General features: G+C 66.9%; 104 protein-coding genes, 1 tRNA gene, 1 other RNA gene and 5 pseudogenes (2 of these 111 only partly in view). 54 read left to right on the top strand and 57 right to left on the bottom strand.

What is annotated here, in order from left to right; genetic code table 11:
- The 3 genes in view from ACMVY4_RS01625 to ACMVY4_RS01615 are tightly spaced (at most 40 nt apart) and all read right to left on the bottom strand, a layout consistent with a single transcriptional unit that may run on beyond the window.
- Positions 1 to 5, bottom strand: partial view of an adenylate/guanylate cyclase domain-containing protein gene (locus ACMVY4_RS01625; RefSeq protein WP_416898462.1) — the start only. It extends 1,810 nt beyond the left edge of the window; 5 of the gene's 1,815 nt are visible here — the first part of the coding sequence; its start codon is at positions 3 to 5; its stop codon lies beyond the left edge, outside the window.
- Between the two features lie 9 nt (positions 6 to 14).
- The gene (locus ACMVY4_RS01620; protein WP_416898461.1) at positions 15 to 1,619 is read right to left on the bottom strand and encodes a cisplatin damage response ATP-dependent DNA ligase; all 1,605 of its coding nucleotides are present in this window, start codon (positions 1,617 to 1,619) and stop codon (positions 15 to 17) included.
- A gap of 40 nt (positions 1,620 to 1,659) precedes the next feature.
- Entirely contained in the window at positions 1,660 to 2,601 is a 942-nt protein-coding gene (locus ACMVY4_RS01615) for an LLM class flavin-dependent oxidoreductase (protein ID WP_416898460.1), read from the bottom strand.
- A gap of 90 nt (positions 2,602 to 2,691) precedes the next feature.
- On the opposite strand from ACMVY4_RS01615, the gene ACMVY4_RS01610 reads away from it, so the two are divergent.
- The 7 genes and pseudogenes from ACMVY4_RS01610 (at position 2,692) to ACMVY4_RS01580 (ending at position 7,649) form a co-directional block, all read left to right on the top strand.
- The gene (locus ACMVY4_RS01610) at positions 2,692 to 3,642 is read left to right on the top strand and encodes an LLM class flavin-dependent oxidoreductase (RefSeq protein WP_416898459.1); all 951 of its coding nucleotides are present in this window, start codon (positions 2,692 to 2,694) and stop codon (positions 3,640 to 3,642) included.
- 62 nt (positions 3,643 to 3,704) lie between these two features.
- Complete coding sequence (locus ACMVY4_RS01605; protein WP_416898458.1) at positions 3,705 to 3,923, top strand: DUF6898 family protein; 219 nt, start codon at positions 3,705 to 3,707, stop codon at positions 3,921 to 3,923.
- A gap of 180 nt (positions 3,924 to 4,103) precedes the next feature.
- On the top strand, positions 4,104 to 4,562 hold the full coding sequence (gene rplM / locus ACMVY4_RS01600; protein WP_416898457.1) for a 50S ribosomal protein L13: 459 nt from the start codon (positions 4,104 to 4,106) through the stop codon (positions 4,560 to 4,562).
- Positions 4,563 to 4,569: 7 nt separating this feature from the next.
- Positions 4,570 to 5,070, top strand: coding sequence for a 30S ribosomal protein S9 (rpsI, locus tag ACMVY4_RS01595; protein WP_416898456.1), 501 nt, complete (start codon positions 4,570 to 4,572; stop codon positions 5,068 to 5,070).
- A 145-nt stretch (positions 5,071 to 5,215) separates the two neighbouring features.
- Positions 5,216 to 5,392 (top strand): annotated as a pseudogene (locus tag ACMVY4_RS01590) (TetR/AcrR family transcriptional regulator); the annotation flags it as partial.
- A 104-nt stretch (positions 5,393 to 5,496) separates the two neighbouring features.
- Positions 5,497 to 5,817, top strand: coding sequence for a hypothetical protein (locus ACMVY4_RS01585; RefSeq protein ID WP_416898455.1), 321 nt, complete (start codon positions 5,497 to 5,499; stop codon positions 5,815 to 5,817).
- A 101-nt stretch (positions 5,818 to 5,918) separates the two neighbouring features.
- Positions 5,919 to 7,649: an N-acyl-D-amino-acid deacylase family protein gene (locus ACMVY4_RS01580; protein WP_416898454.1), complete on the top strand. Its 1,731-nt coding sequence runs from the start codon at positions 5,919 to 5,921 to the stop codon at positions 7,647 to 7,649.
- A 52-nt stretch (positions 7,650 to 7,701) separates the two neighbouring features.
- Here the strand turns inward: ACMVY4_RS01580 and ACMVY4_RS01575 are convergent, their stop codons facing one another.
- The gene (locus ACMVY4_RS01575; RefSeq protein WP_416898453.1) at positions 7,702 to 8,508 is read right to left on the bottom strand and encodes an enoyl-CoA hydratase/isomerase family protein; all 807 of its coding nucleotides are present in this window, start codon (positions 8,506 to 8,508) and stop codon (positions 7,702 to 7,704) included.
- A 137-nt stretch (positions 8,509 to 8,645) separates the two neighbouring features.
- Between ACMVY4_RS01575 and ACMVY4_RS01570 the strand changes: the two genes are divergently transcribed.
- The 3 genes from ACMVY4_RS01570 (at position 8,646) to ACMVY4_RS01560 (ending at position 12,096) form a co-directional block, all read left to right on the top strand.
- Positions 8,646 to 9,905 (top strand): S41 family peptidase, encoded by a 1,260-nt coding sequence (locus ACMVY4_RS01570; protein ID WP_416898452.1) that lies wholly within the window; start codon positions 8,646 to 8,648, stop codon positions 9,903 to 9,905.
- A gap of 86 nt (positions 9,906 to 9,991) precedes the next feature.
- The gene (locus ACMVY4_RS01565; RefSeq protein WP_416898451.1) at positions 9,992 to 11,608 is read left to right on the top strand and encodes a flavin-containing monooxygenase; all 1,617 of its coding nucleotides are present in this window, start codon (positions 9,992 to 9,994) and stop codon (positions 11,606 to 11,608) included.
- Positions 11,609 to 11,643: 35 nt separating this feature from the next.
- Complete coding sequence (locus tag ACMVY4_RS01560; protein ID WP_416898450.1) at positions 11,644 to 12,096, top strand: BLUF domain-containing protein; 453 nt, start codon at positions 11,644 to 11,646, stop codon at positions 12,094 to 12,096.
- A gap of 7 nt (positions 12,097 to 12,103) precedes the next feature.
- Here the strand turns inward: ACMVY4_RS01560 and ACMVY4_RS01555 are convergent, their stop codons facing one another.
- The 5 genes from ACMVY4_RS01555 to ACMVY4_RS01535 form a co-directional block, all read right to left on the bottom strand.
- Positions 12,104 to 12,811 carry a tetratricopeptide repeat protein gene (locus ACMVY4_RS01555; protein WP_416898449.1) on the bottom strand — a complete coding sequence of 236 codons (708 nt, stop codon included), beginning with the start codon at positions 12,809 to 12,811 and terminating at the stop codon, positions 12,104 to 12,106.
- 29 nt (positions 12,812 to 12,840) lie between these two features.
- Positions 12,841 to 14,040, bottom strand: a complete 1,200-nt coding sequence (locus ACMVY4_RS01550; RefSeq protein WP_416898448.1) for an acyl-CoA dehydrogenase family protein — start codon at positions 14,038 to 14,040, stop codon at positions 12,841 to 12,843.
- A 69-nt stretch (positions 14,041 to 14,109) separates the two neighbouring features.
- Positions 14,110 to 14,967, bottom strand: coding sequence for an alpha/beta hydrolase (locus ACMVY4_RS01545; RefSeq protein ID WP_416898447.1), 858 nt, complete (start codon positions 14,965 to 14,967; stop codon positions 14,110 to 14,112).
- A gap of 7 nt (positions 14,968 to 14,974) precedes the next feature.
- Positions 14,975 to 16,681: an AMP-binding protein gene (locus ACMVY4_RS01540; protein ID WP_416898446.1), complete on the bottom strand. Its 1,707-nt coding sequence runs from the start codon at positions 16,679 to 16,681 to the stop codon at positions 14,975 to 14,977.
- Between the two features lie 387 nt (positions 16,682 to 17,068).
- A complete protein-coding gene (locus tag ACMVY4_RS01535; protein ID WP_416898445.1) occupies positions 17,069 to 17,662 on the bottom strand; it encodes a superoxide dismutase in 594 nt (197 codons plus the stop codon).
- 183 nt (positions 17,663 to 17,845) lie between these two features.
- Here ACMVY4_RS01535 and ACMVY4_RS01530 point away from each other — a divergent pair, with 183 nt between their 5' ends.
- Complete coding sequence (locus ACMVY4_RS01530) at positions 17,846 to 18,616, top strand: SDR family oxidoreductase (protein WP_416898444.1); 771 nt, start codon at positions 17,846 to 17,848, stop codon at positions 18,614 to 18,616.
- A gap of 67 nt (positions 18,617 to 18,683) precedes the next feature.
- Here ACMVY4_RS01530 and ACMVY4_RS01525 read toward each other — a convergent pair whose 3' ends face one another.
- A complete protein-coding gene (locus ACMVY4_RS01525; RefSeq protein WP_416898443.1) occupies positions 18,684 to 18,890 on the bottom strand; it encodes a cold-shock protein in 207 nt (68 codons plus the stop codon).
- Positions 18,891 to 19,102: 212 nt separating this feature from the next.
- Here ACMVY4_RS01525 and ACMVY4_RS01520 point away from each other — a divergent pair, with 212 nt between their 5' ends.
- On the top strand, positions 19,103 to 19,702 hold the full coding sequence (locus ACMVY4_RS01520; RefSeq protein ID WP_416898442.1) for a 2-hydroxychromene-2-carboxylate isomerase: 600 nt from the start codon (positions 19,103 to 19,105) through the stop codon (positions 19,700 to 19,702).
- Between the two features lie 93 nt (positions 19,703 to 19,795).
- Here ACMVY4_RS01520 and ACMVY4_RS01515 read toward each other — a convergent pair whose 3' ends face one another.
- Positions 19,796 to 20,857 (bottom strand): alpha/beta fold hydrolase, encoded by a 1,062-nt coding sequence (locus tag ACMVY4_RS01515; RefSeq protein WP_416898441.1) that lies wholly within the window; start codon positions 20,855 to 20,857, stop codon positions 19,796 to 19,798.
- On the opposite strand from ACMVY4_RS01515, the gene ACMVY4_RS01510 reads away from it, so the two are divergent.
- Complete coding sequence (locus tag ACMVY4_RS01510) at positions 20,857 to 21,294, top strand: nuclear transport factor 2 family protein (protein WP_416898440.1); 438 nt, start codon at positions 20,857 to 20,859, stop codon at positions 21,292 to 21,294. The two genes, ACMVY4_RS01515 and ACMVY4_RS01510, sit on opposite strands and share 1 nt — an antisense overlap.
- Before the next feature lie 25 nt (positions 21,295 to 21,319).
- Here ACMVY4_RS01510 and ACMVY4_RS01505 read toward each other — a convergent pair whose 3' ends face one another.
- From ACMVY4_RS01505 to ACMVY4_RS01470, 8 genes are all read right to left on the bottom strand, one after another.
- Positions 21,320 to 22,132 carry a class II aldolase/adducin family protein gene (locus tag ACMVY4_RS01505; protein WP_416898439.1) on the bottom strand — a complete coding sequence of 271 codons (813 nt, stop codon included), beginning with the start codon at positions 22,130 to 22,132 and terminating at the stop codon, positions 21,320 to 21,322.
- Positions 22,133 to 22,163: 31 nt separating this feature from the next.
- The gene (locus tag ACMVY4_RS01500) at positions 22,164 to 23,336 is read right to left on the bottom strand and encodes a hypothetical protein (RefSeq protein WP_416898438.1); all 1,173 of its coding nucleotides are present in this window, start codon (positions 23,334 to 23,336) and stop codon (positions 22,164 to 22,166) included.
- Between the two features lie 5 nt (positions 23,337 to 23,341).
- Positions 23,342 to 24,475: an acyl-CoA dehydrogenase family protein gene (locus ACMVY4_RS01495; protein WP_416898437.1), complete on the bottom strand. Its 1,134-nt coding sequence runs from the start codon at positions 24,473 to 24,475 to the stop codon at positions 23,342 to 23,344.
- 82 nt (positions 24,476 to 24,557) lie between these two features.
- Positions 24,558 to 24,968, bottom strand: coding sequence for a hypothetical protein (locus tag ACMVY4_RS01490; RefSeq protein WP_416898436.1), 411 nt, complete (start codon positions 24,966 to 24,968; stop codon positions 24,558 to 24,560).
- Complete coding sequence (locus tag ACMVY4_RS01485) at positions 24,965 to 25,672, bottom strand: DUF1194 domain-containing protein (protein ID WP_416898435.1); 708 nt, start codon at positions 25,670 to 25,672, stop codon at positions 24,965 to 24,967. The genes ACMVY4_RS01490 and ACMVY4_RS01485 overlap by 4 nt, the downstream gene beginning before the upstream one ends.
- Positions 25,673 to 25,715: 43 nt before the next feature.
- Positions 25,716 to 26,474, bottom strand: a complete 759-nt coding sequence (locus tag ACMVY4_RS01480) for an N-acyl homoserine lactonase family protein (protein ID WP_416898434.1) — start codon at positions 26,472 to 26,474, stop codon at positions 25,716 to 25,718.
- A gap of 85 nt (positions 26,475 to 26,559) precedes the next feature.
- Complete coding sequence (rpoH, locus tag ACMVY4_RS01475) at positions 26,560 to 27,471, bottom strand: RNA polymerase sigma factor RpoH (RefSeq protein ID WP_416898433.1); 912 nt, start codon at positions 27,469 to 27,471, stop codon at positions 26,560 to 26,562.
- Positions 27,472 to 27,579: 108 nt separating this feature from the next.
- The gene (locus tag ACMVY4_RS01470) at positions 27,580 to 28,539 is read right to left on the bottom strand and encodes an RluA family pseudouridine synthase (RefSeq protein WP_416898432.1); all 960 of its coding nucleotides are present in this window, start codon (positions 28,537 to 28,539) and stop codon (positions 27,580 to 27,582) included.
- A 13-nt stretch (positions 28,540 to 28,552) separates the two neighbouring features.
- Between ACMVY4_RS01470 and ACMVY4_RS01465 the strand changes: the two genes are divergently transcribed.
- From ACMVY4_RS01465 to ACMVY4_RS01455, 3 genes are all read left to right on the top strand, one after another.
- Positions 28,553 to 28,915 carry a hypothetical protein gene (locus ACMVY4_RS01465; protein WP_416898431.1) on the top strand — a complete coding sequence of 121 codons (363 nt, stop codon included), beginning with the start codon at positions 28,553 to 28,555 and terminating at the stop codon, positions 28,913 to 28,915.
- Positions 28,912 to 29,346: a M67 family metallopeptidase gene (locus tag ACMVY4_RS01460; protein ID WP_416898430.1), complete on the top strand. Its 435-nt coding sequence runs from the start codon at positions 28,912 to 28,914 to the stop codon at positions 29,344 to 29,346. Before ACMVY4_RS01465 ends, ACMVY4_RS01460 begins: the two co-directional genes overlap by 4 nt.
- 152 nt (positions 29,347 to 29,498) lie before the next feature.
- Entirely contained in the window at positions 29,499 to 32,840 is a 3,342-nt protein-coding gene (locus ACMVY4_RS01455) for an error-prone DNA polymerase (protein WP_416898429.1), read from the top strand.
- On the opposite strand, the gene ACMVY4_RS01450 is transcribed toward ACMVY4_RS01455, so the two are convergent.
- Positions 32,833 to 33,363, bottom strand: coding sequence for a MarR family winged helix-turn-helix transcriptional regulator (locus ACMVY4_RS01450; RefSeq protein ID WP_416898428.1), 531 nt, complete (start codon positions 33,361 to 33,363; stop codon positions 32,833 to 32,835). The two genes, ACMVY4_RS01455 and ACMVY4_RS01450, sit on opposite strands and share 8 nt — an antisense overlap.
- 105 nt (positions 33,364 to 33,468) lie before the next feature.
- Positions 33,469 to 34,396 (bottom strand): annotated as a pseudogene (locus tag ACMVY4_RS01445) (NAD(P)H-dependent flavin oxidoreductase).
- Positions 34,397 to 34,543: 147 nt separating this feature from the next.
- Here ACMVY4_RS01445 and ACMVY4_RS01440 point away from each other — a divergent pair.
- From ACMVY4_RS01440 to ACMVY4_RS01415, 6 genes and pseudogenes are all read left to right on the top strand, one after another.
- On the top strand, positions 34,544 to 36,259 hold the full coding sequence (locus tag ACMVY4_RS01440; RefSeq protein WP_416898427.1) for a lytic transglycosylase domain-containing protein: 1,716 nt from the start codon (positions 34,544 to 34,546) through the stop codon (positions 36,257 to 36,259).
- On the top strand, positions 36,249 to 36,776 hold the full coding sequence (gene moaB, locus ACMVY4_RS01435; RefSeq protein ID WP_416898426.1) for a molybdenum cofactor biosynthesis protein B: 528 nt from the start codon (positions 36,249 to 36,251) through the stop codon (positions 36,774 to 36,776). Before ACMVY4_RS01440 ends, moaB begins: the two co-directional genes overlap by 11 nt.
- A gap of 143 nt (positions 36,777 to 36,919) precedes the next feature.
- Positions 36,920 to 37,996 carry an OmpA family protein gene (locus ACMVY4_RS01430; RefSeq protein WP_416898425.1) on the top strand — a complete coding sequence of 359 codons (1,077 nt, stop codon included), beginning with the start codon at positions 36,920 to 36,922 and terminating at the stop codon, positions 37,994 to 37,996.
- A 172-nt stretch (positions 37,997 to 38,168) separates the two neighbouring features.
- The gene (locus tag ACMVY4_RS01425) at positions 38,169 to 38,468 is read left to right on the top strand and encodes a DUF2794 domain-containing protein (RefSeq protein ID WP_416898424.1); all 300 of its coding nucleotides are present in this window, start codon (positions 38,169 to 38,171) and stop codon (positions 38,466 to 38,468) included.
- A pseudogene (locus tag ACMVY4_RS01420) lies at positions 38,434 to 39,688 on the top strand (threonine synthase). The gene ACMVY4_RS01425 and the pseudogene ACMVY4_RS01420 overlap by 35 nt, the downstream one beginning before the upstream one ends.
- Positions 39,685 to 40,137, top strand: coding sequence for a GNAT family N-acetyltransferase (locus ACMVY4_RS01415; protein ID WP_416898423.1), 453 nt, complete (start codon positions 39,685 to 39,687; stop codon positions 40,135 to 40,137). Before ACMVY4_RS01420 ends, ACMVY4_RS01415 begins: the two are co-directional and overlap by 4 nt.
- Before the next feature lie 252 nt (positions 40,138 to 40,389).
- Here the strand turns inward: ACMVY4_RS01415 and ACMVY4_RS01410 are convergent, their stop codons facing one another.
- Positions 40,390 to 40,872: a VOC family protein gene (locus ACMVY4_RS01410; RefSeq protein ID WP_416898422.1), complete on the bottom strand. Its 483-nt coding sequence runs from the start codon at positions 40,870 to 40,872 to the stop codon at positions 40,390 to 40,392.
- A gap of 215 nt (positions 40,873 to 41,087) precedes the next feature.
- Positions 41,088 to 41,927 (bottom strand): DUF3883 domain-containing protein, encoded by an 840-nt coding sequence (locus ACMVY4_RS01405; protein ID WP_416898421.1) that lies wholly within the window; start codon positions 41,925 to 41,927, stop codon positions 41,088 to 41,090.
- 110 nt (positions 41,928 to 42,037) lie between these two features.
- Here ACMVY4_RS01405 and ACMVY4_RS01400 point away from each other — a divergent pair, with 110 nt between their 5' ends.
- Genes ACMVY4_RS01400 through ACMVY4_RS01390 form a run of 3 tightly spaced genes read left to right on the top strand, consistent with a single transcriptional unit; the run spans position 42,038 to position 44,841 of the window.
- On the top strand, positions 42,038 to 42,865 hold the full coding sequence (locus ACMVY4_RS01400; RefSeq protein WP_416898420.1) for an enoyl-CoA hydratase-related protein: 828 nt from the start codon (positions 42,038 to 42,040) through the stop codon (positions 42,863 to 42,865).
- A 3-nt stretch (positions 42,866 to 42,868) separates the two neighbouring features.
- Positions 42,869 to 44,065: an acyl-CoA dehydrogenase family protein gene (locus tag ACMVY4_RS01395; protein ID WP_416898419.1), complete on the top strand. Its 1,197-nt coding sequence runs from the start codon at positions 42,869 to 42,871 to the stop codon at positions 44,063 to 44,065.
- Entirely contained in the window at positions 44,062 to 44,841 is a 780-nt protein-coding gene (locus ACMVY4_RS01390; RefSeq protein WP_416898418.1) for an enoyl-CoA hydratase/isomerase family protein, read from the top strand. The genes ACMVY4_RS01395 and ACMVY4_RS01390 overlap by 4 nt, the downstream gene beginning before the upstream one ends.
- Positions 44,842 to 45,016: 175 nt before the next feature.
- Here ACMVY4_RS01390 and ACMVY4_RS01385 read toward each other — a convergent pair whose 3' ends face one another.
- From ACMVY4_RS01385 to ndk, 3 genes are all read right to left on the bottom strand, one after another.
- Entirely contained in the window at positions 45,017 to 45,436 is a 420-nt protein-coding gene (locus ACMVY4_RS01385; RefSeq protein WP_416898417.1) for a cupin domain-containing protein, read from the bottom strand.
- A 47-nt stretch (positions 45,437 to 45,483) separates the two neighbouring features.
- Positions 45,484 to 46,581 carry an FIST signal transduction protein gene (locus ACMVY4_RS01380; RefSeq protein ID WP_416898416.1) on the bottom strand — a complete coding sequence of 366 codons (1,098 nt, stop codon included), beginning with the start codon at positions 46,579 to 46,581 and terminating at the stop codon, positions 45,484 to 45,486.
- 67 nt (positions 46,582 to 46,648) lie between these two features.
- Entirely contained in the window at positions 46,649 to 47,071 is a 423-nt protein-coding gene (gene ndk / locus ACMVY4_RS01375; RefSeq protein ID WP_416898415.1) for a nucleoside-diphosphate kinase, read from the bottom strand.
- A gap of 177 nt (positions 47,072 to 47,248) precedes the next feature.
- Between ndk and ACMVY4_RS01370 the strand changes: the two genes are divergently transcribed.
- Positions 47,249 to 49,129 carry an ABC-F family ATP-binding cassette domain-containing protein gene (locus tag ACMVY4_RS01370; RefSeq protein WP_416898414.1) on the top strand — a complete coding sequence of 627 codons (1,881 nt, stop codon included), beginning with the start codon at positions 47,249 to 47,251 and terminating at the stop codon, positions 49,127 to 49,129.
- Between the two features lie 152 nt (positions 49,130 to 49,281).
- On the opposite strand, the gene ACMVY4_RS01365 is transcribed toward ACMVY4_RS01370, so the two are convergent.
- Complete coding sequence (locus ACMVY4_RS01365; RefSeq protein WP_416898413.1) at positions 49,282 to 50,481, bottom strand: 3-hydroxybenzoate 6-monooxygenase; 1,200 nt, start codon at positions 50,479 to 50,481, stop codon at positions 49,282 to 49,284.
- 128 nt (positions 50,482 to 50,609) lie between these two features.
- Between ACMVY4_RS01365 and ACMVY4_RS01360 the strand changes: the two genes are divergently transcribed.
- The gene (locus ACMVY4_RS01360; protein ID WP_416898412.1) at positions 50,610 to 51,215 is read left to right on the top strand and encodes a hemerythrin domain-containing protein; all 606 of its coding nucleotides are present in this window, start codon (positions 50,610 to 50,612) and stop codon (positions 51,213 to 51,215) included.
- Between the two features lie 4 nt (positions 51,216 to 51,219).
- Here the strand turns inward: ACMVY4_RS01360 and ACMVY4_RS01355 are convergent, their stop codons facing one another.
- Positions 51,220 to 51,978, bottom strand: coding sequence for a crotonase/enoyl-CoA hydratase family protein (locus ACMVY4_RS01355; protein WP_416898411.1), 759 nt, complete (start codon positions 51,976 to 51,978; stop codon positions 51,220 to 51,222).
- 61 nt (positions 51,979 to 52,039) lie between these two features.
- Here ACMVY4_RS01355 and ACMVY4_RS01350 point away from each other — a divergent pair, with 61 nt between their 5' ends.
- On the top strand, positions 52,040 to 52,726 hold the full coding sequence (locus ACMVY4_RS01350) for a glutathione S-transferase family protein (protein ID WP_416898410.1): 687 nt from the start codon (positions 52,040 to 52,042) through the stop codon (positions 52,724 to 52,726).
- A gap of 14 nt (positions 52,727 to 52,740) precedes the next feature.
- A complete protein-coding gene (locus tag ACMVY4_RS01345) occupies positions 52,741 to 53,970 on the top strand; it encodes an amidohydrolase family protein (protein WP_416898409.1) in 1,230 nt (409 codons plus the stop codon).
- 209 nt (positions 53,971 to 54,179) lie between these two features.
- Here the strand turns inward: ACMVY4_RS01345 and ACMVY4_RS01340 are convergent, their stop codons facing one another.
- Together ACMVY4_RS01340 and ACMVY4_RS01335 are read right to left on the bottom strand one after the other, a co-directional pair.
- Positions 54,180 to 54,815, bottom strand: coding sequence for a DsbA family protein (locus ACMVY4_RS01340; protein WP_416898408.1), 636 nt, complete (start codon positions 54,813 to 54,815; stop codon positions 54,180 to 54,182).
- Entirely contained in the window at positions 54,815 to 56,545 is a 1,731-nt protein-coding gene (locus tag ACMVY4_RS01335; RefSeq protein ID WP_416898407.1) for an AMP-binding protein, read from the bottom strand. Before ACMVY4_RS01335 ends, ACMVY4_RS01340 begins: the two co-directional genes overlap by 1 nt.
- A gap of 95 nt (positions 56,546 to 56,640) precedes the next feature.
- On the opposite strand from ACMVY4_RS01335, the gene dusA reads away from it, so the two are divergent.
- Positions 56,641 to 57,639, top strand: coding sequence for a tRNA dihydrouridine(20/20a) synthase DusA (gene dusA / locus ACMVY4_RS01330; protein WP_416900236.1), 999 nt, complete (start codon positions 56,641 to 56,643; stop codon positions 57,637 to 57,639).
- A 79-nt stretch (positions 57,640 to 57,718) separates the two neighbouring features.
- Positions 57,719 to 58,210 carry a hypothetical protein gene (locus tag ACMVY4_RS01325; RefSeq protein WP_416898406.1) on the top strand — a complete coding sequence of 164 codons (492 nt, stop codon included), beginning with the start codon at positions 57,719 to 57,721 and terminating at the stop codon, positions 58,208 to 58,210.
- 232 nt (positions 58,211 to 58,442) lie between these two features.
- On the opposite strand, the gene ACMVY4_RS01320 is transcribed toward ACMVY4_RS01325, so the two are convergent.
- Together ACMVY4_RS01320 and ACMVY4_RS01315 are read right to left on the bottom strand one after the other, a co-directional pair.
- The gene (locus tag ACMVY4_RS01320; protein ID WP_416898405.1) at positions 58,443 to 59,663 is read right to left on the bottom strand and encodes an ATP-binding protein; all 1,221 of its coding nucleotides are present in this window, start codon (positions 59,661 to 59,663) and stop codon (positions 58,443 to 58,445) included.
- Positions 59,664 to 59,723: 60 nt separating this feature from the next.
- Positions 59,724 to 60,713, bottom strand: coding sequence for a phosphotransferase family protein (locus tag ACMVY4_RS01315; RefSeq protein ID WP_416898404.1), 990 nt, complete (start codon positions 60,711 to 60,713; stop codon positions 59,724 to 59,726).
- Positions 60,714 to 60,806: 93 nt separating this feature from the next.
- On the opposite strand from ACMVY4_RS01315, the gene ACMVY4_RS01310 reads away from it, so the two are divergent.
- The 5 genes from ACMVY4_RS01310 to ACMVY4_RS01290 are packed head-to-tail and all read left to right on the top strand — an operon-like array spanning position 60,807 to position 65,466.
- A complete protein-coding gene (locus tag ACMVY4_RS01310) occupies positions 60,807 to 61,721 on the top strand; it encodes an SDR family NAD(P)-dependent oxidoreductase (RefSeq protein ID WP_416898403.1) in 915 nt (304 codons plus the stop codon).
- Between the two features lie 12 nt (positions 61,722 to 61,733).
- Positions 61,734 to 62,933 carry an aminotransferase class V-fold PLP-dependent enzyme gene (locus tag ACMVY4_RS01305; RefSeq protein WP_416898402.1) on the top strand — a complete coding sequence of 400 codons (1,200 nt, stop codon included), beginning with the start codon at positions 61,734 to 61,736 and terminating at the stop codon, positions 62,931 to 62,933.
- A gap of 9 nt (positions 62,934 to 62,942) precedes the next feature.
- Positions 62,943 to 63,539 carry a cysteine dioxygenase gene (locus ACMVY4_RS01300; protein ID WP_416898401.1) on the top strand — a complete coding sequence of 199 codons (597 nt, stop codon included), beginning with the start codon at positions 62,943 to 62,945 and terminating at the stop codon, positions 63,537 to 63,539.
- Complete coding sequence (locus ACMVY4_RS01295; RefSeq protein WP_416898400.1) at positions 63,536 to 65,131, top strand: rhodanese-like domain-containing protein; 1,596 nt, start codon at positions 63,536 to 63,538, stop codon at positions 65,129 to 65,131. The genes ACMVY4_RS01300 and ACMVY4_RS01295 overlap by 4 nt, the downstream gene beginning before the upstream one ends.
- On the top strand, positions 65,131 to 65,466 hold the full coding sequence (locus tag ACMVY4_RS01290) for a tRNA-binding protein (protein ID WP_416898399.1): 336 nt from the start codon (positions 65,131 to 65,133) through the stop codon (positions 65,464 to 65,466). Before ACMVY4_RS01295 ends, ACMVY4_RS01290 begins: the two co-directional genes overlap by 1 nt.
- Here the strand turns inward: ACMVY4_RS01290 and ACMVY4_RS01285 are convergent.
- The 5 genes from ACMVY4_RS01285 to ACMVY4_RS01265 all read right to left on the bottom strand — a co-directional run bounded on the left by ACMVY4_RS01285 (position 65,463) and on the right by ACMVY4_RS01265 (position 70,579).
- Entirely contained in the window at positions 65,463 to 66,524 is a 1,062-nt protein-coding gene (locus ACMVY4_RS01285) for a VanZ family protein (protein ID WP_416898398.1), read from the bottom strand. The two genes, ACMVY4_RS01290 and ACMVY4_RS01285, sit on opposite strands and share 4 nt — an antisense overlap.
- A gap of 4 nt (positions 66,525 to 66,528) precedes the next feature.
- Positions 66,529 to 67,737: a glycosyltransferase family 4 protein gene (locus ACMVY4_RS01280; RefSeq protein WP_416898397.1), complete on the bottom strand. Its 1,209-nt coding sequence runs from the start codon at positions 67,735 to 67,737 to the stop codon at positions 66,529 to 66,531.
- Positions 67,738 to 67,805: 68 nt separating this feature from the next.
- A complete protein-coding gene (locus ACMVY4_RS01275) occupies positions 67,806 to 69,065 on the bottom strand; it encodes a TRAP transporter large permease (RefSeq protein ID WP_416898396.1) in 1,260 nt (419 codons plus the stop codon).
- A gap of 6 nt (positions 69,066 to 69,071) precedes the next feature.
- Positions 69,072 to 69,563: a TRAP transporter small permease gene (locus ACMVY4_RS01270; protein WP_416898395.1), complete on the bottom strand. Its 492-nt coding sequence runs from the start codon at positions 69,561 to 69,563 to the stop codon at positions 69,072 to 69,074.
- A gap of 29 nt (positions 69,564 to 69,592) precedes the next feature.
- The gene (locus tag ACMVY4_RS01265; protein ID WP_416898394.1) at positions 69,593 to 70,579 is read right to left on the bottom strand and encodes a TRAP transporter substrate-binding protein; all 987 of its coding nucleotides are present in this window, start codon (positions 70,577 to 70,579) and stop codon (positions 69,593 to 69,595) included.
- Positions 70,580 to 70,772: 193 nt separating this feature from the next.
- Between ACMVY4_RS01265 and ACMVY4_RS01260 the strand changes: the two genes are divergently transcribed.
- The gene (locus ACMVY4_RS01260) at positions 70,773 to 71,726 is read left to right on the top strand and encodes a hypothetical protein (protein ID WP_416898393.1); all 954 of its coding nucleotides are present in this window, start codon (positions 70,773 to 70,775) and stop codon (positions 71,724 to 71,726) included.
- 184 nt (positions 71,727 to 71,910) lie between these two features.
- Positions 71,911 to 72,684, top strand: a complete 774-nt coding sequence (locus tag ACMVY4_RS01255) for a class II aldolase/adducin family protein (RefSeq protein WP_416898392.1) — start codon at positions 71,911 to 71,913, stop codon at positions 72,682 to 72,684.
- 12 nt (positions 72,685 to 72,696) lie between these two features.
- Here ACMVY4_RS01255 and rfbA read toward each other — a convergent pair whose 3' ends face one another.
- Genes rfbA through rfbC form a run of 4 tightly spaced genes read right to left on the bottom strand, consistent with a single transcriptional unit; the run spans position 72,697 to position 76,043 of the window.
- Complete coding sequence (gene rfbA, locus ACMVY4_RS01250) at positions 72,697 to 73,566, bottom strand: glucose-1-phosphate thymidylyltransferase RfbA (RefSeq protein ID WP_416898391.1); 870 nt, start codon at positions 73,564 to 73,566, stop codon at positions 72,697 to 72,699.
- Complete coding sequence (gene rfbD, locus ACMVY4_RS01245; protein WP_416898390.1) at positions 73,563 to 74,450, bottom strand: dTDP-4-dehydrorhamnose reductase; 888 nt, start codon at positions 74,448 to 74,450, stop codon at positions 73,563 to 73,565. The genes rfbA and rfbD overlap by 4 nt, the downstream gene beginning before the upstream one ends.
- Positions 74,450 to 75,490, bottom strand: coding sequence for a dTDP-glucose 4,6-dehydratase (gene rfbB, locus ACMVY4_RS01240; protein ID WP_416898389.1), 1,041 nt, complete (start codon positions 75,488 to 75,490; stop codon positions 74,450 to 74,452). The genes rfbD and rfbB overlap by 1 nt, the downstream gene beginning before the upstream one ends.
- 4 nt (positions 75,491 to 75,494) lie before the next feature.
- A complete protein-coding gene (gene rfbC / locus ACMVY4_RS01235; RefSeq protein WP_416898388.1) occupies positions 75,495 to 76,043 on the bottom strand; it encodes a dTDP-4-dehydrorhamnose 3,5-epimerase in 549 nt (182 codons plus the stop codon).
- Between the two features lie 95 nt (positions 76,044 to 76,138).
- Here rfbC and ACMVY4_RS01230 point away from each other — a divergent pair, with 95 nt between their 5' ends.
- Positions 76,139 to 77,341 carry a CynX/NimT family MFS transporter gene (locus tag ACMVY4_RS01230; RefSeq protein WP_416898387.1) on the top strand — a complete coding sequence of 401 codons (1,203 nt, stop codon included), beginning with the start codon at positions 76,139 to 76,141 and terminating at the stop codon, positions 77,339 to 77,341.
- Here ACMVY4_RS01230 and ACMVY4_RS01225 read toward each other — a convergent pair.
- Complete coding sequence (locus ACMVY4_RS01225; RefSeq protein WP_416898386.1) at positions 77,333 to 78,814, bottom strand: adenylate/guanylate cyclase domain-containing protein; 1,482 nt, start codon at positions 78,812 to 78,814, stop codon at positions 77,333 to 77,335. The genes ACMVY4_RS01230 and ACMVY4_RS01225 overlap by 9 nt on opposite strands.
- 78 nt (positions 78,815 to 78,892) lie before the next feature.
- Positions 78,893 to 80,251 (bottom strand): NADP-specific glutamate dehydrogenase, encoded by a 1,359-nt coding sequence (gene gdhA / locus ACMVY4_RS01220; RefSeq protein ID WP_416898385.1) that lies wholly within the window; start codon positions 80,249 to 80,251, stop codon positions 78,893 to 78,895.
- Positions 80,252 to 80,542: 291 nt separating this feature from the next.
- Between gdhA and ACMVY4_RS01215 the strand changes: the two genes are divergently transcribed.
- The 5 genes from ACMVY4_RS01215 to recR all read left to right on the top strand — a co-directional run bounded on the left by ACMVY4_RS01215 (position 80,543) and on the right by recR (position 88,339).
- Positions 80,543 to 85,345: an NAD-glutamate dehydrogenase gene (locus ACMVY4_RS01215; protein WP_416898384.1), complete on the top strand. Its 4,803-nt coding sequence runs from the start codon at positions 80,543 to 80,545 to the stop codon at positions 85,343 to 85,345.
- A gap of 58 nt (positions 85,346 to 85,403) precedes the next feature.
- Positions 85,404 to 85,500, top strand: an RNA gene (gene ffs, locus ACMVY4_RS01210) — signal recognition particle sRNA small type.
- 38 nt (positions 85,501 to 85,538) lie between these two features.
- The gene (locus ACMVY4_RS01205; protein ID WP_416898383.1) at positions 85,539 to 87,242 is read left to right on the top strand and encodes a DNA polymerase III subunit gamma/tau; all 1,704 of its coding nucleotides are present in this window, start codon (positions 85,539 to 85,541) and stop codon (positions 87,240 to 87,242) included.
- Positions 87,239 to 87,562 carry a YbaB/EbfC family nucleoid-associated protein gene (locus tag ACMVY4_RS01200; protein WP_416898382.1) on the top strand — a complete coding sequence of 108 codons (324 nt, stop codon included), beginning with the start codon at positions 87,239 to 87,241 and terminating at the stop codon, positions 87,560 to 87,562. The genes ACMVY4_RS01205 and ACMVY4_RS01200 overlap by 4 nt, the downstream gene beginning before the upstream one ends.
- A gap of 162 nt (positions 87,563 to 87,724) precedes the next feature.
- Positions 87,725 to 88,339: a recombination mediator RecR gene (recR, locus tag ACMVY4_RS01195; RefSeq protein ID WP_416898381.1), complete on the top strand. Its 615-nt coding sequence runs from the start codon at positions 87,725 to 87,727 to the stop codon at positions 88,337 to 88,339.
- On the opposite strand, the gene ACMVY4_RS01190 is transcribed toward recR, so the two are convergent.
- Positions 88,336 to 89,193: an isocitrate lyase/PEP mutase family protein gene (locus ACMVY4_RS01190; RefSeq protein ID WP_416898380.1), complete on the bottom strand. Its 858-nt coding sequence runs from the start codon at positions 89,191 to 89,193 to the stop codon at positions 88,336 to 88,338. The two genes, recR and ACMVY4_RS01190, sit on opposite strands and share 4 nt — an antisense overlap.
- 89 nt (positions 89,194 to 89,282) lie before the next feature.
- On the opposite strand from ACMVY4_RS01190, the gene ACMVY4_RS01185 reads away from it, so the two are divergent.
- Positions 89,283 to 90,230 (top strand): LysR family transcriptional regulator, encoded by a 948-nt coding sequence (locus tag ACMVY4_RS01185; RefSeq protein WP_416898379.1) that lies wholly within the window; start codon positions 89,283 to 89,285, stop codon positions 90,228 to 90,230.
- On the opposite strand, the gene ACMVY4_RS01180 is transcribed toward ACMVY4_RS01185, so the two are convergent.
- The 3 genes and pseudogenes from ACMVY4_RS01180 to ACMVY4_RS01170 all read right to left on the bottom strand — a co-directional run bounded on the left by ACMVY4_RS01180 (position 90,187) and on the right by ACMVY4_RS01170 (position 92,450).
- A complete protein-coding gene (locus ACMVY4_RS01180; protein WP_416898378.1) occupies positions 90,187 to 90,999 on the bottom strand; it encodes an amidohydrolase family protein in 813 nt (270 codons plus the stop codon). The genes ACMVY4_RS01185 and ACMVY4_RS01180 overlap by 44 nt on opposite strands.
- A 4-nt stretch (positions 91,000 to 91,003) precedes the next feature.
- Positions 91,004 to 91,594, bottom strand: a complete 591-nt coding sequence (locus ACMVY4_RS01175; RefSeq protein WP_416898377.1) for an SDR family oxidoreductase — start codon at positions 91,592 to 91,594, stop codon at positions 91,004 to 91,006.
- 312 nt (positions 91,595 to 91,906) lie between these two features.
- Positions 91,907 to 92,450 (bottom strand): annotated as a pseudogene (locus tag ACMVY4_RS01170) (amino acid synthesis family protein).
- Between the two features lie 226 nt (positions 92,451 to 92,676).
- Between ACMVY4_RS01170 and ACMVY4_RS01165 the strand changes: the two are divergent.
- The 5 genes from ACMVY4_RS01165 to ACMVY4_RS01145 all read left to right on the top strand — a co-directional run bounded on the left by ACMVY4_RS01165 (position 92,677) and on the right by ACMVY4_RS01145 (position 98,774).
- On the top strand, positions 92,677 to 93,768 hold the full coding sequence (locus ACMVY4_RS01165) for a hypothetical protein (protein WP_416898376.1): 1,092 nt from the start codon (positions 92,677 to 92,679) through the stop codon (positions 93,766 to 93,768).
- Between the two features lie 29 nt (positions 93,769 to 93,797).
- On the top strand, positions 93,798 to 95,078 hold the full coding sequence (locus ACMVY4_RS01160; protein ID WP_416898375.1) for an imelysin family protein: 1,281 nt from the start codon (positions 93,798 to 93,800) through the stop codon (positions 95,076 to 95,078).
- A 186-nt stretch (positions 95,079 to 95,264) separates the two neighbouring features.
- Complete coding sequence (locus ACMVY4_RS01155) at positions 95,265 to 96,659, top strand: di-heme oxidoredictase family protein (protein WP_416900386.1); 1,395 nt, start codon at positions 95,265 to 95,267, stop codon at positions 96,657 to 96,659.
- Positions 96,659 to 97,726, top strand: a complete 1,068-nt coding sequence (locus tag ACMVY4_RS01150) for an imelysin family protein (protein WP_416898374.1) — start codon at positions 96,659 to 96,661, stop codon at positions 97,724 to 97,726. Before ACMVY4_RS01155 ends, ACMVY4_RS01150 begins: the two co-directional genes overlap by 1 nt.
- On the top strand, positions 97,716 to 98,774 hold the full coding sequence (locus ACMVY4_RS01145; protein WP_416898373.1) for a DUF1513 domain-containing protein: 1,059 nt from the start codon (positions 97,716 to 97,718) through the stop codon (positions 98,772 to 98,774). Before ACMVY4_RS01150 ends, ACMVY4_RS01145 begins: the two co-directional genes overlap by 11 nt.
- Before the next feature lie 12 nt (positions 98,775 to 98,786).
- Here ACMVY4_RS01145 and ACMVY4_RS01140 read toward each other — a convergent pair.
- Positions 98,787 to 98,863: transfer RNA gene (locus tag ACMVY4_RS01140), tRNA-Arg, on the bottom strand.
- 109 nt (positions 98,864 to 98,972) lie between these two features.
- On the opposite strand from ACMVY4_RS01140, the gene ACMVY4_RS01135 reads away from it, so the two are divergent.
- The 4 genes from ACMVY4_RS01135 (at position 98,973) to ACMVY4_RS01120 (ending at position 103,157) form a co-directional block, all read left to right on the top strand.
- On the top strand, positions 98,973 to 99,770 hold the full coding sequence (locus tag ACMVY4_RS01135) for a phytanoyl-CoA dioxygenase family protein (protein ID WP_416898372.1): 798 nt from the start codon (positions 98,973 to 98,975) through the stop codon (positions 99,768 to 99,770).
- Positions 99,767 to 100,771, top strand: a complete 1,005-nt coding sequence (locus tag ACMVY4_RS01130; RefSeq protein WP_416898371.1) for an amidase family protein — start codon at positions 99,767 to 99,769, stop codon at positions 100,769 to 100,771. Before ACMVY4_RS01135 ends, ACMVY4_RS01130 begins: the two co-directional genes overlap by 4 nt.
- Positions 100,678 to 100,917 carry an amidase family protein gene (locus ACMVY4_RS01125; protein WP_416898370.1) on the top strand — a complete coding sequence of 80 codons (240 nt, stop codon included), beginning with the start codon at positions 100,678 to 100,680 and terminating at the stop codon, positions 100,915 to 100,917. The genes ACMVY4_RS01130 and ACMVY4_RS01125 overlap by 94 nt, the downstream gene beginning before the upstream one ends.
- Before the next feature lie 248 nt (positions 100,918 to 101,165).
- On the top strand, positions 101,166 to 103,157 hold the full coding sequence (locus ACMVY4_RS01120) for a methyl-accepting chemotaxis protein (RefSeq protein ID WP_416898369.1): 1,992 nt from the start codon (positions 101,166 to 101,168) through the stop codon (positions 103,155 to 103,157).
- Between the two features lie 83 nt (positions 103,158 to 103,240).
- Here ACMVY4_RS01120 and ACMVY4_RS01115 read toward each other — a convergent pair whose 3' ends face one another.
- From ACMVY4_RS01115 to ACMVY4_RS01075, 9 genes and pseudogenes are all read right to left on the bottom strand, one after another.
- The gene (locus ACMVY4_RS01115; protein ID WP_416898368.1) at positions 103,241 to 104,167 is read right to left on the bottom strand and encodes a dihydropteroate synthase; all 927 of its coding nucleotides are present in this window, start codon (positions 104,165 to 104,167) and stop codon (positions 103,241 to 103,243) included.
- Between the two features lie 9 nt (positions 104,168 to 104,176).
- Entirely contained in the window at positions 104,177 to 105,088 is a 912-nt protein-coding gene (locus tag ACMVY4_RS01110; protein ID WP_416898367.1) for a methylenetetrahydrofolate reductase, read from the bottom strand.
- Complete coding sequence (locus tag ACMVY4_RS01105; RefSeq protein WP_416898366.1) at positions 105,081 to 105,383, bottom strand: virulence factor; 303 nt, start codon at positions 105,381 to 105,383, stop codon at positions 105,081 to 105,083. The genes ACMVY4_RS01110 and ACMVY4_RS01105 overlap by 8 nt, the downstream gene beginning before the upstream one ends.
- Before the next feature lie 195 nt (positions 105,384 to 105,578).
- The gene (locus ACMVY4_RS01100) at positions 105,579 to 106,253 is read right to left on the bottom strand and encodes a M48 family metallopeptidase (RefSeq protein ID WP_416898365.1); all 675 of its coding nucleotides are present in this window, start codon (positions 106,251 to 106,253) and stop codon (positions 105,579 to 105,581) included.
- A 19-nt stretch (positions 106,254 to 106,272) separates the two neighbouring features.
- Positions 106,273 to 109,026, bottom strand: a complete 2,754-nt coding sequence (locus ACMVY4_RS01095; RefSeq protein ID WP_416898364.1) for a [protein-PII] uridylyltransferase — start codon at positions 109,024 to 109,026, stop codon at positions 106,273 to 106,275.
- A 54-nt stretch (positions 109,027 to 109,080) separates the two neighbouring features.
- Positions 109,081 to 109,626, bottom strand: a complete 546-nt coding sequence (locus ACMVY4_RS01090; RefSeq protein WP_416898363.1) for a response regulator — start codon at positions 109,624 to 109,626, stop codon at positions 109,081 to 109,083.
- Complete coding sequence (locus ACMVY4_RS01085; protein WP_416898362.1) at positions 109,623 to 110,321, bottom strand: response regulator; 699 nt, start codon at positions 110,319 to 110,321, stop codon at positions 109,623 to 109,625. The genes ACMVY4_RS01090 and ACMVY4_RS01085 overlap by 4 nt, the downstream gene beginning before the upstream one ends.
- 26 nt (positions 110,322 to 110,347) lie before the next feature.
- Positions 110,348 to 111,319 carry a 3-hydroxybutyryl-CoA dehydrogenase gene (locus ACMVY4_RS01080; RefSeq protein WP_416898361.1) on the bottom strand — a complete coding sequence of 324 codons (972 nt, stop codon included), beginning with the start codon at positions 111,317 to 111,319 and terminating at the stop codon, positions 110,348 to 110,350.
- Positions 111,316 to 111,615, bottom strand: a pseudogene (locus ACMVY4_RS01075) (NAD/NADP octopine/nopaline dehydrogenase family protein) (it continues 779 nt past the right edge of the window). Before ACMVY4_RS01075 ends, ACMVY4_RS01080 begins: the two are co-directional and overlap by 4 nt.

Raw genomic sequence — 111,615 nt, 5'->3', positions numbered from 1 at the left:
GCCATGGCGCGACGCTACACGGCCGCCGCCGCGGCTTCGGTGCCCTCGATCAACTTCTCCAGCGTTTCCAGACGGTCGGCCTCGTCCGCCGGCTTGTCCCAGCGGATGCGGCTGATGCGCGGGAAGCGCATGGCGACGCCGGACTTGTGGCGCGTCGACCGGTGGATGCCGTAGAAAGCGACCTCCAGCACAAGCTTCTGCTCGACCGCACGCACCGGACCGTAGCGGTCCACGGTGTGGGTGCGGACGAACCTGTCCAGCTCCGCCAGCTCGGCGTCTGTGAAGCCGAAATAGGCCTTGCCGACCGGCACGATCTCCGCGCCGCCGTCGCCGTCCCGCCAGGCGCCGAAGGTGAAATCGGAATAGAGCGAGGAGCGTTTCCCGTGTCCGCGCTGGGCGTACATCATCACGCAGTCGGCGGTGAAGGGATCGCGCTTCCACTTGTACCAGTGCCCCTTCGGCCGTCCGGGCAGGTAGGGGCTGTCGCCGCGCTTCAGCATCAGCCCTTCGATCGCCGGATGCGGCGGCTCGGCGCGCAGGCGGTCCAGATGATCCAGCCCGTCGAACGGCACCAGCGGTGAGAGGTCGAGCCTGGAGTCCCGGGTGGTGGCGGCCCAGTGTTCCAGCCGCTGGCGCCTCATGTCGAAGGGCAGGCCGCGCAGGTCTTCCGCACCGTCGAACAGGATATCGTAGAGGCGGATCCCGGCGGGGCTCTCCCGCATCATCTTCGCGGTGACCGTCTTCCGGTTCAGGCGCTGCTGCAGTTCGTTGAACGTGCCCGCCTCACCGTCGCGCAGGACCAGAAGCTCGCCGTCGGCGACGGCATCGCCCGATAGTCCGTCCAGCAGATCGGGAAAGGCGCCGGAGATGTCGTCGCCGGTGCGGCTGAACAGGCGGGCTTCGCCGTCCTTCAGCACCAGCTGGACCCGGATGCCGTCCCACTTCCATTCGGCTCGGAAGTCCGCAGGTTCCAGCCGCTGGCGGTCCGGTTCCTCCAACGGATGCGCCAGCATCAGCGGGCGGAAGACCAGCGCGTCCTCCAGCGACGGCTTCGCCGCCCGGCCCTCAATCCAGTCGAACAGCGGGCCATAGGGCGGCGACAGCGCGTGCCAGACTTCCTCGATCTCGTCGATCGCCGGTTCGCCCATCTCCGCGAGCGCCGTCCGCGCCAGCCGCGCGGAGACGCCGACGCGAAGCCCGCCGGTGATAAGCTTCAGCAAAGCCCAGCGGCCGTCCGCGCCGAGCCCGTCCAGCCAGGATTCGACCAGCGCGGGGACGTCCTTGCGTTTCGCTGCGTTGAGCGCATCGACCACCTGCGCGAGCGGCGGCGACTGCGTTTCCGTTTCTGGATCCGGCCAGATCAGCGCCGCCGTCTCGGCCAGATCGCCCACATAGTCGTAGGACAGCCGGAACAGCTGGGGATCGGTGCGGCCGGCAACCAGCTCGCGGATCATGGCGGGCTTGGCGGTCTTGAGATCCAGTTCGCCCGCCAGCGCCGCCAGCGCATAGCCGCGGTCGGGATCCGGCGTCTCGGCCAGATAATCGCGGATCAGCGTCACCTTCATGTTCCGCGAACGGACATGGGCGAGGCGGTCCAGCAGGGCGGCGAAGGCTTTCATCCGCCGATGGTACGCTCAGACGGCGCTTTTGGTTCCGCTGTCAGCCGAGATCGCTCAGAAGGGGCCGCACCTCCTGCCCGAAACGGGCGATCTGCGCGTGCTCCTCGCCGTCCGGTCCGGTCGGATCGAGGATGATGTGCCGCACGCCGGCGGCGTGGAACCGCCGGATCGTGTCCGCGACCTCCTGCGGCGAGCCGAGCGCGGCATAGCGCTTCGCCGGCTTTCGGAAGTCCATGGCGTAGCGGCGGGTGAGATGGGCCGTCGCCTTGTCCCAGGCGGTGTCGTAATCGTCGTCGATGCGGAAGAACAGCAGATGCGCGCTGCCATAGGTATCGGTGCGGCCTGCGGCGTCGTAGTGGGTTTCGATCTCGGCGAGCGACTCCGCATACATCTCCGGCGTCACGACATAGCTGACCCAGCCGTCGCACAGCGTGCCGGCGCGCTTCAGCGCGGCCTTCGAGCGGCCGCCGACCCAGATGGGCGGGCCGCCGGGCGTCACCGGCGCCGGCAGCATCTGCGAGGGCGGAATGTCGAAATGCTTCCCGTGATGCTCGATCTTCTCGCCGGTGAAATACTTGCGGATGACCTCGATGGATTCCGAGACCCGAGCGCCGCGTTCGTTGTGCGGGATGGCGTTGGCCTCGAACTCGATGGGAAACTCGCCGCCGACGCCGGTGCCCAGGATGAAACGCCCGCCGGAGAGGTGATCCAGCGTCGAGGCCAGCTTGGCCGTCGCCGTCGGATGGCGCAGCGCCAGCAGGTAGACGCAGGTGCCGACCGTGATCTTGTCAGAGAGCGCCGCGACCTGCGCCAGCTGCAGCAGCGGATCGATGATCGGCACCGCGAACAGGATGTGATCGCCCGCCCACATGCTGTCATAGCCGTTCTCTTCGGCCAGCTTCACCGCGGCAATCGCGGCCTCGCGCGTCCAGTTGTGGGCCTGGAAGCCGAATTTCATGCCCTCCGCCAAGCTCAGCGCCATTGGTTCCTCCCCTTTGCTTGCGGCTCCTCCCGCGCCACTATTGTGGAAGCGAACGGCGCTCGGCGCCAGTCCACGGGAGGAGATAAGGCCATGCCGGTACGGGTCGGAATGGGGTTCGGCGAACTGCCCTTCAGCGGGGCGGACGCCTTCTGGGACTGGATCGACCTGCTGGAGGCGGGCGGCGTCAACAGCTACTGGCAGTCGGATCGCATCGCCTCCTCACGGGTGCATCTGGAGCCGATGGTGGCGCTGGCCGCCGTCGCCGGCCGCACCAAGAAACTGAAGTTCGGCATGAATGTCGCCTCGCTGGCGCTCAGGGAACCGGTGCTGCTGGCCAAGCAGATCGCGACCATCGACTACCTTTCGGGCGGCGGTCGCATGCTGCCGGCCTTCGGCATCGGCTCCAAGCTGGCGCCGGACTGGGAGGCGACGGGGACGCCGACCGAGGGCCGCGGTGCGAAATCCGACGAGGCGCTGGAGATCATCATGCGGCTCTGGAAAGGCGAGACCGTCGATCACGAGGGCCGCTTCTTCAAGCTGAAGGGCGCGCGCATCTCGCCGGTGCCGGTCAATCCGAACATCCCGATGTGGATCGGCGGTTCGACCAAGGCAGCTGTGAACCGCACCGCGAAATACGGCACTGGCTGGCAGGCGGCCTTCGAGACGCCCGAGCAGTTGCGTCCCGTCATCCAGGCCATCCGCAAGACCGCGCAGGATCAGGGCCGCCGCGTGCCGGAGGATCATTTCGGCGCGGCCTTCCCCTTCCGCTTCGGCAGCCCGGACGACGCGCCCGTGGCCCAGGAGATGGAACGCTTCGAGAAGCGGCTGCGCCGCGATCCGTCGGACTACTTCATCGTTGGCGACGGCGGAACGATCCTGAAGCGCCTCGCCGAATATGCCGATGCGGGGGCGACGAAGTTCATCCTGCGTCCGATCGGGGCCGACGACGCCGACCTGATGGAGCAGACGCGCCGCTTCGTGGCCGAGGTGCAGCCCGAGCTGGACGGCGTGCCGATTCCGGAGCACGCCCGCGCGGCCTGAGGGTTAACAGCGGCTTCACCTTTCCCTGCCAGACTGCCCGGCCGGTCTGCGAGGAATCCGTGATGAGCGACGTGCTGCTTGAATACACCGTCATCGACGACATGGTCCGTGTTGCCGCCATTGACGGCGAGACCGGAACCGAGGCCATTCTGGTGGGTCCCGCCAGCGCCGGCCGCGAGGCCCTGTCCCGCGCCGCGCGGCAAAAGCTCAGATATGTCATGCAGAAGCAGGAATCGGCCGCAGCAGAGAAGACCGCGAACCGTCCCGGCTACTGGGCCTGAAACGGGCCGTCCGGGATCGCAAATCGGTCTGTAATACCTGTATACCACGCATGAAAATACATGCATTTCCGTCATTTAACGGGGTTGACGGCCTCATTTGCGGGGCGTAGAAGCGCGGCTTCGCAATCATGTCGGCGGTCCGCGAGGGTCTCCGGCCGACGCCTCTAGAGGATACGACCCATGAAGACCTTCTCCGCCACGCCGGCGACGATCGAGAAGAAGTGGATTCTGATCGACGCCGAAGACGTGGTTCTGGGCCGGCTCGCGGCCTTCGCGGCCAGCCGCCTGCGCGGCAAGCACAAGCCGTCCTTCACCCCGCACATGGACGATGGCGACAACGTCATCATCATCAACGCCGACAAGGTGAAGATGACCGGCTTCAAGCGCGACGACAAGCTGTACTACTGGCACACCGGCTATCCCGGCGGCATCAAGCAGCGCACCGCCCGCGACATCCTGGAAGGCGAGTTCCCGGAGCGTGTCGTCGAGAAGGCGATCGAGCGCATGCTGCCGAAGGGTCCGCTGGGCCGCCAGCAGTTCAAGAACCTGCGCGTCTATGCGGGCGCGGAGCATCCCCACCAGGGTGCGCAGCCGGAAGTCATCGACTTCAAGGCACTGAACACGAAGAACGCGAGGTAGAGCCAGGATGGCTGAAGAACTTCAGACGGCCGAAGAGAGCACCGTCACCGATCTCGCCGGCCTGGGCCAGGCGATGGGCGTCGAGGATGCCCCGGAGCCGGTCGAGCCGCAGATCGACGAGCATGGCCGTTCCTATGCGACCGGCAAGCGCAAGGACGCCGTGGCCCGCGTGTGGGTCAAGGCCGGCGTCGGCCGCATCATGGTCAATGGCCGCGAGCTGGACATCTACTTCGCGCGCCCGGTGCTGCGCCAGATCGTGCAGCAGCCGTTCAGGCTGACCAACCGCGAGAACCAGTTCGACGTCTACGTCACGGTCGCCGGCGGCGGCCTTTCGGGGCAGGCGGGCGCTGTCCGTCACGGCATCTCCAAGGCGCTGACCCTCTACGAGCCGGATCTGCGTCCGGTGCTGAAGAAGGCCGGCTTCCTGACCCGCGACCCGCGCGTGGTCGAGCGCAAGAAGTACGGCCGGGCCAAGGCGCGCCGCAGCTTCCAGTTCTCGAAGCGCTGATACGGCGGCGGATTGCGGCTGGCCGTTCTGGCCCGCCTGCCCGCCGGCTGGAAACAGGAGGGGCTGCGCCATTGGCGCGGCCCCTTTTCATTGGGGCTGCGCTGGGCTAAGCGGACCTGACACCCGACCCGACAGAGGAACCGTCTTGGCGAAACCGGAAAAGACCGCTGCGGCGGACGCCCAGGCCGGCGCGCCGCTGATCCTGAAGGCGGCGCTCGACGCCTTCGAGGAAGCGGGCTTTCACGGCACCTCGATCCGCGCCATCGCAAAGCGGGCCGGGGTCAGCATCGCGCTGATCTACTATCACTACCCCAACAAGGAAGAGATCCTGCGCACCCTGATGCTGGGGGTGACCGACGATCTGGAGACCGAACTGGTCCGGGCGCGGGACGGCGCCGGCGGCGGCCGGCGGACCAGCTGGCGGCGATGGTCCGGGTGCATGTCCGCTTCCATACCGAACGCCAGGCCGAGAGCTTCGTCGCCAACACAGAACTCCGCGCCCTGGGGCCGGAGAACCGGCGCGAGGTCGTACGGAGCCGTGACGCGATCTCCCGGCTGTTCGATGGGGTGATCGCAGCCGGAATCGCAGACGGCAGCTTCAGGACGGATGCGCCGCATGAGGCCAATCTGGCGATCCTGAACATGTGCACGGCGGTCGCCGGCTGGTACCGCGCCGAGGGCCCGAAGACGCCCGACGAACTGGCCGAGGAATACGTCCGTTTCGTGCTTTCCCTGCTCGGCGTCTGACACCATTCCCATTCTGCCGGACGATTAGCGGTTGCCACCGCAGGGGCCTTGTGCGATTTTCCACTGAACGATCGTTCAGGGCCATATGGGGAGATTGAGACATGGCACGCTTCGACCGCGTTATCCGCAACGGCATGGTTGTCGACGGGACGCGCACGCCGCGCTTCCGCGGCGACATCGGCATCAGGGACGGCGTCATCGCCGAGATCGGCCACATCGATCCGAAGGATGCGGACGAGGTGATCGACGCCAGCGGCCTGGTCGTCGCGCCGGGCTTCGTCGATCTGCACACCCACTACGACGCCCAGGTCTTCTGGGACCCGTACTGCACGCTGTCGGGCTGGCACGGCATCACCTCGGCGGTGATCGGCAATTGCGGCTTCGGCTTCGCGCCGGTCGCGCCGGAGATGCGCGAGCGCGCGATGATGTCGATGACCCGCGTCGAGGCCATTCCGATGGAATCGATGAAGGAAGGCATGCCCTGGGACTGGGTGACCTTCCCCGAATTCCTCGACTCGGTCGACCGCACGCCGAAGGCGATGAACCTGCTGCCCTACGTGCCGATCGGCCCGCTGCTGATCTGGGTCATGGGCTTCGAGCGCGCCAAGGCCGGCGAGATGCCGACCGAGGAGGAGCATCGCGAGATCGCCCGCCTGCTGCATGAAAGCATGAATGCCGGCGGCTGCGGCTGGTCGGCCCAGCGCATGATTCCCGACGGCCCGGCCTCGGTGCAGCGCGACTTCGACGGCACGCCGATGCCGACGGACGTCATGCATGACGAGACCTGCCGCGTGCTCGCCAACGTGCTGCGGGACCGCAACGAGGGCTTCATGCAGATGCTGCTGGTCTCCGGCGACAACGCCAAGGACCAGAAGTTCTACGAGGAAATGGCCGAGATTTCGGGCCGCCCGATGATCATGAACGTGGTCCAGGCGTTCGATCACCGTCCCGAGATTCACCGGCGTGTGCTTGAGTGGCTGAAGAGCTGCCGGGAGCGGGGCATCCGCGTGGTCGGGCAGGGCCTCACCACCGACGCCGGCTTCACCTTCACCTTCGAGAACTGGAACCTGTTCGACGATTCCGAGGCGTGGCGCGAGGCGACCACCGGCACCTTCGAGGAGCGCAAGCAGAAGCTCGCCGATCCGGCCCGCCGCCAGGCGATGAAGGACCAGATGCCACAGACCGCGACCGGTCCGCTGGTCGATATCGTCATCGTCGGCCCGCAGCTCGAGAAGAACAAGCAGTGGGAAGACCACACCCTGGCGCTGGCCGGGCAGAAGATGGGCAAGCATCCGGTCGACGTCATGCTGGACATGGCGGTCGAGGAGGATCTGGAGACCGAGTTCTTCGCCGCCCCGCCGAACGGCAGCCTGGAGTATCTGAAGGAGATCGTCGACGACCCGTATGTCCTGTTCGGCGTCTCCGACGGCGGTGCGCACACCAAGTTCCTGACCGCAGGCCGCTACCCGACCGAGACCATCTGCAAGATCGTCCGCGACAACGGCATGATCAGCCTGGAAGAGGCGCACTGGCGCCTGTCGGCCCTGCCGGCCCAGGTGGCGGGCTTCACCGGCCGCGGCACGCTGACCCTCGGCGCGCCGGCGGACATCGTGGTCTACGACTACGAGAACCTGGAAGTGCTGCCCGACGAGATCGCCCACGATCTGCCGGGCGGCGAGTGGCGCCGGATCCAGAAGGCGAAGGGCTACCGCTACGTGCTGGTCAACGGCGAGGTCACCATCAAGGACGACGAGCAGACCGAGACCTATTCGGGCCGCCTGCTGCGTCATGGTGACGGCCTGGAGCGTCTGGAGGCTGTCGCGGCCGAGTAACGCCGCGCGATACGCCCGAGAACTGCGAACGGCAGTCGGTGCCGGGGGCGGCCTACTTGCCCCTGAACACCGGCTGCCGTTTCTCCATGAACGCCCGCGGTCCCTCGCGGGCGTCTTCGGTTGCGGCCAGCCGGGTCAGATAGTCGGCCTCCAGCGCCAGCGCGGCCGCAGCCGGGAGATCGCCGGAGCGGCGGATCACGTCGCGCGCCGCCGACACAGCCAGCGGGGCGTTCGCCGCGATGGCCTGCGCCAGTTCCATCGCGGCCGGTAGGACCCCATCGGCCGCAACGACACGGTTCACGAAGCCGGCCTCAGCCGCGCGGGCGGCGGAGATGTTGCTGCCGGTCAGAAGCAGTTCCGTCGCCAGCGCCGGGGGCACGCGCCGGGCCAGCAGCGCTGTGCCGCCCATCGCAGGGATCAGCCCCAGCTTCACTTCCGACAGGCCCAGCAGGGCCTTCTCGGCGACGATGCGCAGATCGGCGGACAACAGGATTTCCATGCCGCCGGCGATGGCGTGACCGTTGGCGGCGACGATCAGCGGCTTGCCCAGATCGAAGGCGCGCAGCGTCGCCTTTGCGGCCAGCCCAGGATCGGCGGCGAAGGCCTTCTCCCAGTCGTCCTGCGGACCGCGTGTTCCCGTCATGAGAGGGATCGAGGTCGCCAGATCGAATCCGGCGCAGAAGGTGGAGCCCGGCGCGCCGGTCAGCACCACGACCCGGACGGCCACGTCCGCCTTCAGCGCATCCCAGCACTCCGCCAGCCGGCAGACCAGTTCCGGGTTCAGCGCATTCCGCGCCTCGGGCCGGTTCAGCGTGACCGTGGCGACGTGGCCGTCCTTCTCGACAAGCAGCACTGACATCCGAGTCCCTCCAGGCCTGTTCCGGAGCGGTGACCATATCAGGACTGCCGCAATTGGTATGGCAAACGTCGATCCGCTGGCGTCCGGCATCCGGCAGGGTCATCATGTCCGGACCGGGGCATGAAGGCAGATGAAGGATGGCCGGAACGGGTGGAATCAGGGCGAGGCGGGCGATTGCCGCGCATCTTCGGCGGCTGGCGGCGCTGACGGTGCTGCTCGCGCTGTCCGGCCTTGCGGCATGCCAGACGGCGACCGGGCCGGGATCCGGCGGGCCCTTCCCCGGCGCCTTCCGCCAGACGGCTGCCGAGGAAACGGCGGAACGGGTGAATGTCGCTGTCGCCGACGCCATCGACAGGATCGCCGCAACCTATATCGACCCGGTCGACGAGGACGCACTCAGGCGGACCGCCGCGACCTACATCGTCGACGGCATGCAACGCGGCGAGTCCGAGGAAGCGCTGGTGAAGGGCGCCGTCACGGCCATGGTCGGGACGCTCGAAGGCAATGGCCGGGTCGTCGACCGCGAGCTGCTTTCGGGCCGGTTCGGGTCCGGGACGGCATCCGTCGGCATCTTCGAGGCGGCGGACGGGCAGGGCGGATGGGTCATTGTCCGCGTCCATCCGTTGGGCGCCCTCGAAGGGACTCCGGTGAGGCCGGGCTGGCGTCTGATGAGCATCGACGGGCAGCCGCGCCAGTCCATGGACAAGGATGACGCCATTCGGCGGCTTCAGGGCGAGATGGATACCCCCGTCCAGCTCGGCTTTCTCGATCCGTTCGGCAAGCCGGCAGCGTTCAACGTCCGCCGGGTCCGTCTGGGCGCGATGGAGGCGGTGGTCAACCGCTGCGGCACGCCGGCCGTGGTGCAGATCATGCGGTTGACCGGTCTGACGGTCCGCGAACTGCTGCGCTTCCTGCTCGACTGTGAGCCGGACGAACTGGTTCTCGATCTCAGGGGCAATTCAGGCGGCACGCTTGACGCGGTCGTCGACACCGCCGCCTTGTTCGTCGGCAACTCGGTAGTCTTCCATATCCGCGAACGTGACGGGGTCGTCGAACGGCGCAAGGCCGGGGCGACGCGCCGATATGCTGGCCGTCTGCTCGTGCTGACGGACCGCTACACCGCGTCCGGCGCGGAACTGCTGGTCCAGGCCCTCCGCCGTGGGGCTGGCGCGTTGGTCGCCGGAGAGACGACGCCCGGGCACGACTTCGTGCACACGGTGATGCCGCTGAAGGGCGATCTGATCATGGCGCTGCAGACCGGCAGGTTCGAGGGACCCGACGGCAGCGCCATCGTTCCGGTCGTGCCCGATATCGAGATGCGGGACGACTGGAACACGGTGCCGGACGAGGTGATGCAGGCCGCGCCGGCGCTGCTTGCGCGGTCCCGCGCCTCCTGAAGGCAGCCATGACGCGCCGCACCCTGTCGCGCGCTGTCTCTCTGGCCTAAACTCGCCTGGAGACGAGATACGGGAGGAACATGGCCGTGGCGAACGATCAGCCTGCACGCTTCGACGCGATCATCGTGGGCGCCGGCATTTCCGGCATGTACATGCTGCACCGGCTGCGGGAGCAGGGACTGAAGGTCCAGGTTCTGGAGGCGGGCGACGATGTCGGCGGCACCTGGTACTGGAACCGTTATCCCGGCGCGCGCTTCGATTCCGAGAGCTGGTCATACGGCTACGCCTTCAGCCGGGAAATCCTGGACGAGTGGAACTGGTCGGAGCATTTCTCGGGGCAGCCGGAGAACCTGCGCTATTGCCGATTTGCAGCCGAAAAGCTGGACCTGAAGCGCGACATCCGCTTTGAGACGAACGTCGTCTCGGCGCACTTCGACGAGGCGGCGAACGAATGGGCCATCGCCGCCGAGGACGGCTACAAGGTCCGCGCCCGTCTGTTCATCACCGCCATCGGGCCGCTCTCGGTGCCGCAGATGCCGGTGATCGAGGGCGTGGACGACTTCGAAGGCGAGTCCTGGCACACGGCGCGCTGGCCGCACCGGCCGGTCAGCTTCGAGGGCAAGCGGGTCGCCGTCATCGGCACCGGCGCGACCGGCGTGCAGCTGATCCAGGAAGTGGCCAAGACTGCCGGGCATCTGACGGTGCTGCAGCGGCGGCCGAACTGGTGCGCGCCGTTGCACAACAGCCCGATCACGCCGGAGGAGCAGGCGGACATCCACAGCCGCTACGACGAGATCTACGCCCATTGCCGCACCACCCATGGGGGCTTCATCCACGACGCCGACCCGCGGCGTCTGCTGGAGACGCCGGAGAACGAGCGCAACGCCTTCTTCGAACAGAAATACGCCGAACCGGGCTTCGGCATCTGGATGGGCAATTTCCGCGACACCTTCACCAGCGAGGAGGCCAACCGGATCCTTTCGGACTTCGTGGCCAGAAAGATCCGCGAGCGCGTGAAGGACCCCGAGACCGCGGAGAAGCTGATCCCGAAGGATCACGGCTTCGGCCAGCGCCGGGTCCCGATGGAGACCCGCTACTACGAGGTCTACAATCAGGACAATGTCGACCTGATCGACATCGTCGCCGACCCGATCCGGCGCATCGACAGGACCGGTATCGAGCTGGAGTCGGGGCATCGTGACTTCGACATGATCATCTTCGCCACCGGTTTCGACGCGGTGCTGGGCGGCTTCAACAGGATCGATATCCGGGGCCTCGGCGGCCAGCGCCTCAGCGACAAGTGGGCCGAAGGGCCGACGACCTATCTCGGCCTGCAGGTGGCCGGGTTCCCGAACATGTTCACCCTGGTCGGGCCTCAGAACGCCGCCGGCTTCGGCAATATCCCGCGCGGCATCGAGCAGAACGTCGAATGGGTCGCCGGTCTGGTCCGCCACATGTTGGCGAACGGCCTCACCTATGTCGGCGCCACACCGGAGGCCGAGGCGGACTGGCTGGACGAGGTCGCCCGCTCGTCGGACAAGATGCTGCTGTCGAAGGCCGACAGCTGGTTCACCGGCATCAACCGCAATGTCGAGGGCCGCTCCCGACGGGTCTATCTGCTCTACACGGCCGGCATGCCGGCGTTCCGGGAAAAATGCGACGCAGTTGCACGCGATGGTTACATCGGTATGGTGTTGGCCTGACAGTCCGATCGGTTGCGTAGGAAGGGGCGTCTCCCTTGCATTCCATTGTCTACCTCTCCACGGCGTCCGAGCCGATGGGGACGGAATCGCTGAACCTGCTGCTCGAGGTGGCCCGCGCCCGGAACGCGGACGCCGGCGTGTCCGGCATTCTGATCTATGGCGACGGCTGCTTCATCCAGATCCTGGAGGGTGAGCTGCAGCCGCTGGAGGCGATCTTCCGCTCCATACTCCGGGACGGCCGCCACTACGGCGTCAAGACGATCCAGTTCGAACCGGTCGACGGCCGGCGGTTCGGGGACTGGTCGATGGCATTCGTCGATGATGACGATCTCACCCCGACCGACAGGGCCGACCTGGCGCAGCTGCGCGGTCAGGCCGAGATTCTGGCGCGGGACGAGAAGGGCGACCCCGAATTCCTCGCCGTGATGATGCGCGCCATCGCGCCCCGGCTGGCGCGGCATCTCGACAGCCGCCGCAACGCCGGTTGATCGACGGTCAGCTGCCGCAGCCTTCGGTCTTGCCGCGGGTCAGCCAGTGGTCGACGATGGCGCGGAAGCGCTCTTCCGGGTAGCCGGGCGGCGGTGACGCGGTGCCGATGCGCTCGACCATGGCGCAGCCGCGCTGCATGTCGCCCTGCCGGAAGTAGACGGTCGCCAGGTTGACCATGGTCCAGGCGTTGAAGGGCTCCAGCTCGATGGATTTCTCCAGCATCGCCAGGGCGTCCTCGTCGCGTTCCTGCATGGTCAGGAAGCGGCCATAGTCGGCGAACCGGCCGGCCTGCCCGCGTTCCTTTTCCACCGCCTGACGGAACCAGTAGTCGACGACGCGCCCGGACTGTGCGGTCTCGTTCATGATCACCGCGATGCCGTGATAGACGTCGCCGTTGGCCGGGTCCGCCTCGAAGGCCAGGTTGAAGCGGTTCAGCGCGTGCGACAGGCTCTGACGCCGCATCCAGTCCCAGCCGTGGCGGACCAGTTCCCAGCTCAGCGCCGGGCCTTCCAGCCCGGTCGCCTGCAGCTTCTCGACGAACTGCTCGTCGATGTCGCGGCGCGGCCCGAAACGGCCGTCGCAACCGAACAGCGGCTGGTACTGGACCGGCGTGCCGTCCTTGCCATAGGCCCAGTCCGGATGGTTCTCGGCCCTGCAGACGTCCTGATAGCTCGGCGGCAGGTCGACAGCCTGCGCCGCCGATGCGGCGAGCAAGAGACAGACGGCGCCGGCGAGGCGGGAAATCAAAGCCCCAGCACGGCCTTCGCGATGACGTTCTTTTGCACCTCGGTCGTGCCGCCATAGATGGTGGCCGCCCGCTTCAGAAGATGCTGCGCCATCACCCCGTCGGCGTATTCGGGTCCGACGGGACCTTCATTGTTGGTCCAGTCGAGGCCGGTGTGGACGTAGGGCGCGCCGTAATAGGCCAGCGCGTCGACCATGGTCGCGTTGATCGCCTGCTCGATCTCGGTGCCGCGGATCTTCAGCATCGACGCTTCGGCGCCCGGCGGCCTGCCCGCTGCGGCGTCGGCGAGGCAGCGCAGGTTGTACATTTCCAGCGCCGCGAGATCGCTCTCGATCTGCGCCAGCTGGCTGGAGAAATCCGGGTCCTCGATCAGTTTGCCGCCTTCCATGCGTTCGGCCTGGGCCATGCCCTTCAGCCGTTCAAGTTCACCCTTGGACCGGCCGATGCCGGCGATGCCGGTGCGCTCGTTGCCCAGCAGGAACTTGGCGTAGGTCCAGCCCCTGTTCTCCTCGCCGATGCGGTTCTCGACCGGCACGCGGACGTCGTCGAAGAAGACCTCGTTGAGATTGTTGTAGCCGTCCATCGAGATGATCGGCTTCACCTCGATGCCGGGGCTGGTCATGTCGATCAGCAGGAAGGTGATGCCTTCCTGCCGCTTGCCCTCGCTGTTGGTGCGGACCAGGCAGAACATCCAGTCCGAACGGTGCGCGCCCGAGGTCCAGATCTTGTGGCCGTTGATGACGTATTCGTCGCCGTCGCGCACCGCCTTGGTGGCCAGCGCCGCGAGGTCGGAGCCGGAGCCGCGCTCGGAATAGCCCTGACACCACCAGTCATCGGACGACAGGATCCGCGGCAGGAAGCGTTCCTTCTGGGCGTCGTTGCCGAAGGAGTAGATCACCGGGCCGACCATGGTGACGCCGAAGGGCTGCACACGCGGGCAGCTGGCGCGGGCGCACTCTTCCTCGAAGATGAAGCGCTGGGCCGCGGACCAGCCCGTGCCGCCGTACTCGACCGGCCAGTTGGGCGCGATCCAGCCCTTCTCGTAGAGCGCCTTCTGCCAGCGGACATAGTCCTCCTTGGGCAGATAGTTCCAGCCGACGCGGGCGCGCTCCTTGATGTCGTTGGGAATGTTGTCCTTCAGGAACGTGCGGACCTCGTCGCGAAAGGCGAGTTCCTCGTCGGTGAATGCCAGATCCATCTCAAATCTCCCCGGATGTATGGGGCGATCCTACGCCATCGAAGCCGCGAGGTGAAATGCGGCGGACGGTCAGCCCAGATGCGTCAGGAACCAGTCGCGGGCGGCGGCCGAGGCCTCGCCGATATGGCTCATGTACGGGTCGTAGTGGCGGCAGTCGAGGCGGACGAGCTTCTTCGGCTCATTGGCCAGTTCGAAGGTCTCGAGCTGTCCCGCCGTCGGCGTCTGGGTGTCGCGGTCGGCGACGATCATCATCAGCGGCGTCGGCGCGATGCGGGCGGCGAAGCTGTGCGGCTCGTATTCGCGCAGCATCTCGAGGCTGCGGAGCGTCAGCGCGTTGACGTAGTCGCCATGGGTGTCGGTCTTCTTCACCCACTCCTCGGTCTCGGTGCCTTCGATGGCGGCCGGGACCGTCTCGGGCGCCGCGCCGGCATAGCGCGCCTCGCGGTCCTTCTGCATCCGGAGCAGCGTCTTCTCCCGCGCCCGCTCCGGCACCCAGGTGTCGAAGGTTCGGGCGCCATGGGTGAATGGCACCTGGCTGACCACGCATTTCACCCGGCGGTCCAGCGCCGCCACCGTCAGCACATGGCCGCCGGAATAGCTGGTGCCCCAGATGCCGAGACGCTCGGGATCGATGCCGGGAATGGTGCGGGCGAATGTGATGGCGTCGCGCATGTCGCGCACCTGCGCCCAGGGATCGGCCTCCTGCCGCGGCTCGCCGCCGGAATCGCCGAAATTGCGGTGGTCGTAGCAGAGCACGGCCAGGCCTGCGGCCTGGAAGACCTTCGCCATCTCGTCGAGGTTCAGCCGCCGGATGGCCGAGAGCCCGTGGCTCATGACGATCACCGGCGCGCCGTCGCCGGCCGGATAGAACCAACCGGCGAGCTGTACCCCGCCCGCGGCGAAACTGATGTCCTGGCGTTCCGTCATGGGTGGATCAGGCCGCCGTCTTCTGCCGCTTCTTTTCCTCTTCCTCGTAGAGCTCCTTCTTGGAGAGCTTGCCGACGAGGGTCTTCGGCAGTTCGGCCCGGATGTCCATGTCGGAGATCATCTCGTGCTTGCCGAGCTTGTCCTTCAGGAATTCCTTCAGCTCGTCGAGGGTGAAGCCGGATGCGCCCTCCTTCAGCTTGATGAAGGCCTTCGGCGCCTGGCCGCGGTATTCGTCGTGGATGCCGATCACCGACACTTCCTCGACCGAGGGATGCTGGTAGATCGCTTCCTCGATGTTGCGCGGATAGACGTTGAAGCCGCCGCAGAGGATCATGTCCTTGGTCCGGTCGACGATGTAGAGGTAACCGTCCTCATCCATGTAGCCGACGTCGCCGGTGCGGAAGTAGCCGTCCTCGGTGAAGCTCTCGGCGGTCGCCTCGGGCTTGTTCCAGTAACCCTTCATGACGTTCGCGCCCTTGATGCAGATCTCGCCGCGCTCGCCCATGGGCAGCGTTTTTGTCGCGTCGTCCACGTCGACGAACTTGAAGCTGATGCCGGGCATCGGCACGCCGCAGGAGCCGGGCTTCGCGCTGCCGTGGAGCGGAGTCGAGACGCCGGCGGGGCTGGTCTCGGTCATGCCCCAGCCCTCGGCCAGCTTGCAGCCCGTCAGCTTCTCGAACTTCTGCGCCACCTCGACCGGCAGCGGCGCGCCGCCGGAGGCGCAGAACTTCAGCGAGCTGAGGTCCATCTTGTCGATGCCGGGATAGTTCACGATGGCGTTGAACATGGTCGGGACGCCCGGGAACATGGTCGGCTGCTTCGAGCCCAGATCCTTGATCACCGCATCCAGCTCGAAGCGCGCATGCAGGATGATCTCGGCGCCGAACCTCATGGCCAGCAGCATGTTGATCTGCAGGGCGTAGATGTGGAACAGCGGCAGCACCGCCAGGATGCGCTCCTGACCGCCTTCCAGCGTCGCCTCGTCGCCTGAGTTGTTGACGACATACATGCTGGTCGCCGAGGTCAGGTTACCGTGGGTCAGCATGGCGCCCTTGGGCAGTCCGGTCGTGCCGCCGGTGTACTGCAGCACCGCGATGCTCTCGTTCAGATCGGCGATGGGATGCTTCTGGAACTTGCCGTCATTGCCGGTCAGCTTCCTGAAGCTGACATGGCGTTCGTCGTCGGGAACCTTGGCGATCTCCTTGCCTTTCGCCAGCGGGAACAGCCAGCTCTTCGGCCAGGGCAGCACCTCGGTCAGGCTCCCGTAGACGATCTTCTTCAGCCGGGTCTTGCCCAGCATGCCGGCCATCTGGGGATAGAGCGCCTTCAGATCCAGCGTGACCATGATGTCGGTCTGGCTGTCCTCGATCTTGTGCTCCAGCACCTTGGCGGCATCCAGCGGCGAGTAGTTCACCACCGTGCCGCCGGCCTTCAGGATGCCGTAGAAGCTGATCACGTAATGGGGCGTGTTGGGCAGGAACAGGCCGACATGGACGCCGGGACCGACGCCCAGCGCCTGGAAGCCCTTGGCGGCCTTGTCGACCATCTCCGAGAGCTCGCGGTAGGTCGTTTTCTTGCCCATGAAGTCGAGGGCATTGCGGTCGGGCCATTCGGCGACGGCATCGTCCAGAATCTGCTGGACCGGATAGGTCTCGATCGGGGCATCCCACGAGACGCCGGGGGGCATGGAACGGATCCAGGGCTGATCGGCCAAGGCTGCAAACTCCTGTATCTATCGGTTCGGCTTCGGAAAGAGGCCGGAGACAACATTCGAGATGGATACAGTGTGCGCCAGAACGTCGCAACAGGCAAAGGGCCGCCCGGGGGGCGTGACATCCGGGCGGCCCTTCGACGGTCCAAACTGTCCCCGACCCCTTGAAACCGGAACGCTGGACCGTGGCGCAGGTGGACCAATTGAGGGAATCGATCCACCCGCGCAAACGATGCCTCATGGTTGAGACGTGGTGTTGTGATCGTACGGTGACAAGGCTAAATCCAGGCAGTGACGGCGCGCACGGTTCGGGAAATGAAAAAAAAGGCCCGGGCGGTGACCCGGGCCTTTTCCGTGGACGTGATGGCGGCGGGCTGGCCCGCCGGGCCGTCAGCCCTTCATGTTCGCGTTGGCGAAGTCCCAGTTGACCAGATGGTCCCAGAACGCCTGCACGAAGTCCGGGCGGCGGTTCTGGTAGTCCAGGTAGTAGGCATGCTCCCAGACGTCGACGGTCAGGATCGGCTTCAGGCCGTCGGTCAGCGGGGTGCCGGCATTGGAGGTGTTGACGATCTCCAGCTTCGAGCCGTTCAGCACGACCCAGGTCCAGCCGGAGCCGAAATTGCCGACCGCCGAGGCCTTGAACTTCTCGGCCAGCTCCGCCGTGGAGCCGAAATCGGCCTTGATCGCGTCGGCGATGTCGCCTTTCGCCTCACCGCCGCCATTCGGCGACATGGAATTCCAGAAGAAGGTGTGGTTCCAGATCTGCGCCACCTGGTTGAACAGGCCCTGATTGCCGGCCTTGTGCGCTTCCGCGATGGCTTCCTCGACCGAGGCCTTGTCCAGATCGGTGCCGGCGACCAGTTCGTTGGCCTTGGTCACATAGGCGTTGTGGTGTTTCTTGTGGTGGAAGCTGAAGGTATTGGCCGAGTAGTGCGGCTCCAGCGCATTGTCCGCATAGGGCAGGTCCGGAAGTTCGAAAGCCATGGTTGTGGTCTCCCAAGTTGTTCTGATTTCAGTCATCGCCGCCCCGGCGGCGGAATGATCCCCAACGCCCCGCATATGGCGCGCTTGCCTGCCGAATAAAGGGCGTCAGGGCGGCGCAGGTCAAGGGGTGCCGCCCGTTTGCGGCCATGCTAGAAGGCGGAACGCAAGAGGGAGGAACGTCATATGCGTGTCACAGGGAAAGTCTGCGTCATCACCGGCGGCGCGTCCGGCATCGGCAAGGCGCTGGCGGAGCGGTTCCATGCGGAGGGGGCGAAGGGGATCGTCGTCGCCGACCTGCAGGAAGACAAGCTCCGGGAAGTCGCCGACAGCGTGAACGGCCTTGCCGTCGTCACCAACGTGGCGAAGGAATCCGATATCCAGGCGCTGGTCGCCGCGGCGGAGGAAAAGTACGGCCACATCGACGTCTTCGTCTCAAATGCCGGCATCGCCCGTATGGGCGGCGCCGAGAGTTCCGATGCCGACTGGCAGCTGAACTGGGATATCCATGTGATGGCCCATGTCTACGCCGCCCGCGCTGTCGCCGATAAGATGGCGGTCCGGGGCGAGGGCTACCTGATCAACACCGCGTCGGCGGCCGGTCTGCTGACCCACGTCAACTCCGCCACCTATTCGGTGACCAAGCACGCGGCCGTGTCGTTCGCTGAATGGCTGTCGATCAACTACGGCGACCGCGGCGTTCACGTCTCGGTGCTGGCGCCTCAGGCAGTCCGGACGGCGATGACCTCGGGCCGGGATGTCTCGGTCGCCTCGGTCGACGGCATGATCGAGCCGGAGGAACTGGCCGACTGCGTGATCGAGACGATGGACAAGGAAGAGTTTCTGATGATTCCGCACAAGCAGGTGCTGGAATACATGCGCAGGAAGACGGACAACGTCGACCGCTGGCTGTCTGGCATGCGGCGCTTCAAGTTGAAGCGGCCGGAATCCACCTGAAGCGCGGCGCCGCCCAGGGGGACGGATCGGGGGCGGCAGTTAACTGCCGCCCCGTCACGTTGTCGGTTCAGTCGACCGACAGGTTGCCGGCGAACTCGCGACCGTCGCGGCCCGGCTCGATGTCGAAGGTGATGGCCTGACCTTCATTCAGGCCGCTGAGGCCCGCGCGCTCGACAGCCGAGATGTGAACGAACACATCCTTGCCGCCGCCTTCGCGCTCGATGAAGCCGAAACCCTTGGTGGCGTTGAACCATTTCACGGTGCCTTTGGCCATGTCCGTGTACTCCTGTTCTGTTTGCTGTCCGCGGGATGCGACAGCGCGGCGTAAATCAGTCTGATCGATCAACTGAGGGCCGGAAGGCGGAGACAGAGGTTCGACGTCGAAAGAAAGTAGCGGTCCGGCTGTGACGCAAATCCGCGCCGAAGGCAAGGGCGATGCGCACAATCTGGTGACATTTGACCGTGAAGTCGGGTGATAATGGACCAATGCAGATTGACATCGAATTCTTCTGGGACCCGGGCAGCACCAACACCTATTTCGCCTGGAAGCTGCTTCCGGCCATCGCCGCACGGCATGATGCGCGGATCGTGCCGCGCGCGTTCAACCTCGGTTATGTCTTCCGACATCACAATTACGCCGTCATGGCGGAGCCGCCGCCGAAGATCGAGAACCGCAAGCGCGACCTGGCTCGATGGGCGGAGAAATACGCCCTGCCCTTCCGCTTCCCCGGGGTCTTTCCGATCAAGACCAGCGTGGCGCTGCGCGGCGCCATTGCCATGCGGCGCTGGGACCGGGAACGCGATTTCATCAATGCCGTTCTGGAGGCCTACTGGGAGCGTGACGACCATTCGATTGCGGAGATCGGCGGTCTGAAGCCGCTTGCGGCTTCGCTGGGCGTCGATCCGGAGGCCTTCGCCGAGGCGGCCGAGAGCGACGAGATGCGTCAGGCGCTGATCGACGAAACGCAGGACGCGCTCGACCGCGGCGTGTTCGGCGCGCCCTCCATGCTGTTGGGCAACGAGCTCTTCTGGGGCAAGGACCGGATGGACTTCGTCGAGGACGAGCTGGAGCGGAACAGCATTTGATTGAAACATCAAATGCTGTTCCAAGACTGGCAGCGGCCTGCGCGAGTTGCGAAACCCATGTTTGATCGGGGTTCGATCAAACATGGGTTTCGCTCAAGACGCCGAGGCTGACGCCGTCTGCGCCTTTTCGGCGGACTTGCCGTCCTCCTCCGGCGCCAGGAACTCCGCGTTGTCGTGGGCGCCGCTGGGCAGATGACGTCCGCCGTTCAGCATCCAGTAGCCGACATCGTTCTGCACGACCGGGCCGTTGAAGTCCCGGAACAGCATGTGCCAGCCGCGCTTGTAGACGCCGACCGCCGGGCTCTTGCCGAACCGCTGCAGCGTCTGGGCAACCGAGTGTTTCGGCACGATCTCGTCGCGCTCGCCGTAGAGCAGCAGCACCGGCGCTTCGATGTCCGGCGCCGCGGCGTAGGCCTTGTCCATCAGATCGACCAGCCCGTCGATGGCGTCGATCCGCGCGCCCTTGATGACCAGGGGGTCCTTGCCGAGTTCGATCAGCATGGGGGTATTGTCCGACGCTCGCCGGCCAAGGCCGTTGCCCCGCAGCACCATGCCCGGGACCATGCTGTTCACGGCGGCCAGCAGCTTGCTGTAGGTGCCGCTCATCGTCGGCCGCGCCCAGACCGCCGGCGCGCTCAACACGGCGCCGTCGACGTCGGGCGCATCCGGGCGGCCGAGCAGGTTCATCACCACCGCGCCGCCCATGCTTTCGCCCACCAGATAGACCGGCAGGCCCGGATTCCGGGTCCGGACGACGTCCAGAACGTGCGCCAGATCGTCGCTCAGCGTCCGGGAGGTCGGCCAGATGCCGGGATTGGCGTTGGCGCCGAAGCCGCGCTGGTCGTAGGCATAGGTGGCGATGCCCTCTCCGGCCCAGCGCGCCGCGGCTTCCCGCCAGGCATGGCCGTAGTCGTTGATGCCGTGCAGCGCGATCGCGACCAGCCGCGTCTCGCCCTCGGCAGGCGTGATCCGGGCGCGCAGGCTGTAGCCGTCCGGCATGATGAAATGGTCGCCTTCCAGAGACGCATCCTGTACGGACGGGCCCGCGGGCTGATACTGTTGGGTGCACGCGGCAGCCACCAGCAGCGCCGCCAGGGCCATCCCCACCGCGATCGGCCTGATGATTTTCTCCGGCAAGGAAAGGCGGTTCTGCAATGTCAGTCTCCGGCGAGCAGATGAAGGCCCTTCTCGAGGCAAATGCCGAATTCTACCGCGCCTTCCGTACGGGCGACGTGACGGCCATGTCCACCTTGTGGGCGGAAGATGAAGACATCGTATGCATTCATCCCGGCCACGCAATGCTGCAGGGCCGCAGCGACGTGCTGAGCGCGTGGTTCGACATCCTGTCGTCGCCGCCGCCCGTGGCGATGTGCGAGGCGCAGGGCCAGATCGAGGGCGGCGCCGGCATCGTCGTCTGCACCGAACTCATCGACGGCGCGCGTCTGTCGGCCACCAACCTGTTCCGGTGGGACGGCGACGAATGGCGCATGGTCCATCACCACGCCAGCCAGATCTTCGAGCCCTCCGACGAGAGCGACATCGAGATCGACGTCGAGGAAGAGGAACTGCCCGGCCCGTCGACGATCCACTGACCGCGCCGGCGGCAGGCGCAGCCTGTCAGTCGAACATGTCGGGCTGGGATTCCTGAAGTTCGGTGTAGATCGGCTGGAAATGCAGCCAGCCGATATAGTCGCTGCCGACATGTTCGCGGCTGTAGCGGGCGCTTTCGGGCGGCACCTCGACCGGCTTGCGGCCGGTGGCCTCGACCATCAGCTGCTGACGGCAGGCCCTTTCCAGAGCGATGAACCACCAGGCGCAGCTGTCGATGCTGTGGCGGCTGGCGGTCAGCAGACCGTGGTTCTGGTGGATCGCCGCCTTCACGCCGGTGAAGGCCTTCGCGACGCGGGTGCCCGCATCCTCCTCGACCGCGACATGACCGGCGTCTTCCCGGATGACGACGTGATCCTCGTAGAAGCAGGAAGCATCCTGGGTGATGGGCGCCAGCGGAATGCCCAGCGAGGCGAAGGCGACGCCGTACTCGGTGTGGGCGTGGCACATGGAGACGATGTCGGGATGCATCTCGTGGACCGCGGCGTGCAGCACGAAGCCGGCGCGGTTCACCGCGTAGTCGCCCTCGATCACCCTGCCGTCATGGTCGACCAGGATCAGGTTCGACAGCTTCACCTGGCTGAAATGCACCGCCATCGGATTGGTCCAGTAGAGCTCGGGATGCTCGGGGTCGCGGACGGTCAGGTGACCGGCGAAGCCGAAGTCGAGCCCGTGCTTCGCGAAGGCGCGGCAGGCCGCGACCAGCCGCTTCTTGCGGTCCAGGCGGAGCGCCTCCGGTGAATTGAAGGACGGCTCCTCGGGGAAGATCAGGCCGTCCTGGTCGGGCTGGTAGATCGAGACGCGGTTGCCGAGATCGATCATCTGTTTCCTCCTTCAGCGTGCGGACGGCGGCTCAGACGAAGCCGAGCTGGTCGCCGAGGCCGAGTTCCAGCTTGCCCTTCATTTCGGCGACGGCGTCGATGTCTGCAATAGCATGATGGCTGGCGGTGTTGATGTCGCGGTGAAACCGCTGGAGGGCATGGTCGTCATAGATGGCGTGTGCCCCGGCCACGGCGAAGACGCGCTCCGATGCGCGCCGGCAGAGTTCGACCGCATAGGCCGCATTCCAGCGCAGTTCGACCTTCTCGGCCGTATCCATCACCGGATGGCCGCTGGCCAGTGCTGTATCGAGCGCCCGGCCGTTCTGCTCGATGAAGTGCCGGGCGGCGGCCACTTCGGACAGGGCCTCGGCGACGCGCATCTGGACGCCCGCCTTCGCGGCCTTCGAACTGCCGGCATAGACTTCCTTGCGGACCTTCGTCGCCCCGATGAAGGTCTGAAGGCCCGCTTCCGTGAAGCCGACGACGGTGCCGGCCAGCATGGACGCAAGCGTACCCATGACCGGCAGTCGGTAGAGCGGTTCCGCCTCGCCTTCGAAGGTGCCGTCGAACAGCGGCATGGTCGGCATGACACGGTGCGCCGGGACGAAGAGCTCTTCGGCAGCCAGATCATTGGACCCGGATCCCCGCATGCCCAGCGTGTACCAGGTGTCGAGCACCTGGATGTCCGATTTCGGCGCGACGACATGAACCGGCGGCGTGCGCTTGCCGTCCTCGGTCTTCACCCCGGCCGCGCCGAGCAGTACCCATGGCCCGTGATTGATGCCGCTGCCGAACTGCCAGCGTCCGTTCAGGATCACGCCGCCATCGACCGGGCGCGCCGTGCCCTGCGGGGCCAGGGTGCCGGGGATCAGGACGTCCGGGTCGGTACCGAAGACCTCCTCGCGGCAGGCCTGAGAATAGCGTGCGACGACGAAGGTATGCGCAGCGCAGACCATGTTCACCCAGCTTGCCGCCGAACAGGACTGCCCGGTGGCGAGACAGGCGTCGATCTGGGCCGAGGGCGGCAGTTCCAGGCCGCCGAACGCCTTCGGGGTCAGCAGCCGCGCCAGCCCTGCCTCGCGCATCGCGGACACGGATTCCGGTGCGGCCCTGCGCCTGGCCTCGCAGGCGGCTGAGTGGTCCCTGAGCGTCCCCGCAATCGAGGCGGCGGCCGCGGCGACATCGAAACCGGGCAGTGCGTTCATGGCCGTCAGTCCGCCAGCAGCTTGCGGCTGATCACGACGCGCATGATCTCGTTAGTGCCTTCCAGGATCTGGTGCACGCGGCAGTCGCGCAGATAGCGCTCGATGGGGTGGTCCATCAGATAGCCGTAGCCGCCGTGCAGCTGCAGTGCGTCGTTGCAGACCTCGAAGCCGGTATCGGTGGCGAAGCGCTTGGCCATGGCGCAGGCCTGGGTCTTGTCGGGCGCGCCCGCATCCAGCTTGGCCGCGGCGCCGTGGATCATCATCCGTGCGGCTTCCAGTTCGGTCGCCATGTCGGCCAGCTTGAACTGGGTGTTCTGGAAATCGGCAATCCGGTTTCCGAACTGCCTGCGGTCCTTCACGTAGTCGATGGTCCGCTCCAGGCAGGCGCGCGCAGCGCCGATGGAGCAGGCGCCGATATTGATGCGGCCGCCGTCCAGTCCGGCCATGGCGATGCGGAAGCCCTGGCCTTCGTCGCCGATACGGTTGTCCACCGGCACGCGGCAGTCGTCGAACAGCACCATGGCCGTCGGCTGGCTGTTCCAGCCCATCTTCCGTTCCTGCGCGCCGAAGCTGATGCCCGGCGCATCCTTCGGAATGGCGATGCAGGTGACGCCGCCCGGGCCCTCGTCGCCGGTGCGGACCATGGTGACGTAGACATCCGAGCGGCCGCCGCCGGAAATGAAGGCCTTGGCGCCGTTGATGACGTAGTCGTCGCCGTCGCGCACCGCCTTCGTCTTCAGGCTGGCGGCGTCGGAGCCGGCGCCCGGCTCGGTCAGGCAGTAGCTGGCGAAATGCTCCATGGAGGTGAGCTTCGGCAGGAACTTCGCGCGGACCTCGTCCGAGCCGAAGCTGTCGATCATCCAGCTCGCCATGTTGTGGATCGAGATGTAGGCCGCGGTCGATGTGCAGCCGGCGGCCAGCTCCTCGAAGATGATCGCCGCATCGAGACGGCTGAGTGCGGAGCCGCCATGCTCCTCGCCGACATAGATGCCGGCGAAGCCGAGTTCGGCTGCCTGGCGCAACGTGTCTTCGGGAAAGACCTTCTCGGCGTCCCACGCCGCGGCATGCGGCGCCATCTCCGCCTCGGCGAAGCTGCGCGCCGCCTCCTGAAAGGCCAGCTGGTCCTCTGTGAGCGCCATGATTTCCTCCCCGGCATCCGGCCTCAACGAGATAGAAGAAGCCGGGCGGGCGGTCAACGCGGCCCCGGCGCAGGCCGGGGCGTCAATCCTGTCCGAACTCGCCCGCGCCGCCATGTATCTCGGCCGCATCCAGGCTCTCGACCACACGGATCCGCCGGTCGATCCGGGTCAGCTTCAGCTTCTCGTGCATCTTGGTGCCGGGCAGCGCGAGGATGCAGACGTCGCGGGACCGGCCGTCCGGTCCCGGCACGGCCGCCTCCTGCCAGTACCTGCGGATGAGACCCAGCAGGCTGGAATCGGCGAAATCGGTCTTCGACAGGTCGAAGACGATGCGTTCCCAGTTCTCGGGCAGAGCGGTCCGGATCGACTTGTCGATATCGGTCATCTCCCAGCCGATCGGAAGCCCGAACGCGGCGACGACGACTGTCGTGTCCTCGGCGCGGATCGCGATGGTGAAATGCCGTCCGTGCCGGATCACCTTGAGCGCTGTCATGGTCGCGGGTCTTGTTCCAGTCGCGAGATGAGAGGTTGGGTCCGTATCTCACGGACCAGCTTTCTTGTCATCGCCGCAGTGAAGGCATTGTAATCGCGCGCAACCTCGATGAAGGCGCCATGGCCGCCGATCACCTGCTCGGCGTAGTAGCGGTCGACCTCGGGCTCCTGCGCCAGGATGGGCAGGCCGTTGATGACGATGCCGCGGTCGAGCACCTCCGCGCGTGCCGGCCCGACCGGCGGATTGTCCGTGTTGGAACCGTCGCCGGAGATGTCGATCACGCGACGCCCCGCGGACCAGGGCAGCTTGTCGAAAACGGCGGCCGAATAGACCAGTGCCCGGCCGATGGCGGTGGAACCGGCGTAGAAGTACCGAGGAGTCTCCTCGATCTCCTTCGCCAGCGCCTCGGCGCTGTCCGCCCCCTCCACCAGCCGCCAGGGCACGGCCACCCTTGTCTGCAACGGTCCTGACCACTGCACCAGCGCGATGGCGATGCTGCCCGAGGGGCCCTCGGCGATCGTGCTGAGGACCTGCGGGTCGCGCAGCGCCGCGGCGATACCCTGCATCTGCAGGCCGAACTCTTCCAGATTGACCGAGGAAGAGGCGTCGACGGCCAGCACGATGGCGACATCGGTCGCCTGCTGGGCCCGGGCCGACGGAAACAGGACCAGCGCCAGCAACAGTGCTGCCGCCAGGCCCCGCATCACCCGGCCTTCGGCTCGGCGTCCAGGCGTACGACCTTGCCCTTCAGATCGGCCGAGGGCGCGTCGTAGCGGTCGAAGACCTGGGGGTCATGGCCGGGCACGATCCAGGCCGGATCGTCGGCCAGTCGGCGCATGGTGTCGAAGGCGTCCAGCATCTCGCCCTGGTTCCAGACGATGACGAAGGGCCGGCGGCCTCCATGTTCTCGTAGTAGTGGCTGGCGTCGGAGGCGAGCACAATCCAGCCGATCCGCGTCCATATGCGCACGATCTGCAGCCCCGCCGTATGACCGCCGACCCAGTGGACGCTCAGCCCTGCGTCCAGCCCGGCCTCGCCGTCATGGAAGACCACGCGGCCGGCGAAGACCCGGTGAACCAGATCGGCGATGTGCTCGGGCGTGTAGGCGTGGCTGATGGCGGGCCGCGTCATGTGCCGTCCGGTGGCGTAGGCCATCTCGCGGTCCTGCAGGTGGAACTGCGCATTCGGGAAATGCTCGTAGCCGCCGATATGGTCGTAGTGCAGGTGCGTGACGATGACGTCCTCGACGGCGTGGCTGTCGATGCCGATCAGGCCCAGCCCCTCGCGCACGGTCCGCACCAGCCGGCGGTTGCGGCGCTCGGCGTCCAGCACGTCGAAGCCGGTATCGACCACCCAGACCTTGTCCTCGCGGACCAGCGCCCAGACGAAATAGTCCATGTCCATCGGCGCGTCGTGCGGATCGCCGCCGATGAAATGATCGCCGCGGCGCGCCTCGCGCTCGGCATATTTGATCGCATAGACCTCGAAAGGCGCCGCGTCGCTCATGCCCGTCCTCCCCGTTTATCGTTACGGGGAAATGTGCCGTGATTGCGACTATGGGCGCAAGCCGCGCCCGACGGGGCGCGGGGTGCTACCGGGCGAAGGCGAGCCGTTTCTTCTCGGCGCGGTTGCGCTGCTCCAGGGCGGCGTTCTTGACCGCCTTCTGCAGCTTCTCGAAGGCGCGGACCTCGATCTGGCGGACACGCTCGCGGCTGACGCCGTACTCCTGGCTCAGCTCTTCCAGCGTGGAGGGATTCTCCTTCAGCCGGCGCTCGGTCAGGATGTGGCGCTCACGTTCGTTGAGCACGTCCATGGCGCCTTCCAGCATCGCGCGGCGCTGGGTCAGCTCCTCCGACTCGCCCAGCGTGTCTTCCTGGGTCTCGCTGTCGTCGGTCAGCCAGTCCATCCACTCCTCGTCGCCATCCATGCGCAGCGGCGCGTTCAGCGAGTGATCGGGGGCCGCCAGACGGCGGTTCATGTCGATGACCTCCTGCTCGGAGACCTGCAGCTTGGTGGCGATGGTGGTGACGGTGTCGGGGTGCAGGTCGCCTTCGTCGATCGCCTGCAACTGGCCCTTCAGCTTGCGCAGGTTGAAGAACAGCTTCTTCTGCGCCGCGGTGGTGCCCATCTTCACCAGCGACCAAGAGCGCAGGATGTATTCCTGGATCGAGGCGCGGATCCACCACATGGCATAGGTGGCGAGACGGAAGCCCTTGTCGGGATCGAAGCGCTTCACCGCCTGCATCATGCCGACATTGCCTTCGGAGATCAGTTCCTGCACCGGCAGGCCGTAGCCGCGGTAGCCCATGGCGATCTTGGCGACCAGGCGGAGGTGGGAGGTCACCATCTTGTGGGCCGCCTCGTAGTCGCCATGTTCCTTGAAGCTCTTGCCCAGCATGTACTCTTCCTCAGGCTCCAGCATCGGGAACTTGCGGATTTCTTCCATGTAGCGGCTCAGGCTGCCGTCGGGTGAGAGCGCCGGGATCGTGTTGCGTCCAGCCATAGTCGGAACCCCTCTTTTTATTGGGTCCAGGACACTGTCACGCCCCTGCCTGACTGCATCCTGAACGGTGTTTATCTGGGAACCCGCGCAAATTCGCGCAAGTTGCGTTCATTTTACCGAACGTAACAGGGTGCGGATCAGTTCCGACATGTCCTGCGGCAATTGCGCCCGGAAGCTCAGATCCTCGCCCGTGACGGGGTGGATGAACCCCAGCACCGCCGCATGCAGCGCCTGGCGCGGAAAGGCCCGTGCCGCCTGGCGCGCCGCTTCGTCTAGCCCTTTCAGGGAACCGCCCCGCAGCCGGCCGTAGAGCGGGTCGCCGATAACCGGATGGCCGATATGCGCCATGTGCACGCGGATCTGATGCGTACGCCCGGTCTCCAGGGTGCATTCGACCAGCGCCGCGGCGTCGCCTGCCCGTTCGGCCACCCGGTAATGGGTGACGGCGGGCTTGCCGCCCTCGCGGACCGTCATGCGTTTGCGGTTCTTCGGATCGCGGCCGATGGGGCCTTCGACCGTGCTTTTCGGATGGCTCGGCACGCCGCGGACAAGGGCGAGATACATGCGCTCGATGTCGTGGCGCTGGAACAACTCCGACAGGCCCTGATGGGCGGCGTCGGTCTTCGCCGCGACCATGACGCCGGACGTATCCTTGTCGAGGCGGTGGACGATTCCCGGCCGTTTCACGCCGCCGATGCCGGACAGGCTCTCGCCGCAATGAGCAATCAGCGCGTTGACCAGTGTGCCGTCGGGATTGCCGGCCGCGGGGTGCACGACCAGACCGGCCGGCTTGTTCACGACGATCAGGTGCGGGTCCTCGAACAGGATTTCCAGAGCGATGTCCTGCGCCACCGGTTCCGCGGGTTCGGCGGGCGGCACCCTGACCGACAGCGTCTCCCCCGGTTTGACCCGGTATGAGGGGTCCAGTATCGTCCGCCCCGCTGCCTGCACCTTGCCCTGTCCGATCAGGGCCTTGAGCCGGGAGCGCGACAGGTCGCCGAAGGACCGGCTGAGAAACCGGTCCAGCCGCTCGCCGGCGTCCGCGTCTTCAACCGTGGCTTCCAGCACGCCGGATACAGTGATGTCAGACGACGAACAGCCCAATTTCCGCGTGCTCAAGATCATTGTCGTGGTGCTGGGTATAGCCATTCTGGCGATGACGGGCATCATTATCTACAAGGCAACCGAACTGTTCGGCGGCGTCGCCTCAGGCGATCCTGCGCCCGAACGTGCCGCAGCTGCCGGCGCCGCGCCGGTCGTGCGGCAGGTGCAATTGCCTGACGGTCCGGCCTGGGAATACGACATCGGCGAGGGCCGTCTGATCGATGCGCAGGTGTCCGACGGGCTTATTCTGCTGCTGGTGGAGGAGCCGGGCGGCGTGATCCGTGCGGTGGTGCTGGACCCCGCGACCGGCCGGACTGTCGGGCGGACGGGCGGCAATTGACCGGGCGCGTCCGGCTGCCGGCAGACTGCGCCGGAGAGATCTTCCGCCAATTGGGCGAGGCGATGCCCAACGAGGGCTGCGGCCTGCTGCTCGGGCGGCGCGCCGGGGACCTGATCGAGATCGGCGCGATCGTGCCGAGCCCGAACCTGGCCGAAGATGCCGCGACGCATTTCGAGATCGATCCGGGTCTCCGGCTGCGCACGCAGCGGGAGTCGCGCGCCAGGGGCGTCGAGGTCGTCGGCCATTTCCACAGCCATCCCTTTGGCGATCCGGTGCCGTCGGAACGCGACCGCGCCGAGGCGCACGAGCCGGAACTGGTCTGGCTGATCATGGGTATGCGCTGGGGCGGGCCGCAGGGTCTGGCGGCCTGGCGGCTGGCGCCGGACGACGAGCCGGAACGGCTGGAGATCGAGGTGGTCGACGAGGGCTGACGGCAGCCTTTTTTGTCTTCGGGCTTGACCCGAAGACCTCTGGCTGGATCCGCGCCGAGGCCCTCGGATTAAGTCCAAGGGCGGCAAAGCGAACTTGAAACAGCTGAATGTTCTATTTATGTTCTCATTCCCGGATGCGAGGGAATGCGGACATGGCCGCCTATGCCGAATGGCACGTCACCAGCAATTTCAGCTTCCTCGAAGGCGGTTCCCACGCCGAGGAACTTGCGGCCCAGGCGTCGGCGCTGGGGCTGGCCGGCATCGGCGTGGCCGACCGCAACACGCTGGCCGGGGTGGTCCGCGCCCATCTGACGGCGAAGAATCTGCAGATGCCGTTCCGCACCGGCTGCCGCCTTGTCTTCCGCGACGGGAAGGAACTGCTCTGCTATCCGTCCGACCGCGCCGCCTATGGCCGTCTCAGCCGGCTGCTGACGCTGGGCCGGCGGCGGGCCGAGAAGGGCGACTGTTACCTCGACCTCGGAGACGCGGCGGCGGAGGCCGACGGTCAGATCGTCATCGCGCTCGGTGAGGATGCGGACTTCCTCCGCAAGATCCGCGACATCTACGGCGACCGCGCCTACCTGGCCGCGCAGATGCTGGGGCGTGGCGACGACCGCCGCCGGCTGGGGCGGCTGCAGGCGCTGTCGGCGGAAACCGGCCTCGGGCTGATCGCGACCAACGACGTGCGCTACCACGTGCCGGAGCGGCGGCGGCTGCAGGACGTGCTGACGGCGATCCGGGAAGGCTGCACGGTGCAGGCGGCGGGGCGGCGTCTGCTGGCCAATGCCGAGCGGCACCTGAAGACGCCGGACGAGATGGCGCGGCTGTTTGCCGAAGCGCCCGATGCGGTGGCGCGGACGCTGGAGATCCTGGAACGGGTCACCTTCTCGCTGGACGAACTGGCCTATGAGTACCCGGACGAGATCGCCATCCCCGGGGAGACCACCCAGAAGACGCTGGAGCGGCTGACCTGGGCCGGGGCCGAGACCCGCTACGGCAAGGTACTGCCGGACAAGGTCCGCGGTCTGATCGAGCACGAGCTGGCGCTGATCGCGGAGCTGAACTACGCGCCCTACTTCCTGACCGTCCACGACATTGTCCGCTTCGCCCGCATGAAGGGCATTCTCTGCCAGGGGCGGGGCTCGGCGGCGAACTCGGCGGTCTGCTACTGCCTGGGCGTCACCTCGGTCGATCCCTCGACCATGGACCTGCTGTTCGAGCGGTTCGTCAGCGCCGAGCGCAACGAGCCGCCGGATATCGACGTCGATTTCGAGCACGAGCGGCGCGAGGAGGTGATCCAGTACATCTACGGGAAATACGGCCGCGACCGGGCCGGGCTGGCCGCGACGGTGATCTCCTACCGCTCCAAGAGCGCGATCCGCGAGGTCGGCAAGGCGCTCGGCCTGTCGCTGGACGCGGTCGATGCGATGACGAAGACGATCTGGCGGGAGGGGCTGCAGGAGAACCGCATCGCCGAGGCGGGCCTCGATCCGGACGACCCCACCGTGGCCGAGGCGCTCCGCCTTGCGCGCGAGCTTCACGGCTTCCCGCGGCATCTGTCGCAGCATGTCGGCGGCTTCGTCATCAGCCGCGGGCCGCTGTCGGAACTGGTGCCGATCGAGAACGCGGCCATGGCCGACCGCACCGTCATCCAGTGGGACAAGGACGATCTGCAGGCGCTCGGCCTGATGAAGGTCGATGTGCTGGGGCTGGGGATGCTGAGCTGCATCGCCAAGGCCTTCCGCCTGCTGGAGGAGCGCTACGACCGCCCGATGGAACTGGCCTCGGTGCCGCCCGAGGACCCGGCGGTCTACGACATGCTGTGCGAGGCGGATTCGGTCGGCGTCTTCCAGGTCGAGAGCCGGGCGCAGATGACCATGCTGCCGCGCCTGAAGCCGCGCGAGTTCTATGATCTGGTCATCGAGGTGGCGATCGTCCGCCCCGGCCCGATCCAGGGCGACATGGTGCATCCCTATCTGCGCCGCCGGAACGGCGAGGAGCCGGTCGAGTTCCCGTCCGAGGAACTGCGCGGCGTACTGGGCAAGACCATGGGCGTGCCGCTGTTCCAGGAGCAGGCGATGAAGATCGCCATCGTCGCTGCCGGCTTCACCCCGGCCGAATCCGACAAGCTGCGCCGCGCCATGGCGACCTTCCGCAAGGTCGGCACCATCCACAGCTTCAACGTCAAGCTGGTCGAGGGCATGGTCGAGCGCGGCTATGACCGCGAGTTCGCCGAGCGCTGCTTCAAGCAGATCGAGGGCTTCGGCGAGTACGGCTTCCCCGAGAGTCACGCCGCCAGCTTCGCGCTGCTGGTCTATGTCTCGGCCTGGCTGAAGAAGCACTATCCGGACGTCTTCTGCGCCGCGATCCTGAACAGCCAGCCGATGGGCTTCTACGCCCCGGCGCAGCTGGTGCGCGACGCGCGCGACCACGGCGTCGAGGTGCGGCCCGTCGACGTCAATCATTCCGACCCCGACCATCTGCTGGAACCGCTTCTCGCGCCCGATCCGAAGACCGGGCTGAAGACGGCGGTCCGGCTCGGTTTCCGCATCGTGAAGGGGCTGAAGGCGGACGCCGCGGCGCGGATCGCGCTGGCCCGGCCGGCGGGCGGCTACCGCACGGTGCAGGAGCTGGCGCGGCGGGCGGAACTGGATACGGCGACGCTGAAGGTGCTGGCCGACGCCGACGCCTTCGGCACGCTGGGTCTGACACGGCGCCAGGCGCTCTGGGCGGCGCGGGCGGTGGAGCCGGAGCCGCTGCCGCTGTTCGCCGCCGCCGAGGCCCGCGCCGATGCTGCCGGCCACAACCGGCCTTTCGACCTGATCGCCGAACCTGAAGTGGAGTTGCCGGAGATGGGGGTCGGCGAGGAAGTGGTCGCCGACTACCAGCGGCTGAAGCTGACCCTGAGATCGCATCCCTGCGCGCTGTTGAGAGAACGGCTGTCGGCGCATGGCGCGGTGCTGTCGGAGGTGCTGCCGGATATCCCCAACAACCGCCGCATCGTCGTTGCTGGCCTGGTGCTGGTGCGTCAGCGCCCGGGCAGCGCCAAGGGCGTCATCTTCACCACCCTGGAAGACGAGACCGGCGTCGCCAACGTCATCGTCTGGCCGCATGTCTTCGAACGCTTCCGGCGCACGGTCCTGACGTCACGTCTGCTCGGCGTCCGCGGCAAGCTGCAGCGGGAGGGCAAGGTGATCCACATCGTCGCCGACCGGGTCTTCGATCTCAGCGCCGAACTGGCCTTGCTGACCGACGGTGAGGCGCCGGAGGATTTCGCCGCCGGCGCCATCGCCAATGCCGACGAGGTCGTGCGCCCGCAGGGGCCGCGCAAGCGCCTCGGCGAGACGGGGATCGAGGTGGAGGCTACCGCCCGTGCGGACATGATGCGTCACAGTCAGGAGCGGAGCCGGCGCAGGGACCCGCTGCCGGCCTGGCGGCGGGCGGATGGCGATCCGGCGAATGCGGCGATGCCGAAGGGGCGGAACTTCAGGTAGCGAGCGGGTGCGGATCCGGCGCCGACTCGGCCACGGGGAGTTCATCCGATTCGAGAAGCTTCTCGGCGAATCCGTTCGCCCGGGCCAGCAACTCGATCAGGGTCTCGAACTCCTCCTCGGTATAGATCCCGCGGAAGGCATTGTTCACGCCGATCACCTTCGGCAGCACGTCGCGCGCCACGCGGTCGCCCTCATCGGTCAGCGCCACGATGATCTGCCGCCGGTCGTCCTTGTTTTCGCGGAACTCGACCAGACCCCGCCGGCGCATCGCATGCACGGTGCGGCTGACATGCGCAGGGTCGAGCAGCGCCGTCTCGGAAATCTTCCGCGCGATGCCGGGGCCGAAGAGGTAGACCACGGCCAGGATCCGCCATTCGCGAAGGGTCAGCCCGTCATCGGCCAGTGCACGGCGCGCCACCGTCAGCGAGAGCCGGTTGCTCAGCAGCACGATCTGGAAATTCAGCGTGTCGTCCGCGCCCCATTCGAGGCGGTTCTGAACCGCGCGATCCGAATCTGCAGGCATGAAAACTCCGGACTGAAAGAGCGCCGCCGGGCGCACCAACTCGTTGCCTGATCATATATCGAATTGATTGATCGAAAGTGAAGAAAATCACTCTCAGACTGATTCTCAATCGCCGCCGGCCTGCCGGTATTCCGCCGAGATCCCCTCGACCAGGCTGGCGACGCTCTGGACGTCGCGCACCAGTTCGACGGAATGGCCGGCCGACCAGATGTCCTTCCAGCGCCGCGGCGCATCCGGGTTGATGTCCTTGTCGATCTCGATCGACCCGCGGCCGGGCAGGTTGTCGGGGTCCAGTCCCGCCGCCTTCAGGCTGGGAATCAGGATGTTGGTGTTCAGCCCGGTCATGGCGTCGGTCAGCTTGATGTCGTCCAGGCCGGCATCGACCAGCATGTCCTTGTAGCGCTGATCGGCCATGCTCTCGGCCGTGGCGATGAAGCGGGTGCCCATATAGGCGAGATCGCAGCCCAGAACCTCGGCCGGCTCGGAGTCCGGCCCCGTCCGCGACGCCGCCGGCCAGCACAACCGGGCCGTCGAAGATCCGGCGCACGCCGCGCACGAAGGCGAAGGGATTGGCCCAGCCGGTCTGCCCGCCGGCGCCACCGGTCAGCAGGATCAGCCCGTCCGCACCGGCGGCGATCGCCTTCTCGGCATGCCGCATCGAGGCGATATCCGCGAACACCAGGCCGCCATAGCCATGTATGTCGTCGACGATGCCCGCGGGGCTGCCGACGCTGGCGATCACGATCGGCGGCCTGTGCGCAGTCAGCACCTCCAGATCCTGCGGCAGGCGTGTGTTGGTGCGGTGGACGATCAGATTGGGCGCCACGGGCGCACAGTCCGTTCCGGCCTCCCTGCCGATCCGCTGCATCCACTCGTCGAGCTGCTCAACAGTGCGACAATTCGCCGTCGGGAAGGAGCCTATTACCCCGGCCCGGCAGCACGCGATGACCAGCTCCGGTCCCGAGACCAGAAACATGGGTGCTGCAATCAATGGCAATTTCAGCCGCGAGGCGATTTCGGGGGGCAGGGACATGAGCAAGCTGGACTGACCGAATCATCCCATGTTTGCCGACCTGCGACGATCCGACAAGCTTGCGGTTACCGCCGATAAGTGCTTTTGGTCCGCGCCATGCTCAATTTGGTGAAAATTTTCGCCGTGGCCCTTGCCGCGATTGCTGCCGTGCCCGCTATTGCGGCCGACCTGCCGCGCGTGCTGTCCAGCGCTGACGCCGATCGCTATGCCGAGATCTTCGAGTTGCAGCAGCGCGCCCAGTGGCGCCGCGCCGACCGGCTGATCCGCACCATCGATGACCGTATTCTGATGGGGCATGTGCTCTACCAACGCTACATGCACCCCCGCGGCGGTCGCACCAGCTACGCGAAACTGCACAACTGGATGAAGAGCTACGCCGACCATCCGGGTTCGGCGCGCCTGCATGAACTCGCGGAAAAGCGCCGGCCCGAAAGCGGCTGGAACGAACTGACGCGTCCGAAATACATCCGGCTGACCTACCCGAAGGCGCTGTCCGGCCAGTATGAGGGCGAGAAGCACGACCGGGCCGAGGCGCCGAAGCTCAGCGGCCACGACCGCACCGTACTGACCCAGGTCAAGCGCAACGTCCTGAAGGACCGCATGACGGTCACCGAGGAGATGTTGGCCGGCGGCGATGGCGCGAAGCTGTCGGCACACGCCATGGCCGAAGCGCGGGCGCAGCTGGCCCGCGGCCACCTGTCCGGCGGACGCCACGACCGGGCGCTGGAACAGGGCGATCTGGCGATGAAGGGCAAGGGCGGCGGCAAGCGGCTCGGCGCCTACTATGCCGGCATCGCGCTCTGGGCGATGGACCGCTGGGACGATGCCCTGCTCCGCTTCCGGACCGCCGCGGAGACCCCGGCCGACCGTATCGGCAATCTCGGCGGCGCCATCGACTACTGGCACGCACGTGCGGCGCTGGCTGCCGGCCGTTATCAGGAAGCCATGGTGGCGCTGCAGAAGGCGGCCTCCTATCCACGCGACATCTACGGCCTCGTCGCCATCGCGCAGCTGGCCCGGCTCCGGCCCTTCGAATGGGAAGGCCCGAAGCTGTCCGACGCGGTCATGAAGACGCTGATGGGGAATGCCGGTGTCCGCCGCGCCCTGGCGCTGGCCGAGGCCGGGCAGGTCGAGCTGGCCGATGCCGAACTGGACCGTCTGGCGCGCTACACCGATTCCGCCGGAAACGCGTTGGTGATCGCGGTGGCTGTGGCCATCGACGCGCCGGCGACCGCTTACCGCATGGCGCGCGTGCGCCAGCGCAGCTTCGGCGAGCAGCACGACACCGCCCTCTATCCGGTGCCGGACTGGGAAGTCGAATCGGATGGCCGCATCGGCAAGGCGCTGCTGCTGGCCGTGGCGCGGCGCGAATCGCGCTTCGATCCGGATGCGCGCAGCCGCGTCGGCGCGCGCGGCGTGATGCAGCTGATGCCGTCGACGGCGGCCTATGTCGCCGAGAAGGCGAACCTGGAGCCGGTGAAGCCGGCGCTGCTGCACGATCCGGAAATCAGCCTGAAATACGGCCAGGCCTATCTCGGCTATCTCGCCGATCTGGTGCAGCCGAATGGCGGCCTGATCCAGATCCTGGCCGCCTACAATGCCGGTCCGGGCAATCTGGCGTCCTGGTCGAAGCGCTTCGGCGAGCGGACCGATCCGCTGCTCTTCATCGAGCTGATGGGCTCCCGCGAGACCCGCGCCTTCGTCAAGGACGTGCTGTCCGCCTACTGGATCTACCGGCACCGGCTCGGCCTGCCGACGCCCAGCCTGCGCGACGTTGCCGCCGGCCGCTGGCCCATCTACGTGCCGCCGGAGAACCTGAGCGAGGAAGAACTCGCGCTCGGCAGCGGCAGCGATGCCTATTGATGAAGCCCGGGCCTTCGTCCCGGTCCGCATCGCGGTCCTGACGGTCTCCGATACCCGCACATTCGATGACGACCGCTCCGGCGACGCGCTGGTGCAGCGGCTGACCGATGCCGGGCACGAACTGGCGCGCCGCGAGATCGTGCGCGACGACCGTCAGGCGATCGCAGACAAGCTGAGGCAGTGGATCGGGGATCCCGAGATCGACGTGGTCATCTCCACCGGCGGCACCGGTGTGACCGGACGCGATGTGACGCCGGAAGCCTTCGGCGATGTCTGGGAAAAGGAAATCGCCGGTTTCGGCGAACTGTTCCGCATGCTGTCCTACGAGAAGATCGGGACCTCGACGATCCAGTCGCGCTGCACGGCCGGTGTCGCGGGCGGTACCTATCTGTTCGCCCTGCCGGGTTCGCCGGGCGCCTGCAAGGATGGCTGGGACATGATCCTGGCCACCCAGCTGGATATCCGCTTCCGGCCCTGCAACTTCGTCGAGTTGATGCCCCGCCTTCAGGAGAAGTGACGGTCGCGCGGTCCACCGCCTTGTAATCGCACGGCAAACGCACTCGACATGGCGTGCTGTTCGACTATCCTTCGGCCCCGGGGTCGATGAAGAGGCGGGAATTGAACATGCTCGGTCGGAGCTTATGGCTGGGCGCGGCCCTCATGGTCGCTGCCCTTCCGGCGCAAGCCGAACTCTGGGGGCCCTATGTCAGCGGCGGCGTCCTGGGCAGCTTCGCCCCGGATCAGACGCTGAGAAACTCGGCGCTGAGCCCCATGGATTTCAAGGCCGGGTACGGCGGCAGCGCCGCTGTCGGCTACCAGTTCCCGAGCGGCATCCGCCTGGAGGGCGAGGCCGCCTACCGCCACAACGGGCTGAACGAGATCGGCGGCGTCAACGCCAGCGGCTATCTGGGCGCGGGCAGCCTGATGGCCAACGTCCTGTTCGAACTCGACAACGACATGGGCATCTACCCCTATTTCGGCGGCGGCATCGGCGGCGCGATCCTGAACATCAACGACGGCAATGCCAACAACGTGGTCGTGCTCGACGACCGTGACGTGGTGCTGGCCTATCAGGGCCTCGCCGGCATCGCCTTTGCGCTGAGCCCCAATCTCTCGCTGATTGGCGAGTACCGCTATTTCCGCACCAGCGAGGCCGACTTCAGCAATGCCGCCGGCGCCACGGTGACGACGGACTTCACGAGCCATACGGCCATGCTGGGCCTGCGCTACCGCTTCGGCGCCGGGCCGATGGCGGCAAGGCAGTCCACCGAAGGATCTGCGGCGCTGGCCGCGGTCGAGCGCACCCGCCCGCCGCGCCGCATCGCGGAGACCGTGCCGAAGCCGGCGCCGCTGCCGGTCGCGCAGGCCAGAGCCGCGGCGAGTCTGCGCCGCACCTACGTGGTCTACTTCCCGCTGGATGTCGCCACGCTGACGCCCGAGGCGCGCCAGACCGTCGCCGAGGCGAGCGAACGGGCGAAGACCGACGGCACGGCGGTCATCGAACTGGCCGGCCATGCCGACCGCTCCGGTCCCGAAGCCTACAATCTCGATCTGTCGCGCAAGCGCGCCGAGAACACCGCCGCCGAGATCCGGCGCAACGGCGTCCAGTCCAAGATCCAGGTGAAGGCCTTTGGCGAGACGCAGCCGGAGGTCCCGACCGCCGACGGCGCCTACGAACCGCGGAACCGCCGGGTCGAGGTGGTCTTGCAGGGCAAGGGCGACGGCCTGACCAACTGACCGGTCCGATTTTCGCCATCCCGCGCTGGCATCTTGCGGCTGCGGATGTCATCATTTCGTCACGCTAGGCGCAATCGGGGGAATGCAGATGGGCGAGGTGGTCAGTCTCGAAGACTACAGTTCCGGCGCCCGGCAGAGGCCAGCGGCTTCGCCGGGCGGAAAAAAACCGGTCATGGATGTCTTCTTCGAGCGGCGGGAACTCTCCCAGATCCTCGACCTGTACGGACAGATGGTGGCGAAGGGTGACTGGCGCGATTACGCCATCGGCCACGACAAGGACGTCTGCGTCTTCGCCATCTACCAGCGCGCCTCCGAGGCCCCGCTCTACCGCATCGTCAAGCGTCCCAAGCTGGCGCGCAAGCAGGGCATGTTCCAGGTGCTCGGCCGCGACGGGCGGGTGCTGAAGCGCGGCCACGAGGTCGCTTCGGTACTCAGCTATTTCGACCGCCGCCGCTGGAAGGTCGTCGAGTAGCCGCGTGAGTTACGTCACGCATCTGGAATGCAGCGCCGAGGGCGATCGCTACCCGGCGGGCGCACCGCACAATCTCTCGAAGGCCGGCAAGCCCCTTCTGGTCCGCTATGATCTGGGGAAGATGCGGGCCGAACTGGACCGCGACCGCCTCGCCGCATTGAAACCGGGCCTGTGGCGCTACCGCGGCCTGCTGCCGGTCGAGCGCGACGACGACGTGGTCAGCCTGGGCGAGGTCGAGACCCCGTTGCTGCCGCTGGTGCGGACGGCGGCCCGGCTCGGCGCGGACTGGCTCCAGACCAAGGACGAGAGCCGCCTGCCGACCGGCTCCTTCAAGGCCCGCGGCATGGCGCTGGCCGTCTCCATGGCGAAGAGTTTCGGCCTGAAACGGCTGGCGATCCCCACCAACGGCAATGCCGGCGCGGCGATGGCCGCCTATGGCCGCGCGGCCGGCATGGAGGTCTATGTCTTCTGTCCCGCGGAGACGCCGGATGTGAATGTCCGCGAGATCGCGCTGCAGGGGGCGAAGGTCTGGCGGGTGAACGGGCAGATCGACCAGTGCGGCGGCATCGTGCGCGACGGCAAGGACCGCATGGGCTGGTTCGACGTCTCGACCCTGAAGGAGCCCTACCGGATCGAGGGCAAGAAGACGATGGGCCTGGAACTGGCCGACCAGATGGGCTGGACCCTGCCGGACGTGATCTTCTATCCGACCGGCGGCGGCACCGGTCTCATCGGCATGTGGAAGGCCTTCGCCGAGCTGGAGGCGCTGGGCTGGATCGGGGCGGAGCGGCCCCGCATGGTTGCGGTACAGGCAACGGGCTGCGCGCCGATGGTCCGCGCCTACGAGAACGGCTGGACCCATGCCGAGCGCTGGGAAAACGCCGCCACCGTCGCCAGCGGTATCCGCGTGCCCCAGGCGGTCGGCGATTTCCTGATCCTGCAGGCGGTGCGCGACTTCAGGCGGTTTCGCCGTCGCCGTGGAGGACGAAGCGATCCTGGAGGCGCAGGCGCGCTGCGCCGCCGATGACGGCGTGCTGCTGGGGCCGGAAGGCGCAGCGACGCTGGCGGCTTACGAGCAGGCCCTTGCCGGCGGCCGCGTGCGGAAGGACGAGAAGGCGGTGCTGTTCAATTGCGGCACGCCGCTGAAATACCCGATGCCCGCCGTCACTCGCAGCCTCGATCTCGCCGCCATCGATTGGGACGGGATCGAAGGCGCATGAGCGCCGTCGCCATCCGCGACGCCACCCCCGACGACATCGACGCCATGACCGCGCTGCTCGCGCATCTCTTCGCGCAGGAGGCCGAGTTCAAGCCCGACCCGGACCGTCAGCGCGCCGGGCTGCGAATGATCCTCGGCGATCCGGCAGCGGGTGCGCTGCTGGTGGCCGAGCGCGACGGGGCTGTGATCGGCATGGTCGGGCTGCTCTACAGTATCAGCACGGCGCTGGGCGGTCGCGTAGCGATGCTGGAGGACATGGTGGTCGAGCCGACGGCGCGGGGTTCACAGGTCGGCCGGGCGCTGCTCGACGCCGCCATCGCCCGTGCGAAGTCCGACGGTTGCCGCCGCATCACCCTGCTGACCGATGGCGACAATGCCGCGGCGCAGCGCTTCTACGCCCGTGCCGGGTTCCAGGCCTCGGACATGCTGCCAATGCGGTTGATGCTCTGACGATGATGTCGTCCCGGGCTTGACCCGGGACCCATGCCTGAGCGGCACTGGCCGGTCAGCGGCGGCGGCAGGACTCCGGCATGGGCCCCCGGGTCAGGCCCGGGGGCTTGCATGCGATCGGGCATCCAGTCCTGTGGTTGTCATGCCCGCTTCATGCGGGCATCCGGTCGGTCGTTCATCGTGCGGCGAAGCCGCTCCGGACCCCCGCACGAGGCGGGGGTGACAGCACGAGCGCAACGGCGAATCGAAACCCTACGACGCCTTGCTCTGCTGCCAGTCGTCCAGAATGGTCCGCGCCCCGTTCTGCGCCGGATCCAGCGCCGCGTCGTGGCCGGGCCGCTTGCCCGTCAGCTCGATGACATAGCCGTTGGGGTCGCGGAAATAGATGCTGTCGATGAAGCCGTGGTCGGAGACGCCGCGTGTCTCGATACCGGCGTCCTTGCCCTTCTGCATCCAGGGCTCCAGCTGGTCATGCGGGATCTCGAGCGCAATGTGCAGGTCGAAATCGCGCTGGTCCTTGAATTCGAACGGCTCGCCGGGCTCCTCGAAGAAGGCGAGGCAGGAGCCGTCATCCATCTGGAAGAAAGTGTGCAGCGCGTTGGCGGCCCGGCCGGACTTGGTCTCCCCGATCTTCAGCGAGCCGACCAGAGGCAGGCCGAGGAAATCCTCGTAGAACCGGCGCGTCTCCTCGGAGTCGCGGCAGCGGTAGGCATTGTGGTGCAGGCCCCGGATCATGGCTTCGCTCCCAGTGTTCGTTTGCTGCCAGTGACTATAGCGCGCCAACGCCGCGCCGTCGCGAACCGGACTGGAAACACGGCGTTTCCGTTGAGCTGGGTGCGAGATTCCGGACCCCCGCGCTCGCGTTGCTCGGCGGGGGGGGGGGGGTGACAGTCGGAGGCGGTCATCCCCGATGGCGCGAAGCGTCACTCGGGGATCCGGTCAGCCAGCAATCAGAGAAGTGCGGCCCGGAAGCTGGTTGGGGTGAGTTCGACATGAGCTTCCAGTGGCGGGCGGATTTCGAAGGCTCTTGGGGACCGGGCGAAGTTCCAGACGCGGACGAGACACCACGATTCCCTGTTCTCATCTGCAACGCTGTATTCGTTTCGGCTTATGTAGAACGGCGTTCGGTCCCAGCCATTGGTCGTCTTCACCTCGATCAAGCGGTCTCGCCCATCCGGTTCGAAACTGGCGATATCGTACCCAGCGCCGTCACCGTCGACTTCCGACACCCAACGAACGATATCCGCCAGATCGGGCCGTCCGCTTTGCTTCAAGAGCGCACGCTCGTGATGGAGCACCCTTTCCTCTCCCGCTCTGCCAAGAGATCGGTTGCGCTCATCACGTTCAGCCACATCGTATTTCTGCGCCGTGGCCATCTTCAAAAGGTCCGCCTTTGTTGGCCCGCTGTTGCGCTTCGTCGGAGGCGTTCCAATGAACATTATTGGGTCTTCGTACAGCGTGGAGGTGTTTGGCGAAGCAGATGAGAGCGCCAATGCGTCCCAGCTGGGATTTACTTCGAACCAGCGAGCGACGGCATCTTCTAACGAACTCTGATAATTGTCTGCCGGTAGATACCCGGTCAGAAAGGGCTGTCCGAAACCGTCCATGACGGCGCTGATGTTGCGATGCTTGAATTCGATGGACGCTCGGCGTCTGTCGATAGCGCCTTGCAGTCTACGATTGTGCTCAGCTTTATTGTAGCGGCGCCCTGCCAGATCGTCGGAGAGCATGTCGAAGTAGTCCGCCACAATGGCATCGTTCTCCTCGTCGCTCCAATCTCCCTCGGCCATGAGACCAGGTTAGGTCAGAATTTGACGCGTTGCACACCCCTTCCCCCGTCCATCCTTCCCCCCTATAGTCGCCGCAATTAATTCAAGTGCATTGGTCTGGGGAGGGCCGGATGGCTTACGAGCAGATTCTCTATGATGTGGCGGACGGCGTCGCGACGGTCACCATGAACCGGCCCGACAGGATGAACGCCATGACGCCGGTGATGAACGGCGAGATCCGGGCGGCGATGCAGGCCGCCAGCGACGACACGGCGGTGAAGGCCATCGTGCTGACCGGCGCAGGCCGCGGCTTCTGCGCCGGCGCGGACGTCGCGCGGCTGTCGAACACGGCGGCCGGCGGGGCGCGCGAGGCCGAGCCGCTGCCGGTCGACGGAGCCATCGAGGGCGGTATCGATCTCCCGGCAGGTTACGCGGCCAAATACGCCTGGATGACCACGGTGCCGAAGCCGGTCATCGCCGCCGTGAACGGTGCGGCGGTGGGTGTCGGGCTGGTGATGGCGCTCTACAGCGACTACCGGATCTGCGCGGCCGAGGCGAAGCTGGGGACGGCCTTCGCCAGGCGGGGCCTTGTCGCGGAGTACGGCCTCGCCTGGCTGCTGCCGCGCATTGTCGGCCCGTCCAAGGCGCTGGATCTGCTCTATTCCGCGCGGCTGGTGAAGGGCGACGAGGCCGAGCGCATGGGGCTGGTCGACCGCGCGGTGCCCGCCGGCGACGTGCTCGGGGAGGCGCAGGCCTATGCGAAGATGCTGGCCGAAGAGGTCTCGCCGCGCTCCACCCGCGTGATCAAGGGACTGGTCTGGCGCTCGCTGATCCAGTCCATGGACGAGGCGCAGGACGACTCGCTGGCCGAGATGCAGACCGCCCTGAAGTCCGACGACTTCAAGGAGGGCATCGCCGCCTGGCAGGAAAAGCGCGCGCCGCGTTTCACCGGAGGCTGACCGATGGACCTGTCCCTGAGCCGGAAGGACGAGGCCTTCCGCGACGAGGTGCGCGAATGGCTGGCGTCCGAACTGCCCGCCGACATCGCCGAGAAGGTGAAGCTGGGGCTGGTGGTGAAGAAGCCGGACCAGCTCCGCTGGCATGCGATCCTGCGGGAGAAGGGCTGGCTGGCGCCCAACTGGCCGAAGGAGGTCGGCGGCGCCGGATTCTCGATCATGCAGCGGCACATCTTCGACATGGAATGCCGGCTCGCCCATGCACCCGCTGCGATGGCCTTCAACTTCCAGATGCTCGGCCCGGCGATGATCGCTTTCGGCCGGCCGGAGCAGAAGGAATACTACCTGCCGAAGATCCTCTCGGACGAACACTGGTGGTGCCAGGGCTATTCCGAGCCCGAGGCGGGCTCCGATCTGGCCGGGGTGAAGACGCGGGCGGTGCGCGACGGCGACCACTATGTCGTCAACGGCTCCAAGATCTGGACCAGCGCCGCCGACATCGCCACCCACATCTTCTGCCTGGTCCGGACCGACCCGGATGTGAAGAAGCAGGAAGGCATCAGCTTCCTGCTGATCGAGATGGACAGCCCCGGCGTCGAGGTGAAACCGCTGATCGCGCTCAACGGCCGGCGGCTCTGGAACATCGTCACCTTCGACGACGTCCGCGTCCCGGTCACCGGCATCCTGGGCAAGGAAAACCAGGGCTGGACGGTGGCGAAGAAGCTGTTGGGCGACGAGCGGCTGTTCGTCTCCCGCGTGTCCGAGAACACGCGCATCCTCTCCATCGTCAAGGAAGTCTGCGGCGAGGAAGTCGCCGACGGCCGTCCGCTGATCGAGGATCCCGAGGTCTCCATGCAGGTCGCCAGCCTGGAAACGCGGCTGAAGGCGCTGGAAATGACGTCGCTGCGCATCCTCGCCGAGGCCGATGCCGGCGGGCGGGTCGGGGCGGAACCGTCGATGACCAAGCTGCTGGGCAGCCACATGGTCCAGGATTTCGACGAACTGCTTTACCGCGCCATCGGCTATTACGGCGCACCGGACCACAAGGGCTACCTGTTCGGCGGTGAGAACCAGATGCCCGTCGGGCCGGGCTACGCGGTCGGCATCACCTCCGGCCAGCAGCACCACCGCGGCTACACCATTGCCGGCGGCACCTCAGAGGTGCAGCGCGGGGTGCTGGCAAAGGCGGTGCTCGGGCTGTGAGCGAGCGCATCACCTATCGCCTTGAGGGACCGGTTGCGGTCATCGAGATGCACCGCGCGCCGGTGAACGCCGTCGATTTCGAGATGATCGACGCCATCCACGATGCCTTCCGCCGCGCCGACGCCGACCCGGATGTCGGCGCCATCGTGCTGACCAGCGGCCTCGACGGCATGTACTGCGCCGGCATGGACCTGAAGATGATCCGCGGTTCGGGCGCCGAGGGAATGCGGAAGTTCCTGAACCGCTTCTACCTCGACACGCTGGACGTTCAGGCGAAGCTGACCAAGCCGACCATCGCCGCGGTCAACGGCGTCGCCCGCGGCGCCGGCATGTCGCTGTCGATCACCTGCGACGTGATCGTCGCCTCGGAGCGCGCGGATCTCGGTTATCCCGAGATCAATGTCGGCGTGCTGCCGGCCATCCATTTCGCGCATCTGCCGGCTGTGATCGGCCGGCACCGCGCCTTCGAACTGCTGCTGACTGGCGAGAGTTTCGGGCCCGAGCGCGCGAAGGAAATGGGACTGGTCAACCACGTCGTGCCGCATGAGCAGTTGATGGAGAAGGCGCTGGAACTGGGCCGCACCTTCGCCGCCAAGTCACCGACGGCCATGCGGATCGGGCGTCTCGCCTTCTGGCGGGCGCAGGATCTCGACTACCGGCGCAGCGTCGCCGCGCAGGTCGAGATGATGTGCGCCCTGGCCGAAACCGACGATTTCGAGGAAGGCCTCGCCGCCTTCGCCGAGAAGCGCAAGCCGGACTGGGGCCCGCGGGGCTGATCGCCCGCCCGCCGTCATCGGTTCGTCGCTTTCGCCAAACGGGTCACCCCCGTCGCCGCAGAGCGGCGCGCGGGGGTCCGGAGCGGCTTCGCCGCGAGTCCGATGTTTCAACCGGATGCCCGAGTCTCGCTCCGCTCGATCGGGCATGACCGCATGGGCGGTTCGCTGTCGTCAGTTAGTCCTCGAAACCCTTCTGCGCCGGATCGTCGTGGAAACCGGCGGTGTTCCTGAAGATGTTCGGCTTGCGGTAGATCGCCAGGATCACGCAGCCCTCGTCCGAACGGGTCTCGTGGAACGAGCCCGGCTTGCGCCAGACATACTCCCCGGCCCGCGCGATACCGTCATGGTCGTAGAAGGAGCCCTCGAGCACGAAGGACTGCTCGATCTCCGGATGCTTGTGGAAGGGCAGGGTCGCGCCGGGTTCCCATCTCAGCAGGCAGGTCATCTCGCCCGCTTCCCTGTTCTCGTAGAGCACCTTGATCTGGATGCCTTCGAACTGGCTGGGCCGCCAGTCCATCGCTGCCGGATCGACATAGGTCGATCCGTTGATGGTGGGGCCGATCTTCCGTTCTTTCGCGGTCGCCTGTTCCGCCATGTCCGCCTCCCTTGCGGTTGTCAGGAGGCAGTGTCGCCCGGACGCGGTCAGAGGAAAAGGGAGAGCACGCCGGTATAGGTATAGAGCCGCGCGTTGGAGATCTCGCCGTTGCAGAAGAACCCGGTCAGCGGCAGGTCGCCGAAGCGCTCGGCGATCATGTCGAGTTCGGTGCGGCTGTCCTCGAACATGTTCGGCCCGCGCCCCAGGCAGGAATAGTAGAGGCCGGCCTTCGGCGTCTTGCCGCCGAGCCGCTTCTCCAGCCGTTCCAGCATCGCCCCCATGTCCTCGGTGGCGGTGGCGCCGTCGCGGCGGCAGAACATGATCCGGCTGCCGACCACCGCCTCGGCGCCGATGCCGACCGCGCCGTATTGCGGGTCCAGCCCGACGATGTCGCGGACGAGGTAGTCGGCGGTGTCCGCCCCGGCGACCGGCAGGCCGGCGAAGATGAAGCCGGGCACGCGGTTCAGGTTGCGGGCCAGGATGTCGCCGATCTCCTCGGCGAAGACCTCGAAGGCGTTGCGGCCGTCGAGTTCGATGATGACGTTGTCTTCCGCCTTCGTGATTTCGTGCTCGGGCCCGATGGGCGTGCAGCCCTGGGAGAGCGATGTCGCCACCTCGATCTCAGGCGACAGCACGACGCCGGAGACGGCGGCATCGGAAATGCCGCGGGCGATCATCGGATGCGGCCCGCGCGACGCCGCCAGACCGCCGACCCAGTAGCCGCCGATCCGGTCGGCGAAGTCGGCGATCGCCTCGGGCAGGTCCGGCGTCTGCGGATTGCCGTGCAGGATTCCGAACCAGGGATCGAAGGCCGGCGGTGCGGCGTCGGGGCCGTCCAGAACCGCGAACCGGTCGCGGGGCCAACCGGCCACCATGGCGGCCAGCGCCGGCGTGTCGAAGATCTGCTGCCGCCCGGCCGAGATGCCGATGCCGGCGGCGCCGACCCAGTGGTCGATACCGGTGCGGCCGCGCAGGACGGTCAGAATGTCCCGGGCGACCGGCGCGAAGTAATCCGACAGGTAGATGAAGCCGACGCCCTCGGGTGGCAGGTTCTCGTCCAGCATGTCCAGGCATGCAGCCGCAGCGTTGCGCCAGTCCCGGTCGGCGCCATAGCCATACGCGAATGTGGTGCCGTCGGCTGACATGCGCCCATCAAAAAGCCCCTGCGCCGATGGCGCAAGGGCTGGTTGAGTGACGGCGATGCCGGGCGCGTCAGCCGGTGATGTCGAGCGACGAGAAGAAGTAGGCGATCTCGATGGCGGCGTTCTCGGGGCTGTCGGAACCGTGCACCGAATTGGCTTCGATGGACTCGGCGAAGGCCTTGCGGATGGTGCCCTCGTCGGCCTCGGCCGGATTGGTCTTGCCCATCACTTCGCGGTACCTGGCAATGGCGTTGTCGCCCTCCAGCGCCTGCACGACGACCGGACCCGAGGTCATGAAATCGCACAGCGAACCGAAGAAGGGACGCTCCTTGTGCACGGCGTAGAAGCCCTCGGCGGCCTCGCGGCTCAGCTTGATGCGGCGCTGGGCGATGATGCGCAGGCCGGCATCCTCGATCATGGCGTTGACCTTGCCGGTCAGGTTCCGGCGGGTCGCATCGGGCTTGATGATGGAGAGCGTACGTTCGGTTGCCATGTCAGTTTCCTCCGGCGATTCTGGGGACGCGCCCGGCCCTTCGCCGCAGCGCACAATGAAGACGCGGCGTGTATAGCGGCGGCGGCGCGCGCCGCCAACCGTGATCTGCCGGATATCGCGGCGGGCCTGTCCGCGATGCATTTCACTCCCGCCTCATCCGTCCTATAAGCCCGGGCCATGCTGATCCTGGATGACATCACCGTCCGCATCGCCGGCCGCCTGCTGCTGGAGGGCGCTGGCGCGCGCATTCCGACAGGGCACCGCGTCGGCCTTGTCGGCCCGAACGGTACCGGCAAGACGACGCTGCTGCGCGCGATCCTGGGCGAGGTGGCGATGGAGTCCGGCGAAGTCGAGATTCCGCGCGGCGCAAAGATCGGCACGGTGGCGCAGGAGGCTCCGGCCGGCTCCAAGCCGGCGATCGAGGCCGTGCTCGACGCGGACCGGGAACGCGCCAGCCTGCTGGCCGAGGCAGAGACGGCGACCGATCCGCACCGCATTGCGGAAATCCAGACCCGCCTGACCGACATCGATGCTCACGCCGCGCCGTCGCGCGCCGCCGCGATCCTGGACGGCCTGGGCATTCACTCGGACCGTCAGACGGCGCCCTGCAATGACTTCTCCGGCGGCTGGCGCATGCGCATCGCGCTGGCGGCGGCATTGTTCGCCGAGCCCGAGATCCTGCTGCTGGACGAACCGACCAACCATCTCGATCTCGAAGCGACGCTCTGGCTCGAGACCTTCCTGCAGAAGTATCCGCACACGGTCGTCATCGTCAGCCATGACCGCGACCTGCTCAACCGCGCGGTCACCGATATCCTGCATCTCGACCAGATGAAGCTGACGCTCTATCCGGGCGGCTACGACAATTTCGAGGAGCGTCGCCGGACGGCGCAGCGTCACCAGGTCGAACTGGCGGCGAAGCAGTCCGCCGAACGCGCCCGTATCCAGTCCTTCGTCGACCGCTTCCGCTACAAGGCTTCCAAGGCCAGGCAGGCGCAGAGCCGGCTGAAGATGCTGGCGAAGATGGAACCGGTTGCAGCTGTCGTGGACGCCCGTGCGCCACGCTTTCCTTTCACCGAGCCTTCGAAACTTTCGCCGCCTGTCATCACGCTGGACGAGGTCGATGTCGGCTACGATCCGGGCAATCCGGTCCTGCGCAAGATCAGTCTCAGGATCGACGAGGATGACCGCATCGCGCTGCTGGGCGCGAACGGCAACGGCAAGTCGACGCTGGCCAAGCTGATCGCCGGGCGGCTGCAGGCCGAGAGCGGGCAGGTGCGGCGCTCCTCGAAGCTGAAGATCGGCTTCTTCGCCCAGCACCAGATCGAGGATCTGAACCCACGCGAGAACGCGATCCAGCATCTGCGCCAACTGCGCCCCTACGACAAGGAAGCCGATCTCCGCTCGAAGCTGGACGGGTTCGGGCTGGACCACAAGCGTGTCGAGACGCCGGCGGCCGAGCTCTCGGGCGGCGAAAAATCGCGGCTTGCGCTCTGCCTGATGGCGCAGGGCGAGCCGCACATGATCATCCTGGACGAACCGACCAACCACCTCGACATCGACAGCCGCGAGGCGCTGGTCCAGTCGCTGAACGACTATCCCGGCGCCGTCATTCTGGTCAGCCATGACAGCCATCTGGTCGAGAGCGTGGCCGATCGTCTCTGGCTGGTCAGCGACCGGACGGTGCGGAATTTCGACGGTGACATGGACGACTACAAGCGACTTGCGCTGGCCGATGCCGCCGAGGCGGCCCGCAAGCCGACGCCGGACGGTGATGTCGCGGCGAAGCCGAACAGACGCGACGAGCGCAAGAAGAAGGCAGAGGCCCGCGCGGAACTCGCGCCCGTTCGCAAGGCCATGCAGGAAGCCGAGACCCAGATCGAACGGCTCAATGCCCAGATCAGGCGAATCGAGGTGAAGCTGCAGGATCCGAAGGTCTATGACGGTCCGCCGGAGAAACTGGCCGAACTCGGCAAGCTGAAGGCGCTGGCCGAACAGGCCATCGAGGCCGCGGAGCTGCGCTGGATGGAAGCCGCCGAGAAGCTGGAAGAGGCCTAGGCGGAGGCCAAGGCTTTTTGCTGTCCTCGGGCTTGACCCGGGGACCTTGTCGATCCGCCTGCGCCGGAGGCCTTCGGATCAAGTCCGAAGGCGGCAAAGGGGTGTGGCCGGAGATGTCTCCAGCCGCACCATCCCACGCAGCGCGGTTTCCTCTACCCGATCGCTTCCGCGCCGTCCTTCAGCCCCGTGCCGCCATAGATCCACTGGATCGCGTCGTACCAGTCGTCCGCCGTCCGGGCACGCATGTAGGCGTTGCGGAGTTCTGCGTGGGCGCCGGCCGGGTGATAGACGTGATCGCCGAGGAAGCGGGACTGCAACTGCACCCGGGCGGTCCTGAGCCGGCGCCGCTCCTGATAGGCCGGCAGCGCGCGGCCAGCATCGCCGTCATGCGCCGCCATCTCGTGCGCCAGCGCCACCGAATCCTCCATCGCCATGCACGCGCCCTGGGCCATGTATTGCAGCATCGGATGCGCCGCATCGCCCAGCAGCGCTACGCGCCCGTCGATCCAGTTGGCGGCAGGCTCACGGTCGCACAGCACCCAGAGCTTCCAGTTCTCGCCCATGTCGATGATCGAACGCGGCAGATCGGCGATGTGCTCGAAGCCGCGCCGCACTTCGTCCTTCTCCACGGGTTTGCCGGCCACCGGTTCCGGCGCGTCGTTGTGGTAGGTCACGACCAGATTGAACAGCTTCCAGCCCGACAGCGGGTAGTGAACGATGTGGCATTTCGGTCCGGCCCAGAGCGTCGCCGCGTTCCAGCGAAGGTCCTCGGGCATCTGTTCGACCGGGATCACCGAACGGTATGTGGTGTGACCGGAGACGCGCGGCGCGCCGTCGCCGATGACTCGCTTGCGAATGTTCGACCAGAGCCCGTCGGCGCCGATCAGCATCGATCCGGCAATGCGTTCGCCATTGGCGAGGATGGCCGAAACCGACGATCCGTCCTGGTCGTAGTCCACGACCTCGGCATCGGTGCGAAGCTCGATCAGCTCGTGGTCGCGGCAGGCCTTGAGGAAGACGCCGTGCAGGTCGCCGCGGTGGACGACGGCATAGGGGTTGCCGAAGCGCTTGCGGAAATCGTTGCCCAGCGGGATCTGCACGATCTCGGTCGCATCCATGGCGTCCATCAGGCGGAGGCTGTCGATGTAGACGGCCATCTTCCGCGCCGCGTCGCCGACGCCGAGCCAGTCGAAGGCATGAAAGGCGTTGGGGCCGAGCTGGATGCCGGCGCCGATCTCGCCCAGCTCAGGGGCCTTCTCCAGCACCAGAGAGCGATAGCCTTTCTGCGCCAGCCCCAGCGCCGCAGTCAGCCCGCCGATGCCGCCGCCGGCGATAACGATCGGTGCCGTCATGCTTTTACTCCCGCTGGCCGCCATGAAGTTTCCCCGGCGGTTTTGATACAGGTCAAGGGTGCCGCAGCGCCACCCGCTATCGTCCGGATGCGCCGATATGACGGCGCACCAAACGCAGGAGGGTGGAAATGGACGCAATTTCGATCATTCGGGACGAACACCGCCGAATGGGTGCCGTTCTCGATTGTCTCCGTCATATCGCTCAGGATCTGACGCGCGTTGACGAAGTTCCGGACTTCGCTGCGTTCGACGCGATCATCGATTACATGACATCTTTCCCGGCGCACTATCACCACCCCAAGGAGGAGACGCACCTCTTCCGGGCCCTGCAGGCGAATTCGGACCGCTTCACCTATGCTCTCGCAGTCCTGCGCAAGGAGCACGAGGAGGGCGAGGCCCGCCTGCTGAAGCTCGAACGCGCGGTCGAGGCCGCGCGTCAGGATCCGGCAGGCAAGGCCGAGGCGCTGCTCTGGACGGTGAATGAATATGTCGACTTCGAGGGCGCGCACATGCGCCGCGAGGAGAAGGAAATCCTGTCCGAGGCGGCCGGCGCGCTGACCGAGGCGCAGATGGCCGATCTGCAGGCGGCGTTCAGCGGCAATGAGGACCCGCTCTTCGGCCCGACGCGCCAGAAGAAGTATGACGACCTGTTCAAGCGGGTGCTGTCGGCCTCGCCGCAGCCCTACGGCTTTGCCGAACCCTGGAAGATCCGCCACGCCAACGCGGCGGCCTGAACCGTCAGTCGCGCTGCCCGTGCCGGCCTTCGCCGCCGGCGAAGCGGGCAGCGCCCGAGACGGCTTCAGCGCGTTTCGCTTCCTCGGCCAGCCGCTTCTCGTTGGCGAAGGCGTCCCAGAGACTGTCGAAGTTCCACTGCTCCAGCGCCGAGCGGACATCCGAACGCATGGCGATCTGGGGAAATTTCGCCAGCCGTTGGGCCGTCCCGACGGCGGCGGCGCGCGCCTCGCCGGCGGGCACCACCGATGTGACCAGCCCCCAGTCCAGCGCCTTCCGCGCGTCCACCGCCTCGCCCGTCAGCAGCATGTGCAGCGCCCGGCCCTGGCCGACGATCCGCGGCAGGCGCACCGTGGTGCCGTCGCTCATCGGCACTCCGAAGCGGCGGCAGAAGACGCCGAAGACGGCCGTTTCGCTGGCGATGCGGATGTCGCAGCGGAGCGCCACGCCCAGGCCGCCGGCAACCGCATGTCCCTCGACGGCTGCGATCAGTGGTTTCGACAGTTCCCGCGCGCACGGCCCGTCGGCATCGCCGGCCCAGGCGACATAGCCCGGCGCGAGCGCCTTCAGATCGGCCCCGGCGCAGAAGGCGCCCCCGGTCCCGGTCAGAACGCCGGCCAGCAGGTCGTCGTCCTCGTCGAACGCCTTCAGCGCTGCGCCGAGCGCCCGCGCAGTGGGGTCGTCCAGCGCGTTCCGCGCTTGCGGGCGGTTGATGGTGAAGACGGCGACCGCCCCCTCGCGTTCGACGATCAGCTCATCGGACATGTTTTGCCTTCCTCCCCGGCTCCCCTACCTTGGCCGCATCATAATCAGGGAGAGCGGGAAGATGACCATCCAGATGTACGATCTCTGCGGCGCGGAACCGGACCGGCGGTTCAGCCCTTTCTGCTGGCGGGTGAAGTTCGCGCTCGCGCACAAGGGCCTCGACTTCGAGGCGCTGCCCTGGAAGTTCACCGAGAAGGACCGCATCGCGCAGCACGGCGCCAAGACAGTGCCGGTGATCGTCGACGGCGAGACCGAGATCTCCGACTCCTGGGCCATCGCCGAGTATCTGGAAGAGACCTATGGCGACCGGCCGGCGCTGTTCCCGCACGGCAAGGGTGAGGTGCGCTTCATCAAGTCCTGGACGGAATCGGTGGTCCACATGGGGCTCGGCCCGATGATGATGTACGACATCTACCGCCACGTTGCGCCCGAGGACGAAGCCTATTTCCGCGAGAGCCGGGAAGCGCGCGTCGGGATGAAGCTGGAGGAACTGCACGAGGGCCGCGACGGCCGCCTGAAGGGCTTCCGCGTATCGCTCAACCCGCTCCGGCTGACGCTCGACGCCCAGCCCTGGATCTCCGGCGATGCGCCGGCGCATGCCGACCACATCGTCATGTCGGCCTTCATGTGGGCGCGCGGCGTCTCCGACTACCGACTGCTGGAGGAGGGCGACCCCATCATTGACTGGCGCAACCGCATGCTGGACCTGTATGACGGGCTCGGGCGGAACGCGCCCGGATACGACTGACGGAGGAGACGAGCATGGCTTCGGCGCGGACACTGTACACGGGCGGTCTGGTATTCGACGGCGGCGCAGCCCCGAAGCCGGGTCTGGGCGTGGTGGTCGAGGACGGGCGCATCGCCGATGTCGCGGACGCCGGCCAGTTCGACGGCTTCGACGGCGAGACGGTCGACACCTCCGGCGCGACGCTGATGCCGGGTTTGATGGATTGCCACATCCACATCTGCTACGGCGCGGAAGGCAATCCGAGCGATGCGGCCGAGAAGCTGACGCCGTCGGCCCTGACGCTGAAGGCGATGGACAATGCCCGCATCACGCTGGAAGGCGGCGTCGTCGCGGTGCGCGACTGCGGTGGCAAGGATTACATCGATCTGGACGTGCGCGACGCGCTGAACGCCGGCCGATTCCCCGGCCCGGTGATGCGGGCTTCGGGCCGGATGATCTGCATGACAGGCGGACACGGCAACAAGAACGGCATCGTCGCCGACGGCTGCGACGAGGTCGTGAAGGCCGTCCGCACCAACGTCCACAAGGGCGTCGACGTCATCAAGATCATGGCCACCGGCGGCGTCATGACGCCGGGCGTGAATCCCGAGGACGCGCATTACTCCTTCGAGGAGATCAGCGCCGGCATCGCCGAGGCGCGCCGCTTCCACAAGCGCACCGCCAGCCACGCCCAGGGCGCCGACGGCATCCTGAACGCGGTACGCGGCGGCATCCATTCGATCGAGCACGGCATCTTCATGAACGAGCAGTGCATCAACGAGATGATCGAGCGTGGCGTCTTCCTGGTGCCGACCCTGGCGGCGGTGAAGAACATCATCGCCAACAAGGACAACGGCATTCCCGCCTGGGCGGTCGAGAAGTCGCTGCGCGTCTATGACGTGCATCTGGCCTCCTTCAAGGCCTACCACGACGCCGGCGGCAAGGTCGCCATGGGCACCGACGCCGGCACGCCCTTCAACAAGCATGGCGAGAACGCGCAGGAACTCGCCTGGATGGTCGAGGCCGGCATGGACCCGATCGACGCCCTGATCGCCGGCACCTCGAACGCCGCCGAACTGATCGAGCCGGGCGAGCGCGGCTGGATCCGCAAGGGCATGGTCGCGGACATGCTGCTGGTCGCCGGCGATCCGTCGAAGGACATCTCGAAGGCCGCACAGCGCGCCAACCACCTGATGGTCATCAAGAACGGCAGGACGTATGTCGACCGCCGCGGCGCCGGCCAGATGGCCGTGGCGGCGGAGTAGTCTCTGGCTGTCGCCAACCGTGCCCCGGACTTGATCCGGGGCCCATTCCGGAGCCTTGCCGCCGCCGCTGATCAGCCATCGGCGCTAAGGCATGGGTCCCGGATCAAGTCCGGGACACAGGGAACTGGCCGGCCAGTGGGCTGAAATGTGAAACGCCATCCCCTTTGCCGCCCTCGGGTCAAGCCCGGGGACAGCAGGTGGGAACGCGTCTAGTTCACCGTGCGGGCCTTGCCGATCCAGCGGTCGACGACCTTTTCCAGCCAGTCCCAGGTCTGGAAACCCATCGAGATCAGGCGGTAGCGCTCCTCGTTGTAGCCGAGCAGGCAGGGGAAGCCCTGGACGCCCAGGCTGCGCGCGAAGTGAATGTCGCGTTCGGTCAGCTGGCGGACCGTGTCGTTGGTCATCGTCGCCATGAACTCGTCGCGGTCGAGACCGTGTTCGGCGGCGACATCGGCCAGCACCTCGCGGTCGGTGACGTCGCGGCTGTCACGGTAGAAGGCGGCGTGCAGGCGGTTCAGGAAGTCCATCCCGTTGCTGCCGGTCATGCGCTTCTCGGCGACCAGCGCCTGGCTGGCGGGCAGGGTGTCGTAGACGAACTCGCCGCGCTCGAAGAAGCTGTAGTCGAAAGGCTGGCCGGAGGCTTCCTCGACATGGTGCCAGTGCTTTGCGACCTCGGCCTTGGCCTTCTCCGTCATCGGCTTCGTCACGCCCGGATAGAGCCCGCCCACGCCGAGGCGGACAGGTATGTCGGGGTGCCGTTCCTGCAGGTTCTTCATGTTGGGGGAGAAGCCCCAGCACCACGAACACATCGGATCGGCGAAATAGATGAAGCGAAGCTGTCCCACTACGCGGTCTCCTCTTCCTCCAGGCCCAGTTCCTGCGCGAACTGTTCGCGCATGATGAACTTCTGCGGCTTGCCGGTGACGGTCATCGGCAGTTCGGTGACGAACTTCACATAGCGCGGCACCTTGTAATGGGCGATCTGGCCCTTGCAGAAGCCCTTCACGTCGTCCTCGGTCAGGTTCTCGCCCGGCTTCAGCACGATCCAGGTGGCGATCTCCTCGCCGTATTTCCGGTCGGGCACGCCGAAGACCTGCACGTCCTGAATCGCCGGGTGGCGGTAGAGATATTCCTCGATCTCGCGCGGATAGACGTTCTCGCCGCCGCGGATCAGCATGTCCTTCACCCGGCCGGTGATGTTGCCGTAACCCTCGGCGTCGATGGTCGCCAGGTCGCCGGTGTGCATCCAGCCGTCAGCGTCGATGGCTTCCGCCGTGCGCTCGGGATCGTCCCAGTAGCCCTTCATCACCGAATAGCCGCGGGTGCAGAGTTCGCCCTGCACGCCCGGCGCAACCGTGTTGCCGTCCTCGTCGACCACCTTGCACTCCACATGCGGCTGAATGCGGCCGACGGTGGAGACGACTTTCTCCTCCGGGTCGTCGGTGGCGCTCTGGAAGCTCACCGGGCTGGTCTCGGTCATGCCGTAGGCGATGGTGACCTCGCGGAGATTCAGGTCCTTCACGCAGCGGCGCATGACCTCGACCGGGCAGGGCGCCCCGGCCATGATGCCGGTCCTGAGATGGGAGACGTTGAAGCTCTTCAGGTCCGGATGCTGCAGTTCGGCAACGAACATGGTCGGCACGCCGTAGAGCGCGGTGCATTTCTCCTCCGACACCGCCGCCAGCGTCGATCCGGGCTCGAAGGCCTCGGCCGGGAAGACCATGCAGGCGCCGGTCGAGGTGCAGCCCAGCACGCCCATCACCATGCCGAAGCAGTGATAGAGCGGCACCGGAATGCAGAGCCGGTCCTGCTCGGTCAGCTTCTGCGCGCCGGCGACGAAACGGCCGTTGTTGACGATGTTGACGTGGGTCAGCGTCGCGCCCTTCGGATTGCCCGTGGTGCCGGAGGTGAACTGGATGTTGATGGCGTCCTCGGGATCCAGCGTCTTCGTGATGGCGTCCAGCCGGGCCGTGTCGCCGCCGCGGCCCGCGGCCAGCAACTCGTCGAAATTGTACATGCCGGGCGAGCGCTCGGCGCCCATGCGGATGACCATCTTCAGTTTCGGCAGCTTCGCCGCGATCAGCGAACCCGGCAGCGCGCCGTCGATCTCCGGCGCCAGCGTGCGGATCATGCCAAGATAGTCGCTGGTCTTGAACGCCGCCGCAGTCACCAGCGCCCGGCAACCAACCTTGTTCAGCGCGTACTCCAGCTCCGACAGGCGGTAGGCCGGGTTGATGTTGACCAGGATCAGGCCGATCCGCGCCGTGGCGAACTGGGTCAGCACCCATTCGTAGCGGTTCGGCGACCAGATGCCGATGCGGTCGCCCTTCTTCAGGCCCAGATCCAGCAGCGCCGTGGCGAAGGCTTCGACCTCGGCGGCCAGTTCGCGCCAGGTCCAGCGCACGCCCTGCTCGCGGAAGACCGCAGCCTCCCGGTCGCCATGCGCCGCCACCGTCTCGGCAAGCAGTCCCGGAATGGTCTTGCGCCAGAGCTCGGGGCCGGTGTCGCCGACGACATGCGCCTTGCCGTCGCGGGGCGTCAGATCGTGATCGGCAGCGGTTGCGGGCGCGTTCATGGCAGGCCTCCCAAGGTGTTTCCCCGATCTTCGCCCGCGAACAGGGCAAGTCAAGGCGGGTGGTCCGCAGGCTCGGTATCGACTATCTGGGACCCATGAACGCGACCGCCACAGCGCCGTACCGCTTTTCCGTCGCACCGATGATGGACTGGACGGACCGGCATTGCCGGATGCTGCACCGGCTGATCTCGCCGTCGGTGCTGCTCTATACCGAGATGGTCACAACCGGGGCGCTGAACCACGGGCCGCGCGAGGAACTGCTGCGCCACAATGGCGAACACCCGGTGGCGCTGCAGATCGGCGGCAGCGAGCCGGACGAGCTGGCCGAGGCCGCGCGCATGGGCGAGGCCGCCGGCTACGACGAGATCAACCTGAACTGCGGCTGCCCCTCGGACCGGGTGCAGTCGGGCCGCTTCGGCGCCTGCCTGATGCGGGAGCCGGATCTGGTCGCGCAGGGCGTCGCGGCGATGAAGGCGGCCGTGGCCGTGCCGGTCACCGTCAAATGCCGCATCGGCGTCGACGATCAGGACCCGGAGACCGTGCTGCCGGACTTCATCGCGAAGGTTCGGGACGCGGGCGCGGACGCGGTGATCGTGCACGCCCGCAAGGCCTGGCTGCAGGGTCTCAGCCCGAAACAGAACCGCGACGTGCCGCCGCTCGACTATCCGCTCGTCCGCAGAATGAAAGAGCGTTTTCGCGATCTGCCAATCATTCTCAATGGCGGCCTGACCGATATCGGCACATGCCTGGACGAACTGGCGCATGTCGACGGCGTCATGGTTGGGCGCGAGGCCTATCACCGCCCGATGCTGCTGGCCGAGGCGGAAGAGGCGATCTTCGGCCGGACGCCGCCGCTCGCCGACGGGGCCGCCGTGGTCGAGGCCATGATCCCCTATGCCGAGCGCGAGATCGCCGCGGGCACCCGGCTGTCCTGGATCACGCGCCACATGCTGGGGCTGGCGGCGGGCCGCCCCGGCGCGCGCCGCTTCCGCCGCCTGCTGGGCGAGGAAGCGCGGGACCCGGACGCCGGCGCCGGCCTGCTCCGCCAGGCGGCAGCGCTGGTCGACTGGCGGGAGAGCGCAAACGCCGCATGAACCTTGTTGGCGCGCGAATTGCTTTTACATGTGTGCAACCCGTGTTCAGATTCTGAATCGGCGACGTGAGGTGACCAATATGGCGATAGCGAACATGGCAAGGCCGGGCAGCCGGCTGTCGATGACGGATGCCCGCAGGTGGCGGCCCGAACCCGAGCCGCGCCGTCCCGAACCCGCGCCGGCCCGCACCGAGCCGGACCCGGTGCCCGACAATATCGACCTGACGCTTCGCGAGCGGCTGCAGCGGTTCTCCCGCAAGCCCGAGGTCGAGCAGGTTGCGGCGCGTCCTGCGCCGGCCGAGCCGCGTCCCGCGCCGGCGCCCGAACCCGTCCGCGCGGAACCCGTACGCGCCGAACCGCCGGAGGCGGCCTATGCCTTCACCCCGGCGCGCCGGGAGAATCACGAAGAACCACAGCGGGCGCCGTCGGCGCCGATGCGCCAGTCGGCACGCCGCCGCGACGAGCCGCAGGAGCCGCGCGTGCCGGCCGCCGCTACCGCGGCGAAGCCGAACCCTACGCTACCCGCGCCGAACCGCGCGACGACGAGATCGAGACGCTGGCGAAGGCCATAACGGCGCTCCGGTCGGAGGTCGCGAACATCAAGCGCGATGTCGCCGAACTTCAGCAGAACGGCGGCGGCTCGCCGAAGGGCCTCGGCGCGGTCGAACGCGCGCTGCAGCGACTGGCGGAACGCATGGACCGCGTCGATGGCGGCCCGGCGGCGATCCAGGGCGATGGCGGGAACGCGCCGCGCCGGAAACGGGGTTTCCTGGGTCTGTTCTGAGGCCCGGCGGGCCGCGCCGGTCAGTCTTCGGCGTGGCGGAACCGGTCCTGCGGGAACGAGACCGTGGCGGTCGCGCCCTCGGCGGGACGGCTGTCCAGTGACAGCGTCATGCCCTGAATTTCACAGAGACGCCGGCTGAGCGGCAGGCCAAGCCCCGTGCCTTCGGCCTGACGGGTCTTGTGATCCCCGATCTGAACGAAGGGCTGGAAGGCGAGGCGGACCTCCTCGGCGGTCATCCCGATGCCGCGGTCCTGCACCTGCACCAGCAGCTTGCCGGTGCCGTAGCGTTTCCAGGTCAGGCAGACCTGCTGTCCCCGCTCGGAGAACTTGATCGCGTTCGACACCAGATTGGCAAGGATCTGACCGGTCCGGCGCCGGTCGGCCAGAACCTCCAGCCCGTCCGGGCCGTTGTGGATCTCGATGCCGATGCCGGCCTCCTCGGCCATCCGCGCCATCTTGCGCCGCACATCGTCGAGCAGTTCGTGCACCGGATACCAGTCCGCGTCGATCGGCATCATGTCGGCTTCGGTGCGCGCCATGTCCAGCACATCGTTGATCACCGCAAGCAGACGCCGTCCGCTGCTGTTGATGTCGCCGGCATAGTCCCGGTAGCAGTCCTGCCCGACAGGGCCGGCGAGCTCGTTCTGGATCATGTCGGAGAAGCCGATGATGGCGTTGAGCGGCGTACGCAGTTCGTGGCTCATCGTCGCCAGGAATTCGGACTTGGCGCGGTTGGCCGCCTCGGCCTGGGTCTTGGCTTCGCGCAGCGTGCGCTCGATCTCGATCCGCTCGGTGATGTCGGCACCGATGCCGCGATAGCCGAGGAACCGGCCGGCCTCGTCATGGATCGGCTTGCCGCTGATCGAGAGATAGACCTTGTGCCCGTCGGGATGGACGCGCGGGTGGATGAAGGACTTGAAGGCCCTGTGCGCTTCCAGATCGGCGACGTGGTTCCACCAGTCTTCCAGCGAGACGATCTCGTCGGTGACCGGGTCGCCGCTGGTGATCAGTTCCCGCCGTGACTTGCCCAGCAGGTAATGGGGCGGAACGCCGGCGATCTGCTCGAAGCGCTCCGAGAACCAGCAGAACCGGAGCTCTGCATCCATCTCCCAGAACCATTCGGAGGCCGCCTCGGCGAAATCCTGGAAGCGCTGCACATCGTCTGCCGGCGGGCGCAGCGGCGCACCGTCATCGGAATTCTCCAGCGGCTGGGCAATCCTGAGCGCCAATTTCGGGGCCACGCTGTCATGTCGGCAGAATATGCAGGGTAAGACTGTACCGTTAATCGATGGTGAATGGCATCAATTCGACAACAGCCGCTCCGCCCGGCCGAAAAGATACGGCACCGAGCTGGCGATTTCGTCCCACATCGGGTCGGGGCGGCGGCCTGTGCGGTGCAGCTTCACGTTCAGGCACGAAATCACGCCGAAGATGAAGCAGGACAGCGCCTCCCAGTAGGGGATGCCGTCGAACCGCGCGCCCATCGCGTCCTGATAGGCGTCGGCCAGTTCACCGACCGGCGGCACGCCTTTCGCGCCCCAGACCGGATCCCAGGCTTCAGGGTCGCCCATCATCATCAGCCAGCCGATGTCCAGAAGCTGCGGGCCGATGCCGGACAGTTCCCAGTCCAGGATCGCCCGGATCTCGCCATTCTCGAACAGCACGTTGCCGGGCTGGAAGTCGCCGTGGAACAGGCCGACCGGCGATTCGGCCATCGGCCGTTCCGCCAGCATCGCCGCGACACGGCGTCCGAGCGCCTTCCAGTCCTCGTCGTCGGTCCGTTCCAGGATACCGGACCAGCGATCGATCTCGGCGCGCATGTCGCGCGGCGCTTCCCAGTCCGCAAGGTCCGCGCGCCAGTCGAAGCGGTGGATCTGGGCCAGCGCACGGGCGGACTTCAGCCAGCATTCGCCGACGATCCCGTCGAACTCCGGCGCGGGTTCCCAGATGATCATGGTGCGGCCGGGCAGCAGCCGGGTCATCACGAAGGGCGTGCCGAACCAGTCCTCGGTGGACTGTGCATGCAGCACCGGCGGCACCGGCACCTCCGCCCTGCCCAGCGCGCGCAACAACGGCGCCTGCCGGTAGACATCGGTGTTGCCGCTGCGCCGGACGCCCTTGGGCGCCAGCCGCAGCACCACGCGTTCGATAGTCTCCGTGCCGCGTGTGACGCTGAAGCCGAAGCTGAGGCCGGCATGGCCGTCCTCCATCGGACCGAAATCGGCCACGCCGCAATCCGCGCCCCAGTGGGCCCGGACGAAGCGGCCGGCCTCGTCGGACAATTCGCTCATGGCGGCCATGCTCCTCCCCGCTGGACCGTCTCTTCGGCCCGATGATAGCGTTGCGCCCGGAAATTTGTCTGCCGGCGAGAAGGGGAGGAACGGATGGGCATTCTGGACGGAAAGGTGGCTCTGGTCACGGGCGCGGGGCGCGGCATCGGGCGCGAGGTGGCGCTGGACATGGCGCGGGGCGGCGCGAAGGTCGTCGTGAACGATCTCGGCGGTGGCGTCGAGGGCGAGCAGACCGGCGAGAGCCCGGCCGAATCGGTAGTGAAGGAGATCAAGGCCGCGGGCGGCGAAGCCGTCGCCAATGGCGATTCGGTCTCCGACGCCTCCGGCGCTAAGGCAATGATCGACTGCGCCATGGATACGTTCGGCCGGATCGACAGCGTGGTGAATGTCGCCGGCATCCTGCGCGACCGCATGTTCCACAAGATGGACGAGGCCGACTGGCGGGCCGTCATCGACGTGCATCTGACGGGCTCATGGCTGGTCAGCCGCGCCGCGGTGGATCACATGAAGGCGCAGGGCTCGGGCGCCTTCGTGCACTTCACCTCGACCTCGGGCCTGCACGGCTCGGTTGGGCAGATCAACTACGGCGCCGCCAAGATGGGCATTGTCGGCATGTCGAAGATCATCGCCATGGAAGGCGCGCGCTATGGTGTCCGCTCCAACTGCATGGCGCCCTTCGCCTGGACCCGCATGATCGAGAGCATCCCGATCACGTCGGAGGAAATGGCCGAGAGCTTCCGCAAGTTCAAGGAGAACGCCACCGCGGCCCATATCGCGCCGGTGGTCAGCTATCTCTCCTCGGATGCCGCGAAGGACGTGACCGCGAACGTCTTCGGCGTCCGCGGCAACGAGATCTACCTCTTCAGCCAGCCGCGGCCGATCAAGACCATCCACAAGTCGGACGGCTGGAGCCACGAGGCGCTGGCGGCCCAGTTCGAGCCGTCGCTGCGGAAGGAACTGCTCGATCTCGACGGCACCGCCGAATACTTCAGTTGGGATCCGATCTGAGCGGGCGGGCGCGTGCCTGATCTGCTCACCATCACCGATCAGGAAGTCGATCGCTTCCGACGCGAGACGCCCGGCGCGGGCAAGGTATTGCATTTCAACAATGCCGGCGCCGGGCTGATGCCGCGTCGCGTGCTGGATGCGGTGAAGGCGCATCTGGATCTGGAGGCGGAAACCGGCGGCTACGAGGCCGCCGCAACCGCCCGGCCGAAACTGGAGCGGGCCTATTCGGCCATCGCCGGCTACCTCAACTGCGACCCCTCGGAAGTCGCGGTGATGGAGAATGCGACGGCGGCCTGGAACCAGGCCTTCTTCGCCGTTCTCGGCACGATGAAGGCCGGCGAGACGATCCTGACCGCCGAGGCGGAATACGCCTCCAACTATCTCTCCTACCTGATGGCTCGGGAGCGCTATGGCATCGAGATCGAGGTGGTGCCGAGCGACGGGGACGGGGAGTTGGACCTCGACGCGCTGGAACGCCTGATCGACGGCAGCGTTCGTCTGATCGCGGTCACGCACATTCCGACCAATGGCGGTCTGGTGAATCCGGCCGAGGAGATCGGCCGTATCGCCCGCAGGCACGGGATCGCCTACCTGCTCGACGCCTGTCAGTCGGCGGGTCAGCGTGAACTGGACGTGCGGAAGATCGGCTGCGATTTCCTTTCGGCGACCGGACGGAAATATCTGCGCGGCCCCCGCGGCACGGGCTTCCTCTATGCAGGCAAGGCGGCAGCCGAGAGATTTCCGCCACCGGTGATCGACCTTCATGCCGCGCGATGGGACGGGCGCGATCATTACAACTGGGCCGAGGGTGCGGCGCGCTACGAGAACTGGGAGAACTACGAGGCCGGCAAGATCGGCCTCGGCGTCGCCGTCGATCTGGTGCTGGAAATCGGCGCCGCGCGGATCGAGAAGCGCGTCGAAGCCCTGGCCGGGAGCCTGCGCGAACGGCTCGAGGCCGAGGCCGGCGTGGCCGTGCACGACATCGGCAGGACCCGCTCGGGCATCTGCACCTTCACCCACCCGCGGCTGGACGCCACAGCAGTGAAGACGGCGCTTGGCGGACAGGGAATCAACGTCTCGACCAGCACCGTCTACTCGACGCGGATCGACATGGAAAAAAGGGGACTCCCCGATCTCGTCCGGGCGTCGGTACACTACTACAATACGGAAAACGAGGTGGACCGCTTCGTGGAGGCGGTGGCCCGGCTCTAGGAGGATGTCATGGACGCGAAAGAACGGTCGGCAGCGCGCAAGCAGGCGGTCAACGAAGCCGTCATGCGCATTCGCGCCATCGAAACAGCGCAGGGCGTTACCCGGCGCTCTCTGGAGGATATCAAGCAGGTCCTGATCGAGCTGGCGCAGAAGAAGGAGCTCTTCCCGCTGGAGGACTTCACCAATCCCGGCGGCGGCGAGCGCAAGGCCAACGCGCTCTATCGTCTGCACGAGGATGACGATCACCGTTTCGCGCTCTACGGCCAGATGTCGACCGAGCCGCGTCAGTCCCCGCCCCACGACCACACTGTCTGGGCCGTGGTCGTCGGCATGTATGGCGAAGAACTGAACAAGCTCTACGACCACGAGGACGGCGGCGTCGCGCAGAAGGGCGAGGTCATGGTCGAGGATGGCGCCGGCGTGGCGCTGATGCCGGAGGATCTGCACTCGATCCACATGGATGCGAAGGAACCGGTGCTGAACTTCCACATGTACGGCCTGGGTCTGGAGCAGCTGCACGGCCGCCGCTACTACCGGCCCGACACCCACGACTGGAAACACTACCCGGCTTCCGCCGGCATTCAGGACCTGCCGGAACCGGCATGAAGGAGATCGGTTCCGGAGAACTTCGCCGCCTGCTGAAGGCGGGCGGCGAGGTCGCCCTGATGGACGCCCGCGAAGAAGGCGCCTTCTCGAAGGAGCACATCTTCCTGGGCTCCTGCATTCCGCTGAGCCATCTGGAACTGCGCGCGCCGGCGCTGATCCCCCGGCGCGACGTGCCTGTGGTGGTCACCGACGGCGGACCGAAGGATGACGGACTGGCCGCCCGCGCCGCGTCGCGGCTGGAGGAGATGGGCTACACCGACATTGCCGTGCTGACCGGCGGCGTCGCCGGATGGCGCGCCGAGGGCTACGAGGTCTTTTCCGGCGTCAACGTGCCGTCCAAGGCCTTCGGTGAGTTCGTCGAGCATTACTACGACACGCCCCGCATTCCGGCCGGGGAACTGCAGGCGATGAAGGACCGGGGCGAGGACATCGTCATCCTGGACAGCCGTCCGATGGCGGAGTTCAACCGCATGTCGATTCCGGGCGGTGTCGACTGTCCGGGCGCCGAACTGGCGTACCGCGTCGGCATGATGGCGCCGGATCCCTCGACGACCGTCGTCGTGAATTGCGCCGGCCGAACGCGTTCGATCATCGGTTCGCAGTCGCTGATCAATGCCGGCATTCCCAACAGGGTCATGGCGCTGAAGGACGGCACCATGGGCTGGGAGCTGGCGGGGCTGACCTGCGCCCGTGGCGAAAGCGAGCACGCCCCGGCGCCGGAAGGCGAGGCGCTGGCGCAGGCGAAGGCGCGCGCGGTTGCAGTGGCGGCGCGCTTCGGCGTGCAGCGGACAACTGCCGAGACGGTTGCGGCCTGGCGCGAGGACGACAGCCGCAGCCTCTTCCTGCTGGACGTGCGGACGGTCGAGGAGTTCGAGGAAGGCCACTGGCCGGGCGCCCGGCACGCGCCGGGCGGGCAGCTGGTGCAGGCGACCGACGAGTTTGTCGGGGTCAAGGGCGGGCGGATCGTGCTCTGCGACGGCGCCGACGGCGTCCGCGCGACGATGACCGCCAGCTGGCTGATACAGCTCGGACATGACGACGTTCACGTGCTGGCGACGGAACCGCCGGAGCCGGAGACCGGACCGTCGCCTTCGATGCGCGCTCTTTTCCAGCCCTTCGATACGCTGACGCCGGACGAGATGCAGGCGGTGCAGGATTCCGGCGAACCGGTCGTCGTCATCGACGTGGCCGACAGCCTGACCTTCCGGCGCGGTCATGTGCCCGGCGCCCGCTGGGCCATCCGCGCCCGCATGAAGGAATGCATCCGCGCGCTTCCGGGCGTCGGCATGGTGATGCTGACCTCGCCCGACGGCCTGCTGGCGCATTACGCCGCGCACGACCTCCGGCGGCTGCGTCCGGATCTGGTGATCCGGGTGCTGGACGGCGGCACCCGCCGCTGGCAGGCGGCCGGCAAGCCGCTGGAGAGCGGCATCACCGGCAACACGCTCACGGCGATCGACGATGTCTGGTGGAAGCCCTACGACAATGACGAGAAGGTCCGGAAAGCCATGGAAGACTATCTGACCTGGGAAGTCGGGCTGGTGGCGCAGGTCGAACGGGACGGGCTGGTGCAGTTCCGGCGGTTCGACTGATGAGCGATCTGACCTACGAGGAATTCCAGCGCGTCGAGATCCGCGTCGGCACCATAGTGGATGTCGAGGCGTTCCCGGAGGCGCGGCGGCCGGCCTGGAAGCTCTGGATCGATTTCGGCGAGGAGATCGGCACCCGCAAGACTTCGGCTCAGATCACCAACTATGCGCGAGAGGAACTGATGGGACGGCAGGTCGCGGCGGTGGTGAATTTCCCGAAGAAGCAGATCGGCAAGTTCATGTCTGAATGCCTGACGCTCGGTTTCCCGAACGGCGAGGGCGAGGTGATCCTGATCGGGCCGGACAAGGCCGTGCCGAACGGTGGACGGCTGTTCTAGCGTATTCTCGCCTCGGCCCGGGTATTCGGGAACAGCCGCCGCCGCGCCGCGGCGAGTGCGAGCATGGCGAGCCAGCAGCCTGCGCTGGCGCTGAACAGGTTGATCGACAGGTCGAAGAGCGCGGGCGTCCGGTCGGGGCTGAAGATCTGCAGCGTCTCGCAGAGTCCGGCGAACATGGCGGCGAGCAGCCAGACGGCGATCATCGGCGAGGCGCCGCGCGCGAGGCCAAAGGCGGCGCCGACGAAGACGAAGACCAGGACATGGCCCGTCTTGGCGACGGAGAACCCGTTGGCGTACTCGGCCGCGGCCCGTTCGGTTTCGGTCGCGGTGCCGCTGGCGACAAGATCGACATTCTCGGCGGTGAGCGACGCCGCCGGGGCGGTCACGGATCCGGGCAACACGCTGAGGCCGAGCGCGACGGCTGCGACCAGCCAGGCGAAACCGATCAGCCAGCGCCGGTCGCGGACCCGCCGCCATGCCCAGACCGATACGGCCAGCGCCAGCGCCGCCCAGCCGATCATCAGGGCGCCGGCGGCGGACCGGAAGCCGGGCGCTTCCTTCAAGGGCGTGGCGGTGACGCTGTAGACCTCCAGCCGGCCGGTGGCGCGCAGCAGTTCGATGCGCACGGCGAGGTTCGCCGTGTCCTCGCCCCGCCTGAAGACGTTCCCGAAGGTGAAGCGGGCCGGATTGCCTTCCAGCAGCGCCAGCACGTGCGGCTGTTCCCAGTCGACCTGGCCGTCCGCCAGCTGACGCAGCAGAACGATGCGTCCGCGCTGCCAGCGGCGTTCCCCCGGTGCGATGTCGAAGCCCTCGGCCACGGCGGTCAACCCGATGAAGGCGGCGCCAGAGCCGAGATCCGCCGGAAGGTCGTGGCGCACGACCGCTGCCGGGTCGTCGTTGACCACCGACAGTCCGCCGGACGGCAGGACGGCGACCGGATCGCCGGCGGACACGTAGCGGTCCAGCGCGAAGAAGTTCAGCGCCGTCAGCAGGGTCATCAGCACCGCCGCGGCGATGCTGACCGGGCCGAGAATGTCGGGCTTCGGCGCGGCCGTCACCCGTCTAGCGCGCCTTGAACAGGGCGTCGTAGGCGGCGAGCAGGCGGGGCACCTCGTGATCCCAGGCGAGCACGTCCTCGACGCGCTTGCGCCCGTAGGCGCCCATCCGGGCCCGCCGGTCCGGATCGGCCAGCAGCTCCAGGATCTTCTCCGCCATGTCCTCGGGATCGTTGCGCTTCGCGTAGACCGATGCGTCCTGAGCCGAGAAGCGGCCCTCGGTCAGGTCGAACTGCACGATCGGTTTGCCGAGCGCCATGTACTCCACGATCTTGTTCATCGTGGACTTGTCGTTCATCTCGTTGAAGGTGTCCGGGTTCACACAGACATCGGCGGTGTTCAGCATTTCAAGCAGTTCCTGGTCCGGTGCCCGCCCGGTGAAGGTCACGTGGTCGGCGATTTCCATGTCCGCCGCCATCCGCTTGAGGTCGTCGAGTTCCGGCCCGCCGCCTACGAGACCGAACTGGATGTCGGTTCGGCCCTTCTCGTGGACGATGTGGCGGACCGCCTGCAGCAGCAGGTCGAGACCCTCCTGCGCGCCCATGACGCCGACATAGCCGACCAGAAACTCGCGGCCGTTCTTCTTCTCCGGCACCGGGGGCATGATCTTCAACCGCTCCAGGCTGGGCCCGGAGCGCACCACGTAGACCTTGCCGGGGTTCATCCTCCCGCGCTCGATGGCGATCTTGCGGTAGCTCTCGTTGGTGGCGATGGAGACGTCGGCGGTGCGGAAGGTCCAGCGCTCCCACGCCAGCATGACCTTGTAGAAGAAGTCGCGCTTGCCGAATTTGGCCTCGTAGAGCTCGGGGTTGATGTCGTGGTGGTCGAACAGGAACCGCTTGCCCATCAGCAGCTTGAAGAAGCCGCCGATCAGGAAGATGTTGTCCGGCGGGTTGCAGGCGTGGATGGCGTCGAAGCCGCGCGTCAGCAGGACCCGCCAGGCCAGCACGAACTCCCAGAACAGGGCCGCCGAGTATTCAAGCAGGTATCCCTTCGCCCCCTTGGCGTCGAGCGGCAGGTTGTGGCGCCAGATGTGGATGCCGTCGATGACCTCGTGCTTCTTCTCGTAGCCCTTGCCGGTCGGGCAGATGATCGAGACCTCGTAGCCGTGCTGCTGCAGCGTCGTCGCCTCCTGCCAGACGCGCCGGTCGAACGGGCTGGGCAGGTTCTCGACGATGAACAGCACGCGGCGCGGCTTGTGGTGGATGGTCGGCATCGGGGCCTCCGGCGGGGACGGTCGGGCACAGCCTGACTACCCGGTTTCGCCGCGTCTGTGAATTGCCCCTACTCGATCAGGTAGAGCGAGAGCTCCGGGATCCAGGTCACCGCGATCAGGACCAGCAGCATCAGCCCGATGAACGGGATCACCGACTTGCAGATCAGCAGGAAGTCTTCCTTGAACGCCGTCATGGCCACGATCAGGTTCAGCCCGACGGGCGGCGTGATGTAGCCGATCTCCAGATTGACCACCATGATGATGCCGAAATGGATCGGGTGGATGCCGTAGGCCTGGGCGATGGGCATCAGGATCGGGGCGAGGATCAGGATCGCCGCGCCGATATCGACCAGGCAGCCGACGATCAGCAGGAAGATGTTCAGGATCACCAGGAAGGTGAACTGGCTGTCCACCAGCGTCGTCATCCATTGCGCCAGGTCCTGCGGGATGCGTTCGGCGGTCAGCAGCAGGTTGATGGACAGCGCGATGGCGACGATGGGCAGCAGTGTGCCGAGCAGGCGCGAGGTCTCGACCGCGATGCCGTAGAAGTCCCGGACCTTCAGTTCGCGGTGGATGAAGATCTCGACCAGCAGGGCGTAGCCGACGGCCACCGCGGCCGCTTCGGTCGCCGAGAAGAAGCCCGAATAGATGCCGCCCAGCAGGATCACGGGGGTCATCAGCGCGAAGACGCCGTTCTTCAGGGCGTCGGTCAGCTGCCCGAAATTGAAGGGGACGGCCTCGATCTTGCGGTTGCTGAACAGCGAATAGGCCGTGAGCACCGCCGCGAGCAGCAGGCCCGGTATGATGCCGGCCAGGAAGAGGTCGACGATCGATTTCTCGGTGACGATGCCGTAGAGGATCAGCGGGATCGAGGGCGGGATGACGATGCCGAGCGTGCCCGCCGAGGCCAGCGCGCCGAGCGAGAAGCTCTTCGGATAGCCCTGCTGGATCAGCGCCGGATACATGATCGAACCCACGGCGAGCAGGGTCACCGGCGAGGAGCCCGACAGCGCCGCGAAGACCGCGCAGGACAGGATGGTGCAGACCGCCAGGCCGCCGGGCAGCCATTGCGTCAGCGCCCGCATGATGTTGATCAGCCGCTCGGCGATCGAGCCGCGGGTCATGATGTTGCCCGCGAGCACGAACATCGGGATCGCCAGCAGCACGCCGCGGTCGACGCTGGTCCACAGATCCTCGATCAGGTAGCTGAGTTCGCCGTCGCCGAAGACGTAGTGCACGTAGAAGCCGGCGACGAACAGGATCAGGATCACGCTCTGCCTGAGCGACAGCAGCAGCAGCATGATGCCGATGAGAATCAGGACTTCCATCGGCGCCTAGCCCTCGACGAAATCTGGAATGGGCTTCAGGTCAGGCCGGATCGCGAACACGATGTGGCGCACCGCCGACGAGAAGAAGGCGTAGACGATGACCGACTGGATCCACCAGAGCTCCCAGCGGATCACGGGGGCCGTCTCGTTCACTTCGTAGCTGGCATGGACGTATTCCAGGCCGACCACGCCGAGCCAGATGAACAGCGCCGCCGAGATGACGTCGCCCAGCCGGTCGATGCCGTGGGTCCAGCGCGACGGCCACCACTTGTCTGCGAACTGGGGACGCAGGTGGCTGTTCGCGGCGGTGGCCAGACAGAGACCCAGAAAGCCCGCATAGATGGCGGCGTAGATCGCCATCCGCTGCGAGCCCCAGATGGTGGTGGCGAATATCTCCCGCGCGACGATCTCCCCGAGCAGCAGGCTTGCCACGATGATGTAGGCAATCGCCGCCACGAGGCTCTCGGCGCGCAGGAGCCATTTCAGAAATGCCGCCATTCCGGGTCTGTCCGGTCAGTCGCCTTCGGTCAGGAGCAGGAGGCCTTGGCCTTCTGGATCTTCTCCCAGATCTCCGGCGCGTCGCCGCCGATCTCCTCGACCAGACGCGCGGCAGCCCGCTCGCCGGCGGCCTTCCACCGCGCCTTCTCCTCGGCCGGCAGTTCGTAGACCGGTGCGCCGGCAGCGGCGACCTGGCCCAGCAGGGCGGTTTCCGCACCGCGGATGGCCACGCGCAACTCCTGAACGCGCTCGTCGATCACGCCCAGCGCGCTCTTCTCCTCGTCGCCGAGCTGATCCCAGATCTTCTTGGAGACGGTCACGGTGCCGACGTCATGGGTGGCGTGGTGCACCAGCGTGAACGGCGCCAGCTTCGGCAGGCCGATGGCGATGCCGTAGACAGTGGAGGTGGTGATGCCGTTGACCTGGCCGGTCTTCAGCGCCGGGACCATGTCGACGACGCCCATCGGCACGCCGTTGGCGCCGAGTTCGTCATAGAAGAACTTGGTCGCCGTGGTCGGCGGAATGCGCAGCTTGTAGCCCTGGATGTCCTCGATCTTCTGGATCGCTTCCTTCGAGGAGGTGTAGCTGTGGCCGACCTCCACCCAGGACAACAGCACCAGGCCGGAGCCTTCCATCTGTTCGGCGAAGATCGGGCCGATGTGGTTGTCGAACATGCAGTCCGACTGTTCCGGGTTTTCGAACAGATAGGCCGTGCTCAGCAGTTCGAAGCTGGGCGCCACCAGCGAGGTGGCCACGCCGGACTGGCCGGACATGTCGATGCGGCCGCGCACGGTCTGGCGCAGTGCGGTCTGCTCGTCGCCCAGCGCCGACGAGAAATACGGCACGACCTTCAGCTGGTCGGTCCGCGAGTGGATGTCGGCGATGGTCTCGTTGAGGAACTTGCCCCAGGGCGTGGCCTCCGGAGCGGCAGTGGCGTAGCGCATCTCGCGCGGTTCGGCATGGGCGATGCCGGCGACGCACAGCGCGGCGGCGGCAAGGGTCAGCTTGCGAAGCATGTCTTATCCTCCCTGTGGTGACGTCGCGCCGGTTGCATCCAGCGTCATCGTCGATTCCTCAAAGTTACGCGCGAAATCGATATGACGCCAAAGGGAATTGCGGCCATGACCTGGTGAAATTCGATCCGGGGTGACCGGATACCCGCGACGCGATAGTCTTTCCGCAACGTCATGTTCTGCGTGGAGGGGGGAAATGCGTGGACACTGGATTGCCGCGGCTGCGCTGCTGGGTCTCAACGGATGCGGACTGTACGATTTTGCCGAGGATCAGCATTCGGTCGATCCCATCGCGGTTCAGTCGTCCGACCTCGCCAGCGGCAGCGAAGGCGAGGCGACCGGATCGGCATCCGGGGACCTGAAGCCGATCAACCTTGACGTGTTTGAACTGAAGGTCTCGGACACCAAGGAGATCAGGTTCGATCAGGCGAGCAACAAGGAAGAACGGCGGGAATGGATCGCCTTCCTGATCCGCCGGTCCGACCTGCAGTGCGAGGAGCACAAGGCGGGCACCATCGCCAACCACGCCACCACCAACGCCATTCTCGCCTCGGCCGCGACCATCGCCGGCGGGGCCGGCGCGCTGGTGGCCGGCGCCACGGCGGCCCGCATTCTCAGCGGCACGGCCGGCGGCCTCACCGGACTGCGCTCGACCTACAATGAATCCTTCTACCAGAATCTTCTGGCGACGGCGATCGTCAAGGAAATCAACCGTTTGCGCGAAACCAAGAAGGCCGCGCTTCTCGCTCGGCTGGATGGCGGCGCCTATGACACAGCCGGCAACATGCAGCGGGCGCTGCTGGACGTGAACGAGTATCACCTGCTGTGTTCCTACTATGCCGGGCTGGTCGAACTGACCGACGACGCGGCGCGGATCCGGCCGGTGGCGGCCAATCTGGAAGCGCAGATCGCGGCGTCGAAGGCGGCGATCAAGCATGCGAAAGGTGAAATCGCCGAGGCGAACACGACGCTGACCGCGTCGGGGTCCTCGCCGGAACTGAAGAACTTCGCCCGCGACCGGATCGGCACGTTGCAGCGGACCATCGACCAGCAGGAAACGCTGCTGCGTTCGCTCGAGATCCAGCTTGGTCTCGCGAAGACGGCGGCGGGGCAGGGCAATGCTGAGGCTGCGGCGGCAGACACGCAGTGAGCATCGTCGCCGCCTGTGAGGAAGGGTGCTGGAGCGGAACACTGTTTGATTGAATCTCAATCAAACAGTGTTCCGCAACTCGCGCAGATGGTTGCCATTCCTGGACCAGCATTTGATGTTTCAATCAAATGCTGGTCCGCCCTAGTCTGTCGGCAACAATCGGAATGAAGACCGGAGGAAGCCCATGACCGCCAATGTCGCCTGTCATCCCAGCGCCCGTCCCGACGGCATCACCGCCGAGGAGTGGCAGGCCCGGCTCGACCTCGCCGCCTGCTACCGGCTGATCCACATGTATGGCATGGACGACCTGATCTACACCCACATCTCGGCGCGGGTGCCCGGTCCGGAAGAGCACTTCCTGATCAACGGGTTCGGCCTGCTCTACGAGGAGATCACGGCGTCGAACCTGGTCAAGGTCGACATCGAGGGGAACATCCTTTCCGACAGCGACTACGGCATCAATCCGGCGGGCTATGTCATTCACAGCTGCGTCCACCGGGAAAATCCGGAAATCGCCTGCGTGCTGCACACCCACACCGTCGCCGGCACCGCCGTCTCGGCGCAGGAAGAAGGGCTGCTGCCGATCAGCCAGACCGCGATGCTGTTCACCGGCAACGTCGCCTATCACGACTATGAGGGCGTGGCGCTGCGCGAGGAAGAACAGGCCCGGATGCTCGAGGACATGGGCGACAAGCAGGTCATGATCCTGCGCAATCACGGTCTGCTGACGGCGGGCCGCACCGTCGCCGAGGCCTTCACGCTGATGTACTTCCTGGAAAGCGCCTGCAAGATGCAGATCGCGGCGCAGGCCGGCGGCAAGCTGACCGTGCCGTCCAGAGAGGTGCAGCAGTATGTGCACGACGCCGTCTCCGGCGGCTTCGGCGCAGGCATGGGCCAGCGCGAGTTCACGGCGCTGATCCGCCGTCTCGACCGTCATGACACCAGCTGGCGCGAGTAGCGCCGGCCCGGTTCAGCGCACCGTCAGCAGGCTTTCCAGGTAGCGGCCGTAGTCGTTGCCGCCCATCCGGTGCGCCAGTTCCGCGAGGTCGCGGTCGGAGATCCAGCCCTGCCGCCAGGCGATTTCCTCGGGCGCGGAGATCTTGAGGCCCTGCCGTTTCTCGACGGCGTGGATGAACTCCGACGCCTCGAGCAGGCTGACCGGCGTGCCGGTATCCAGCCAGGCAAAGCCTCGGCCCAGGGTCTCGACCTTCAGGCTGCCTTCCTCAAGGTAGCGCCGGTTGACGTCGGTGATCTCCAGCTCGCCGCGGGCCGACGGCTCGATCGAGCGGGCGATCTCGGCGGCCCGGCCATCATAGAAGTAGAGGCCGGTCACCGCGAATGAGGACGGCGCCGGGTCCGGCTTCTCGATGATGTCGGTGGCGCGCCCTTCATTGTCGAAGACGACGACGCCGTAGCGCTCGGGATCGCGGACCCAGTAGGCGAAGACGACCGCACCGCTGTCGAACGCGGCCGCTTCCTTCAGCATCCCGGAGAAGCCGCGCCCGTAGAAGATGTTGTCGCCCAGCACCAGGGCGCAGTTCTCGCCGCCGACGAAGTCCTCGGCGATGATCAGGGCCTGCGCGATGCCCCTCGGCTCGGCCTGCTCGGCATAGGAGATCGACAGGCCCCAGTCGCTGCCGTCGCCCAGCAGTTCACGGAACCTTGGCAGGTCGGACGGGGTCGAGATCAGCAGGATCTCGCGGATGCCGGCCAGCATCAGCGTCGCCACCGGATAGTAGACCATAGGCTTGTCGTAGACGGGCAGCAGCTGTTTGGAGACCACCCGCGTCATCGGATGCAGGCGCGTTCCGGCGCCGCCCGCGAGCACGATGCCTTTCATGCCTTCTCCTTTCCGTCTTCGACTGTCTTGCCGAACGCCTCGATCAGTTCCGGCAGGTAGTCCTGCCAGTCGGGCTGTTCGATGCCGAATGCCTTGCGGATGCGGGTGCAGTCCAGCACCGAATTGGCCGGACGTTGTGCGGGCCGCTCGAACTCCGCGCTGGTGCAGGCCTGAACCTCGATCGGCCGGTCCTTCAGGATGGCGCTGGCGAATTCATGCCAGGTGACGGTCGGCGACCCGCAGTAATGATAGGTGCCCCAGGGCGTGATGTCGGCCCGGCTGGCCCGTTCGACGATGTCGAGGCAGGCCTCGGCGATGGCGTCCGCCGGCGTCGGGCTGCCGCGCTGGTCGTTCACCACGCGGACGGTCTTCTGCCCCTGACCGGCCAGCCGCAGCATGGTCTTCACGAAGTTCGGACCGATGGCGCCGAAGACCCAGGCCGTGCGCAGGATGACATGCTTGCCCCAGGCGTCGCGGATGGCGCGCTCGCCGGCTTCCTTCGAACGGCCGTATGCGCTGACCGGATTGACCGGATCGTCCTCGCGCCAGGGCGCGACCTTGTTGCCGTCGAAGACGTAGTCCGTGGACAGGTGGATCAGGGGCGCGCCTGTCCGCTGGCAGGCCTGCGCCAGATGGGCCGCGCCGAGCGCGTTGACCTGCATCGCCGCCGTCTCGTTCTTCTCGGCGCCGTCGACATCGGTAAATGCGGCGCAGTTGATCACCGCGTCGGGCCGGATATGGGCGACCGTGTCGATCACCGCGCTCCGCTCGGTGATGTCCAGCTGGCCGCGGTTCAGCCCGATCACGCTCTGCCGCCGCGCCATGGCGCGCCAGCGCAGGGACGATCCGACCTGCCCGTCGGAGCCGACGACCAGCAGAACCATCAGCCGCCTCCCTCGCCCAGCCGCCGGCGGTCGTGCACGGCGTCGATCCAGTCGCGGTTGTCGAGATACCAGCGGATGGTCTGCGCGATGCCGTCCGCGAAGGGGATGGCCGGCTTCCAGCCGAGCTCGTTCTCGACCTTCGTCGGATCGATGGCGTAGCGGTGATCATGGCCGGGGCGGTCGGCGACGAAGGTGATCAGCTTCTCGTGCGGTGCGAAGCGGGCGCCCTCGACACGGTCCATTTCCGAACAGATCGTCTTCACCAGGTCGAGGTTGCGCCGTTCGCCGCGCGCGCCGACCAGATAGGTCTCGCCGGGCCGTCCGGCCTCCAGCACGCGGATCAGCGCCGTCACATGATCGTCGACATGGATCCAGTCGCGGACATTCGCGCCGTCGCCATAGACCGGCAGCGGCTTGCCCGCGAGCGCGTTCATGATCATCACCGGGATCAGCTTCTCGGGGAACTGGTATGGGCCGTAATTGTTGCCGCAATTGGTGATCAGCACCGGCAGTCCGTAGGTCTCCCCGAAGGCGCGGACCAGGTGATCGGACCCGGCCTTGGAGGCGGCGTAGGGCGAGTTCGGGCGGTAGGCGTCGCCCTCGGTGAAGAAGCCGTCCTCGCCCAGGCTGCCATAGACCTCGTCGGTGGAGACATGCAGGAAGCGGAAGCCGGCGCGCGCATCCTCGGGCAACGTCCGCCAATGGGCCAGCGCGGCTTCCAGCATCGAACCAGTGCCGCCGACATTGGTGCGGATGAAGGCGGCGGGGCCATCGATCGAGCGGTCGACATGGCTCTCGGCGGCGAGGTGCATCACCGCGTCGGGGGCGAAATCCGACAGCGTTGCCGAGACCGCCGACGTGTCGCAGATGTCGGCCCGGACGAAGCTGTAGTGCGGGCTGGCCGCCACCGCGGCCACGTTCTCCGGCAGGCCGGCATAGGTCAGGCAATCCAGGTTCAGCACCCGGTGTCCGTCGCCGACCAGCCGCCGGACCAGCGCCGAACCGATGAAGCCGCAGCCGCCGGTGACAAGGATACGCATGCGCTCAGACGCCTCCGAAGTCCTTCAGGCCCGGCCAGTGCCGGTCCTTGTCGGAAAGGACCGGGCCTCCCGGCGGCACCGGCCAGTCGATTGCGAGATCCGGATCGTCGTAGCGGATGCCCCGCTCGGCGTCCGGATCGTAGAAGCCGGTCACCTTGTAGATCACCTCGGCCCCGTCCGTCAGGGTTACATAGCCATGGGCGAAGCCCTCGGGCACCCAGAGCTGGGTCCAGTTCTCCGCCGACAGTTCCACGCCGACATGTTGCCCGTAGGTGGGCGATCCGCGGCGGACGTCAACGGCCACATCGAAGATCGCGCCGCGGCAGCAGCGGACAAGCTTGCCCTGCGGGTTCGGCGAGACCTGGAGATGCAGGCCGCGCAGCATGCCGGCGCTGCCGTTCAGCACATGATTGTCCTGCACGAATGCGGGATCGAGCCCGGCGGCGGCGAAGGCGCGGGCGTTCCAGACCTCGGAGAAGAAGCCGCGGGCGTCGCCGTGGCGGGCCGGCCGGACGGTCTTCACGTCCGGGATGGCGGTCTCTTCGATCTGCATGGGGTCGTTCCACTCCGGGACGGATGGGCAGGTGCGGCAACAGGTTAGCAAGAACCATGCGACAGTCGCGAGAAAGCTTGGCATATCTCCGGGCGATGCAGGCCACCGAAGACAATCCGACGCGCTGGGCCGTCGTTCTGACCGCCATCGGCGCGGGGGTGCTGCTTGGATTCCAGGTCGGAAAGGCGCCGCCGCTGATCGGCGCGATCAGCGAGGAACTGGGCTTCAGCCTGGTGCAGGCCGGCTTCTACATGTCGCTCATCAACGGCTTCGCGGTGCTGACCGGTATCGTCGCCGGGGTCGTGGCCGATAATGCCGGGCGGCGGCGGGTGATGATCCTTGCGGCGCTGTCGCTGATCGCCGGCAATGTACTGGGTGCGGTCGCGGAAAGCGTGCCGGTAATGTTCGCCTCGCGCTTCCTGGAGGCCTTCGGCTTCGTCGGCGCCGTGGTCTCGGCGCCCGGCCTGATCGTGGAGGCGTCGCGGCCGCGCGACGTCAACACCTCGCTGACGCTCTGGTCGACCTACATGCCGACCGGCTTCGGGCTGATGATGGCGCTGACGGTCTGGACCACCGCGCCCGAGGACTGGCGCGCAATCTGGTGGCTGAACGCCGCCATCGCCGCCGGCTATCTGGCGCTCTTCCTCTGGATCGCGCGCGGCGTCGGCGCGCCGCCGCCGCAGGCGCGGCGGCTGGACGGGCTGAAGGCCGTGCTCTCCCGGCCGGGGCCGTGGCTGCTCGGCTTCTGTTTTGGCATGTATACGGTGCAGTGGTTCGGCGTGCTGAACTGGCTGCCGTCGATGCTGCTCGCCGCCGGCGTCGATATCGACGATGCGGGCCTCGGCGTGGCGCTGGTCGTCGGCATCAACGCCATCGGCTGCATGGGCGCGGGACCGGTGCTGCGCGCGGGCGCGCCGCGCTGGCTCGTGATCGCGGCCTGCAGCCTGACGCTGGGGCTGCTGACGGTCTGGATCTACGACCAGAGCCTGCCGCCGGTGCTCAGGCTGGTGCTGGCCGGCGTCTTCTCGACCGTCGGCGGGCTGATCCCGGGCGCAGCCCTGTCGGGGGCCGCCGTGCACAGTCCGACACCGAAACAGGTCGGCATCACCAACGGCGTCATCGTCCAGTGCACGAATTTCGGATCGCTGCTCGGGCCGCCGGCAGTGGCGGCCGTGGCAGCGGCGGCGGGCGGCGACTTCACCGCGGCGCGCTGGCTGACGCTGGGGGCAGGCATCGCTGGCGCGATGTTCGCGCTGGCGCTCAGGGGCGTCGAGCGGCGGATGCAAACCTCAGCCTGACGCGCCGCCGACCCGCCAGACCTCGGTCGTGTGGGCGCGGCCGCGCATGGTCTCGTCGCCGACCTTCTCGAAACGGAAGCGGCCGCCCGCCGCGCGCATGGTCTCGCCGCTGACAAGCACCGGTCCGCCGCGTTCCTTCACCAGCGCCTCCAGCCGCGCGGCGATGTTCACCGCGTCGCCCAGGATGGTGTAGCCGAGCCGTCCGCCCGCGCCGACCGCACCCGCTGCGACGGGACCGGTGTTGATGCCGATGCGGGTTTCCAGCCGGATGTCGCGGTCGGGGCCGAACAGCCGGTCCTTCAGACGCTCCTGGATTTCCAGCGCTGCCGCGATGGCCGTCGCGGCATGGTCGGTGTCCGGTACCGGAACATTGAAGCTGGCGAAGACGGCATCGCCGATGAAGGCGTTGACCGTGCCGTGGCGCGACTGGATGGGCTCCAGCACGACCTCGAAATAGTCGTTCAGCATGGCAATGGTCTGGGCCGGGGTCAGGCGCTCGGAAATGCCTGTGAAACCCGAGATGTCGGTGAACAGGATCGTCGCGGTCCGCTCCTCCCCCTCGGTCACCGACGGGTCCCGGATCAGACGCTCGGCCACCGCCTCGGGCACATACTTGCCGAAGGTCTCGCGGATGGCCTGACGTTCTGCCAGCCCTTCCACCATGGCGTTGAAGCGGGTGGTCACCAGGCCGATCTCGTCGTCGGAGGTGACCGGCGAACGGGTCGAGAGATCGCCCGCCGCGACCCGTTCGACGGCGGTGTTCAGCAACTCGATCGGCCGGGTGATGGTGCGCGGCAGGAAGGTCAGGGTCAGTACGATCAGCACGCCGGAGACGATGAAATCGATCAGCAACGCGTCCTCCAGCGGCAGATCCAGCCCCTGGTCGCGATAGCGGGTGAACCAGAACAGCTCCATGGCCAGGATCAGCAGCGGCATGATCGCGATCAGCCCGACGGCCATGACGATACGGTTGCGGATACGGGCGCCGGCGGCGGGAATGATGACGCCGTTCCGCCGGAACAGGTCCAGCTTGATCTGGGTGACCTGCCCGCTGGTCAAATAGAAGACGAGATAGGCCGAGGTTGCCGAAATCACCGTCGAGATGAAATAGACATAGTCCAGCGGCAGGGCGAAGTCGCCGCCATAGGTGCCGGCGATCGGGCTGAGAAAGAAGCCGATCGGATGCAGCAGGATGAAGAAGAGCCCGATCCAGATGGCGCTGCGGCTGGCCAGCCGGTTCAGGGCGGCGCGGTTCGCCTCGCTGTCGTCACCGTCCAGCAACGCCCCGACGGGCCGCCAGACGAAGTGCCGCGCCAGGGCGATGTTCAGGCCGATCAGGAAGATCCCGTCATAGGCCTGGGTCCAGAAGAAGTAGCCCGGCTCCCGCGTCAGGATCGAGAACACCGCATTGCCGAACATGTCGATTCCGGCGGGAACCGACAGCGTCAGGGCGTAACGTGTAAACGGGCGCATCGGTTCAATATGAACGCAAACGCCCGGCCTTCCAGAGGAAGACCGGGCGCCTCGCGTTAGAGGTGGTAACGGTGTGGATCAGACCACGCCGAAAGCCATCATGCCGTCGGCGACCTTGGCGAAGCCGGCGATGTTGGCGCCAGCCACGTAGTCGGTCATGCCCTCGCGGCCATAGTCCTTGCCGTAGCGCTCGCAGCGGCCATGGATGTCTTCCATGATCTGGCGCAGCTGCTCCTGCAGCTGTTCCACGCCCCAGGAGATACGGGCCGAGTTCTGGCTCATTTCCAGGCCCGAGACCGCGACGCCGCCGGCATTCGCCGCCTTGGCCGGGCCGAAGATGACCTTCGCGTCCAGGAAGGCGTCGACGCCTTCATTCGAGGTCGGCATGTTCGCGCCTTCGGAGACGGCCACGATCCCGTTGGCGATCAGGGCCTTGGCATCGTTGATGTCGATCTCGTTCTGGGTCGCGCAGGGCATCGCGATCTGGCAGGGGACATTCCAGGGCTGCTTGCCCTCATGGAAGGTTGCGCCAGTGAAGTGATCGCAATACTCGCTGATACGGCCGCGGCGGTTGTTCTTCAGATCCTTGATCCAGTTCAGCTTCTCCTGAGTGAAGCCTTCCGGATCATGGATGAAGCCGCCGGAGTCGGACAGCGTCACCGGCCGCGCACCGAGCTGCATCAGCTTCTCGGCGGCATGGGTGGCAACGTTGCCGGAACCGGAAACGACCGCAGTCATGCCCTCGACGTCCTTGCCGGCCGCCTTCATCATGTTCTGCAGGAAGTAGACAGCGCCGTAGCCGGTGGCCTCGGTGCGGACCAGCGAACCGCCGAACTCCAGGCCCTTGCCGGTCAGCACGCCCTCGAAGGAGTTGGTGATGCGCTTGAACTGGCCGAACATGTAGCCGATCTCGCGGCCGCCCACGCCGATATCACCGGCCGGGACGTCAACGTCCGCGCCGATGTGGCGGTAGAGCTCGGTCATGAACGACTGGCAGAAGCGCATGATCTCGTTGGTGGACTTGCCCTTCGGGTTGAAGTTCGCGCCACCCTTGCCCGCGCCCATCGGCAGACCGGTCAGGCTGTTCTTGAAGGTCTGCTCGAAGGCCAGGAACTTCAGGACCGACGTGTTCACCGACGGATGGAACCGCAGACCGCCCTTGTAGGGGCCGATCGCGTTGTTCATCTGCACGCGGTGACCGCGGTTGACGCGGATGTTGCCCTCGTCATCCTGCCAGCAGACGCGGAAGGAGACGACACGGTCCGGCTCGGCCATGCGCTCCAGGATCTGCATTTCCCGGTACTTCGGGTTGTTGTCCAGGAACGGGATGATGGTCGCAGCGACCTCCATCACCGCCTGGTGAAACTCGGGTTCGCCCGGATTCCGCTTCTCCAGGCCTTCCATGAATTGATTCAGTTGCTCGTTCGCCGACGCCATTGTTCCAGGCCCCCTCCTCAGATTAATCGACGATGTCGTGCATTATTGAGGTCGTGCGTCAGGACCATGACAGTCCCGGCTCCCCCCTCGTCTGCACGTTCACCCGTTTCAGAGTGTTCCCTCAGGTGACCCCGGGGTCAACCTATCTTCGTGTGACGGTTGCCAGTTTTTACTTACAAGCGCTGCAGAAACGCGTCTCGGGAATGGTTCGCCAAACCGAAGTAATTACGTGCATAATCGGGTCGGGCGTGTTGCGCCGCGCCCGGAATCGAACACGACGGGAGTGGCCACATGGATGCCCGAACCGAACCCAGCGAACACCTGATCCGGGACGTGCAGGAAATCTGTCACGAACGTCTCGGCGCCGACGAGGAGAAGGCGCTCGCCCGATTTGCCGCGCAGGTGTTGCGTGATGTGTCGGCCGACGACGCCATCGACCGGACGCCCGAACAGACCTACGGCGCGCTGCTCTCGCTGTGGAAGCTGGCCAGGACCCGCAAACCCGGGGAACATCGGGTCCGGGTCTACAATCCCAAGCTGGACACGCATGGCTGGACGACGCCGCACACGGTGATCGAGACGGTGACCGACGACATGCCGTTCATCGTCGATTCCGTCGTCGCCGCCCTGAACCCTTTCGACGGCCAGATCTACCAGTTGCTGCATCCCGTGGTGCGGCTGCGCCGCGGCGAAGGGGGTGAGCTGCTTGATTGCCTCGATACCGGCGAGGAGGGCGCGCGCGAGTCGGTGATCCAGATCGAGTTCTCGACCCATACCGGCGCCGAGGACCTGGCGGCCATGGAGCACGCCATCAACGCGGTCATGCGCGACGTCCGAAGCGCGGTCGAGGACTGGCCGCAGATGCTGGAGACCGCGAAACAACTGGTCGCCGATCTCGATTCCGATCCGCCGCCGCTGCCGGTCGAGGACGTCGCCGAAGGCCGGGCCCTGCTGGAGTGGATGATCGACAACCACTTCACCTTCCTCGGCTACCGCGAATACGACTATCTCGCCAGCGTCGACAGCGAGCGTCTGGAGATCGTGCCGGATTCGGGCCTCGGCCTGCTGCGCAGCCCCGCCCGCCGGGTGATGGAGCGGTCCAGCGGGGAACCTGCCCTGTCTCCCGAAGTGCGGGAGTTCCTCAGCAAGCCGGAACTGATCATCGTCACCAAGGCCAACAAGCGCTCGACCGTCCACCGTCCGGTGCATCTCGACTATATCGGCATCAAGCGCTTCAACGAGAAGGGCGAGGTCATCGGGGAGCGGCGCTTCGTCGGCCTGTTCACCTCGGCCGCGTACAACCGCACGCCGCGGGACATCCCCTATCTGCGGCGGAAGGCGACCAAGGTCCTCGAGCGGTCGGGCTTCGATCCGCGCGGCCATGCCGGCAAGGCGCTGGTCAACGTGCTGGAGACCTTCCCGCGCGACGAACTGTTCCAGATTCCCGAAGACGAACTCTACCGCACGGCGATGGGCATTCTCGGCCTGTTCGACCGGCCGCGGATCAAGCTGTTCGTCCGCCGCGACCGCTTCGAGCGGTTCTTCTCCTGCCTCGTCTTCGTGCCGCGGGAGCGATACGATTCCGAACTGCGCCGGATCTTCGAGAAGATACTCGCCGAGGAACTGGGCGGCCGCATCTCCGCCTTCTACACCCAGATCGGCGACCTCGCGCTGGCGCGGCTGCACATCATCGTCGGCGGTTCGCCCACGGCCCGAGACGTCGATGTCGGCGAGCTGGAAGCCCGGCTGGTCGCCGCCGCACGGTCCTGGGAAGACGAACTCGGCGAGACGCTGGAAGGCGCGCATGGCGAGGAAAAGGGCGCGGCCCTGTTCCGCCGCTATGGCCGGGCCTTCTCGGCCGCCTATCGCGAGACCTTTCCGGCTGCCATGGGCGCGATCGACATCGATCACATCGAGGCCGACAGGGGCGCTCTGCCGGGGCTGAACATCTACCGCATGCTGGAGGACGAGGAGACGGTCCTGCGGCTGAAGCTGTTCCGCAAGGGCCCGGCACTGGCGCTGTCCGACGTGCTGCCGATGCTGGAGAACATGGGCCTGCGCGTGCTGGCCGAGCAGACCTATCCGGTCGGCGATCCGGTCGAGCCGATGTGCTGGATCCACGATTTCGAGATGGAGACCCGCGACGGGCGCGTGCTCGACATGGCCGAGGTGAAGCCGGCCTTCGAAACCGGCTTCGTGAAGATCTTCGCCGGCGAGATGGAGAATGACGGCTTCAACGGTCTGATCGTCGCCGAGGGGCTGAAGCCGGGCGAGGTCGTGCTGCTGCGGGCCTACTGCAAGTATCTGCGTCAGGCCGGGATCGGCTTCAGTCAGGAATACATCGAAGAGACCCTGGCCCGGAACAGCGAGATCACGAGCCTTATCCTGGAGCTGTTCTTCTGCCTGCTGGACCCGGAGAACGGCGGCGGCGAGGAGACCGCCGAGACGCTGGTCGAGTCCGTGAAGGTGATGCTGGAAGAGGTCAGCAGTCTGGACGAGGACCGCATTCTGCGGCGTTACCTCAACGCGGTGCAGTCGACGCTCCGGACCAACTATTTCCAGAACCGCACGGATGCGGACGGCAATCCCTATGTCTCGCTGAAGTTCGATTCGCAGGCGCTGACCGATCTGCCGCTGCCGCGGCCGCACAAGGAGATCTTCGTCTATTCGCCGCGCTTCGAGGGCGTGCATCTGCGCGGCGGCCCGGTGGCCCGCGGCGGCCTGCGCTGGTCGGACCGGCGTGAGGACTTCCGTACCGAGGTGCTGGGCCTTGTGAAGGCGCAGATGGTGAAGAACTCCGTCATCGTGCCGGTCGGGTCGAAGGGCGGCTTCGTGCCGAAGCGGCCGCCGGCAGATGGCGGGCGCGAGGCGGTGATGGCCGAAGGCATCGCCTGTTATCGCGGCTTCATCTCCGGTCTGCTCGACGTTACCGACAACATCGTCGAGGGCGATATCGTGCCGCCGACGAACGTGGTGCGGCGCGATGGCGACGATCCGTATCTCGTCGTGGCCGCCGACAAGGGCACGGCGACCTTCTCCGACTATGCCAACCAGGTCGCCATCGACTACGGCTTCTGGCTGGGCGACGCCTTCGCCTCCGGCGGCGCGGCCGGCTACGACCACAAGGGCATGGGCATCACCGCCCGCGGCGCCTGGGAATGCGTGAAGCGCCATTTCCGCGAGATGGGCACCGATATCCAGACGGAGCCCTTCACCGTGGTCGGCGTCGGCGACATGTCCGGCGACGTCTTCGGCAACGGCATGCTGCTGTCCGAGCAGATCCGGCTGGTCGGGGCCTTCGATCACCGTCACATCTTCATCGACCCGGATCCGGACCCCGCCTCCAGCTTCGCCGAACGCAAGCGCGTCTTCGAGCTGGGCCGGTCTAGCTGGGAGGACTACGACCGGAGCGTCCTGTCCAAGGGCGCGATGATCGTGCCGCGCTCCGCGAAGAAGGTCGAACTGACGCCCGAGGCCGCGGCGGCGCTGGATGTGCCGCCCGGCGAGATGTCCCCGCAGCAGGTGCTGCAGGCCATCCTGCGCGCGCCGGCCGACCTGCTCTGGTTCGGCGGGATCGGCACCTATGTGAAGGCGCATCACGAATCCAATGCCGACGCCGGCGACCGCGCCAACGACGCCATCCGCATCAATGGCGAGGACCTCAGGGTCAAGGTGGTGGGCGAGGGCGCCAATCTCGGCATCACCCAGCTCGGCCGCGTCGAGTTCGCGCAGCGCGGCGGCCGCAGCAACACTGACTTCGTCGACAACTCGGCGGGCGTCGACTGCTCCGACCACGAGGTCAACCTTAAGATCCTGCTCGGCGCGGTCGAGAGCGCCGGCGACATGACCCGCAAGCAGCGCGACACGCTGCTGGCCGAGATGACGGACGAGGTCGCGGAACTGGTGCTGGAGGACAACTACATCCAGGGCCAGGCGATCACCCTGGCCGAAGCGTCCGGCGCCGACGGGATGGGGCCGATGCAGCGCCTCATGCGGTCCTTCGGACAGGAAGGACTGCTCAACCGGCAGGTCGAGTTCCTGCCCGATGACGAGGAGATCGCCGAGCGCACGGGCGGCCTGACGCGGCCCGAGATATCGGTGCTGCTCTCCTACGCCAAGATGACACTGAAGACCGAGTTGATGGCCGGTGGCCTGCCCGACGATCCGGGCCAGGAAGCGACGCTGCGTGGCTACTTCCCGAAGGCGCTTCAGGAGCGATTCCCGGCGGAGATCGCAGAACATCGTCTACGGCGGGAAATCATCGCCACCATTGCCGCGAACTTCATCGTCAACCGCTGCGGCCCGACCTTTGCCCGGCTGGCCCAGGACGAGCTCGGCGTCGATGCCTCCGATGTCGGCCGTGTCGCCCTGGCGGTGGCCGAGATCTTCGATCTGGGGCCTGTCTGGGATGGCATCGACGCGCTGGACAACCGTGCCGACGCCGCCGTGCAGACGCGGATGCTGGTCATGGTGCAGCAGCTGATGTCGCGGGCGTCGATGTGGTTCCTCCGCGCCGAGGCGCCGGATGTCGACCGGCCGGCGCTGGTCGCCCGATTCCAGCCGGCGATCGCGGAACTCAGCGGCAATCTGCGGGGCTATCTGAGCGAGATGGATGCAGCCGCCTGGACCACGCGCGCCGACGGGCTGACCGCCCAGGGCGTGGACCGTGATCTGGCCGCCCGCGTCGCCGGGCTGCAGCCGCTGGCCTCCACGCTGGACGTGGTTCACGCCGCACAGAGCGCAGGCCGCGAGGTTGCCACGGTCGCCGAGACATATTTCGCCATTGGCAGCCGGCTCGGCCTCGACTGGCTCAGGGCGCAGGCCAGCAGCCTGTCGGCCGAGAACGGCTGGGAGCGGCAGGCGATCCAGATGCTGCTGGACGACAGCTATGCCCAGCAGCGGCAACTGGTCGTGCAGGCCTTCGCCGACGGGGCGGACGGTCCGGCGGCGGCGCTGGAGATGTTCTCCGCCGGACAGGGCCGGGAACTGGCGCGGGCCGACCAGACCATGACCGAAATCCGCGCCGCCGGTGCAGTGGATCTCGGACGTCTGGTGCTGGCGAACCGCCAGATCGGGCGGCTGGTGACGGGCTGAACCGGCGCGGTCCGATCCGGCCTTGAAATCGGGGGGCATCCGCGCGATATAGGGGGCGGAAGGTTGCCGGCGGACGGACCGCTCGCCAACCCGGTCAGGTCCGGAAGGAAGCAGCCGTAACGAATCCGGTCCGGGTCGCACTGGCAGCCTTCCACCTTCCAATTTCCGAACGACCGGGAGTGAAGCGGGGACCATGACCGAGGCCGAACCAGCGCCCTATCAGGTCCTCGCCCGCAAATACCGTCCCCAGAATTTCGACGAACTGATCGGCCAGGACGGGCTGGTCCGCACGCTCTCGAACGCCATCGAGCATGACCGCATCCATCACGGCTACATGCTCACGGGCGTGCGTGGCGTCGGCAAGACCACCACGGCCCGGATCATTGCCAAGGCTTTGAACTGCTCGAGCGCGGACAAGCCGACCATGACCCCCTGCGGGACCTGCATCGACTGCCGCCAGATTGCCGAGGGGCGCCACATCGACGTGCAGGAACTGGACGCCGCCAGCCGCACCGGCGTCGACGACATGCGCGAACTGCTGGAGGGCGTGCCGTATCTGCCCGTGCAGGGGCGCCGGAAGATATACATCATCGACGAAGTGCACATGCTCTCGAAGAGCTCCTTCAACGCGCTGCTGAAGACGCTGGAGGAGCCGCCGGAGCACGTCATCTTCATCTTCGCCACCACCGAGATCCGCAAGGTGCCCGTCACGGTTCTGTCGCGCTGTCAGCGCTTCGATCTGAAACGCGTGCCTGCTGACAAGCTGATCGCCCATCTGGACCGCGTGGCGAAGGCCGAGGGTGCCGAGATCGACGAGGGCGCGCTGCAGATCGTCGCCCGCGCGGCGGAAGGCTCGGTCCGCGACTCGCTCAGTCTGCTGGATCAGGCCATCGGCCATGGCGGGGGCAGAGCTGACACGGCGACCGTCCGCGAGATGCTGGGCCTGGTCGACCGCATGCAGTCGCTCAACCTTTTCGAGGCGGCGATGAAAGGCGAGGCCGGCGAGGCCATGGTGATCCTTCGCCAGCTCTATGATGCCGGCGCCGAGCCGCAGTCGATTCTGGAAGACCTGCTGTCGATCGCGCACTGGCTGTCCGCCGAGCGGCTTGCGCCCGGTCACGAGCCGGCCGAAGCCCGCGCCGAGGAGGAGCGGGAGGCCGGACAGAAACTGGCCGAACAATTGTCCATGCCAGTACTGAGCCGCGCCTGGTCGCTGCTGTTGAAGGGACTGTCGGAGACGCGCTCGGCGCCGTCGCCCATCGCCGCCGCCGAGATGACGCTGATCCGGCTGGCCTATGCCGCCGACCTGCCCGACCCGGCCGATCTCGTCCGGCGTGTGCAGCAGGGCGCCGAGAGCGGCGCATCCGCTGCGCCATCCCGTCCGGCAGCACCGCCGCCATCCAATGGCGGCGGCGCGCGCGCTGCGGCCCGCAGCGCCCCCGCGGCCGACCCCCGTCCGCAGCAGGCCACGGAGGCGCAGCTCCAGACCCTGCCGCAGGATTTCCAGGCCCTGCTGCAGTTCGTCGAGGACCGTAACGAGATCCGCCTGCTCGGCCTGATCGAGGAGCATGTCCGGCTGGTCGACTACCAGCCAGGCCGCCTGGAGATCGGGCTGGAAGGTGACCCGCCGAAGGATTTCAGCCAGCGTCTGGTCGGCTGGCTCAACAGCCACACCGGAGCCCGCTGGGGCATCATCATATCCAACGCGGAGGGCGCGCCGACGGTCGCATCGGCCCGCCGCGCCGCGCTGGAAGCCGAACGCAAGGCGCGCGAGAACGACCCGCTGCTGCTGGAAGTGAAGAAGTTCTTTCCCAATGCCCGCGTGCTGCGCGATGACAAGCTTGAGACGCTGCCCGAGGCGCCGGCGTCCGACGACGAGGAGATCGACGAGCCATGAAGAATCTCGGCAACCTGATGAAGCAGGCCAAGGCCATGCAGGAGAAGATGGAGACCATGCAGGCCGAGCTGGAATCGCTCGAGGTTACCGGCGAGTCCGGCGCCGGCATGGTTCGGGTGACCATGACCGCCAAGGGCGTGCTGCAGAAGGTCAAGATCGATCCCTCCATCGTCGATCCGGCGGACCCGGAGATGCTGGAGGACCTGATCGTCGCCGCGCACAACGATGCCAAGCGCCGTGCCGACGAGACGATGAAGGAGAAGATGAGCGAGGTCACCGGCGGTCTCGACCTGCCGCCCGGCATGAAGCTGCCGTTCTGATCCTGACCAGTTCGCCGGGCATGCTTGGACGTTCAGGAGTCGCAAGGGCTGTCACCCCCGCCTTGTGCCGGGGGCCGGTGCGGCTTCGCCGCAAGTCTCTTGATTCGGTCGGATGCCCGCATGAAGCGGGTATGACAACAAGAGCAGGCGGCTACGCCCTTGATGGCGAAAGGACCGTTCAGCTTGGCCGCGGCTGATGTCGAACGTCTGATCCGGCTGCTGGCGAAGCTGCCGGGGCTGGGGCCGCGATCCGCGCGGCGCGTGGCGTTGCATCTGATCCAGCAGAAGGAGACGGTGATGCGGCCGCTGGCGGAAGCGCTGGCCGACGCAGCGGAAGCTGTCGGCGTCTGCAGCCGTTGCGGCAACATCGACACCGCCGACCCCTGCGAGATCTGCGCCGACCCGCGCCGCGACCCGGCCTCGATCTGCGTGGTCGAGCAGGTCGGCGACCTCTGGGCGCTGGAGCGGGCATCTGCCTTCCGCGGCCGCTACCACGTGCTTGGCGGCGTGCTGTCGGCGCTGGATGGCGTCACGCCCGAAGACCTCAATATCGAGACCCTGATTCCGCGCGCGGCGGAAGCCGATGTCACCGAGATCATCCTGGCGACCAACGCCACCGTCGACGGCCAGACCACGGCCCATTACCTGACCGAGCGGCTGGAGGGCTGCGGGGTGACGATCACCCGGCTGGCGCGCGGCGTGCCGGTCGGCGGCGAACTCGACTATTTGGACGACGGCACGCTGATCACCGCCTTCGCCAGCCGCAAGGGCGTCTAGTCGAGTCCCTTCTGCCAGGGCTCCATCAGCGCGTTCATCTCACCGTTGCGCATGGCGCCGGCGGCGTAGCCGAGGTCGCCACGGCCAATGGCGGCGAGCGTGTCGCGGACATGGGCCAGCGCCGACATCATCAGGCTGCCGCCGAGGCTGAGACGGCGCACGCCGAGGTCCCGGTACTCGTCCAGGCTCAGTGCGCCGACGCCGCCGATGGCGTGGGCGTTGAACGGCCCGTCGATGGCCTTCACCAGCCGGCCCAGCAGGCCGGGATCGACCACGCCGGGGACATAGACGCAACCGGCGCCGGCCTCCAGGAACGCATTGGCCCGGCGCACGGCCTCGGCGAAACAGGCTTCCGGATCGCTGAAGCCGACCAGAAACGGATCGGTGCGGGCATTCAGAACGAACGGCATGTCCGCCCGCCGGGCGGCCTGAGCCCCGGCCTGAATACGCGTCACGGCCAGATCGTAGTCCATCAGCGCGCCGCTGCCCGGCGACACGTCCTCGATATTGCAGCCGGAAAGCCCGCCCGCGATTGCCGCTTTGACCGTCGCTGCGACGGCCTCCGGCGTGTCGCCGTAACCGGCCTCCAGATCGGCGGTCACCGGCACCGGCGCGCAGGCCGCGAGCTCGGACGCGAAGGCGATGTTCTCGGCGCGGCTGAGGTTCTGTCCGTCAGGACGGCCCCGGGTCAGGGCGTAACCGACGCTGGTCGTCGCGATGGCGCGATGGCCCGCATCCGCGATCAGGGCCGCGCTTGCATGATCCCAGGCGTTGGGCAGCACCAGCATACCGCCGTCATGGTGCATGGCGCGAAAGCGTTCGGCCTTTTCCCGATGGTCGTCGGTCTGTGTCATGTCGGTCCTCCGTATCCGTTGGCGCGATCATCGGCTTGGCGGATGCATCTGGCCAATGCATAGTTCTGAGAATCATATCAGGAATACAGATGCCATCTCGCGCCGAGATCGAGGCCTTTGTCGCCGCCGCCCGCCATGGCGGCGTCACCCGCGCCGCCGAACTGCTGCACCGGTCACAGCCGGCCATCAGCCGCCGTATCGGCCAACTGGAAGCCGCGCTGGGTGCGCCGCTGCTCGACCGTGGCGCGGGTTCGCCGACGTTGACCGAGGCCGGACGGGTCTTCCTGCCGCATGCCGAGGCGGCGCTGGCGGCGCTGAAGGACGGTGCGGCGGCCGTGGCGGGGCTGGAGGACGAGACGGGCGGTGGCATCGGGCTGGCGATCGTGGGCACGCTGGCCGATTCGCTGGTGATCGCCGTGCTGCAGGACTTCCTGCGCCGGCGTCCGGACGTGGAACTCGATCTCAGGACAGCGACCAGCGCAGAAGTCAGTGAGCTTGTCCGACGTGGCGAGGTGGCGCTGGGGCTGCGTTACGACCCGCCGCCGACCGGCGACCTGACCGCACACGAGGTCGGACGGGAGCCGCTGCAACTGGTTTGCGCTGCCGATCACCGGCTCGCCGGGCGTCGTCTGCGCAGGCTCGATCCGCTGGCCGGCGAGCGCTGGCTCGTGTTCCCGACCACTCGCAGCCGTCCGAACACCGCCCTGCAGCACGCCGAGCGGACCCTGGCGAAGGCGGGCCTGCACGACATCGAGCGGATGGTCGTGGACAGCCTCAATGCTCAGAAACGCCTCGTCGAGGCCGGCTTCGGCATTGCCCTGATGCCGGAGAGCGCCGTGCGGGACGAGCTGGCCCGCGGCAGTCTCGCCGCCATCGACGGGCCGGGCCTTCGGCTGACCCAGACCGTGGCCGCCGTGTGCCGACGGACCGGCTACCTGAACGGCGCGGCACGCGCCCTGCTGGATGAGTTGCTGGCGGCGAAGGACCGTCCGATCAGCGCGCCCAGCCCCACCAGCGGCAGAAGGCGTCGCCCATGACCAGCCGTTCCGCCTCGCCGTCCAGCATGGAGGTGAACATGCTGATGCAGTCGGCCCAGGGACAGGGCATCTTGGTGATATCGGTGCCCCAGAAAACGCGCTCCGGCCCGAAGGCGTCGAGCACGGTCTTCAGATAGTCCTGCATGATCGGGAACGGCCATTCCTGGCCCGAGTAGCCGGGCAGGCCGGTCGCCTTGACGGCCACATTCGGCAGCCGCGCCAGCTTGATCAGTTCGGGCAGGTGGGTCATCGCGGCGTGGTCCTTCAGCCTGGTGAAGCCGCCGCGGCCGCCCAGGTGGTCGATGGTCAGTTTCAGCCCCGGATGCCGGGCCGCGACCTCGGCGAAATCCGGCAGCGTGTCGGTCGCCAGCACGGCCACGGGGACGCCGTGCGCCTCTGCCGCCGTCCAGAGCCAGTCATGGCGGCCGTCCCGCATCGCCGCCATGCCTTCTTCGCCCATGAAGACGTAGCGCAGGCCGAGCACGCCGGGCTCGTCGCGGACCGTGGCGATCCGCCCGGGCGTCGCCGGGTCGTCCAGCTTCGGCGAGGTCATCATGGCAAAACGGCCCGGATAGTCGGCGATGGCCTTTTCCGCCATGTCGCAGGACCCCGGGTCCCAGCCCGGCGGGTGGATCACCGCCGCGTCCACGCCGCCCTCGTCCATCATCCCGACGGCTTCCTCGGCGTCGAAGCGGGTGACCTGGCGGTGGGCGTCGTTCACGGGCAGGCCGCTGCCCCAGAGATGGATCTGCGCGTCGACGATGGCCATCGGCTCAGAAGCTCGGCTTCGTCGGGAACGGCGTCAGCTGCAGCTCGTGCGTCCAGCAGGACCGGTCCTGCGAGTGCAGGTACCAGAAGGCCTCGGCGATCTTCACCGGGTTGATGATGATCTCCGGCTTCTCCTTCGCCTTGGGCAGGTTGCGGGTGCCGGGGCTGTCGATCAGCCCGTCGATCACGACATTGGCGACGTGGACGCCGAACTCGGAATATTCCTCGGTCAGCACCTGGGCCAGCGTCCGCATCATCGTCCGCGGATAGTAGAGCGACTCGCCGGTGTTGCGCTTGCGGCCGCGCAGCGAGTGGTTGTTGTTGGAGAACAGGAAGGATCCGTGCCCGCGCTTGCGCATGGCCGGCAGGGCTTCCTTCGCCACCAGGAACGGACCACGGCAGGAGACGGCCATGGCGGTGTTGAAGATCTCCACCGGCATGTTCTCCAGCAGCTCCATCTCCTTCGGCAGTTCCCGCCCGTCGGGATAGCCGGCGTTGTAGACCAGCGCCTCGGCATCGCCGAAATCGGCGCGGATCTTCGCGAAGGCCCCGCGATCGAGGCGTCGTCGGACAGGTCCATCTCGACCACCGAACACCGGCCGCCCTGGCCCCTTATGACCTCGATCAGCCCTGTCGCATTGTCGGCATTGCGGGTGGTGATCACGGTCTCGAAGCCCTCGGCGGCGAATTTCTGCGCGATGGCGCCGCCGACGCCGTAGCGGATGCCCTCCGGCACATCGGCGTCGTCCACCTCGCCGCCGTGAATCAGCTTCGTCATGTGCCCGTCGGAGCGCCATTTGGTCGTGGCGCCGACGATCACGGCAATCGGTCTGTCGGTCATGGTGCGGTCCTCCCCTGCCGGAGTTTGCGAGCGGAGGGCCGCTCTTGCCAAGGGGCGTGGGATACGGTCAGTCCGTGATCGGCCCCTTGCCGACGCGGGGATTGATCCGGCCGCCATCGGCCAGGCCGATGATCAGGACCAGCTCGTCGGGCAGCGGCGCATCGGGCACGATGATGGTCATCGTGTCGAAATGGTCGAAGGACCAGGCCTCATCCTTGTGGCCGAGCGGCAGATCGAGCGCGGTCCCCGGCGCGGCCAGCTTGACGTTCGAGGGGATCAGCGCCGCGCCCCCGCCCAGCGCCGCGCGCATCGGCTTGCCCAGTTTCGGGTGCACCAGCGCGCCGCCGTGCTCCATCTCGCCTGCCGTGCCGACCAGCGCGCCCTTGCCGTAGCTGACGGCGCCGGTCCAGCATCGCAACCAGATCGGTCATCAACCGTTCTCCCAGCGTCCCGCCGATATCGAACAGATCCGACAGATCCTCGACGAAGCGGCCGGCATGCGGGTTTTTCAGAACCGCCGCCCCGGCGACCCGCGTGACCGGGGCGCAAGGCTGGCCGAAATTGTCCGCTGTGACGATGTCGCGGATGAAGACGGTCCTTCGAAGCTGCATCGTTCGTTCCCCGCTCACGGTTCCCTGTCGCGGCGCGCCGCCGGCCGATCCCAACCTATCACAGACCGGCAGAACTGGGCGTCGGACAAGGCCCGCAGGTTCTGGCGTGGCAAAATTCGCATGGTGTTGCGGTGCATGCCCCCATCCCGAAAGGTGCTATTGCAATTCACTCGCATTCTCCGTAACGAGTGCGAGTGATTTTCAGTATCAGACAAGGTGACAAGACATGATCAAGGCGCGAGGGGGCATCACGGCGCTGGGTGCGGCAGCGTTGTTGGCAGCGGGCGGCAACGCGGTTTCGGCGGAAGAATCCTGGCCGAAGTTCTCCGGCGAGATCGGCATCGAGCTCCAGAACGACTTCACGTTCGACTCCGACGATCCGGCAGCCGAGCAGAACGAACTGGGGACGTCGACCGGTGTGGACCTGTATCTGCATTTCTCCGAGAATTTCTACATCAATGCCGGGCTGCTGCTGGAAGCCGTGCGCGATCCGGGACCGCAGGAAGATCGCGTCTTCCAGGACCACGGCCTGTTCGTCGAGGTTCTGACGATCAACTGGGAGAACGACACCTTCGGCGTCTATGCCGGCAAGTTCGGCCCCAACTTCTCCCTCGGCTATGACGCCGCGGCGGGCCTCTACGGCACCGACATTCTGGGCGACGATGTCGAACTGGCCGAGTTCCTGGGCGCCGGCGGTGCGATCAATCTGGGCGACAGCGCCTTCGGTTCCACCGTGCTGTCGGCGAGCGTCTTCACCGCAGACACGACCATTCTCAGCGAGAGCTTCATCACCAACCGCGGCCGGACCCGGCAGGCGGCGGGCGAGCCCGGCAACACGGAATCGCCGGAATCCTTCGCGATCGCGCTGGACGGTGAGGCCGTGCCGGGCGTCGAGGGCTTCCGCTACCACGTGGCCTACGCGCATCTCGGCGCCGACGCCGCACCGAACGAGCACCGCATCGCCGTCGCCGGCGAGTGGTCCTTCGAAGTGCAGGAAGGCGTGACGTTGACCCCACTGGCCGAGTATGTCCGCTTCGAGAATGCGGGCGGTAACGGCAACGAGAGCCGCAACTACTTCACCGCCTCGCTGGGCCTCAGCCTGCAGGAGAAGTGGTTCGCCGCTCTCGCCTACACCGGAAAGGACGTCACCGTCTCCGGTGGCGGCAATGGCGATACCTACGACGATCAGGTCAGCCTCTCGGTCGGCTACGCCTTCGACAACGGCCTCGGCCTGGATGTCGGCTACAAGCACAACCGCTCCGGCGGCATCGGCACCAGCACGGTCGGCGCATTGCTGACCTACGGCTTCGAATTCTGATCCCAACGCAGAAGCAGAAGGGAAACACCATGAAACATCTACGCCTGAAGGGCCTGCTCGCCGCTGCCGGCATGGCGGTGCTCGCAGCGCCCGTGCAGTCGCAGGACGTCACGCCGGGCGCGGTGCTGACGACCTACGCCGATATTGCCCACGCCACCTATTCGGACTCGCTGGCGACGGCGCGGACGCTGTCGATGGCCGTTGACCGGCTGGTTTCGCAGCCCTCCGAAGGATCGCTGCGGGCGGCCCGTGCCGCCTGGCTCTCTGCCCGCGCGCCCTATCAGCAGACCGAGGCTTACCGTTTCGGCAACCCGATCGTCGACGACTGGGAGGGCAAGGTGAACGCGTGGCCGCTCGATGAGGGGCTGATCGACTATGTCGATGCGGCCTACGGCACCGAGAACGATCAGAACCCGTTCTACGCCGTCAACGTCATCGCCAACCCGTCGCTCACCGCCGGCGGCAAGACCATCGAAGCAACGAAGATCGATGCGGCGCTGATCCGCAGCCTGCACGAGATCGACGAGGTCGAGGCCAATGTCGCGACCGGCTATCACGCCATCGAGTTCCTGCTCTGGGGGCAGGATCTGAACGGCACGCAGCCGGGCGCCGGCAACCGGCCCTGGACCGATTACGCGAAGGGCGAGGCCTGCACGGGCGGCAAGTGCGCCCGCCGCGGGGCCTATCTGAAGGCGGCCACGGCTCTGCTGGTCTCTGATCTGGAAGAGATGGCGGCGAACTGGGCCGAAGGCGGTGCCGCCCGCGCGGCCCTGGCTGCAAATGGCGAGATGGCCGGGCTGGGCATGATCCTGACCGGGCTGGGCAGCCTGTCCTATGGCGAGCTGGCGGGCGAGCGGATGAAGCTCGGTCTGATGCTGCACGACCCGGAGGAAGAGCATGACTGCTTCTCCGACAACACCCACAACTCCCACTACTACGACGCGGTTGGCATCATGAATGTCTTCGAGGGCCGGTATGTCCGCATCGACGGGACTGTCATGAAGGGCGCGTCGATCGAAGCTCTGGCTGCTGCCAAGGACGCTGCCCTCGCGAAGGAAGCGCGGGCCGATATCCAGGCGACGGTCGCCGCCATGGCGAAGATCAAGCAGGCCGCCGACCGTCGCCGCATGTCCTACGACCAGATGATCGCCGAGGGCAACGAGCGCGGCAACAAGCTGGTGCAGGACGCCATCGACGGGCTGGTGAAGCAGACCCGCTCGATCGAACGCCTGGTCGCGGCGCTCGGCCTCGACAGGATCGAGTTCGAGGGTTCCGACAGTCTCGACAATCCCACCGCCGTGTTCCAGTAGTGCGCGGCGGCCCGGCCGCTCTGGCCGGCAACGGCAATCCGGCGGGCCGGCCTCTCCGAAGTGGAAGGGCCGGCTCAGCCTGTTTTTGCAGGAACGGAATGAAGGCAGCGGCAGCGATATTTCTGGGCGTCCTGATGCTCGCGGGCGCGGCGGCCTGCCGAAACCGCCGCCGAGCGCCGGGCCCGCATTCTGGCCCCGGCGACGGCGTTCGATACGGTCGAGAGGTGGGAGGACCTGCCAGGTGGCAGCGCCACCAACAGGACCCGCCTGGACGGGGAAGCCTTCTCGCAACCGAGCGGAAGCCTGTCCTTCACGAAGCGCGCGGACTTCTTTGTCGGCAACGGCATCTTCAAACGGCTCTGGGTCAGCTCTCCGAGCTCGACACGGTCCGCCGACGGGCTGGGGCCGGTCTACAACGCCCGCGCCTGCCAGCGCTGTCACCTGAAGGACGGCCGCGGGCACCCGCCGGCGGGTCCCGACGACGGCGCGGTTTCCGTCCTGGTAAAGCTCTCGGTGCCCCCGCAGACGGACGCCCAGCGCCATTATCTGGCCGAAGGGCGCATCGGTTTCGTACCCGAACCGATCTATGGCGAGCAGCTTCAGGACATTGGCGTGCCGGGCGTGCCGCCAGAAGGCCGGATCGTGATCGACTGGCGGGAAGAGACCGTTGCGCTCTCCGGCGGCGAGAGCGCCAGCCTCCGGCGGCCGGTTCTGCAGATCGCCGATCCCGGCTACGGCGCAATGCATCCGGAGACCATGACCAGCATCCGTGTCGCCCCGCCGATGATCGGGCTTGGTCTGCTGGAGGCCATCGCCGAAGCTGACATTCTGGCCGCCGCCGATCCCGACGACAGGGATGGCGACGGCATCTCCGGCCGCCCGCAGCGGGCCTGGAGCGAGGCCGGGCAGAAGGTCATGCTGGGCCGCTTCGGCTGGAAGGCGGGCAAGCCGACCATCGACGATCAGTCCTCCGGCGCCATGGCCGGAGACATCGGCGTCTCCAACCCGCTGATGCCGGCGGCCTGGGGCGACTGCACCGAGAACCAGCCGGTCTGTCGCAATGCGCCCCATGGCGCCGATAGCGCGGCTGGCGAACACGAGGCTCCGGGCGAACTGATGGATCTGGTGTTCTTCTACAGCCGTCATCTGGCGGTGCCGGCCCGGCGCGATGCGGGCGACCCCGAGGTGCTGATGGGCAAGCGGGTGTTCTACGGGATCGGCTGCATCGCCTGTCATACGCCGAAGCACGCCACCCGCCGCGACTGGCCGGACGAGTCGCTCGCCGGGCAGCTGATCTGGCCCTACACCGACCTGCTGCTGCACGACATGGGCGAGGGTCTTGCCGATGGCCGGCCGGACGGTGTGGCGGACGGGCGGGAGTGGCGGACGCCACCGCTCTGGGGCATCGGCCTGACGGAGACCGTCAATGGCCATACGCAGTTCCTGCATGACGGCCGCGCGCGCAGTCTGCTGGAGGCCGTGCTCTGGCATGGCGGCGAGGCCGGGGCGGCGCGTCAGGCGGTGATCGACATGCCGCCGGCCGAGCGGGCGGCGCTGATCCGTTTCCTGGAGTCGCTCTGATGCGCTGGCTGATACTGCTCGCCGGCCTCGTGTCCTGGCCTGCCATGGCGCAGGACTTCGGCGCGGCCGTGCTGAAGACCATCGATGAAGCCGTGCTGCCCGCCTATGAACGCCTGGCCGGAAGCGCCGACAGGCAGGCGGCGGCCGTGGAAGGTCTCTGCGCCGAGCCGGACGCCGCGGCGCTGGATGAAGCGCGTGCCGGCTTCGCCCCGCTTGTCGCCGCATATGGCGGGATCGAGTTCGTTCGCTTCGGCCCCGCGCGCGACGAGTTCCGCCACAGCCGGCTCTACTACTGGCCCGACCGGCGCGGCCGTGGCCTGCAGCAGGTGCAGGCGCTGCTGACCGGGGCGGATCCATCGGCGCTGGCTGCCGGCGCGCTGGCGCAGAAGAGCGTCGCGCTGCAGGGGCTCGGCGCGCTGGAGTTCGCGCTGTTCGGAACCGACGCCGATGCGGACCTGATACAGCCGGACAGCTACCGCTGCCGCTACGCCGCGGCTGTCGCCCGCAACATGGCTGCTGTGGCCCGCGAGATCCGGGAAGGCTGGCAAGGGGACGGCGGATTCCGGCAGGTGATGGCCGCACCCGGTCCGGGGAATCCGAGATTCCGCAGCCCCGCCGAAACCGCCCAGACGCTGATCGACGCAGCCCGCGAACAGATCGGGTTCGTTCGCGACCACAAGCTGGCCGCCGTCATCGGCGGCGCACCGGACGAGGCCCGGCCCCGGCTGGCGCCGCTCTGGCGGTCGGGCGCGACCCTCGACCTCGTCGAGGCCAACATCCGTTCCGTCATCGCCCTGTTTGCCGAAAGCCGGCTGGACCGGCTGGTGCTGGCCGCCGACCCCTTGCTGCTGGAGGAACTGCAGCGGGAACTGCAGAACGCGCTCGACGCGGTCCGCGAGGCGAAGGCTTTGCGGAACGCCGGCGGTGATGTCTTCGCCGGGGACGAGGGGCACGGTCTGCTGCTCTATGCGACGGCGCCGCTGGGGGGCGTGGCCAGCATCCTCGGCGAGCGTCTGCCGCAGGCGCTCGGACTGGTCAGCGGGTTCAATGCGCTCGATGGCGATTGACCGCCGGAACCTGCTGAAAGGCATGGCAGCGGCCACATTGCTGCTGCCGCACGGGGCGCAGGGCAGACCGTCCGGCGCGCGCTTCATCGCTTCCCGCCGGACGCCCGGAGGCGATCTCGCCACGGTCTTCGGCGCCGACGGCTCGATCCTCGCCAGCCACCGCCTGCCGGACCGGGGGCATGGCGCCGCCGTGTCGGAGGACGGACGGGCCGTGATCTTCGCGCGGCGGCCCGGCCGTTTCGCCCTCGTGCTGTCGATGGAAACCGGCCGTGAGCTGGCCCGCATCGAGGCGCCGGCGGACCGTCACTTCTACGGGCACGGCTTCTTCTCCGCCGACGGCGGCCGGCTCTACGCCACCGAGAACGATTTCGGGAACGCCCGGGGCGTGCTCGGCGTCTACGATGCATCGGCGGGGCATGCGCGCATCGGCGAACTCGACACTTACGGGACCGGTCCGCATCAGGTGCTGCCGATGCATGGCGGCCGTCACGCCGTGGTGGCCAATGGCGGCATCGAGACCCATCCGGACTGGCCCCGGCGCAAGCTGAACCTGCCCGCGATGCGCCCCTCGCTGGCGCTGATCGATCTGAAGACGGGCGCGCTCGCCGACAGCGCTGAACTCGGACCCCGGCTGCACGCGCTTTCGATCCGCCACATTGCGCTGGCCGGCGGCGAGGTCTGGTTCGGCTGTCAGGACGAGGCGCCCGGTCCGGATCCGCGCCCGCTGGTCGGCGTGTACCGCCCCGGCGCCGGCGCGGAACTGATCGAGACCTCCGCCGATCCGGCCTTCCGCGCCTATATCGGCTCGGTCGCCGCCAGCCATGACGGCCGCCGTATTGCCACCACCTCACCGCGTGGGGGCGTCGCCACTGTCTGGTCCGCAGAAACGCGCCGGCCGCTCGAGACATGGCGCATCCCGGATGTCTGCGGCGTGGCGGCCTGCGGCACGGGCTTCGTCTTCACCGACGGCCTCGGCCGCATCTGGCGCGGGGGCCGTGTCACGGCTGAACACGCCGCCGCCTGGGACAATCATATCGCCGGGTTGTGACCGACCGGAATTTGGCGCGCCCTGCAGGACTCGAACCTGCGACCCCAAGCTTAGAAGGCTCGTGCTCTATCCAGCTGAGCTAAGGGCGCGTGGGCCGGGACTATAGCCAAACCGCCCCGGAATCGCAGGGTCCAATTTGCGCGGGGCGCGGTGGTGCTATAGTGACGGCGCGCGGCAACGCCCGGAGGAGACGCCACCATGAAACTGTCCGACGAACAGCTGCAGCAGTTCGACGAGCTCGGCTACGTCATGCTGCCCGACATCTTCAGCCTCGACGAGATGGCCGTCGTCAATGGCGACCTGCCGCGGATCTACGACATGCAGCGCGACGAGGTCTGGCGGGAGAGTTCGGGTGCGGTGCGCACGGCCTTCGCCGCCCATACCTATTCCGAACCCTTCGACCTGATCGGCCGTCACCCGCGCCTGGTCGAGCCGGTGCAGCAACTGCTCGGCGGCAAGGTCTACATCCACCAGTACAAGATCAACGCCAAGGCCGCCTTCGACGGGGATGTCTGGCAGTGGCACCAGGACTTCGGCACCTGGCACCGCGACGACGGCATGCCCGAGCCGCGGGCCATGAACATCGCGCTGTTTCTGGACGACGTGACCGAGTTCAACGGCCCGCTCTGGATCATTCCGGGCAGCCACAAGGAAGGCGTGCTGGAGGCCGGCCACGATCTGAAGACCACCTCCTATCCGCTCTGGACGCTCGACAACGGCAAGATCGCCGAGCTGGCCAACGAGCACGGCATCTTCTCGGCCAAGGGCCGGGCCGGATCGGTGCTGATGTTCCATTCCAACATCGTCCACGCCAGCAGCCCGAATATCGGCCCCTGGGGCCGGACCATCGTCTATCTGAGCCTCTGCCACGTCGACAATCACATCACTCGCCACAAGCGCGCCGAATGGATCGCGCACCGCGACTTCACGCCGATCGACATCGCCAATGACGACTGCCTGAAGGAACTGGCCCGGAAGGCCGTGGCGGCGGAGTGAGCGGCGGGATCGACGGCTTCATCGAGCGGCTGGCGCGGCCCGCGACCGGCAGGGGGCTGCTGGACGGGCTGAGCTTCGGGCTGAAGGACCTCTATGACGTCGCTGGCCGGGTAGCAGGCTGCGGCAATCCCGACTGGCTGCGCACCCACGAGGCGGCGGCGGACGACTGCCCGGTGCTGGCGAAGCTGCTGGGCGCGGGCGCGGCGCTGGCCGGGATGACCCATACCGACGAACTGGCCTACAGCCTGAACGGCGAGAACCATCACTACGGCACGCCGGTCAACCCGGCGGCGCCCGACCGCATTCCGGGCGGATCGTCGTCGGGCTCCGCCAGCGTGACCGCGGCCGGCGCGGTGGATTTCGCCATCGGCTCCGACACCGGCGGATCGGTCCGCGTACCGGCCGCCTATTGCGGGCTCGCCGGCATCCGCACCAGTCATGGCGCGGTATCGCTGGCGGGCTGCATGCCGCTGGCGCCGAGCTACGACACCTGCGGGTGGTTCGCGCGCGAACCGGCAATGCTGGCCCGTGTCGGCGACGTGCTGCTGCCGCCGGGCGATGTCGCCACCACGCCGCGCTGGCTGATCGACCCGGCGCTGTTCGATCTCTGCGATCCGGAGTCCCGGACTGTGCTGGAAACCGCGATCAGCGGCGCCGGCCTCGTGCCGTCGCCCGTGGATATCGGCTTCGAGCCGGAAGCCTGGAAGGAGGCGTTCCGCATCCTGCAGGCCGCGGAGATCCGGGATGTGCACGGGGACTGGGTAAAGGAGGCCCGTCCCGCCTTCGGACCGGGGGTGAAGGACCGCTTCGAGATGGCGGCGGAATCGGCGAGGACGAGGTCGCCGCGATGCGGCCGGTCCGCGACCGGGTGCGGCAGATCATGTCCGGATTGCTGGGGTCGGACGGCGTGCTGCTGCTGCCGACCGCGCCGGGTCCGGCGCCGATCAGGGACTGGGACCCGAAGCTGCTGGACGACTTCCGCTACCGCATCATTGCGTTGACCTGCATCGCCGGTCATGCCGGCCTGCCGCAGGTGACGGTACCTGCGGGCCTCTCCGGCGGTGCGCCCGTCGGGCTGTCGCTGATGGGACCGCATGGCAGCGACCGCTGGCTGCTGCGGCTCGTGGAGACGATGCGGCTGTACTGAGTTACCGCCCGGACGGCCGCAACCGGGCCTTGTGCCGGTTGTCCATTTCGAACCTGAAACATGTATTTTCTTGGCCGCCGCTCTCGAACAGGCGGGTTTCGGTGAAGTCTTCAGTCAACTGCAATCCAGACGCAGGTCGCCGGGCACTGGAGACTTGGCAGGGGAGGATCTGCATTAACTGTTGCGTAATCGGATGGGGGTACTTGATCAGTCATTGAATGACCGCTCTCCCGAGGATCCAAAAAGAAATGCTCTCCAACTTCAAGGTCGGCACCCGCATGTACGGGGGCTTCGCCGCCATTCTCGTTCCCATGGCCCTGCTGGCCGCCTTCGTCATGTACACGATGAGCTCGACCAGCGATGACGTCGTCGAGTATCGCGCCACCGCGGTCAACACCAACCAGATCGGACGCATCCAGGCCAATGTCCTGATGACGCGTCTCGGGATGAAGGATTTCCTGAAGACCGGTTCGGAAGAGAGCGTGGGGCTTGTGCGTGAACGTCTTGCCGCGTCACTCGCCCTGTTCGACGAGGCAACGGCGACCGTCAGCAATGACGAGGAAGCCGCGGCGCTGGCCGGGATGCGGGCCAAGATGACCGAATACGGCACGACCTTCGACCAGATTGTCGTGATGCAGGGACAGCGCAATGAGGTCGTCGGCGGACTCGACACGCTGGGTCCGGAGCTGGCGATCGTGTCGCAGGCACTGCTCGAGGAGATGGCCCAGGCGGGCAATCTCGAAGGCACGAAGACCGCGGCCAGGATCCTCGAGGACGTGGAGATGATGCGTCTCTATGCGAGCAAGTATCTGCTGAACAACGAAGACGCCGCGATGCAAGAGGCGCAGCAGTTCAAGGCGCGGACCATCGAGGAGATCGAGACCCTGGAGGTCATCGCGGTCTCCGGCCAGTTCGCCACTCTCAAGGAAGGCGTGAACCGCTACGGTGAAGGCATGGACAAGGTCCGGGAAATCATCACCGCGCGGAACGGCTTGGTCACCGGCACGCTGGACCGCATCGGTCCCGAGGTCGCCGCCTCGGTCGAGGAGTTGAAGCTGGCCTACAAGGCGACCCAGGATCGTCTGGGTCCGGCCATGCAGGCCCGCAGCGAGAATGCGATCCTGGTGACCGAAGCGGTCGCTCTGGCGGCTCTGGTTCTCGGCATCGCCGTCGCATGGCTGATCTCGCGCTCCATCGTCCGGCCCGTCACCCGCCTGACCGGCGTCATGGGCGAGGTCTCCGACGGCAAGCTTGAAACCGAGATCCCGTCGGTCGATGCCGGCGACGAGATCGGCGACATGGCCCGCGCCGTCGAGGTCTTCCGCGACAACATGGTCAAGGCGCGCGACCTGGAGGCCCAGGAAAGGGCCGCCATGGCCGAGCGCGAGCGCCGCGCGAAGAAGATGGAAGAGACCGTGAACCGGTTCCGTCTGGCCATCGCCGACCGGATCCGGGCCATGAAGGGTGTCTCCGGCGAGCTCGACGAGGCGGCGGTGCAGCTGGCCGGCGTCGCGCAGCAGACCAAGTCGCAGAGCACGGACGCTGCCGGCATCTCCATGCAGACTGCGTCCAACGTCCAGAGCATCTCGGCCGCGATCGAGGAGATGAACGCCTCCTTCACCGAAATCGCCGAGCAGGTCCTGAAGGCCTCGCAGTCGGTCCAGGTGACCTCCGGCCAGGCGAAGTCGGCTCAGGCCGCCATGGCGGACCTGCAGGAGCAGTCGAATTCCATCGCGGAAGTCGTCTCGCTGATCAGCGACATCTCCGAGCAGACCAACCTGCTGGCTCTGAACGCCACCATCGAGGCGGCCCGCGCCGGCGATGCCGGCAAGGGCTTCGCGGTTGTGGCGTCCGAGGTGAAGAACCTGGCCAACAGCACCAACAAGGCGACCGAGGAGATCTCGAAGAAGATCCTTCAGGTGCAGCAGAACTGCGCCGAATCGGTGCAGGCGGTGCAGTCCATCGTCGAAAGCATCAGCTCGGTCGACGACATCTCGACCATGATCTCGGCTGCGGTCGAGGAGCAGAAGTCGGTGGCCGCGGAAATCGCCCGCAACATGTCCGAAGCGGCCGAGGGCACCGACAGGCTGTCGGGCAACATCGCCCAGGTCGACGAGGCCAGCGACCGCACGGTCACCACCGTCGAGCGGATGACGCAGGTCGCGAAGGCCGCCAATGACGAGACCGGCGGCATCAGCACCGAAATCGATACTTTCATCCGGGACGTCGAAGCCGCCTGACGGCTTCGCTCACCGGAAACCGGACGGGGACGGCGGTCCGGCGAAAGCCGGGCCGCCGTTTTTCTTTGGGGCTCGTGTTGTTGTCAGGCGGCGGTGGCACGGCGGCGGCGGCGCTCGCCGCGGCCACGGCGCCCTTCGCCACCCTCAGCCGCAGCGCCTTCCGGCGCCGGCTCGCGGTTGGTCTTCAGCCAGGTCCGGCAGTCCGGATCGTGGCCCAGCAGCACGTTGGCGGCGCGGACGGCGTTCATGTCCTCGTCGTGCAGCGGGTTCATGATCGCCGAGGTCATGCCTGCGGCGGCGGCCATGGACAGGAAGTGGCCGTTCATCACCCGCCGGCTCGGCAGGCCGAAGCTGATGTTGGACGCGCCGCAGGTGGTGTTGACCTTCAGCTCCTCGCGCAGGCGGCGGAGCAGCGAGAACACCTGGCGGCCGGCGTCGTTCATTGCGCCCACCGGCATCACCAGCGGATCGACGACAACGTCGGCGGCCGGGATGCCGTGGTCCTGCGCGCGCTCGACGATCTTCTTCGCCACCGCAAAACGCACGTCGGGATCGGTCGAGATACCGGTCTCGTCGTTCGATATCGCGACCACGGCGGCGCCGTGCTTCTTCACCAGCGGCAGCACGCGCTCCAGGCTCTCGTCCTCGCCGGTGACCGAATTGACCAGCGCCTTGCCCTGATAGACCGACAGGCCGGATTCCAGCGCCTCGATGATCGAGCTGTCGATGGAGAGCGGCAGATCGGTCAGCGACTGCACCAGCTGGATCGCCTCGGCCAGGATGCGCGGCTCGTCGGCCAGCGGAATGCCGGCATTGACGTCCAGCATCGTCGCGCCCGCCGCAGCCTGCGCCAGGGCGTCTTTCTCGACGCGGCTGTAGTCGCCGACCTTCATCTCGGCGGCCAGCAGCTTGCGCCCGGTCGGATTGATGCGCTCGCCGATGACGCAGAACGGCTGGTCGAAACCGATGACGATCTCGCGGCTGGCGGAGGAGAGAACGGTGCGGGTCATGGCGGTGCCTCAGTAGCGGGCGGTGACGCGGATCGGCTGGGTGTCGGCGGTCGCCTCGACGCCGCTGACCCAGCTGCCCCGCTGATGGAGCCATTCGGAGGTCTTCTTCAGACCGCCGAAGGGGAAGACATGCATCTGGCGGATGGCGCCGCCGGGATTGAGCGCCCAGTAGGCCTCCAGCGGCCCCACGATCGCTTCCGGTGAATGCCCGGTGGCCAGCGCGGTAACCGCCGAGGCGCGCTTCTTCAGGAAGTTCAGCGACTCGCCGACGCCGCAAGCTGCGGCATACTTCAGCAACGTCATGATCTTGGCGGGACCCGAGACGCCGATATGGATCGGCAGTTCGTTGCCCGCCTGCGTGATGCGCTCGGCCCAGGCGATGAAGCTGTCGGCATCGAAACCGAACTGGGTGACCAGATAGAGCTCCGCGTCGGTCTGCTTCGCGAAGGCGTTTTTCTCGCGGATGGCGAGATCCAGCGCTGCGGTCGGAATGTCGGGGCTGCCCTCGGGATGACCCGCGACGCCGATGCGGCTGAAGCCCAGCCGGTCGAACCAGCCGCTCTGCAGCAACTCGATGGAGGAGCCGATCGGCCCCATCTGACGATCCGGGCTGCCGGCGATGACCAGCGCCTCGTTGACGCCGGCTTCCTCGGCCAGCGCGCGGATGCGGTTCTCGAAGGCGTCGCGGCTCGGGAACCGCCGCGCGGCCAGATGCGGCACCGCGACATAGCCATGGTCCCAGAGCTTGCGGGCCGACGCGACCATGCGGGCGTTGTCGTCGCTGCCGAGATCGGTGATGTAGACGCGGGTGTTGACCGGGAACAGGCCGGTCAGGTCGACCTTGTCCAGGATCTGGGTCGGCGTCGCTTCGATCGAAGCACCGATACGCGGGCTGCCGCCCAGCCGGAAGACGTTATCCATCTGCCCTGCCTCCGTTCGCCACCAGCGCACTGACCCGCTCGGGGGGATACGCCGCTTCCAGTTCGGCTGCGAAAATCGCGGCCAGCTCTTCAAGATTGCCGTCGACGGATTCGGGTTCGCCCTGCCGCCATTCGGCCAGATAGGCGTCGCTGTCCTTCGCCCCCAGCTTCATGGCCGTGCGGTCGATCGCCTTGATGAAACGTTCCGGCAGTTCGATCGAAGCGCGCTTGCGGCCCGCCTTCACGATCACCTGCGCCGGGATATCCCGCCAGTAAACGACGATCTTCTGCGCCATCACCTGTCCTCTGCCTTGCTCCCTATATGAAGATTCGCAGGGCCGGCGGATGCCTTGGGGACGACGCAGCGAAGTCGCTTCCGCGACAAAGCGACATCAAGTGATGGCGGCTAAGTTACTGATTTAAAATGTATTGTCTGGAAGCGACGCAAATCTGTTCCGACAACGACGCGCATTTGCGGCGTTTACGCGACATCAACCCCAGGCGCGCAGGTCCGGTCCGTTGTCGCGCAGCCAGACCTCGGCCTGCCGCACCTGCGGGTGCAGACGGGCGACCAGACGGTGGAAGGCGGGGCCGTGATTCATCTCCCGCATGTGCGCGACTTCGTGGGCGGCGACGAAATCCAGCACGAAGGCGGGGGCCAGGATCAGGCGCCAGTTGAAGGACAGCGCGCCGCTGGAGGAGCAACTGCCCCAGCGGCTTTTCTGGTCGGCGATCCGGATGCGCGCGATCTTCACGCCGACATCGGCGGCGTGGCCGCGGGCGCAGTGGCCCAGTTCCCGGCGGGCCTCCGCCTTCAGCCAGTCGGTGACGCGGCGGTTGATGTGCGCCGCTTCCCCGGAGACCAGCAGCAGGGCGCCGTCGCGGCGTACGCCCGACCGCTCGCCGGGCCGGTGCGCGACGGTCAGCGTGTCGTCCAGAACGGGCAGGCTGACGCCGTCGCCGAAGGGCCGGCGCTTCGGCCGCGCGTCGCGGCGCTCCGCGATCCAGTCGAGATGATCGAGGACGAAGGCCTCGCCCGCCGCCAGCGAGGCACGGGGCGGCAGGACAAGCACCGGCGCGCCGTCGGCACGGTCGAGGCGCAGCTTCATCCGCCGCGCCCTGGGATGACGCAGGACGCGCAGGTCCGGCGGCAGGCTCTCGCTCACGCGGTCCGCGCGTGGGCCTTCACGCAACCTTTTCCTTCTTCTTCTTCGACGGCCGGATCGCCTCGATCAGCCGGTCGCGGATGCGCTGCTGCTTGTTCTTGTCCTCGATCTTCAGGCCGAACATGTCGCGGACATAGAAGACGTCGACCGCGCGCTCGCCATAGGTCGCGATCCGCGCCCGACCGACATTCAGCGACAGGTCGTAGAGCGCCCAGGCCACGTCGTGGACGAAGCCCAGCCGGTCGCGGCCGTTCACCTCGATCACCGTCCAGGTGTTGGACGCCGTGTTGTCGATGAACACCGCGGGCTCGACGGTGAAGACCTCGGTCCGCTGGGCGTAGTTCGGCTTCTTCTCGGCAAAGACGCGGCGCGGACGCATCTCGCCGGCGAGCGTTTTCAGGATGGCCTGCTTCATCCGCTCCAGCCGGCGCGGTTCGTCCAGCGCGCTGTCGCTGGTGTCCTGGACGATGAAGCTGTCGATGGCCATACCGTCATGGGTGGTGAAGATGCGGGCGTCGACGATACTGACATTGGCCACTGCCATGGCGCCGGCGATGCGCGCGAACAGACCCGGATGGTCCTGGGCGTAAATCGCGATCTCGGTCATGGCCTTGAAGGCGTCGGAGCGGGCCTCGATGCGGATTTCGGCTGGCGACTTGTCGGCCGCACGCATGATCTCGGCGTGCCAGACCTGGGTATCGACATCCAGGCCCAGCCAGTAGCCGTCGTAGAACCGCTGCAGATGGGCCTCGACGTCGGCCTTGGGCCAGCCCTTCAGTCGGGCAGCGAGTTCCTCGCGCGCATTCGCGACGCGCTGGCGGGAGGCCTTGCCGATCATGTCGCCGGACATGGCGTCCTCGGCGCGGTAGTAGAGGTCGCGCAGCAGCTGGCCCTTCCAGCCGTTCCAGACGCCGGGGCCGACCGCGCGGATGTCCGCCACGGTCAGGATCAGCAGCAGGCGGAGCCGTTCCGGGCTCTGCACCGCACCGACGAAGTCGGCGATGGTCTTCTGGTCGGCGAGGTCGCGCTTGAAGGCCGTCGCTGACATCAGCAGGTGCCACCGCACCAGCCAGGCGACGGTTTCGGTCTCGGCGCTCGACAGGCCCAGCCGGGGGCAGAGCTTCTTGGCCACGCGTTCGCCCAGCACCGAATGGTCGCCGCCGCGGCCCTTGGCGATGTCGTGCAGGAAGACGGAGACGTACAGCGCCTCCCGCGAGATCACCTTGTGGACGATGTCGTGGCTGAGCGGGTGATCCTCCTTCAGCCGTCCCTGCTCGATCTGCCACAGCAGGCCGACGGCGCGGATGGTGTGCTCGTCCACGGTGTAGTGGTGATACATGTCATGCTGGGTCTGGGCGACGACGCGGCCGAAATCGGTGATGAACTGACCCAGCACGCCGGCCTCGTTCATGCGGCGGAGATGGATCTCCGGCTCCTTGTCCGAAGTCAGGATCTCCATGAAGGCCTTGTTGGCGTCCGGGTCCTTGCGGACGTCGGCCTTGATCTTCTTCTTGTGGCGGCGGATCAGTCGCAGGGCGTTGGGATGGATATCCAGATCTTCCCGCTGGGCGACGCGGAAGATCCGGATCATGTCGATCGGCGTCTTCTCGAAATGCGCCTCGTCCGCGACCGACAGCCGGCCCGCTTCAGCCAGAAATCCCTCGACGTTGCGGGACCGCAGCCCGAAGCGCGGCAGCCGGATCAGCGGCTGTTTCTGGTTCTCCGTCTCGATGGCGGTGCAGATGATCCGGGTCAGGTCGCCGACGTCGCGCGCCACCAGGTAGTAGTGCTTCATGAAGCGCTCGATGGCCTGTGCGCCGGCATGGTCGGTATAGCCGAGCCGCTTCGCCAGTTGCGGCTGGAGATCGAAGGTCAGGCGCTCCTCTGGCCGTCCGGTCATCAGATGCAGGTGGAAGCGCACCGTCCACAGGAACCGCTCGGCCTTCACGAACTTCCTGAGCTCGCCGGCGCTCAGCACGCCGCGTTCCACGAGATCCGCGATGTTTTCCACCTGATAGACGAACTTGGCGATCCAGAAGAGCGTGTGCAGGTCGCGCATCCCGCCTTTGCCCTCTTTCAGGTTGGGCTCGTTGACATAGCGGGAATCGCCGTAGCGCTGGTGCCGTTCGTCGCGTTCGGCCAGCTTCTGGCGGACATAGTCCTCGCCGTTGCCCTGCACGACATCCTTCTGGTAGCGGCGCTTGAGTTCGACGAACAGCGCCTGGTCGCCGAAGATGTAGCGGCTCTCCAGCAGGGCGGTGCGGATTGTCGTGTCCTGCTTCGCCATCCGGACGCAGTCGTCGACCGTGCGGCTGGAATGCCCGACCTTCAGCTTCAGGTCCCAGAGCATGTAGAGCATGTACTCGATCACGCTCTCCGACCACGCGGTCTGCTTGTAGGGCATCAGGAACAGCAGATCGACGTCGGAGAAGGGCGCCATCTGCCCGCGGCCATAGCCGCCCACCGCGATCAGCGACAGTTGCTCGCTGTCGGTGGGGTTGGCTGTCGCGAAGACATCGCGGACGGCGTGCTCGTAGAGCAGGACGATGATCTGGTCGACGAGGTAGCACATGGAACGGGCGGCCTTGTCGCCGGGATCGTTCTCCAGGAAGCGGTGCTCGACGATCTGACGGCCATGCTCCATCGCGCTGCGAAGGATATCGAAGACGCCGGCTCTCAGGTCGTCGCCGGTCTTGTCCTCCGCCAGCTTGCGGATGGCCGCGCCGAGGCTGCGGCGGTCGATGATTTCACGTCGGTTGGTGATCTGCTCCATCGGCAGAACCTAGCAGATCGCGGCAATTTCCGCAGGGGGCAAATGCCCCGGGCTTCAGTCGACCATCGCGAGGCCTTCGTCCCGGCTGTCCGCGTTTGCGGCCGGGTCGGAGGCGCGGCGGCGCGGGCAGTCGGCGGGCGGATTCTTGCGCCTGCGCCGGTCGGGACCGAAATAGTCGCCCGATTTCACATAGGGCCGCGCACTGGAGATCATGTTCGCCAGGCGCCCCGCCACCATCTCGACAGATACCGGTTTGGCGATGAACTCGTTCACCCCGGCATCCCTTGCGCCGGTGACCACATGCGGCTCGGCATAGCCGGTGACCATCAGGATCGGCAGGTAGGGATTGGGCGAGTCCTCCGAGGTCCGGATCATCTTGGCGACGCTGACACCGTCCATGCCTTCCATGCGGTGATCCAGCGTGATGAAGTCAGGGCTTTCGTCCCGGATCAGGAGCATGGCCTCGCGGCCGCTGCCGGCCTGCAGGATGCGGTCGGCGCCGAGGCTCCGCAGTATCCGCAGCATCAGGTTCCGCATGGCGGCGTTGTCGTCGACGATCAGGGCGCAAAGACCGTGAAGGTTGAAAACGTCTTCTCTCATACCGCCTGCTCCAGTTCTGGCGGATTGTCGTTCTCATCCCGCTGGCCGTCCGCGTCGGGCGAGGCAGGCGGGAAGGACTCGGCCTCTTCGCGGTCCCCGATCCGGCGGCGTTCGCCGGTGTCGAAGCGCAGGTTCGCCATCAGGTCGATGCCGATGCCGCCGCCGGGGACGATGCCGCCGCTGTCGCGGCGGTCCGGCCCGAAATAGTTCTCGAGCCGGACGAAATTCTTCGGGTGCAGGATCACCTCGGCGATCCTGTTCAGCACGATGCGCGCGGATACCGGCTTGACGATGATGTCGTTCACGCCGGCATTGGTCGCGTTGACGATGGTGCGCTTGTCCGCGTAGCCGGTGATCATCAGGATCGGCACGAACGGGTTCGGGCTGTCGTCGCTGGTCCGCACCAGCTTGGTGAACTCCGTTCCTGTAATCGGCGCCATTTGATGATCGATCAGCACGATGTCGAAACGCGATCCCTTGAGTTGCTGGAAGGCCGAGGCGCCGTCCTCGGCCGCCGCCACGTCACGCACGCCGATCGAGCGCAGGATCTGCATCAGCAGCGCCCGCATGTGCCGATTGTCGTCGACGACCAGGATCTTCAGCACGCTCAGATCGACATACTTCAACGTGACGTTCCTCGGCGTCGACAATCGGAGGACGCCGTCCAGACGCCCGTGCGGAGACGCCAGTTTCACCCGGATTTGGTTCAGAAACCGTAAACTCAGGCCTTCGGGGGCGCGATCAGACCCCTGTGCCGGAGCAGACCGTGGAAGGCCTCCAGCCGCTCGCGCCGGTAGGCGCCGACGTCCCGGTTCCGGAAGTCGTAGAATCCCTCGCCCGCATCCATGCCGATCCGGCCTTCGGCCATCATCCGGTCGACGATCTCCGGCGCCCTGAAGCGGTCCTCGCCCGTGGCGCCGGCCATGTAGCGGCTGGCGTGATAGAGAATGTCGCCGCCGCCCCAGTCGATGAACTCGAGAAGCCCCAGAACGGCGAAGCGGACGCCGAAACCGGTACGGATGGCCCGGTCGATGTCCTCGGCCGAGGCGACGCCCTCCTCGACCATCCGGGCGGCCTCGTTCATGGCCAGCGCCTGTATCCGGGGGACGATGAAGCCGGGCGACGGGGCGCAGCGCACCGGTTGCTTGCCCATCTCCTCGAGCCAGCCCATCACCGTCGCCGTCACGGCCTCGTCGGTGCCGTCATGCGGGCTGACCTCGACGAGCGGGATCAGATAGGCCGGATTGAGCCAGTGGGCGTTCAGAAAGCGCTCCGGCCGGCGGACATGGCCGGCCAGTTCGCTCGACAGCATGGTCGATGTGGTGGAGGCGACGATCGCATCGGGCGCGGCCCGGGCGATCTCGGCCAGTGCATCCGCCTTGGCTCCGGCGGTCTCGGGCGCGCCTTCCATGACAAGATCGGCCACGGCGAGCGGTTCAGCCATTCCGCTTCTGGCGCAGGTCCGAATACGGCCGGCCATGGCTTCCAGCAGAGCTGCGTCATGGCCGCCCAGTTCCAGCATCAGCGACAGCGTCTCCCGGACCGACGTTGCCGCATCGCCCAGCAGCGCCTCCGCTTCTGCGGCCGGACGGTCCTTTCCGTCGATCAGAGTGACCTGCCAGCCCGCCCAGGCGAAGACGTGCGCCAGCCCGCGGCCCATGCGGCCGGCCCCGTAGAGCGCGACGCGGTTCACGCCCGGCCTTCCTGCATCAGACGGCGGATCTCGGCGACGCTCAGGCCCGAAAGCCCGAGGCTCTCGAAGGTCCGGCCGGTCGCATACAGGTCCTCGCCAAGGATCGCGCCGGCGATGGACAGCAGCCCGACGGCGACCGGCGTGGCAACGCCGGCGGCGCGGCCGAGACGATCAGGCTGAGACCGATCTGCACATCCTCGCGCATGTAGCGGTGACGGTGCAGGTCCAGCCGCTCCCGCCACTTGTTGCTGACCACCAGCCGGTCATGGGCGGCCTGACCGTACATCCATTCCTCA

Origin of the sequence: Minwuia sp. (assembly GCF_048007105.1) — a bacterium.
Taxonomy (GTDB): Bacteria; Pseudomonadota; Alphaproteobacteria; order Minwuiales; family Minwuiaceae; genus Minwuia.
Note: the sequence above shows the minus strand (reverse complement) of the source record. Positions and strands in the feature narration are given on the sequence as shown.

Bases quoted from the DNA above. Each gene is read 5' to 3' on its own strand.
- ACMVY4_RS01545 (WP_416898447.1), bottom strand. From the start codon at position 14,967: ATGACGGAACGCCAGGACATCAGTTTCGCCGCGGGCGGGGTACAGCTC.
- ACMVY4_RS01120 (WP_416898369.1), top strand. From the start codon at position 101,166: ATGCTCTCCAACTTCAAGGTCGGCACCCGCATGTACGGGGGCTTCGCC.
- ACMVY4_RS01425 (WP_416898424.1), top strand. From the start codon at position 38,169: ATGGATGTCTTCTTCGAGCGGCGGGAACTCTCCCAGATCCTCGACCTG.
- ACMVY4_RS01325 (WP_416898406.1), top strand. From the start codon at position 57,719: ATGGCGATAGCGAACATGGCAAGGCCGGGCAGCCGGCTGTCGATGACG.
- ACMVY4_RS01615 (WP_416898460.1), bottom strand. From the start codon at position 2,601: ATGGCGCTGAGCTTGGCGGAGGGCATGAAATTCGGCTTCCAGGCCCAC.
- ACMVY4_RS01520 (WP_416898442.1), top strand. From the start codon at position 19,103: ATGCAGATTGACATCGAATTCTTCTGGGACCCGGGCAGCACCAACACC.
- ACMVY4_RS01385 (WP_416898417.1), bottom strand. From the start codon at position 45,436: ATGGCGGAACAGGCGACCGCGAAAGAACGGAAGATCGGCCCCACCATC.
- ACMVY4_RS01490 (WP_416898436.1), bottom strand. From the start codon at position 24,968: ATGACAGCGCTCAAGGTGATCCGGCACGGACGGCATTTCACCATCGCG.
- ACMVY4_RS01260 (WP_416898393.1), top strand. From the start codon at position 70,773: ATGCGTGGACACTGGATTGCCGCGGCTGCGCTGCTGGGTCTCAACGGA.
- ACMVY4_RS01380 (WP_416898416.1), bottom strand. From the start codon at position 46,581: ATGTCAGCCGACGGCACCACATTCGCGTATGGCTATGGCGCCGACCGG.
- ACMVY4_RS01215 (WP_416898384.1), top strand. From the start codon at position 80,543: ATGGATGCCCGAACCGAACCCAGCGAACACCTGATCCGGGACGTGCAG.
- ACMVY4_RS01505 (WP_416898439.1), bottom strand. From the start codon at position 22,132: ATGATCGATCTCGGCAACCGCGTCTCGATCTACCAGCCCGACCAGGAC.
- ACMVY4_RS01280 (WP_416898397.1), bottom strand. From the start codon at position 67,737: ATGCCGACCATCCACCACAAGCCGCGCCGCGTGCTGTTCATCGTCGAG.
- ACMVY4_RS01290 (WP_416898399.1), top strand. From the start codon at position 65,131: ATGAGCGATCTGACCTACGAGGAATTCCAGCGCGTCGAGATCCGCGTC.
- rpsI (WP_416898456.1), top strand. From the start codon at position 4,570: ATGGCTGAAGAACTTCAGACGGCCGAAGAGAGCACCGTCACCGATCTC.
- ACMVY4_RS01190 (WP_416898380.1), bottom strand. From the start codon at position 89,193: ATGACACAGACCGACGACCATCGGGAAAAGGCCGAACGCTTTCGCGCC.
- ACMVY4_RS01585 (WP_416898455.1), top strand. From the start codon at position 5,497: ATGGTCCGGGTGCATGTCCGCTTCCATACCGAACGCCAGGCCGAGAGC.
- gdhA (WP_416898385.1), bottom strand. From the start codon at position 80,251: ATGGCGTCGGCGAACGAGCAACTGAATCAATTCATGGAAGGCCTGGAG.
- ACMVY4_RS01610 (WP_416898459.1), top strand. From the start codon at position 2,692: ATGCCGGTACGGGTCGGAATGGGGTTCGGCGAACTGCCCTTCAGCGGG.
- rfbD (WP_416898390.1), bottom strand. From the start codon at position 74,450: ATGGTTCTGCTGGTCGTCGGCTCCGACGGGCAGGTCGGATCGTCCCTG.
- ACMVY4_RS01620 (WP_416898461.1), bottom strand. From the start codon at position 1,619: ATGAAAGCCTTCGCCGCCCTGCTGGACCGCCTCGCCCATGTCCGTTCG.
- ACMVY4_RS01315 (WP_416898404.1), bottom strand. From the start codon at position 60,713: ATGAGCGAATTGTCCGACGAGGCCGGCCGCTTCGTCCGGGCCCACTGG.
- ACMVY4_RS01135 (WP_416898372.1), top strand. From the start codon at position 98,973: ATGAAACTGTCCGACGAACAGCTGCAGCAGTTCGACGAGCTCGGCTAC.
- ACMVY4_RS01570 (WP_416898452.1), top strand. From the start codon at position 8,646: ATGGCCGGAACGGGTGGAATCAGGGCGAGGCGGGCGATTGCCGCGCAT.
- ACMVY4_RS01110 (WP_416898367.1), bottom strand. From the start codon at position 105,088: ATGGATAACGTCTTCCGGCTGGGCGGCAGCCCGCGTATCGGTGCTTCG.
- ACMVY4_RS01535 (WP_416898445.1), bottom strand. From the start codon at position 17,662: ATGGCTTTCGAACTTCCGGACCTGCCCTATGCGGACAATGCGCTGGAG.
- ACMVY4_RS01225 (WP_416898386.1), bottom strand. From the start codon at position 78,814: ATGCGCCCGTTTACACGTTACGCCCTGACGCTGTCGGTTCCCGCCGGA.
- ACMVY4_RS01510 (WP_416898440.1), top strand. From the start codon at position 20,857: ATGTCAGTCTCCGGCGAGCAGATGAAGGCCCTTCTCGAGGCAAATGCC.
- ACMVY4_RS01365 (WP_416898413.1), bottom strand. From the start codon at position 50,481: ATGACGGCACCGATCGTTATCGCCGGCGGCGGCATCGGCGGGCTGACT.
- ACMVY4_RS01465 (WP_416898431.1), top strand. From the start codon at position 28,553: ATGTCAGACGACGAACAGCCCAATTTCCGCGTGCTCAAGATCATTGTC.
- ACMVY4_RS01185 (WP_416898379.1), top strand. From the start codon at position 89,283: ATGCCATCTCGCGCCGAGATCGAGGCCTTTGTCGCCGCCGCCCGCCAT.
- ACMVY4_RS01160 (WP_416898375.1), top strand. From the start codon at position 93,798: ATGAAACATCTACGCCTGAAGGGCCTGCTCGCCGCTGCCGGCATGGCG.
- ACMVY4_RS01265 (WP_416898394.1), bottom strand. From the start codon at position 70,579: ATGCTTCGCAAGCTGACCCTTGCCGCCGCCGCGCTGTGCGTCGCCGGC.
- ACMVY4_RS01455 (WP_416898429.1), top strand. From the start codon at position 29,499: ATGGCCGCCTATGCCGAATGGCACGTCACCAGCAATTTCAGCTTCCTC.
- moaB (WP_416898426.1), top strand. From the start codon at position 36,249: ATGCCTATTGATGAAGCCCGGGCCTTCGTCCCGGTCCGCATCGCGGTC.
- rfbA (WP_416898391.1), bottom strand. From the start codon at position 73,566: ATGAAAGGCATCGTGCTCGCGGGCGGCGCCGGAACGCGCCTGCATCCG.
- dusA (WP_416900236.1), top strand. From the start codon at position 56,641: ATGAACGCGACCGCCACAGCGCCGTACCGCTTTTCCGTCGCACCGATG.
- rpoH (WP_416898433.1), bottom strand. From the start codon at position 27,471: ATGGCTGGACGCAACACGATCCCGGCGCTCTCACCCGACGGCAGCCTG.
- ACMVY4_RS01360 (WP_416898412.1), top strand. From the start codon at position 50,610: ATGGACGCAATTTCGATCATTCGGGACGAACACCGCCGAATGGGTGCC.
- ACMVY4_RS01200 (WP_416898382.1), top strand. From the start codon at position 87,239: ATGAAGAATCTCGGCAACCTGATGAAGCAGGCCAAGGCCATGCAGGAG.
- ACMVY4_RS01115 (WP_416898368.1), bottom strand. From the start codon at position 104,167: ATGACCCGCACCGTTCTCTCCTCCGCCAGCCGCGAGATCGTCATCGGT.
- ACMVY4_RS01430 (WP_416898425.1), top strand. From the start codon at position 36,920: ATGGTCGCTGCCCTTCCGGCGCAAGCCGAACTCTGGGGGCCCTATGTC.
- ACMVY4_RS01310 (WP_416898403.1), top strand. From the start codon at position 60,807: ATGGGCATTCTGGACGGAAAGGTGGCTCTGGTCACGGGCGCGGGGCGC.
- ACMVY4_RS01415 (WP_416898423.1), top strand. From the start codon at position 39,685: ATGAGCGCCGTCGCCATCCGCGACGCCACCCCCGACGACATCGACGCC.
- ACMVY4_RS01405 (WP_416898421.1), bottom strand. From the start codon at position 41,927: ATGGCCGAGGGAGATTGGAGCGACGAGGAGAACGATGCCATTGTGGCG.
- ACMVY4_RS01410 (WP_416898422.1), bottom strand. From the start codon at position 40,872: ATGATCCGGGGCCTGCACCACAATGCCTACCGCTGCCGCGACTCCGAG.
- ACMVY4_RS01350 (WP_416898410.1), top strand. From the start codon at position 52,040: ATGACCATCCAGATGTACGATCTCTGCGGCGCGGAACCGGACCGGCGG.
- ACMVY4_RS01370 (WP_416898414.1), top strand. From the start codon at position 47,249: ATGCTGATCCTGGATGACATCACCGTCCGCATCGCCGGCCGCCTGCTG.
- ACMVY4_RS01575 (WP_416898453.1), bottom strand. From the start codon at position 8,508: ATGTCAGTGCTGCTTGTCGAGAAGGACGGCCACGTCGCCACGGTCACG.
- ACMVY4_RS01550 (WP_416898448.1), bottom strand. From the start codon at position 14,040: ATGGATCTGGCATTCACCGACGAGGAACTCGCCTTTCGCGACGAGGTC.
- ACMVY4_RS01270 (WP_416898395.1), bottom strand. From the start codon at position 69,563: ATGGCGGCATTTCTGAAATGGCTCCTGCGCGCCGAGAGCCTCGTGGCG.
- ACMVY4_RS01495 (WP_416898437.1), bottom strand. From the start codon at position 24,475: ATGGCGCTCACAGAGGACCAGCTGGCCTTTCAGGAGGCGGCGCGCAGC.
- ACMVY4_RS01500 (WP_416898438.1), bottom strand. From the start codon at position 23,336: ATGAACGCACTGCCCGGTTTCGATGTCGCCGCGGCCGCCGCCTCGATT.
- ACMVY4_RS01105 (WP_416898366.1), bottom strand. From the start codon at position 105,383: ATGGCGCAGAAGATCGTCGTTTACTGGCGGGATATCCCGGCGCAGGTG.
- ACMVY4_RS01295 (WP_416898400.1), top strand. From the start codon at position 63,536: ATGAAGGAGATCGGTTCCGGAGAACTTCGCCGCCTGCTGAAGGCGGGC.
- ACMVY4_RS01395 (WP_416898419.1), top strand. From the start codon at position 42,869: ATGGACCTGTCCCTGAGCCGGAAGGACGAGGCCTTCCGCGACGAGGTG.
- ACMVY4_RS01485 (WP_416898435.1), bottom strand. From the start codon at position 25,672: ATGCGGGGCCTGGCGGCAGCACTGTTGCTGGCGCTGGTCCTGTTTCCG.
- ACMVY4_RS01400 (WP_416898420.1), top strand. From the start codon at position 42,038: ATGGCTTACGAGCAGATTCTCTATGATGTGGCGGACGGCGTCGCGACG.
- ACMVY4_RS01345 (WP_416898409.1), top strand. From the start codon at position 52,741: ATGGCTTCGGCGCGGACACTGTACACGGGCGGTCTGGTATTCGACGGC.
- ACMVY4_RS01480 (WP_416898434.1), bottom strand. From the start codon at position 26,474: ATGAGCGACGCGGCGCCTTTCGAGGTCTATGCGATCAAATATGCCGAG.
- rfbC (WP_416898388.1), bottom strand. From the start codon at position 76,043: ATGCAGATCGAAGAGACCGCCATCCCGGACGTGAAGACCGTCCGGCCG.
- ACMVY4_RS01205 (WP_416898383.1), top strand. From the start codon at position 85,539: ATGACCGAGGCCGAACCAGCGCCCTATCAGGTCCTCGCCCGCAAATAC.
- ACMVY4_RS01580 (WP_416898454.1), top strand. From the start codon at position 5,919: ATGGCACGCTTCGACCGCGTTATCCGCAACGGCATGGTTGTCGACGGG.
- ACMVY4_RS01450 (WP_416898428.1), bottom strand. From the start codon at position 33,363: ATGCCTGCAGATTCGGATCGCGCGGTTCAGAACCGCCTCGAATGGGGC.
- ndk (WP_416898415.1), bottom strand. From the start codon at position 47,071: ATGGCAACCGAACGTACGCTCTCCATCATCAAGCCCGATGCGACCCGC.
- ACMVY4_RS01605 (WP_416898458.1), top strand. From the start codon at position 3,705: ATGAGCGACGTGCTGCTTGAATACACCGTCATCGACGACATGGTCCGT.
- ACMVY4_RS01090 (WP_416898363.1), bottom strand. From the start codon at position 109,626: ATGAGAGAAGACGTTTTCAACCTTCACGGTCTTTGCGCCCTGATCGTC.
- recR (WP_416898381.1), top strand. From the start codon at position 87,725: ATGGCGAAAGGACCGTTCAGCTTGGCCGCGGCTGATGTCGAACGTCTG.
- rplM (WP_416898457.1), top strand. From the start codon at position 4,104: ATGAAGACCTTCTCCGCCACGCCGGCGACGATCGAGAAGAAGTGGATT.
- ACMVY4_RS01530 (WP_416898444.1), top strand. From the start codon at position 17,846: ATGCGTGTCACAGGGAAAGTCTGCGTCATCACCGGCGGCGCGTCCGGC.
- ACMVY4_RS01255 (WP_416898392.1), top strand. From the start codon at position 71,911: ATGACCGCCAATGTCGCCTGTCATCCCAGCGCCCGTCCCGACGGCATC.
- ACMVY4_RS01525 (WP_416898443.1), bottom strand. From the start codon at position 18,890: ATGGCCAAAGGCACCGTGAAATGGTTCAACGCCACCAAGGGTTTCGGC.
- rfbB (WP_416898389.1), bottom strand. From the start codon at position 75,490: ATGCGTATCCTTGTCACCGGCGGCTGCGGCTTCATCGGTTCGGCGCTG.
- ACMVY4_RS01150 (WP_416898374.1), top strand. From the start codon at position 96,659: ATGCGCTGGCTGATACTGCTCGCCGGCCTCGTGTCCTGGCCTGCCATG.
- ACMVY4_RS01180 (WP_416898378.1), bottom strand. From the start codon at position 90,999: ATGGCCATCGTCGACGCGCAGATCCATCTCTGGGGCAGCGGCCTGCCC.
- ACMVY4_RS01300 (WP_416898401.1), top strand. From the start codon at position 62,943: ATGGACGCGAAAGAACGGTCGGCAGCGCGCAAGCAGGCGGTCAACGAA.
- ACMVY4_RS01145 (WP_416898373.1), top strand. From the start codon at position 97,716: ATGGCGATTGACCGCCGGAACCTGCTGAAAGGCATGGCAGCGGCCACA.
- ACMVY4_RS01275 (WP_416898396.1), bottom strand. From the start codon at position 69,065: ATGGAAGTCCTGATTCTCATCGGCATCATGCTGCTGCTGCTGTCGCTC.
- ACMVY4_RS01335 (WP_416898407.1), bottom strand. From the start codon at position 56,545: ATGAACGCGCCCGCAACCGCTGCCGATCACGATCTGACGCCCCGCGAC.
- ACMVY4_RS01355 (WP_416898411.1), bottom strand. From the start codon at position 51,978: ATGTCCGATGAGCTGATCGTCGAACGCGAGGGGGCGGTCGCCGTCTTC.
- ACMVY4_RS01230 (WP_416898387.1), top strand. From the start codon at position 76,139: ATGCAGGCCACCGAAGACAATCCGACGCGCTGGGCCGTCGTTCTGACC.
- ACMVY4_RS01095 (WP_416898364.1), bottom strand. From the start codon at position 109,026: ATGGAGCAGATCACCAACCGACGTGAAATCATCGACCGCCGCAGCCTC.
- ACMVY4_RS01165 (WP_416898376.1), top strand. From the start codon at position 92,677: ATGATCAAGGCGCGAGGGGGCATCACGGCGCTGGGTGCGGCAGCGTTG.